The sequence below is a fragment of the Paenibacillus sp. J22R3 genome (genome assembly GCF_056269305.1).
Genome location: NZ_JBWDNS010000008.1, coordinates 115,344 through 226,883 on the forward strand (window position 1 = coordinate 115,344; position 111,540 = coordinate 226,883).

The 111,540-nt window shown below is 39.2% G+C and carries 99 protein-coding genes and 3 pseudogenes (1 of these 102 cut by a window edge); 40 read left to right on the forward strand and 62 right to left on the reverse strand.

Translation table 11 applies throughout. The features are described 5' to 3' along the window. From AC0YN4_RS27575 to AC0YN4_RS27585, 3 genes are all read left to right on the forward strand, one after another. Positions 1–2,173 carry the 3' portion of a DNA topoisomerase 3 gene (locus AC0YN4_RS27575; RefSeq protein ID WP_475783971.1) on the forward strand. The gene continues 1,349 nt to the left of window position 1, outside the view, so only the last 2,173 of its 3,522 coding nucleotides appear in the window; its start codon lies off the left edge, out of view; the stop codon is at positions 2,171–2,173. Between the two features lie 66 nt (positions 2,174–2,239). Next, positions 2,240–2,563 (forward strand): hypothetical protein, encoded by a 324-nt coding sequence (locus AC0YN4_RS27580; RefSeq protein ID WP_475783970.1) that lies wholly within the window; start codon positions 2,240–2,242, stop codon positions 2,561–2,563. 247 nt (positions 2,564–2,810) lie between these two features. After that, on the forward strand, positions 2,811–4,211 hold the full coding sequence (locus AC0YN4_RS27585) for a helix-turn-helix domain-containing protein (RefSeq protein ID WP_475783969.1): 1,401 nt from the start codon (positions 2,811–2,813) through the stop codon (positions 4,209–4,211). 22 nt (positions 4,212–4,233) lie between these two features. Here the strand turns inward: AC0YN4_RS27585 and AC0YN4_RS27590 are convergent, their stop codons facing one another. Next, the gene (locus AC0YN4_RS27590) at positions 4,234–4,923 is read right to left on the reverse strand and encodes an HD-GYP domain-containing protein (protein ID WP_475784039.1); all 690 of its coding nucleotides are present in this window, start codon (positions 4,921–4,923) and stop codon (positions 4,234–4,236) included. A gap of 425 nt (positions 4,924–5,348) precedes the next feature. Between AC0YN4_RS27590 and AC0YN4_RS27595 the strand changes: the two genes are divergently transcribed. The 7 genes from AC0YN4_RS27595 to AC0YN4_RS27625 all read left to right on the forward strand — a co-directional run bounded on the left by AC0YN4_RS27595 (position 5,349) and on the right by AC0YN4_RS27625 (position 11,762). Further along, positions 5,349–5,792 carry a hypothetical protein gene (locus AC0YN4_RS27595; RefSeq protein WP_475783968.1) on the forward strand — a complete coding sequence of 148 codons (444 nt, stop codon included), beginning with the start codon at positions 5,349–5,351 and terminating at the stop codon, positions 5,790–5,792. Between the two features lie 36 nt (positions 5,793–5,828). Beyond that, positions 5,829–6,536, forward strand: a complete 708-nt coding sequence (locus tag AC0YN4_RS27600) for a hypothetical protein (RefSeq protein ID WP_475783967.1) — start codon at positions 5,829–5,831, stop codon at positions 6,534–6,536. A gap of 48 nt (positions 6,537–6,584) precedes the next feature. Continuing rightward, complete coding sequence (locus AC0YN4_RS27605) at positions 6,585–7,019, forward strand: hypothetical protein (RefSeq protein WP_475783966.1); 435 nt, start codon at positions 6,585–6,587, stop codon at positions 7,017–7,019. Positions 7,020–7,951: 932 nt separating this feature from the next. Further along, positions 7,952–9,520: a trypsin-like peptidase domain-containing protein gene (locus AC0YN4_RS27610; RefSeq protein WP_475783965.1), complete on the forward strand. Its 1,569-nt coding sequence runs from the start codon at positions 7,952–7,954 to the stop codon at positions 9,518–9,520. Between the two features lie 58 nt (positions 9,521–9,578). Continuing rightward, the gene (locus AC0YN4_RS27615) at positions 9,579–9,944 is read left to right on the forward strand and encodes a hypothetical protein (protein ID WP_475783964.1); all 366 of its coding nucleotides are present in this window, start codon (positions 9,579–9,581) and stop codon (positions 9,942–9,944) included. Between the two features lie 33 nt (positions 9,945–9,977). Then, positions 9,978–10,625 (forward strand): stalk domain-containing protein, encoded by a 648-nt coding sequence (locus AC0YN4_RS27620; protein ID WP_475783963.1) that lies wholly within the window; start codon positions 9,978–9,980, stop codon positions 10,623–10,625. A 231-nt stretch (positions 10,626–10,856) separates the two neighbouring features. After that, positions 10,857–11,762, forward strand: a complete 906-nt coding sequence (locus tag AC0YN4_RS27625) for an ATP-dependent DNA ligase (protein ID WP_475783962.1) — start codon at positions 10,857–10,859, stop codon at positions 11,760–11,762. Positions 11,763–11,902: 140 nt separating this feature from the next. On the opposite strand, the gene AC0YN4_RS27630 is transcribed toward AC0YN4_RS27625, so the two are convergent. Then, entirely contained in the window at positions 11,903–12,385 is a 483-nt protein-coding gene (locus tag AC0YN4_RS27630) for a YhjD family protein (protein WP_475783961.1), read from the reverse strand. Further along, positions 12,382–13,647, reverse strand: a complete 1,266-nt coding sequence (locus AC0YN4_RS27635; RefSeq protein WP_475783960.1) for a DNA polymerase IV — start codon at positions 13,645–13,647, stop codon at positions 12,382–12,384. The genes AC0YN4_RS27630 and AC0YN4_RS27635 overlap by 4 nt, the downstream gene beginning before the upstream one ends. A 561-nt stretch (positions 13,648–14,208) precedes the next feature. Between AC0YN4_RS27635 and AC0YN4_RS27640 the strand changes: the two genes are divergently transcribed. The 3 genes and pseudogenes from AC0YN4_RS27640 (at position 14,209) to AC0YN4_RS27650 (ending at position 15,488) form a co-directional block, all read left to right on the forward strand. Then, positions 14,209–14,412, forward strand: coding sequence for an SOS response-associated peptidase family protein (locus tag AC0YN4_RS27640; RefSeq protein ID WP_475837316.1), 204 nt, complete (start codon positions 14,209–14,211; stop codon positions 14,410–14,412). After that, positions 14,402–14,764: pseudogene (locus AC0YN4_RS27645) on the forward strand (SOS response-associated peptidase); the annotation flags it as partial. The gene AC0YN4_RS27640 and the pseudogene AC0YN4_RS27645, both read left to right, overlap by 11 nt. Before the next feature lie 526 nt (positions 14,765–15,290). Then, positions 15,291–15,488 (forward strand): hypothetical protein, encoded by a 198-nt coding sequence (locus AC0YN4_RS27650; RefSeq protein ID WP_475783959.1) that lies wholly within the window; start codon positions 15,291–15,293, stop codon positions 15,486–15,488. A gap of 208 nt (positions 15,489–15,696) precedes the next feature. On the opposite strand, the gene AC0YN4_RS27655 is transcribed toward AC0YN4_RS27650, so the two are convergent. The 3 genes from AC0YN4_RS27655 to AC0YN4_RS27665 form a co-directional block, all read right to left on the reverse strand. Beyond that, complete coding sequence (locus AC0YN4_RS27655; protein ID WP_475783958.1) at positions 15,697–16,422, reverse strand: stalk domain-containing protein; 726 nt, start codon at positions 16,420–16,422, stop codon at positions 15,697–15,699. A 2,014-nt stretch (positions 16,423–18,436) separates the two neighbouring features. Next, positions 18,437–19,120: a hypothetical protein gene (locus AC0YN4_RS27660; protein WP_475783957.1), complete on the reverse strand. Its 684-nt coding sequence runs from the start codon at positions 19,118–19,120 to the stop codon at positions 18,437–18,439. 17 nt (positions 19,121–19,137) lie between these two features. Continuing rightward, positions 19,138–19,620, reverse strand: coding sequence for a DUF7689 domain-containing protein (locus AC0YN4_RS27665; RefSeq protein ID WP_475783956.1), 483 nt, complete (start codon positions 19,618–19,620; stop codon positions 19,138–19,140). Between the two features lie 267 nt (positions 19,621–19,887). On the opposite strand from AC0YN4_RS27665, the gene AC0YN4_RS27670 reads away from it, so the two are divergent. Together AC0YN4_RS27670 and AC0YN4_RS27675 are read left to right on the forward strand one after the other, a co-directional pair. Further along, positions 19,888–20,385 carry an RNA polymerase sigma factor gene (locus tag AC0YN4_RS27670; protein ID WP_475783955.1) on the forward strand — a complete coding sequence of 166 codons (498 nt, stop codon included), beginning with the start codon at positions 19,888–19,890 and terminating at the stop codon, positions 20,383–20,385. Beyond that, positions 20,375–21,022 carry a hypothetical protein gene (locus tag AC0YN4_RS27675; RefSeq protein ID WP_475837303.1) on the forward strand — a complete coding sequence of 216 codons (648 nt, stop codon included), beginning with the start codon at positions 20,375–20,377 and terminating at the stop codon, positions 21,020–21,022. Before AC0YN4_RS27670 ends, AC0YN4_RS27675 begins: the two co-directional genes overlap by 11 nt. 1,057 nt (positions 21,023–22,079) lie before the next feature. On the opposite strand, the gene AC0YN4_RS27680 is transcribed toward AC0YN4_RS27675, so the two are convergent. The 6 genes and pseudogenes from AC0YN4_RS27680 to AC0YN4_RS27705 all read right to left on the reverse strand — a co-directional run bounded on the left by AC0YN4_RS27680 (position 22,080) and on the right by AC0YN4_RS27705 (position 28,972). Beyond that, on the reverse strand, positions 22,080–22,358 hold the full coding sequence (locus AC0YN4_RS27680; RefSeq protein ID WP_475783953.1) for a hypothetical protein: 279 nt from the start codon (positions 22,356–22,358) through the stop codon (positions 22,080–22,082). Between the two features lie 68 nt (positions 22,359–22,426). Continuing rightward, positions 22,427–22,561 (reverse strand): annotated as a pseudogene (locus AC0YN4_RS27685) (HNH endonuclease); the annotation flags it as partial. Positions 22,562–22,920: 359 nt separating this feature from the next. After that, positions 22,921–23,034 (reverse strand): annotated as a pseudogene (locus AC0YN4_RS27690) (hypothetical protein); the annotation flags it as partial. A gap of 920 nt (positions 23,035–23,954) precedes the next feature. After that, positions 23,955–24,734 carry a hypothetical protein gene (locus AC0YN4_RS27695; RefSeq protein WP_475783952.1) on the reverse strand — a complete coding sequence of 260 codons (780 nt, stop codon included), beginning with the start codon at positions 24,732–24,734 and terminating at the stop codon, positions 23,955–23,957. Beyond that, a complete protein-coding gene (locus AC0YN4_RS27700; RefSeq protein WP_475783951.1) occupies positions 24,731–26,281 on the reverse strand; it encodes a glycosyltransferase family 4 protein in 1,551 nt (516 codons plus the stop codon). The genes AC0YN4_RS27695 and AC0YN4_RS27700 overlap by 4 nt, the downstream gene beginning before the upstream one ends. A 45-nt stretch (positions 26,282–26,326) precedes the next feature. Then, entirely contained in the window at positions 26,327–28,972 is a 2,646-nt protein-coding gene (locus AC0YN4_RS27705) for a M16 family metallopeptidase (protein WP_475783950.1), read from the reverse strand. Between the two features lie 232 nt (positions 28,973–29,204). Between AC0YN4_RS27705 and AC0YN4_RS27710 the strand changes: the two genes are divergently transcribed. The 13 genes from AC0YN4_RS27710 to AC0YN4_RS27770 all read left to right on the forward strand — a co-directional run bounded on the left by AC0YN4_RS27710 (position 29,205) and on the right by AC0YN4_RS27770 (position 49,251). After that, entirely contained in the window at positions 29,205–29,312 is a 108-nt protein-coding gene (locus tag AC0YN4_RS27710) for a class III lanthipeptide (RefSeq protein ID WP_475783949.1), read from the forward strand. Between the two features lie 116 nt (positions 29,313–29,428). Beyond that, the gene (gene lanKC / locus AC0YN4_RS27715; protein ID WP_475783948.1) at positions 29,429–32,110 is read left to right on the forward strand and encodes a class III lanthionine synthetase LanKC; all 2,682 of its coding nucleotides are present in this window, start codon (positions 29,429–29,431) and stop codon (positions 32,108–32,110) included. Positions 32,111–32,203: 93 nt separating this feature from the next. Further along, positions 32,204–33,532, forward strand: a complete 1,329-nt coding sequence (locus AC0YN4_RS27720; protein WP_475783947.1) for a glycosyltransferase — start codon at positions 32,204–32,206, stop codon at positions 33,530–33,532. Positions 33,533–33,559: 27 nt separating this feature from the next. Continuing rightward, positions 33,560–34,852, forward strand: a complete 1,293-nt coding sequence (locus tag AC0YN4_RS27725; protein WP_475783946.1) for a glycosyltransferase — start codon at positions 33,560–33,562, stop codon at positions 34,850–34,852. A 21-nt stretch (positions 34,853–34,873) separates the two neighbouring features. Further along, positions 34,874–36,655 carry an ABC transporter ATP-binding protein gene (locus tag AC0YN4_RS27730; RefSeq protein WP_475783945.1) on the forward strand — a complete coding sequence of 594 codons (1,782 nt, stop codon included), beginning with the start codon at positions 34,874–34,876 and terminating at the stop codon, positions 36,653–36,655. Beyond that, positions 36,645–38,414: an ABC transporter ATP-binding protein gene (locus AC0YN4_RS27735; RefSeq protein WP_475783944.1), complete on the forward strand. Its 1,770-nt coding sequence runs from the start codon at positions 36,645–36,647 to the stop codon at positions 38,412–38,414. Before AC0YN4_RS27730 ends, AC0YN4_RS27735 begins: the two co-directional genes overlap by 11 nt. Positions 38,415–38,443: 29 nt before the next feature. Beyond that, entirely contained in the window at positions 38,444–39,499 is a 1,056-nt protein-coding gene (locus AC0YN4_RS27740) for a glycosyltransferase (RefSeq protein WP_475783943.1), read from the forward strand. A gap of 49 nt (positions 39,500–39,548) precedes the next feature. Then, positions 39,549–40,316 (forward strand): class I SAM-dependent methyltransferase, encoded by a 768-nt coding sequence (locus AC0YN4_RS27745; protein ID WP_475837304.1) that lies wholly within the window; start codon positions 39,549–39,551, stop codon positions 40,314–40,316. Between the two features lie 277 nt (positions 40,317–40,593). Further along, a complete protein-coding gene (locus AC0YN4_RS27750; RefSeq protein ID WP_475783941.1) occupies positions 40,594–40,869 on the forward strand; it encodes a hypothetical protein in 276 nt (91 codons plus the stop codon). 917 nt (positions 40,870–41,786) lie between these two features. Next, the gene (locus AC0YN4_RS27755) at positions 41,787–42,965 is read left to right on the forward strand and encodes a fibronectin type III domain-containing protein (protein WP_475783940.1); all 1,179 of its coding nucleotides are present in this window, start codon (positions 41,787–41,789) and stop codon (positions 42,963–42,965) included. A gap of 36 nt (positions 42,966–43,001) precedes the next feature. After that, positions 43,002–48,641, forward strand: a complete 5,640-nt coding sequence (locus AC0YN4_RS27760; RefSeq protein ID WP_475783939.1) for a S8 family serine peptidase — start codon at positions 43,002–43,004, stop codon at positions 48,639–48,641. A gap of 6 nt (positions 48,642–48,647) precedes the next feature. After that, positions 48,648–49,019 carry a hypothetical protein gene (locus tag AC0YN4_RS27765; protein ID WP_475783938.1) on the forward strand — a complete coding sequence of 124 codons (372 nt, stop codon included), beginning with the start codon at positions 48,648–48,650 and terminating at the stop codon, positions 49,017–49,019. Positions 49,020–49,059: 40 nt separating this feature from the next. After that, a complete protein-coding gene (locus AC0YN4_RS27770; protein ID WP_475783937.1) occupies positions 49,060–49,251 on the forward strand; it encodes a hypothetical protein in 192 nt (63 codons plus the stop codon). Between the two features lie 617 nt (positions 49,252–49,868). Here AC0YN4_RS27770 and AC0YN4_RS27775 read toward each other — a convergent pair. Further along, complete coding sequence (locus AC0YN4_RS27775) at positions 49,869–50,474, reverse strand: hypothetical protein (protein WP_475783936.1); 606 nt, start codon at positions 50,472–50,474, stop codon at positions 49,869–49,871. A gap of 33 nt (positions 50,475–50,507) precedes the next feature. Next, complete coding sequence (locus AC0YN4_RS27780) at positions 50,508–51,122, reverse strand: matrixin family metalloprotease (protein ID WP_475783935.1); 615 nt, start codon at positions 51,120–51,122, stop codon at positions 50,508–50,510. A gap of 1,402 nt (positions 51,123–52,524) precedes the next feature. On the opposite strand from AC0YN4_RS27780, the gene AC0YN4_RS27785 reads away from it, so the two are divergent. From AC0YN4_RS27785 to xerS, 7 genes are all read left to right on the forward strand, one after another. Continuing rightward, on the forward strand, positions 52,525–53,238 hold the full coding sequence (locus AC0YN4_RS27785) for a hypothetical protein (RefSeq protein WP_475783934.1): 714 nt from the start codon (positions 52,525–52,527) through the stop codon (positions 53,236–53,238). Between the two features lie 29 nt (positions 53,239–53,267). Next, positions 53,268–53,795, forward strand: coding sequence for a hypothetical protein (locus AC0YN4_RS27790; RefSeq protein WP_475783933.1), 528 nt, complete (start codon positions 53,268–53,270; stop codon positions 53,793–53,795). Positions 53,796–54,541: 746 nt separating this feature from the next. After that, positions 54,542–55,000 (forward strand): hypothetical protein, encoded by a 459-nt coding sequence (locus AC0YN4_RS27795; RefSeq protein WP_475783932.1) that lies wholly within the window; start codon positions 54,542–54,544, stop codon positions 54,998–55,000. A gap of 57 nt (positions 55,001–55,057) precedes the next feature. After that, positions 55,058–55,351 carry a hypothetical protein gene (locus tag AC0YN4_RS27800; protein ID WP_475783931.1) on the forward strand — a complete coding sequence of 98 codons (294 nt, stop codon included), beginning with the start codon at positions 55,058–55,060 and terminating at the stop codon, positions 55,349–55,351. 1,394 nt (positions 55,352–56,745) lie between these two features. Then, complete coding sequence (locus tag AC0YN4_RS27805) at positions 56,746–61,476, forward strand: DNRLRE domain-containing protein (RefSeq protein WP_475837305.1); 4,731 nt, start codon at positions 56,746–56,748, stop codon at positions 61,474–61,476. Between the two features lie 21 nt (positions 61,477–61,497). Beyond that, positions 61,498–62,202 (forward strand): hypothetical protein, encoded by a 705-nt coding sequence (locus tag AC0YN4_RS27810; protein WP_475783929.1) that lies wholly within the window; start codon positions 61,498–61,500, stop codon positions 62,200–62,202. A gap of 771 nt (positions 62,203–62,973) precedes the next feature. Next, positions 62,974–64,047, forward strand: a complete 1,074-nt coding sequence (gene xerS / locus AC0YN4_RS27815; RefSeq protein WP_475783928.1) for a tyrosine recombinase XerS — start codon at positions 62,974–62,976, stop codon at positions 64,045–64,047. Positions 64,048–64,270: 223 nt separating this feature from the next. On the opposite strand, the gene AC0YN4_RS27820 is transcribed toward xerS, so the two are convergent. Further along, the gene (locus AC0YN4_RS27820) at positions 64,271–64,549 is read right to left on the reverse strand and encodes a hypothetical protein (protein WP_475783927.1); all 279 of its coding nucleotides are present in this window, start codon (positions 64,547–64,549) and stop codon (positions 64,271–64,273) included. Positions 64,550–64,625: 76 nt separating this feature from the next. Continuing rightward, positions 64,626–64,994, reverse strand: coding sequence for a hypothetical protein (locus tag AC0YN4_RS27825; RefSeq protein WP_475783926.1), 369 nt, complete (start codon positions 64,992–64,994; stop codon positions 64,626–64,628). 189 nt (positions 64,995–65,183) lie between these two features. On the opposite strand from AC0YN4_RS27825, the gene AC0YN4_RS27830 reads away from it, so the two are divergent. Both AC0YN4_RS27830 and AC0YN4_RS27835 read left to right on the forward strand, forming a co-directional pair. Further along, positions 65,184–65,687: a YfbU family protein gene (locus AC0YN4_RS27830; protein WP_475783925.1), complete on the forward strand. Its 504-nt coding sequence runs from the start codon at positions 65,184–65,186 to the stop codon at positions 65,685–65,687. A gap of 147 nt (positions 65,688–65,834) precedes the next feature. Beyond that, complete coding sequence (locus AC0YN4_RS27835; RefSeq protein ID WP_475783924.1) at positions 65,835–66,152, forward strand: hypothetical protein; 318 nt, start codon at positions 65,835–65,837, stop codon at positions 66,150–66,152. A gap of 207 nt (positions 66,153–66,359) precedes the next feature. On the opposite strand, the gene AC0YN4_RS27840 is transcribed toward AC0YN4_RS27835, so the two are convergent. From AC0YN4_RS27840 to AC0YN4_RS27895, 12 genes are all read right to left on the reverse strand, one after another. Next, complete coding sequence (locus AC0YN4_RS27840; RefSeq protein ID WP_475783923.1) at positions 66,360–68,927, reverse strand: ABC transporter permease; 2,568 nt, start codon at positions 68,925–68,927, stop codon at positions 66,360–66,362. After that, positions 68,921–69,619 (reverse strand): ABC transporter ATP-binding protein, encoded by a 699-nt coding sequence (locus tag AC0YN4_RS27845; protein WP_475783922.1) that lies wholly within the window; start codon positions 69,617–69,619, stop codon positions 68,921–68,923. Before AC0YN4_RS27845 ends, AC0YN4_RS27840 begins: the two co-directional genes overlap by 7 nt. A gap of 45 nt (positions 69,620–69,664) precedes the next feature. Continuing rightward, on the reverse strand, positions 69,665–70,201 hold the full coding sequence (locus tag AC0YN4_RS27850) for a thioredoxin domain-containing protein (protein ID WP_475783921.1): 537 nt from the start codon (positions 70,199–70,201) through the stop codon (positions 69,665–69,667). Continuing rightward, entirely contained in the window at positions 70,198–70,788 is a 591-nt protein-coding gene (locus AC0YN4_RS27855) for a MauE/DoxX family redox-associated membrane protein (RefSeq protein WP_475837306.1), read from the reverse strand. The genes AC0YN4_RS27850 and AC0YN4_RS27855 overlap by 4 nt, the downstream gene beginning before the upstream one ends. Beyond that, positions 70,781–72,565 carry an ABC transporter ATP-binding protein gene (locus tag AC0YN4_RS27860; RefSeq protein ID WP_475783919.1) on the reverse strand — a complete coding sequence of 595 codons (1,785 nt, stop codon included), beginning with the start codon at positions 72,563–72,565 and terminating at the stop codon, positions 70,781–70,783. The genes AC0YN4_RS27855 and AC0YN4_RS27860 overlap by 8 nt, the downstream gene beginning before the upstream one ends. A 31-nt stretch (positions 72,566–72,596) precedes the next feature. Beyond that, positions 72,597–73,067 (reverse strand): hypothetical protein, encoded by a 471-nt coding sequence (locus AC0YN4_RS27865; protein ID WP_475783918.1) that lies wholly within the window; start codon positions 73,065–73,067, stop codon positions 72,597–72,599. Positions 73,068–73,874: 807 nt separating this feature from the next. After that, positions 73,875–74,039 (reverse strand): ATP-binding cassette domain-containing protein, encoded by a 165-nt coding sequence (locus AC0YN4_RS27870; protein ID WP_475783917.1) that lies wholly within the window; start codon positions 74,037–74,039, stop codon positions 73,875–73,877. A gap of 28 nt (positions 74,040–74,067) precedes the next feature. Continuing rightward, entirely contained in the window at positions 74,068–74,436 is a 369-nt protein-coding gene (locus tag AC0YN4_RS27875) for a hypothetical protein (RefSeq protein WP_475783916.1), read from the reverse strand. 310 nt (positions 74,437–74,746) lie between these two features. Continuing rightward, positions 74,747–74,887: a hypothetical protein gene (locus AC0YN4_RS27880; RefSeq protein ID WP_475837307.1), complete on the reverse strand. Its 141-nt coding sequence runs from the start codon at positions 74,885–74,887 to the stop codon at positions 74,747–74,749. 199 nt (positions 74,888–75,086) lie between these two features. Further along, positions 75,087–76,139, reverse strand: coding sequence for a nucleotidyltransferase-like protein (locus tag AC0YN4_RS27885; protein ID WP_475783915.1), 1,053 nt, complete (start codon positions 76,137–76,139; stop codon positions 75,087–75,089). Further along, positions 76,108–76,731, reverse strand: coding sequence for a Cap15 family cyclic dinucleotide receptor domain-containing protein (locus AC0YN4_RS27890; RefSeq protein WP_475837308.1), 624 nt, complete (start codon positions 76,729–76,731; stop codon positions 76,108–76,110). The genes AC0YN4_RS27885 and AC0YN4_RS27890 overlap by 32 nt, the downstream gene beginning before the upstream one ends. 1,318 nt (positions 76,732–78,049) lie before the next feature. Continuing rightward, a complete protein-coding gene (locus AC0YN4_RS27895; protein ID WP_475783913.1) occupies positions 78,050–78,364 on the reverse strand; it encodes a hypothetical protein in 315 nt (104 codons plus the stop codon). A 304-nt stretch (positions 78,365–78,668) separates the two neighbouring features. Between AC0YN4_RS27895 and AC0YN4_RS27900 the strand changes: the two genes are divergently transcribed. Next, the gene (locus AC0YN4_RS27900; protein ID WP_475783912.1) at positions 78,669–78,842 is read left to right on the forward strand and encodes a hypothetical protein; all 174 of its coding nucleotides are present in this window, start codon (positions 78,669–78,671) and stop codon (positions 78,840–78,842) included. A gap of 535 nt (positions 78,843–79,377) precedes the next feature. Here AC0YN4_RS27900 and AC0YN4_RS27905 read toward each other — a convergent pair. From AC0YN4_RS27905 to AC0YN4_RS27950, 10 genes are all read right to left on the reverse strand, one after another. Then, positions 79,378–79,563 (reverse strand): hypothetical protein, encoded by a 186-nt coding sequence (locus AC0YN4_RS27905; RefSeq protein ID WP_475784041.1) that lies wholly within the window; start codon positions 79,561–79,563, stop codon positions 79,378–79,380. Between the two features lie 334 nt (positions 79,564–79,897). Beyond that, the gene (locus AC0YN4_RS27910) at positions 79,898–82,522 is read right to left on the reverse strand and encodes a DEAD/DEAH box helicase (protein ID WP_475783911.1); all 2,625 of its coding nucleotides are present in this window, start codon (positions 82,520–82,522) and stop codon (positions 79,898–79,900) included. A 1,335-nt stretch (positions 82,523–83,857) separates the two neighbouring features. Next, positions 83,858–84,238 (reverse strand): hypothetical protein, encoded by a 381-nt coding sequence (locus AC0YN4_RS27915; protein ID WP_475783910.1) that lies wholly within the window; start codon positions 84,236–84,238, stop codon positions 83,858–83,860. A 3-nt stretch (positions 84,239–84,241) separates the two neighbouring features. Continuing rightward, positions 84,242–84,493: a hypothetical protein gene (locus AC0YN4_RS27920; protein WP_475837309.1), complete on the reverse strand. Its 252-nt coding sequence runs from the start codon at positions 84,491–84,493 to the stop codon at positions 84,242–84,244. Positions 84,494–84,567: 74 nt separating this feature from the next. After that, positions 84,568–85,143: an ATP-dependent DNA ligase gene (locus tag AC0YN4_RS27925; protein WP_475837310.1), complete on the reverse strand. Its 576-nt coding sequence runs from the start codon at positions 85,141–85,143 to the stop codon at positions 84,568–84,570. A gap of 230 nt (positions 85,144–85,373) precedes the next feature. After that, positions 85,374–85,997: a hypothetical protein gene (locus AC0YN4_RS27930; RefSeq protein WP_475783907.1), complete on the reverse strand. Its 624-nt coding sequence runs from the start codon at positions 85,995–85,997 to the stop codon at positions 85,374–85,376. Between the two features lie 499 nt (positions 85,998–86,496). Beyond that, positions 86,497–86,958, reverse strand: a complete 462-nt coding sequence (locus AC0YN4_RS27935; protein WP_475783906.1) for an MAG6450 family protein — start codon at positions 86,956–86,958, stop codon at positions 86,497–86,499. A 17-nt stretch (positions 86,959–86,975) separates the two neighbouring features. Further along, a complete protein-coding gene (locus AC0YN4_RS27940) occupies positions 86,976–87,455 on the reverse strand; it encodes a Panacea domain-containing protein (RefSeq protein ID WP_475837311.1) in 480 nt (159 codons plus the stop codon). Between the two features lie 231 nt (positions 87,456–87,686). Further along, on the reverse strand, positions 87,687–87,926 hold the full coding sequence (locus AC0YN4_RS27945; protein WP_475783904.1) for a hypothetical protein: 240 nt from the start codon (positions 87,924–87,926) through the stop codon (positions 87,687–87,689). Between the two features lie 461 nt (positions 87,927–88,387). Next, positions 88,388–89,251, reverse strand: coding sequence for a hypothetical protein (locus AC0YN4_RS27950; protein WP_475837312.1), 864 nt, complete (start codon positions 89,249–89,251; stop codon positions 88,388–88,390). A 678-nt stretch (positions 89,252–89,929) separates the two neighbouring features. Here AC0YN4_RS27950 and AC0YN4_RS27955 point away from each other — a divergent pair. Continuing rightward, the gene (locus tag AC0YN4_RS27955) at positions 89,930–90,451 is read left to right on the forward strand and encodes a hypothetical protein (RefSeq protein WP_475783902.1); all 522 of its coding nucleotides are present in this window, start codon (positions 89,930–89,932) and stop codon (positions 90,449–90,451) included. A gap of 304 nt (positions 90,452–90,755) precedes the next feature. On the opposite strand, the gene AC0YN4_RS27960 is transcribed toward AC0YN4_RS27955, so the two are convergent. The 6 genes from AC0YN4_RS27960 to AC0YN4_RS27985 all read right to left on the reverse strand — a co-directional run bounded on the left by AC0YN4_RS27960 (position 90,756) and on the right by AC0YN4_RS27985 (position 94,180). Continuing rightward, a complete protein-coding gene (locus AC0YN4_RS27960) occupies positions 90,756–91,187 on the reverse strand; it encodes a hypothetical protein (RefSeq protein WP_475783901.1) in 432 nt (143 codons plus the stop codon). A gap of 361 nt (positions 91,188–91,548) precedes the next feature. Continuing rightward, on the reverse strand, positions 91,549–91,761 hold the full coding sequence (locus AC0YN4_RS27965; protein ID WP_475783900.1) for a small, acid-soluble spore protein, alpha/beta type: 213 nt from the start codon (positions 91,759–91,761) through the stop codon (positions 91,549–91,551). Between the two features lie 470 nt (positions 91,762–92,231). Next, a complete protein-coding gene (locus tag AC0YN4_RS27970; protein WP_475783899.1) occupies positions 92,232–92,612 on the reverse strand; it encodes a hypothetical protein in 381 nt (126 codons plus the stop codon). Positions 92,613–92,741: 129 nt separating this feature from the next. Continuing rightward, positions 92,742–93,074 carry a response regulator transcription factor gene (locus tag AC0YN4_RS27975; protein WP_475783898.1) on the reverse strand — a complete coding sequence of 111 codons (333 nt, stop codon included), beginning with the start codon at positions 93,072–93,074 and terminating at the stop codon, positions 92,742–92,744. Between the two features lie 91 nt (positions 93,075–93,165). Beyond that, on the reverse strand, positions 93,166–93,360 hold the full coding sequence (locus AC0YN4_RS27980) for a Spo0E family sporulation regulatory protein-aspartic acid phosphatase (protein WP_475783897.1): 195 nt from the start codon (positions 93,358–93,360) through the stop codon (positions 93,166–93,168). 1 nt (position 93,361) lies between these two features. Beyond that, on the reverse strand, positions 93,362–94,180 hold the full coding sequence (locus tag AC0YN4_RS27985; protein WP_475783896.1) for a hypothetical protein: 819 nt from the start codon (positions 94,178–94,180) through the stop codon (positions 93,362–93,364). A gap of 253 nt (positions 94,181–94,433) precedes the next feature. Between AC0YN4_RS27985 and AC0YN4_RS27990 the strand changes: the two genes are divergently transcribed. Then, positions 94,434–95,090: a hypothetical protein gene (locus tag AC0YN4_RS27990; RefSeq protein WP_475783895.1), complete on the forward strand. Its 657-nt coding sequence runs from the start codon at positions 94,434–94,436 to the stop codon at positions 95,088–95,090. A gap of 425 nt (positions 95,091–95,515) precedes the next feature. On the opposite strand, the gene AC0YN4_RS27995 is transcribed toward AC0YN4_RS27990, so the two are convergent. The 18 genes from AC0YN4_RS27995 to AC0YN4_RS28080 all read right to left on the reverse strand — a co-directional run. Then, entirely contained in the window at positions 95,516–96,472 is a 957-nt protein-coding gene (locus tag AC0YN4_RS27995; RefSeq protein ID WP_475783894.1) for a DNA/RNA non-specific endonuclease, read from the reverse strand. Positions 96,473–96,567: 95 nt separating this feature from the next. Continuing rightward, positions 96,568–96,864 carry a hypothetical protein gene (locus tag AC0YN4_RS28000; RefSeq protein ID WP_475783893.1) on the reverse strand — a complete coding sequence of 99 codons (297 nt, stop codon included), beginning with the start codon at positions 96,862–96,864 and terminating at the stop codon, positions 96,568–96,570. After that, complete coding sequence (locus AC0YN4_RS28005) at positions 96,852–97,430, reverse strand: hypothetical protein (protein WP_475783892.1); 579 nt, start codon at positions 97,428–97,430, stop codon at positions 96,852–96,854. Before AC0YN4_RS28005 ends, AC0YN4_RS28000 begins: the two co-directional genes overlap by 13 nt. Then, the gene (locus AC0YN4_RS28010) at positions 97,417–98,064 is read right to left on the reverse strand and encodes a hypothetical protein (protein WP_475783891.1); all 648 of its coding nucleotides are present in this window, start codon (positions 98,062–98,064) and stop codon (positions 97,417–97,419) included. The genes AC0YN4_RS28005 and AC0YN4_RS28010 overlap by 14 nt, the downstream gene beginning before the upstream one ends. Next, a complete protein-coding gene (locus AC0YN4_RS28015) occupies positions 98,061–98,516 on the reverse strand; it encodes an AbrB/MazE/SpoVT family DNA-binding domain-containing protein (RefSeq protein ID WP_475783890.1) in 456 nt (151 codons plus the stop codon). Before AC0YN4_RS28015 ends, AC0YN4_RS28010 begins: the two co-directional genes overlap by 4 nt. A 518-nt stretch (positions 98,517–99,034) precedes the next feature. Continuing rightward, positions 99,035–99,805 carry a hypothetical protein gene (locus AC0YN4_RS28020; RefSeq protein ID WP_475783889.1) on the reverse strand — a complete coding sequence of 257 codons (771 nt, stop codon included), beginning with the start codon at positions 99,803–99,805 and terminating at the stop codon, positions 99,035–99,037. A gap of 464 nt (positions 99,806–100,269) precedes the next feature. Next, positions 100,270–100,764 (reverse strand): hypothetical protein, encoded by a 495-nt coding sequence (locus AC0YN4_RS28025; RefSeq protein WP_475783888.1) that lies wholly within the window; start codon positions 100,762–100,764, stop codon positions 100,270–100,272. Positions 100,765–100,767: 3 nt separating this feature from the next. Next, positions 100,768–102,165 (reverse strand): M23 family metallopeptidase, encoded by a 1,398-nt coding sequence (locus tag AC0YN4_RS28030; protein WP_475783887.1) that lies wholly within the window; start codon positions 102,163–102,165, stop codon positions 100,768–100,770. A gap of 163 nt (positions 102,166–102,328) precedes the next feature. After that, positions 102,329–104,464 carry a hypothetical protein gene (locus AC0YN4_RS28035; RefSeq protein ID WP_475837313.1) on the reverse strand — a complete coding sequence of 712 codons (2,136 nt, stop codon included), beginning with the start codon at positions 104,462–104,464 and terminating at the stop codon, positions 102,329–102,331. 71 nt (positions 104,465–104,535) lie between these two features. Beyond that, the gene (locus AC0YN4_RS28040; protein ID WP_475783885.1) at positions 104,536–106,542 is read right to left on the reverse strand and encodes a VirB4 family type IV secretion system protein; all 2,007 of its coding nucleotides are present in this window, start codon (positions 106,540–106,542) and stop codon (positions 104,536–104,538) included. After that, positions 106,472–107,401: a hypothetical protein gene (locus tag AC0YN4_RS28045; RefSeq protein ID WP_475783884.1), complete on the reverse strand. Its 930-nt coding sequence runs from the start codon at positions 107,399–107,401 to the stop codon at positions 106,472–106,474. The genes AC0YN4_RS28040 and AC0YN4_RS28045 overlap by 71 nt, the downstream gene beginning before the upstream one ends. Positions 107,402–107,420: 19 nt before the next feature. Further along, positions 107,421–107,726: a PrgI family mobile element protein gene (locus AC0YN4_RS28050; RefSeq protein WP_475783883.1), complete on the reverse strand. Its 306-nt coding sequence runs from the start codon at positions 107,724–107,726 to the stop codon at positions 107,421–107,423. A gap of 75 nt (positions 107,727–107,801) precedes the next feature. Beyond that, positions 107,802–108,158, reverse strand: coding sequence for a TrbC/VirB2 family protein (locus tag AC0YN4_RS28055; protein ID WP_475783882.1), 357 nt, complete (start codon positions 108,156–108,158; stop codon positions 107,802–107,804). A gap of 214 nt (positions 108,159–108,372) precedes the next feature. After that, positions 108,373–108,726, reverse strand: a complete 354-nt coding sequence (locus AC0YN4_RS28060) for a hypothetical protein (RefSeq protein WP_475783881.1) — start codon at positions 108,724–108,726, stop codon at positions 108,373–108,375. A 168-nt stretch (positions 108,727–108,894) separates the two neighbouring features. Continuing rightward, complete coding sequence (locus AC0YN4_RS28065) at positions 108,895–109,281, reverse strand: hypothetical protein (RefSeq protein WP_475783880.1); 387 nt, start codon at positions 109,279–109,281, stop codon at positions 108,895–108,897. A 207-nt stretch (positions 109,282–109,488) separates the two neighbouring features. After that, positions 109,489–110,415: a hypothetical protein gene (locus AC0YN4_RS28070; protein ID WP_475783879.1), complete on the reverse strand. Its 927-nt coding sequence runs from the start codon at positions 110,413–110,415 to the stop codon at positions 109,489–109,491. Between the two features lie 112 nt (positions 110,416–110,527). Next, positions 110,528–110,698, reverse strand: coding sequence for a hypothetical protein (locus AC0YN4_RS28075; protein WP_475837314.1), 171 nt, complete (start codon positions 110,696–110,698; stop codon positions 110,528–110,530). 431 nt (positions 110,699–111,129) lie between these two features. Next, positions 111,130–111,540, reverse strand: a 411-nt coding sequence (locus AC0YN4_RS28080; RefSeq protein ID WP_475837315.1) for a hypothetical protein, incomplete at its 5' end; no start/stop codon positions are given.

Here is a 111,540-nt window from a genome sequence, read left to right on the forward strand (position 1 = left end):
CAATGGGGGAGAGGCAACGAGTGAAGAGGAGCAAGAAGATATCGTAATCCCTCCTGTTACACTGCATCAAATCGGCACAGCTACTTCGACCGATACCCGTGAAGGGAAAACAACGGCGCCGCCACGATACACGGAAGGTAATTTGATTACGTTGATGAAAAGCGCCGGACGTACGATCGAAGATAAGGACCTGATGAAAGCACTGAATCAATCCAATGGGCTAGGCACTGAGGCAACCCGCTCCGGAATCATACAAACACTCAAAGCCCGTAAATACATTGAAATCAATTCCAATTTGGTCTATCCAACAAAACTCGGCCGGCTATTGATACAAGCCCTAGGAGACTCCGATCTGACAAGTGCTGAATTGACTGCAAAGTGGGAGATGAATCTCTCCGAGATTGGAGCTGGTAAAGCTCAGGGAAGCCAGTTTGTCGCGGACATCAAGAAGCTAGTGCGATCCCTTGTTGAAGAATCCGTACAAAACGTTTCCCGCATGCCGTTAAATGAATGGGATGAAGCCGAACTGACGAAAGGCACGCAAACTGATTCAAAAAAATCTCCTATAAATTCGAAAATAAAGCAGCAGACTTCACCAATTTCTACTCCCGCAGTCGCACAGCGTCCTGCAGCACAATCCGAGCCCTCTAAACAGCCGGTAAATAAAGCACCTGCAGACACACCACACGAAGCGGGAAACAATTCTTCCGGATCTACTACCTTAATCTATCTGGGGAAATGTCCAGAGTGCGCCGCAGGTCAAATTGTTGACCGTGGAAACTTCTACGGCTGTCTTGGTTATTCAGAAGGGTGCCGCTTTACATTCAATAAGTTAATTTCTGGCGTTACGATTGCTGCAGAGATTATGGCTGAACTGCTCGAGACTGGGCAGACACCACTTATCTCCGGCTTCAAAAAGCGAGGCAAGGAACACGAGACGTTTGATGCAGTGATCTCATTGAAGAACGGCAAGATCGAATGGAAATTTCCAAATTGGAACGCTATTAAATTGCCTACACGGTTACTCCTTCCGGATGAAGAAGATAAGGAACTTTCACCGCAGCAACATAAACAGATCCGCGATCTCGAGTCAACCTGTTATACCTTGAAGCTACCAGCTAAGGTGAAGAATGTCGTAAACGGTCCGATTATCACGCGGTATGAGCTATTGCCCGAGACGATGGACATCAACATGAAAAAATTCAGTACCTACAAGGCAAATTTCCAAATGGCGCTGCAGGCGGAAAAGATCGCTATGCAGATTCCGATTCCAGGGACGAAACATATTGGAATTGAAGTTCCGAGTCCTACCCCGTATGTTGTAAATCTGAGGAGTCTTCTTGAACACAAGGAATATTTGGCTAAGAAAGAGAGTCTATCTTTCCCGGTCGGTACCGACCTACATGGAAAGCCTGTCTTTGCAAATCTTGCAGAAATGCCTCACCTCCTTATTGCAGGTACGACAGGGTCGGGTAAATCCGTTTGTTTAAACAGCACCATCGTTAGCTTGTTATTTGGGAATACCCCCGAAGAACTGAAATTTGTGTTCATAGATCCAAAAAGGGTAGAGTTGATAGCCTACCAGAGCCTTCCTCATCTGATGATGCCGGTCATTACCGACATGAATAAAGCTCAGGACGCAATTTTTACAGTCATTGAAGAGATGGAAGCTAGATACGAAATGTTCAAGGACATGCGTGTGAATAACATCAACGCATATAACGCGAAGATTATGCTGGATGAACCCGATCATCCGAAAATGGCATACATCGTTCTGGTCATTGATGAGTTTGCATCCTTGATGTTGACAGCTAAAGATAAAGAGTTGGAGACGATGGTGATTCGATTATCCCAAGAAGCGCGCGCAGCCGGCATTCACATGGTTCTGGCCACACAAAGACCCGTTGCGAAGGTATTTTCTCCAACTATTAAGGCAAATCTTCCAACTCGCATATCATTTATGGTGACCTCTACGGGGGAAAGCATGGTCGTCCTTGACGAGCCAGGTGCCGAAGGGCTGCTCGGCAAAGGCGACATGTATTTCAAGTATCGAAACATCAAAAAACGGTTGGTATCCCCGTTTGTCAGTACCCCAGAGATCAACCGGGTAGTATCGTACATTCTCATGAAATACGGAAATTCCTCAACCGGTAATCAAGTTAACCATTATTAAATTTGCATCCAGCCCTGACCAATTGAATAATAAGGATAACAAACAACCCACCAGGAGGGATTCCCTATGAACGGAATCGACTTTTCTAAATATTCGGCCGCCATGGCTATCATCACAGAAAATGAGTTGGAGGATGAAGTTACTGAGTACCCCATGGTATTTATGAACAAAGATGAGGCAGCAGTCAATCTCGCTGAGATGATGCTGTTATGTCGGGCAGCTATGTCCGATTCGATCCCACTTCGACAGCGTTCTAAAGTCAGCGCTAATTATTATTTCAATCAAGTCAGGAGTAGATCGCACATATTGGCGCAAGCTGAAGCATTAGCAGAGCTCGGGATGAGTTTTGAGGATCTCGACACGCTTATGCCCCACCAAAACCGGTCATAACCGGACCCCGATAGAACCAGCCTGGTCTTTATGAAGGCTGGTTCTTTCTTAATGCATATTCATATCCCTGTTCAACCACTATTACAGAGGTGAATGCAATGTTACTGTTGAACGTTGCTTAGAGACGCCATTCTCCTTAAGTATATTAAATAAGTTTCTAAAGTTCATATATTAGCTATTCTCCTAATTTCATACAGTTAGTATAATAGTCCTATATGGAAATTTTTCAGAAAGGAGGCAATCGGCAGTGAGTTCTCAACGCTACCAAGTAATTTCTCCAGAAAAATATGATCCCATGAAAGTTGGGGAAGCCGTAAAGCGTGTACGGAATCAGAAGGACATAAATCTATTTGAACTTTCTTCAGTGACCAAAATACCTCAATCTAAATTAAGCTATATCGAGAATGGAAAGTATAAAAAAGTAAAACTTCAAGATATCCGAGTAATCGCGGAAGCCCTCAGTGTTGCTCAAAGGGATCTCCTAAACCCGTCAACTGAAAAGGATGCCCCAGACGACGAACGAATTGAACGGGAGATCGAAACTATCCGCAGCTATCTTTTGCTTAGCCGTTATAACGAAGTTTCCGAGATGATCCGTAATCTTGATACGGATATTAGTCCAGATAATAAATACTATCCGCTTCTCTTAAAGGCAAAGGGGGACTACTCCCGCCTCACTGGTGATAAACAAAATGCATTGCGCCAATATGAGAAGCTTGAGGCAAAAGCTCTGAACGCTTACGAAAAAGTAGCAAATAAAACGATGCTAGAAGCGATTATCGCTTCCATTTGCACTTTGTATGAGATGGATGAGATTGGCTCTGCGATCCGAAAGAGCCAGAAGATACTTGATCTCATGACTGGATATGAGAATGAACCTTCTCATTTTGATCGTTTCAAGGGAATTATTTATTATAACCTAGCCATTTTTTATACTGCATCGCTCCAATATTGGGCAGCCAACACTATGGCCGAAAAGGCACTAGAATTTTCAAATTCCGATGGACTTGGTCTTGAGTCACATATCAAATACCTCAAATCCATTATCCTTTTCTATCGTGCGGACTGGCGCGGGTCGGAAATTTGTCTATACGATGCAATTAGGGACTTCCGCCTAAAGAACAACACCAAGCTCTTAACAAAGGCGCTTTTAGCGCAGCATGCCTTTATACTGAAGAGGCCCCAGGAATACCATGGGATATTGAAAGCGCTAGAGAATATCATTATAGAAGGAAATCATCCTTGCGGGGAAACCTGCAAACAAAACCCTTTGTACCATAAAATATGGAATTCAACGATCGAGCAGAGCATAGTTACGGGAAACTTAGAACGATCAAAACAACTACTTGAGGCAATGTACAGTTTAAGGCACAATAATGCAAAAACAAGATACTTGAAGGCGAAATACTATGAAGCTTCAGGGAAGCTCGAACTATTTATTCTGGAACTCAAGAAAGCAACAGAGGAAACGGAGGCCGATCATGAAACCTCGAACTATGACAAGGGCATGATTGCGCTAGAATACCTAAAGTATAAAGTTCCCGGAGAACAAAATCTGATATGTCGCACACAGAAAAACTTTGAAGAGTCCGAACTACCGAGGATTCCACTTATTTTAAATGATTTGTTGCCGCCACCTATAGACTAAAAAAAACCTCTTAGCATATTCGCTAAGAGGTTTTTTGTCTTCGGAGCAGTAGAGCTCGTTGAAGATGGTACGGTGGAGATTGAATATGATCTCCTGAGATGAAATCTACAAATAGCCTGGCTGCTTGTGGATCAAACTGCGTGTACGCATTATTTAATATCTCATTCGCAGCTGTAGCTCTATCCATGGCGTTCCGATAGACTCTCTTTGAAGTCATTGCATCAAAGCAATCAGCCACTGCCACGATCCTCGCTGCCAAAGAGATTTCTTCTCCAGCTAATCCATCGGGATACCCCTTACCATCATATCGTTCGTGATGGTGCAAAACGATATCTGAGATCCCGAGTCTCATCAAATGATCATAACTTTTGAGGACATTGTACCCGACTCTCGGATGTGACTTCATGATCGCCCATTCATCAGGCGAAAGGGTACTCGTCTTTTTCAGGATTAGATCGGGGATCTCAATTTTACCAATATCGTGGAGCAAGGCTCCCACATAGATTATGTCCTTGAGCTCGCTGCTTAGTGAAAACATTTCTGCCAAACTGTATGCGTAATTGGCTACGTTGATTGAGTGCGACCAAGTATATGAATCCTTTTCTTCGATAACCCTGATCAGGAGTTGGATATCCGCGATTACACCGGGATTGTAAGCGCCTATAACTTCTGAATAATCCCATTTTTGATCAGACTCGTACTCCACATTCATTGTTTTCACCCAACGCTCTCTCCGAATGATGGAAATATGATAAGGCTTAATTGTCTAAGCAACAAAAAAAGCACCGAATCCCAGACGAATTGCGTCGTCCAGGCTGCGGTGCTTCCGAGCCCTCAAGCTAACTTAATTTACTAATATCATAACATGCCTTAATTGTTTGAACCAAACAATATTCGGTATTGTTTCGATAACATAAATGAATTTTGTTGACACGAACTTCTATAAAACAGATAATTAGAAATAGCGATTCATATGAGCGGAACAGACCGAAGAAGCACTTCTGGTTGCAGGATTTATCCTGCCCAGAAGTGCTTTTTTTTTAACGCCGCTTAATCTAGGTATTTAAAAAAATGAAAGCATCTCTATGTCGTGCTAGGATTAACCAAATGAAACCAATAATATAAGGAGGAATCTTTATGATCCATTTGAGAGCACTTGAAGCAGAGATTGTCGAAGCTATAAAAGCAGGCCACGAGCTACATCACATACGGGAACAAATCCAGAAAAAAAGCCGTTATTTCCGCAATACGATTACACGTATGGTAGAACTCGGCATTCTCGTGAAGGTTGAAAAGGGTATGTATGCCGTAAAAGTAGAACAATACTCCATAAAGCCGGATTCGGAAGTCAGCGAAGAGCGGAAGAGGAAAATCAAGGGTATCATCAACAACAACGTGCCGCGTGTTGATCAAGAGGCCATTACGTTGATCCGGGAGAATCACCCCAAAATGCTCCGATCCTCACTTCTGAAGTTGCTGCATAAAGCAGGATATCAACTTAAAAAATTCGAATTAAATCTAATTATTATGAGTGAAGGGCTTTCGAGCTGCGTGATCGAATCAGACCAAGAGGTTGCTTAGTCTGCATACAGACTAACGCTAAAGGAGGAAAAGAACATGTCTCGATCCATGGAACGTGGAGGCGGAAAGCGAGTCGAAGTCATTGAGCAAATGACGTTTCAATTCCTACCAAACGACCTTGAAATTGCATATGTCGAGGCATATATTAAAGCCCTCAACACAAATTGCGATCGGAATCTCCGGATAATTGAAAAAACCGGTATTAAGCAGCTGAAGCTCTCATACCATGCACGCAAGCGCTGGGATACTCGCGTGGGTCCGTCGAACGTCTCTGATGGTGATCTTGCCGACCTGCTATCGATTATGTGCTTTCGCCTCGGCAGAATTGAGCTCTTATCAAAGGACTGCGGCCTTATCGACAACGATATCGTATTCTTTTACGAGCAAGAAGGGGATCACATGAACATCATTACATTTTACGGTAGAGTGAGTCAAAGACCGGCATTGTCTGATGTGAAGCAACTAAAGCTGTTCAATTATCGGGAGCTGGACGAAGTAAGTTTCGAACTTCAAATGGACGAACTATACGCACAAATTCTGCCGCCGATTCCCTATAAGCGGATTGTCTACAAAGGGACATTTGTAATGTATCGCCTTGACGCATATGACAATCAGAAAAGCACTTTTTTTCACCTTGTAGAGACATCCCCTAAAGATTACAGCGAAAACTTTTTCCACCTAGACGATGACGATATCCAGATCAGCAAGAGTACCGTAACTGCACTCAGAATGATGAAATATTAAAAGAGGACCCTTTCCATAGAAAAAATATCAGATTAATGGAGACCGAACATGAAAACCAATTGTAATTGTCTAAATAAAATCGAAGAGTGGGAGTACGATGGTTCAATCGGCTACTGGTACGCCACACGGGAGTGTGGTCCATGTGCCTACTACTGGGAAGGTCCGGATTATTCAAAAAGTAACCCTCTAGAGCATCCATCGAAAGGTACAAACCAAAACGTTTTTGACTCCTCTTCAATAAAGGACGAACCAGATAGTGATGAACCCGGAACATACCATATCTATTGCTATGACGAACAAGAACGATACGGATCTCCTGTAAAATTAATTGAAATACAAGATATTTTTAATTTCTGTGAGCTGAACAAACATTCACACGCCGTCATTCGTGTTATCGATCCGAAGGATGATGCTGTGGTCGTCAAGGTATGTAATGGTAAATATGTGTTTCCTGATCAATGGACTAGATATAACGAGAACTGAAGCTAAAAATAAACTATTTAGGGGATAACAACATGGAGAATCCAATTAAATTATTATTATTTGTGGTTGGTATTATGGTTGCTCTCATTGTAGGAACATGTACAATATTTCATTTCTGGCCCTGAGGCTTTAGAGGCCGCATTGAATGAGAGTAATGGACTGTATTGGGAAGATGTGAAGTTTTGGGTGATAGGATTAGTTGGGTTTGTTTTAGCCATAGCTTTCTTGCCAACAATTATCCTAGACCGTCGTAAAACAAAAAAAGAAACTACATGTTCTTGAAGAATAAGATTGAGCGGCTCTGCACCAATCTTGGTCTTCTTGAGTAACCTATTGTCTTACTTGAAATCTATTAACGAAAGTTGAACGAACAGGAGCAGATGCCGGCGGCAGCTGCTCCGTTTTTCATTAAGCCAAAAGGCAGGATCAGTATCTTAAACCTCGTCAGAATCAATCGGCTCAAATACCACATCAACAAAGTCACTCACATCCCGCTCCTTCTTTAGCTGCCGGCTTCAAAAATCTTTTTCAAGTTACTGCTGCACTTGGAGCTGTATGAGACATTTGCAATCCATACGCTCATTTACAGCTTAACAAGCCTTTCAACTTATTTGTCGGAGCAAATGGCGGCGGCCAGTCTCAAGACAATCCAAGGGAATCGGGTTACGCCCACCATCATACATTCTAAATATGACATTTACCGATATTATACGACAATTAAGTAGGTCATTTTGTCGGTTTATTTATTCACCTTTTATGGGTATTTCGAATTATAATTGTGAAGTCGGATTATTATAAATATACCATTTTTTTGAAAACTAGAAGAGTAGAGAAGCATTTCGCTGAAGGACATTTGTTTGCATTTTTTTCATCCATATCTGCTTCCAACTTATCAAATTCAAGGTGATCTTATAGGGGAGGAATGGACTAATTTGAGAAAATCTTTTATCGCCATCATTCTACTCGCATTTATGTTTCTAGGCGTCAGCAATGTAAGTGCTGCTACTGTCGCATCAACAACTTTTTATTCAGTAATACTAGATGGAAAAGTAGTCGCTACAAACGCAATAGTGAAAAACGGCTCTACAATTGTTCCCTTTAAAAGCTTGCTAAAAGCTATGGGCTTCGAAGTGTTCTACAACCCGAAAGACAAGACCATTGCTGCTGTTAGCTTAACGACAACAATTAATTTGACTGTTGGAACAAAGCGAGCCTTCCTGAATGGCAAGATTCAAGCAATACCTGTAGCTCCTGAAATAATCAACAATATTACTTACATACCGTTAAGGTTTGTCGGTGAGGCAATGCAGTGTAACCTTGAGGTAGATAAAGCAGCAAAAGCAATCTATGTTGATTCACCACACCCTACGTTGGTTCTTGAAGATCAGCAACCTGAGCCTTCTGTGCCAGTAGAAACAACGCCAACTACAACATCTGAGCTTACAACAAAGCAGAACACAGCAAAGAATGATGGGAATGTAGTAATGGTGGAGATGGACAATGGACAGGGAAGCGCAGTTAGCTTAGGCCACGGATTATTTCTGACAAACTATCACGTAATCGAAGGTGCTACAAGCGGAACAGTAAGAGACATCAAGAACAGTACATATGAGATTGCTGGTGTTGTTTCTTCTGACAAGAGCGTTGATTTAGCAATTATCAAGCTAAGGGTAAATTATGATGTCTGGAAGGCTGTTGAGATAGGCGATCCAACAGAACTAGCTAAGGGAGACAAGGTTGTAGCCATAGGGAGTCCTAGAGGAGTTCAAAACACTGTTTCTGAAGGTAATGTAAGCAACATATTTACAGAGAGTAATATTGACTACATACAAATTAGTGTCCCTATAGATCATGGCAGCTCAGGTGGTGCACTTTTTAATACGAAAGGGCAGCTCGTTGGCATAACAAGTGCAGGCATCGACGATAGTAATGCGGATTTGAATTTCGCTATCTCAATTAATGAAGCTACTGCTTTACTGCAAGATGTAGCAGGCAAATCATTTAATCAAATAGCTGTCGCTGCTTTCCCAAATTCTATTCAAACCACATTGCCTACCAATACTGTTGGAGGCAACGTTGGTATTTCAGACGAAGAGGTAAGGAAAATCATCACTGAAGCATTGAACGAAAACGTATTCAATATACCTACTAATATTACTACACTCTCTTTAGGTACATGGACTTCAGTAGTGGATAATGGAACGATATATCTATTCGGCTCAATGGACTTTAACGAATATAGTAGATACATTAATAACTTCTCCTATATAAAAAGTCAAGTTGAAAATTGGGCGAGATCAATAGGAAATATAAATCTACAGACCTTCCCTGATAAGAAGACATCAGTAGGTGTCTGGTTTACGTTCGTATTCAGCAATTATCCATCTGGCTTTCCACAAGATGAAATTAAAGTTGTAGCTGGTGGTTATCAAGTCGATCATCTTTTCATTCTTGTAGTTACTGACCCTGTAAACAGTGTACGCATCGATGTACGACCATAAAGCAAACCGCATGCATCTAATGGAAATAAGACGGTGCTTCTAAAGGCCGTCTCTTTCTATGCATACCGTTAAGGGGGAAGCTTGCAACAATACGCCTATCAAAGAGCAAGTGTACAATGAAGAACTAAGTAAAGATGTAGTTGATTCGTCAGAGCTTACGAAAGAAGAGAAAGAGCTATACAACAAAGGTGTTACATATGCTAAAGAGCAGAAGGTTGAGCTAGCTGAAAAAACTGTTGCACAAATGGCAGCGGAAACTGGAAGAAGAAGAGAAGAAAATTTATTTTACCTGCACTACCATCACGAACCCCATAAATCGTCTCCACAGTTTGAGTGGGATAAACTACCTACTCCACGCTGCATGATGTTTGTGCTTAAAAAACACATTGAAATAGAAGGAAATTATACCTATTTTGTAGAATAATGATACCCTGAGAGATATAAGGGAGGAAATAGAATGAATTGGAAAACAGTAAGAGATATTTCTGTTGGAGCCGTACTAGGAAGCATGTTGCTCTCTGGGGTTGGATATGCTGCCAACAGCATAAAATTGATTGTTAATGGTAAAAGTGTCAATGAAGAAGTCAAAGTAATAAATGGTTCAAACTATGTTCCGGTTAGTGTTATCAGCAAATATTTAGGAACTAATGTCAGTTGGAATCAATCAACTAAAACTTTGACTATTGGAAAAGCTGCACCAAACACCTCAACATCTACAAACGCTACTAGTAGTACTGGAAAAGGGAAATTGAGTGCACCAACAACCTTTAACTACAATGTAAATTCAGCAGATGGAATCACAATGAGCCTATTTTTTAAGAATCTAACTGGTAAAACAATTAACTATTATACAGTTAAAGTGAAGACTTTTAATGCAGTCGGTGATCCGTCGTATGATGACATGACTGGCGAAAGCTCGTTTGAAATTAAATATGTTGGACCAGTTAAGCCTAATGAAGAAATGGGCGTATTCAAACTGTTCACTTACCAGTCAGCTCTGGAAACAATTAAAGTAACTGCAATTGATGTAATCTACAGTGATGGAGCAAAAGAAACTATTTCTTATAGTTACAAAACTTCTAAAGATAATGGTTATGCTGATTAATAGCATAATATAATAAAAGGATTAAAGACAAACATGGGTAATTGAGTTTGTCTTTAATCCTTTTTTGGATATCTTTATTAAACAACGCCTGCCCGCAGTCTACAATGTTATTTTCACTGACTACTACTACATAATTTTCACAAAACAGATGTAATTTTGTGCAGAAAGCCCATTGTTTCCATATACCATTGATAAGCCCTCCGTGCTAATGTCAACTTGGAGGGTTTTGATATGTTAAACGAACCAATAAAGCCAATGCTACTACAACCTATACAACCTACTGAAATTAAGAAGGACTGGAAGTCGAGTTTGAAATGGGATGGTTTTCGTATCATTCTGCATATAGATTTGGGGAATGTAAGAGCATTCACAAGACATGGTACAGAGGTAACGGATCGATTTCCGGAACTCCAACAAATTAAAATAAACGCGAAGAACGCAATTTTGGATGGCGAGTGCATTGCATTCGATCTCACGCAACCATCCGACCAGCCAAATAGACTTTTTTGGGACGATGCTATGGCTCGTTTTAACACAAAGAAGCCGGCTGCCGTTAAACAAATCTGCAAGACCTTAAAGGCTCATTTCCCCGTCTGGGATGTATTATGGATAGATGGCCAGTCTGTGATGAAGAAGACGTTTCTGGAGCGCCGCGAATTGCTGCAGGCGATCGTTCCGCCGTCTGATATATTAACAGTCACTCCATTGTATGATGATGGCCAACAGCTCTTCTTGAACGCGAAAAGGCATGGGTTAGAAGGGATCGTTCAGTACAACGGTAATTCAACCTACAGACTAGATTCCCGACCACATGATGTGATCGTGAAAGTAAAAGCTTATCAATATGCGAATTGCCAGATATCCTCGATCCGAAAGGGTTCATTTGGATGGGGATTACAGTTGGAGGGAAAGTATGTTGGCGTCTTAGAATTCCCGCCGCATAAAGACGTAATTCGGGCTTTTCATTCCATCTCAAAGCAAATAGTCAAAGGGGAAAACAAAGATTGGATCTTCTTGAAATCATCAGTCTTTACATGCCGCATCAAATTTCAATGCGTCACTAAAGATGGAAAGCTAAGATCGCCAATATTCGAGGAATTCGTTACACCCGCTCCAGTACATGCTTTACAAGCATGAGTTCTAGATGATCGTCAGTCAATGGCAGCAGGGGACAATCAGCTTTGGATCAAATCCAGTTTATATGTTAAAAAGCCGGAGGAGTCATCACGCCGGCTTTTTATTTTAACTTTTGATGCCTGTATCTATTCAAAGACTCATTACGTATTTTTAACCTCATCGAGATGTTTTTCGAATTGAGCGATATATTTACCTATTCGTGTACTGACTTCTGACCTTACTAAAAACCTCATCAAAGCAAACTTATGCTCATAACCACGATAGAAAAATTTATAGTGCACGGCGTCGTCGATTCGCTCGTCCTCAATTACTTTAATTTGATTTTCTCTCAATTCTTTGCGGATTCTTACTAAATCTGCATGGATGATATTTATCAGATGATTTGCAGATGCCGCGTAAAGTCTTTTCAAGGCAAAGTTTGACCTCTCGATCTCAAGACGATTGTTATCAACCACTGTCATCATTATTGGCAGAAGTACGGAGTCACGTACCATTATCAACAAATTCTGCGGCACCTTTTGTATTGATCTATCCGGATTGGTTTGCTCGTTAAGCTGATCACGATGTTCGGGCGATATAAACTTAGTGCCCCAACGACCATTCCCCTCTAGAAATTTACTCATTTAAAGTGTCCTCCAATTTTTCGAGCCCTGTCACGCGCCTGGCCAGATTTCAGGAGCGATGCTGCGCTTAGAATAGCCGCTTCACCGTACCGATCCTTGATTTTATCCTTTGCTGCGGCAAGTTCGAGCTTACGAGGTAAATCCTCAAAAAGGTCCAGCTGATACACGCTGTTGTCTGATAGCTCTGAAATATCCACCCCAAGGTGGGTCAAAGGATTTCCGTCCCAATGAGACATGAAAATCTTATGCGCAGCAGCTAGTATATGATGCTCCAAGCAGCTAGAACTATCTAATGTAATTTGCCGGCTGAAGCCGCTTGTCTTAACGCCATCTGTCGTACCAGCACTAACCGTGACTTTCCTGCCTTTATATTTGTGATGCCGAGATGTTCGACATACCTCAATGACGAGTTCGAGTAGCAGAGGTTCAATTTCGGGTAAGGTTTGGTATAGTTTCCACGGTAAGGCGCGTCCTCTAGTAATCGATTTGGGCTTCCCAAACGCTCCAGGAACGACGGGACTAGGGTCGATACCACGCGCTGTCTGCCAGTAATAAATGGCTTTAATGTCACTCTGTTTGCCCATCCGTTGCCGCATTCTCCGCTTAAAATCATGCAGTTCCATCCTAGCCAGGTCGCCGATCGTATGAATTCCCATACGAATAAAGTGCGCTGTCATGCGGGAGGCGACCATAAACATGCTGCTTATCGGTAATGGCCATAATTCAGACTCGATATTGTCGAAATTAAGTGTAAAAAATCCTTCAGGGTGTTTCTTAGCGAAATTATCCGTTGCTGTCTTAGCCAGAATCTTGGTTGGACCACAGCCAACCCGGGTCCATACACCGGTTGAGAGTAGCACCTTGCTTTGCATTTGACTGGCGATCTCAAGTGGCGAACCGTAAAGTGCGATTGAACCTGTGATATCAAGGAAGGACTCATCGATCGAAAACGTCTCTACAAGCGGTGTAAATGACTTATAGATCTGATTAATGAGCAGCGATACGCTGATATACGTTTGCATCCGCGGCCGAATTACGACGAGCTGAGGACACTTTGCAAGAGCCTCACCTAGTCGCATAGCTGTAGAAACACCGAAGGATTTAGCGATCGGGCAAGCAGCTAACACAATCCCTGATTTACGACTTGGGTCAGCTCCTACTACGACAGGTTTATTCGCATGTTCGGGGTGAGTAGCCTTTTCTACGGAGGCATAGAAAGACTGTGCATCCGCGAGGAAAACGACCCGTTCTTTACCCGGCATTTCGGATCACCGGCTCATGCGCCAAGATATTGTGAATCTTAAATAGCCGTAGCCCACCTGATTCCAGGCAAGTCGCACGTACATGCGTAGGGGTAACGGATTGTATAAGGATTTGTCTCTTGGTAATCCGATTGTTCCTGTCCTGATAAATAATCACTATGGCCATCCCTTTATATTTGCTTATTTGCGAGTGTAATGATGGCATATTATCGCCTCCACACGAACATTTGTTCCTTTATTATACTACAAACGCATGTTCGGTATGCAAGGTATGTTTCTGGAAATTTTACAACAACAAAAACATACATACATATACATAACATATACATACATACATCATAAAGTGGGCAGAAAACGAAATGTCCAACGGGATGAATGGATTGACTAAAACCGCTTCTTAAGGGAAATATATCCCCGTGAGGAGGGATGCTGCTTGTGCGGAAGATTCACGATTGCGGCCGACCTGAGTGAAATTATCGATACATTCTCCGTTGACGAGGTGAATTATGATTATTCAAAAAGCGCTACAATGTAGCTCCTACCCAGACAGTCCCATGCATCATCAATCGGGAAGGGAAGCGGGTATTGGAAGGGTATCTATGGGGATTGATTCCGTTCTTTAGTAAGGACGCAAAAATTGCATATAAAACAATCAATGCCAGAGCAGAAGGTATTGAAAAGAAGCCGGCTTTCCGACATTTACTGAAACGGAATCGCCCTGGTTGTGAGCAATGGGTTTTAAGAATGGAAACAGGAAGCCGATAGTAAGCAACCGTATCGATTCCAGCTAGAATCAAAAGGTGTTTTTGGGTTTGCCGGTTTATACGATTCTTGGCGGGATCCGTCCACTGGGGAAGAGGTTAGGTCATCTACGATCATAACAACAACTCCGAATGAGCTCGTTTCCACCGTACATGACCGAATGCCTGTGATTTTGACCGGCACCGATGCTGCGAACTGGATAAGTCCAGAAATCGATGAGACCGAGAAAGTGTTGAGCTTCATGAAACCCTATCCCAATTCTGAAATGATTAAATATCCGGTTTCGAAGGACGTTGGGAATGTGAGGAATAGCAGCTCATCATTAATAGAGGAAGTCCCGTTAAACTCTCTATAGAAGCTTAAACGACATGCCCGAATGACGAGTTTCATTACTACTCCCCAAATAAAAATGAACCATGCGAGAGGACAAATTTGCCCATCTAGCATGGTTTCTTTTTACAGTGTTCGGAAATTGGAGTGCTGCAGCGTAGAGCCTGTTGTTACCCTCTATTATTAGAGAATGGGGGATAACCGTTACAAGTGCGGATGTGTTATCTAGGCTACTTACCCCCAGGTAGAATTATTTTCTTAACAATGGTTGAAGTTGTATTATGACTTCGAAAACGTCATTCATGTCCTCCATTTTAAATCGTATGAAATCTGGAGTATCGTCCCTGTTTACATGAATGGTCTCCATATCTTCGTAAAGGCCTTCAAACCAAAAAGCTTGATCGTATTTCACAATTATGTGCAGACTTACGCAGCGGAACCCGACGGCCATTATTGCGATCTACTAGTTAGCAAGACATCTAGCGATAGGAACTAATGTTTGCTACAATGATCTCATTGGAATCAGTATAAGTCATCAGGAGGCGATTTATATGTTCAGTGTTGGTCAAGAACTACAATTGGAGACAGATTTAAAACGGGCAAAACTAGCTCAATTGCCTGTTCAGGTAAAGTACGAGGATGGAGAGATCGCTGACTATGGTGGCCCTATTGAAGATATAAATGCCATTGCTGTGAAAATCAATGGAATGCATTATACAAAGTCTGTCTGCCGTTTTTACGTACGTTAGTCATGTTGAGTCGATAACGAACAGCGCAGTAGCCGGCAATAAGAATAATTTTTAAGAAGGATGAAGTCCGCGAATCAATACCGCGTTTATTATTTATAAAAGTAGTGTTGATGCAACAATTCCTCTCTTGGCAGAATAATTTAGGCATCGAAACGGGCTTATGAAAACAGGATATCTCGAATGAGATATCCTGTTTTCTACTATAGCGTTAGTTTAATACTGGATTAATCAGGTCGATGACTTGAGTGTTAATAGATATGTTTTGTGGTCTGCTAAGTTTCATGTTCAATTGTGTGATACCTTTAACATTAAGTGTCACCGCTTCTTGAATTGAACCCTTACTTAATAAGAAAGAATTCAACACTCTTCCAGCCTGATCGGTGAATGTTACCGTGCAGCCGACCGTATCATCTGATTTCTCATCATCCGTACCAATGCCGAATGTTAACGACGAATACTGTGCATTCAAATTATAGTTAAAAGTTAAATTAAGCGCGTTTGTATCTTGAAAGTTATTATGTTTTGAATAGATTTTGTATCCCTTTGAACCATAGGACTTTCCGTTTATAGTCATTTGTTGGTTCTGCGAAACGGCATATTCGATAAACGTTTCATTTACTGTCGATTCACCATTAGCGAGTGGTAGAGGCGTACCTTTTATAAGTTTACCAATGTTAACGGCAGAGTTGGCCCCGTCCCATTTGACATCTACCCCTAACAAATCTCCAACCGCTTTTATAGGCACGTAAGTCCGGCCATTTGCGGAAAATGGTTTAAGAGCGTCCTCTTTTGAAGTTTTATCAATCCCATTTTGAATTAACTTCACTCCAAAAAATGCATCAATCTTTACTGATTTGGTCGCTGCGTATGAAATACCACCAAAAAACAAAGAACCTGCAATGAATCCACTTGTAATCAACTTTAAATTTCTCATTCTAATACTGTCTCCTTGTGTATGAAGTATTTGCCCAATTAACCGGATGCCCGCGGATACCACATCGGTGATCTAACTTTAAATGCGAAATAGCATAGATCCTGATCGCAATTAATTTTCCAGCCGAATCCGATTCCAATTTCTACATCATGTAGTTAAATGAAAAAAGTCACAGGAGTATCCTGTGACTTCGGGTGCTTCCGCGAAGGGCAATTTCGATTAATTGGGTTAATTATACCATAAAATATACCAAATATAACACTCCTACTTCTTATCTCTTTATTTGATTTAGTACTATCAGGTAAGCCACCGTAAAATTAGAAAGGCAATGGCCTACAGAGATGTCTTCGAAATCATTAAAACACACAATGTTATATTAATCACTGGAGAATCTTATTATTTTCTGATAAAAACCCAGATAAAAGGTTGGTTTGAAGTTCAATAATATGGCTACCTAATATGAAAGGATGCAAATAAATGGCTGAAAATTGCAATAAAGAACAAGACACATCATTTGATCCACGTAACAAATTGTTTTGCTTTCGCATGGATAAACATGACTGTTATTATAGAAAGACTGGGAATTGTTCTCTTGAGTTAAATGATAAAGAAGCGTCAACAATGTTACTTCCCGATATAATTACCAATTCAAGTAAGTATGAAGATTTCCCGGAAGATTCGGTGATGTATTGCCGCCTACTTGCAAAAAGTATAATCGATAATGGCTTCAAGAGCGGCATAATGGTATATAGTAATTCATGTGGTCACTTCACGTTCAATAATGGGCAACATCGAACCTGTATTGGAAAACGTTTGAACATTGCAACGATTCCGATCGAAGAAATCGACCAAAACAACGGTCAATGTCCTCATTGCTACTGCATACGAACAAGTCTTACGTATAAAATACAGACCTGGTTAAATAGATCACACTGGTTTATTGGATAGGTTGATTTTTACACCTATAAAGAGAGAGTGCGGTTCCTCGGTCAGATCGCATAGTAGTTACCTGCTAAGACACCCTCAGATGAGACCCTAGGAGCGCGACGATATGCAAAGGAGATGTTTAGATTGGATCGAGTGACTTGCTTTGCTGTATGGCGCAAGAGATAATGCGGGCGGATTTAAAAATATTAGGTTCAGTGATATTACTTCAATAAAAGTTGTTAGAGGAATTTTAGGAGGAATCCTACTAGAAATAGGTGTAAAGTCCGGAGTAAATGTGTATATTAATGTGAAAAATGAGTATTTTAATTAATACCATGGGAGAGTTGACGAGATGGGCATAAGGAGACTAGTGAAAAGGGAAGATGTACTCTTTAAACGCAAAATAGTTTATCTTACAAGGAAGGCAATTGAAGGTGAAATCTTTTATCTAATATTTATGCTCATAATAAAAGTTTTTTTTGCAAGACAGTTCGATTATTATGACTATTTTGCAGGTATATTTATGGGGTTAATTTTTGGGAATTTAAGTTGGAAAGCTAAAATGAAAAGTTTTAATTCTAAAATGATTTAGATAAATCAAGCTGAATTAGCTCAATCGTCTTTTGCTGTCGGGTGACAAGAACTTTATCCCATTCCCGATTTTGACAAGAACTTGACCTCATTCCCGATAAACGTCATTGACAGCGTTATTCCCGTTCAGTTAGTGTCGGAAGTCAAGAACATATATGCTTAAGAAGCCGCTAACTGCGGCCTTTTTCATTTTAAAATTTATATGTTCTTGTCAAAGACCAGTGACAAGAACATATATCGTTAGCCGAATTAGGACAAGAACTTGTATTGTTATGGCTCTTAAGGTTCCATTTACTTCGTCTTCACCAATATGGGGAATCACCTGGGATTACCCCAAAGGATCTTCAGCATGCCGTGGCATCTTACATCATGGAGTATAATCACTGAAACTAAACGACTGCTCCCCGGTAGAATACCGAGAAGCAGTCGCTACTTAAAAGCTTTTCATTGTTGTCTACTTGACTGGGGGATGATCACTGAATTGGTCTTTTATTTATTATTGCTTATTAACATAATCCCTTAATTTTGAAAACTTTTCTTTATTTTTGGAAATCAGTTCTTTTTTGTTGGAGGCATCTCCTTCAAGTGCCAATTCCTTATCATTCTTAGTAAGTTCTTCGAGTGCAGGGAAGAGGTCTTCATTTCCTTCTTCTACCTTATCAGCGATGAATGGTATAGAAGGAGTACCTAGTTCAATCAGTTCTTTAATTTTATCATTGGTGGTTTTTGAAGATTTGGCAACCTCATCAACTTTTGAAGAAACATTTTTTAAATATTGTTTCCACTTTTGGTTAAATAACTTTGCAGAATTCCACTCTGTTGAAGGGTCTCTTTTTAGATCCGTTTTTGAAATCTTTTCAACTGCAATAGCTAGAATATATTCTTGGAGCCCATCAATTGGGCTTTGTTCAATTTTATCTTGCAATACAGGAAGAGCATCATTTCCCAATGCTACAATACTCTCAAAATCTTTATTGTCTTTAATATAATCATATGGATTTGAGCTCATAGCTAATTCAGTTTTTAATTCTACTTCTTTATTGATTTTTTCTTGAATGGCGACCATGTTAGTATCTACTTTTTCTTCAATTGAAGCACTTGCAAAATGATCGTTAACAAAAAGTGTAATTACAAAACTCATAGAAAACAAAGCAGCAATTATTAGTGCAATTCTTTTCATTTTTTAATTCTCCTCGACTAGTTTTTATATTTTCTCATTGCGTAGCCATACGGTCCAGCGCCTTTATAGGGATTATGTCCAAGACTTTGTAATCTTTCGAGTTGTCCCCATTTCGCATTACTATAATTGACATCAGCTACTTTGCTGAAATGTGTAATATTAGACTCACTAGTACCATACGAAATAATCATTCCTACTGTGGCTGGTTCAGATAAAGCATAAGTATTTTTTCCTTTGGTCAACATATAGTTGCTTACTTGAGAAAGTGTTGGGTTGTTTTCCTCCCAAGGCCACTCCCATATACTAGTGTTGCCTAATGCGAATGCTAGACAATTATAAGTAGGAGTGGCATCTGCTAAATACGCATAATTTCCTGGAGTAATAACGACAGCATCATATGTAGCTGCGGGTTGTGATAATGCTTGTGCCGATACAGCGCCTCCTACAATTGCAGTCAAAGATAACGTCGTTGTAACTAACCATCTGGTTGCCTTTTTCATAAAAACCCCTTCTATTGAGATTCGTCCTGATATCTCAATTGTTATTTTCAGTGCAGGTATGATTAAAACATATTTTTCACTATTTGTACCAATGCATAAATACCTATTTTATTAGGACTATACTAAATCATGTAAATTTTTTTTGTTTATTCCAACTGTTGTGTCAGTGCTTTGCATTGGTTAAAACTTAGATAACAAGCAATTTTTTTTGTGCAATGAAACAATTCTAGACATCCAATCGTGTTAGTGATGGAAGGAGGGGAGCAATTGGAAAGCAACGAGATAAGCAGGAATGAACGGTTAGAAATCTTGGTGAACAAATATGCTGAGATGGTGCTGCGCTTAGCGCTAGCCCACCTCGGAAACCTAGTGGATGCACAGGATGTGTGCCAGGAAGTATTTATCAAGCTTTTCAAGCATCAACGTCCCTTTAGCGATACTGAACATGAAAAGGCTTGGATTCTTCGAGTCACTATTAACACATGTAAAGATCTAATCAGGAGTCCTTGGAAGAAGTGGTTTTTACCTTTTGAAGAGATACCTCTACCAAATAATCATCCTGAGAGCATGGAGGTCGTATCATTAGTTCTTACGCTTCCTCGGAAATATAGAATGGTCATTCATCTTTACTATTATGAAGGCTACAAAACAGCAGAGATTGCCGGACTTTTGAACACAAAAGAGAGCACAGTTCGAACACAACTAAAGCGAGCAAAAGAGATGCTGAAAGCAAAAATAGTAGGAGGGTTTAATGATGACGATTAGTAAAAAGTATTTAGACGGAATGAACGAAATAAAGATAGATGATGAAATCAAACAAGCAATTATTCATAAAGCTAACACAAGTACAGTTGCCCCTCATACCTTAGTTCGAGTGTTACGAAGTAAAATGGCAATGATCGCCGTTTCTTGTATGATAATAATTCTTCTTGCTGTTACAGGATCGCTTGTCCTTCACAATGAGAATCAAACTAAATCTTCTGCAATATTTAGTGGGTTTGTGGTTATTGCATATGCGGCAGATGGTACTCCTTTGCAGGTAAAACCTGATGTATTTTTCCCACTCGGTAATTATTCAATGTTTATGAGCAATGTACCAGGATTTCCAGTGAACATTGTATCCACTGAAGCAGACAAAATAGAAGTTCGAGCCTCAGAAGGGCAACTGCTAATTTGGAATCGTACGGATTTCAAGGTATTATCGCAGGGCAAAGAAATAACCTTTAAGTCAGGCGATACAATCTACTGGACTCCATTGACAGAAGGTGATCAAGCACAAGCGGTGGGACAGAGTATGCTTGAGATAACCGCCTACAAGGATGGGAAAGCGCTCGGTAGCAGTAAGATTGAAATCAAATCAGAGGATTTGATTATGTACAAAGGGAAATTAATCTATAAATGAATATCGAGAGGGTTGTTCGTTCCTCTACATTATCGCATGTGATTCGAAGTGCCCCTACTAACCTAATCATGTAGAGAGAACTATAGCTCTCGGGATCTGGTCCTACTGGCAGGAGCGTTCTATACCCGGCATATGTCTTTTGGAGAAAAGCAGTCCTTGGAAATTCCTATTTCTATCGTGATAATACCAGAGTCTTGTCAAAAGCCAGTGACAAGAGCATATATCGTTAGCCGACTTAGGACAATAACTTGCATTGTTACCCGCAGCTGAAATACCCTCATTAAATAGCTTCAAAATGAACGTTCCAACTCCCGGATGTCTGGGAGTTGGATAACTACTTAACCCACGGAGGAAGAGAAGGATGAAAAAGGAGCCGGTGGCCAAGAGCCGAGAGTACAAAGGTGGCGATGCCAAGTGGGCACATCGCAACTAATTGAATCTTGGATCCACTGTATCGGGGGCAAATGAGGATGAAATACTCGCTGTCGGTAGGGATTAAAGTTTGCACTCGCCTAGCATGAATTCTTAGAGGCGGATGCTTTGAAAGAACAAACCTTCAGCACGAGAAACGTTTAACTGCTATATAAGGAAGAAGCATCCGGATAAACCGCTCCAAATATTAGACCGTAGCCGCTTCAGCAGTAACTATTTAGAACACTGTAGGAAATAGCTGATTGCTATTGGATGAAAGAATGAAATTTGCTGTACTTGATAACAATCAGGAAGTTGTCCTAATTTTGAATGACTTTAAAAAAGCTGATCTATATTGTAACGATCTGTTAGCCTCATCAACTGTAATTGAACTGCCATCGATAAACTTTACTTGTGAATTCATTTGTCGTTTCCTCCCTTAGATAATAAAAAAAGCCGCTCTTATGAGCGACTAATAAAACAAAATCATAGCCTGTGAGTTATTTAAAGTTTTCAGTGACCAGCCTCTTGAATGATTCTTCATTAAACATTTCAGTGGCATTTGTTGGATGTAAATTATCGGGAATATACCAACCAATATCGGTATCATAAAACAATTCGAACTCTCTTTGATTCACAGAAAGCTTTAGATCGACGATGAAAATAACATTTCAGGTATGCTTATATACCTTGGATTAAAAGACATATTAGCATCCTTATCTACGTTAATCTGCAATCTAGTGAGATTGGAATTATGGCCATTGGCATATTCAGTGATCTCTAAATCATAAGGCTTGACCCACTTTTTTACATTGTTATACAACATAAAAACTTGATGTTCATATCGTTCTTGGACCGATACATCCTCAGCTATCTCGCGCTTGTTTTTACGGCCCTCTAGGAATTCTTTAAACTCATCAGCCATTAGAACCCTCTCCTTTGAAATTAGATGCCAACAAAGAAGAGTATAATACAAATGGAATAATAGGCCAATTATTTACCAAAACCGCCATTTTCCTTGGCAGTCTTAGTGTCATGACATGGTTTGCAAAGTGGCTGCCAATTGTCACGATCCCCGAATAGAACCTTGTCGCCCTTGTGCGGCCTGATGTGATCGTCAACAGTGGCTCGGCAAGTGGCAGGATATTGCCGAGTGTATGACAAGAAGTTGGAACTACTGCAAAGGCGTGGGGTGAAAGTCGAAGGCGAATTAACGAGGTTTGAAATCGTGTATAAGCCTGATGAGAAAATCCCGATAAGCGTTCTAGTCCAGTTTCCGCCCCAATTCAATAGGCTTTATCTGTGTTCCCAAGTCGTTGGACTTGAGCAGATGAAACCGAAACTCCAACACAGAGTGAAGTCATTGATGAGCGGTGAACTGGAACAGAAGCAGATAACGGCATATTACCGCAGGGAAATCGAGAAACAGATGCGGCAACGTCCGACCATGGACTTCGATAGACTTGCGGAAGAGAAGTGGGAGGATGTCATAACGATACCCTGTGCCATACTTGGCGGCGTAGTGAACAAAGTACCAGTGGCAGTTCATGAAGCTGAATGTCGAGCGTTTTGCAAATTTGTTCCAATGTATCAAAGTAGTAAGCCGCATTAACCTTATCGGAGCAAAGGTGGCTAACTGTACTAGAGCTGGAATTTTATTACGTAAAATTCTAATTTGACGAATTAGAATACCAGAGTGGTATGTCGGAGGCGCTCCGCGAGCTATAGCGTTAATACTTACGAGTCTTTCCTAAAATGTGCAGAGTCTTCTCCTAAATATTCAGAAGAAGCTGCAAGAACTTGATCCGATTCCCGATAAGCAGCCGGTAGGCCGGTAACTTGTTGAACTAAAGAGCAGGATTGCTGAATTAAGGAAATCAATGGAATAGAAAACTCTAATAATCCAGAAAAATGGGGTGCAATAAAACAAAAGATGACCCAACAGCCTTCAAAACCTAAGAAAAAGGGATTTTGGGGGTGGATTTTTGGAGATTGATCATAGAGACAATCAGCTTAAAAAGTTGGTTGTCTTTTGTTTTTAATCTTTCGTACAATAGAAGAGAGGCGGTACATATACATATAACGGTTTTTATGTAAAAAGGTTTTGTGTAAATAAACGGAGTTGCTGCATCGTCAATTTGAGCTCAGATCGGCGGAAATGCAATAAAGGAAGTGTGGGATGCTGGTTTGTCCTATAGTTTTGGCGAAAATGGGAAAGTGAGCCGTGTCTACCCGGGCTGGAAAGAGGTCATCCGTGGTGGAAGCCCTCAGATAGCAGCCAATCGAAAAATGAGATGTAATCCAAGCAATAGTTCAAAAGGGTGTTTGGTGATTTCCTGCATCGTCTTTCGAAGTAGTATTTTTTCATTGATAGACATAAAAATGATGTGTCCTCCGGCGATGGGGAAAGTTAACTCATTCGAGAATAATCCTGGAGTTATTTATGTCGGAGCACGACCAGCGCGAAATGGATAGTAAGTTTATGGATAGTTTAACGTAAGGGATGATAATATAATAGTAATTAAAATGTCGAATTCTTTTTTCTGATTTCTTTATAGTTAACTAAGTCATCAATCCAGTTAATAATATGAATGACCCATTCTTCTGGCTTTAATTGATTGATAATATCATATAATTTGACTGAAAGGTACATTCCTTGTTTTATGAGGTGTTCTCTAACATTATCTTCACTGACCTTACCCTCATAAGACATTAGTGCTTGCAAACAAATATGTGCAGCTCTATAAAAATTATTGTTCTCATTATTAGAATATTTGGATCCAATTACATCATAAATAATAATCTTAGTAATATACCACCAAATACCTCGAATAATTATCCCGTGGTGCATATAAATATTATTTTTAGGTACCCCAAGTGCGATTTTAATTTCATATTCGTTACCATTTTTTTTGTATACTCCGACACGGCCTTTAGTTAAAGACATACTAGGAAGACTTACAGAAACGACCCAAGTTATATTGATTCTATCAGTTAGTGAGGGTATAAGCCTTGAAGGCATTTCCCAAGTATGAGTGTTAGATAGTTTACTAAGGTATAGATTCAATTTATATCTTGCTTCTTCAATGAATATGGGAATTAATTTGCTGTGATCTAGTGGAATTGATGTTGCTAAAACTTCTTGTAAAGGTTGAGATACTTTTGGCATATTATACTCTAATAGTATGTTTTCTAATATATGCGAGTAATCCAGCAGATCATATGCAAAGCTTGTTTTATCGATTTTTGCTGTGTTTATTACTGTATATTCAAACTGAGGTAAGTAAATTGAGCTAATCATAACTGAACCTCCCAATTGAGATTGCTATCTTGAGTTACACCAACTAGCCCTTTTTTTATTAATGATGGGATTATTCTTCTGAAGTGATGAAGATCATTGCCTGATTCGAGAGAGTACCTAGAAAGTAGTTTCAAACAATCAATCTCTTCATTTTCTAAAAAGACTCTTCTTGACCATAACAAGTCCGATGGCATGAAGTAATCCTTTATTATTACACCAGATAGTGATTGATAGTAGTAACTATGAACACTAAATGTTTGTTCAGGTTCATCATGTGAAGCATATGGTTGAATTAAAGTTCTATAGAATGGATCGGCAGCGCTATTGTATTGAGGGAAATGGGGGATAAGCTCATTATTATTTTCAGAGTGATAGCTAAATTTTAAATTATAACTTAAACCGAATGGTGTATAAGAGGGAGTGTGGCATGTTGTTCTTTCTTGACTAATTGCATAATCTATTAATTCCAATAGCTTAGTTTGAAATGTTAATAAAGAATATTCTCTATGAGAGCGAACTGCAGCCATTTCACCAAGTTCTTTTCTAATTCTAGGGGCTCTTATTAATTTAAGTAGAGAAGATATTATCTTTGGAGAATTAAAACGAATTCCATAATCTGTTGGCCATGTATCAGCGGCAAAACCTACAGTATCAATTACAACATCTTTAAGACCTCCCCAGGCAGTACACACAATAGGAACTCCACAACTCATAGCCTCAACCTGCGAAATACCAAAGTTCTCATCGTGATGTAAAGTTAAGTTGAGTAGTATATCGACTGAATTGTAGATTTCAACCAACTGAGAATGCTCTACCCATTGAATAAAGGACACCTTACTGCCGAGTGAATTAATCAAACCCATAATATTTTTTTCTAGATTTGCAGGCCAAATATTAAATTCTTTAAAGGGCACATTGTCAATTTTTCCGACTAAAAGGAGTTTAGTTTTTAGATTAAAATTATTAAGGAATTTAAATAATTCAATTAATGAATGAACATTCTTCTCAAGGCTGATTCTACCTATGTAGCCAATAACTATTTCATCATTTTCAAATCCCCATTTATGTCGCATTTCTTGCTTGGTCATACTATCATATTTTTGAAATATATTCGTATCGATTCCAAAAGGAATGATGCGAATCTGAGGCTGAAATCCGTTAGATTCAATTAATCTTTCGTATATATTCTTATCTGACTCGCAAGTACACCAAATAATATCAAATCTTGACAAAAATGGAATCGAAGCTCTTAGACCTGATGCTCCTCTAGGCAGATCACCTAAAACATTGTAAATTACGATTCCACCCCAGCTGACTTGCTTTAATAATTTAATTACTCTGAAACCGCTCCCTAAATACACTTTACAATGCAATGCATTATTGAGGAGCCAGTCTTTTAAATGAGAATCTGACCAGTGTACCGAATCAGTAGGTAAATATTCGATTGTATATTTCTTTCTAAGTACAATTTCCAAATTTCTAGAAATGTTTTGTACACTGGTACTCTTTTCAGAAGAATAGTGTTTATCTAGTAAAATTGTATACATGATAAAAAGAACCCTTCTTTCAGTAGGAATATGAGCAACTTGAAATCAAATATTAGTTCCTAGAATTGGTTCGTTCCCATTAATACCTTTAGGTCCATTTGTTAAAAGGGCGAGTGAAGAACTATTTAAATAAATATTGGCAGTGTCCAGTAATTGCTTTGAGGAAATTTTATTTAAATCAAGAGGAAGTTGCACTAAATAATTAAGACCTAAATCGTATCGCACACATAAATCTAAATAATAAGCTATAGTACTATTGTTCTCGAATTGAATATGCATATTTCCAATAACAAAAGTTTTTAAAGTCTCAAGTTCTTCATACGGAATTAGCTGCTCTTTTAATTTCTCAATTTCTATATTTATGATTGCAATTGCTTTTTCGGTATTATGATGTCCGACACCTACATTTAATATCCAAGGTGATTGATAGCCCGTGGCATCATAGTAAACATGCTGATAATATGACAGACCGAACTTTTCACGCATCACTCTCCATAATCGTCCGCCTAAATTATAATTTTTTTTGCCTAGAATGTAAGAGAGCAGATCAAGATTCATGAAATCAGAATCGTTTCTTTTTACTCCTGCCCATATATATTTAATATCGGTCAAATTAGAAGCTTGAAACTGATGTTCATAACTGCTTTTCACGGGACTAGCCAATGGAATATTCGGTGGGGTTTTTATTCCATTCCAGTTCATAAAGTTTGAGTTAATAAGTTTAATAGTACTGATAGGTTCTATATCACCAACAACAGTAAATATACATCTATTCGGAAGTAAATCTTTAAAAAAGGTGTTTACATCATTAGAAGTAATGTTATTGAGTGATCTAGTGGAACCTTCAATGTTTCTATTGAGAATATGATCCTGGGGATAAAGTTTTGATATGTGGGGCTTAGTACTATACTTTTTTTCAGCTTTTATCCAATGAAACGTATTATCATCAACATTTGGATTGTTAATGATTTCTGCTAGAAGTTGAATACTTTTAGAAATATCTTCTTTTGTGCAAGTTAAGTTTACCGTTACCAACTCCATATCGCATGTTATGTCAATTTCAATACCATCACAATTAGAAAGTTGTACTTTGGCAGTAGCTATCCTACTCGAAAGAAACGATAGACCTTCTTTCCCAGGAGGGTCAAGTATGGCACCGGCTACAAGTGAAAATCTAACCGAAATTGTTTTACTTAAATAGTTCCTATAAATAATCAATTGCATTCCATTGTCCAAAATAACCAATTGTAGATTTTTTGGATTAATTAAGTCAGGTATATGAACTGGTTTATTAGGTGATCTATGTATTTCAAGGTATTTTGATATGGGTTGAGCTTTACCTATTTTGTTTTCATCTATTGCTGGAGTATATTGGTCAGTTGCATATGAATTTCCGTTCTGGCTTGATATAGATTCGTCTGGTAAGAGAGTGACAATTGATCGGTTCTCGGGAATAAGATATTCTTGAGCAATTCTCATAATATCTTCAGTAGAAATTCCACTAATTATATCCAGGTATTCTTTGAAAGTTCTTGGATAGCCTGAACTAATAATATTTTTAGCAATGTTGATAGATTGAGTAAGGACAGAATCTTCTGCAAACTCAATTTGCTTTTTTACTAGTTCTTTAGAATAAACTAGCTTCGTATAATCAATGAGTTTAATCTTTATTTGCTCTATGTGCTTTAAAATAATATTTTCTGCTGAATAAGAATTGATTTTCGGATCAAATGCACCAGTAACTACAAATAAACTATTACTCTTTGTATGGAGAACTGAGCTTTGTACAAATCTTAACTCTCTATTATGTTTCTCAACTAATTCAAAAAAGAGGCTGGACGTTGCTCCTATTGTACTACGTCCTCTTATAAATGAAGGTGCCCCACTGAGAAGTGTTTTTAATAAATCAAACGCAAATATATCAGGATGGCCATCGCCTGGAATTTTCCAAGCAATAGCGTGATATGCAATTCTAGAAGGAACTTTAATTAAAGAGCGTCTTTCACTAACTTGAATTGGTTCATTGATTCGTTCGACTTGGAGAGGTAGTGGAGGAGCTGGAATGACTTCAAAGTTTTTCACTATCTGTCGTATTACCCTCTCTAAATTAAAATCACCAATAACAACTATTGAAGCATTATCAGGGCGGTAATATTTTTTATAATGGTGTTGCAGTGTAAAAGTGTTAATAGAATTAATATCTGCAACTGAACCGATTGTTAAATTTCTGTACTGTGATTCACGAAAAGCTGTTGACCATAATTCTTCATACAATCTAGATTTTGGGCTATTCATAGCTGCTGCACGTTCAGCTAAAATTACTTGGCGCTCAAGTAAAACTTGGTTATCACTAAAATGTAAATTCTGCATACGATCTGCTTCAATTTTCATTGCAAGTTCAATTTCTCTCGAGGGGAGTAGAGTGTAATAGTACGTATAGTCAAGAGAAGTTAAAGCATCTTGTTGTCCACCAAGATTCCATATACATTCTTGGATAGCTCCTGCAGGGAGTGTTTTGGTACCTTTATACATCATATGTTCTAAAAAATGTGAAATTCCGGAAGAACCTAGTGTTTCTAACCCACTTCCGACTCCGTAACATATTAGGAAACATGCAATTGGTGTTCTATGAGTTTCCGAAATATACACTTTTAAACCATTACTAAGAGAAAACGAACGAAAAGAATCCAATAATTCTCGCTCCCTTTTTTGCATTTCCTTATCATCAAATGATGGGATGAAGGATCATATTGTATGAAATAATAAGAATTTACAATCATTGTAGTATGATAGTCAAGTAGGAATATCTCATCTTTAGTAAAATTTAATAAAAAAAGGAAGTATACTTAATTGTTGACACTATATTTCCAATTGCTTACAATGGTTTTGCGGGAAGGGGTGCGAAAAAGGAGGTGAGGCTTAAATGACGAAAATTCTGGCTCTGCAAATGTTGGAAGAGAGAGAAGACCTTGGAACGGATTTTGTTCAAAGTTGTTCATCATGCAATACCAATAGCTGCAATACTGTCTAGATGAATAATTTCTTTTTTTGAAAGCGCTTTACGTACCCTCCCCCCTTCCGATTATTTTATGAAATACTAATATTTTCACTAGTAGCTTTCTTTATACATAAGGAGGGATATTTTTCATGGACAGGAAGTATCACTTACAATATACCTTTGTAAACAAGGAATGGTATGAATCATTTGATTCGTACAGACCTACGAATGAAATGTTTGAAATTGTACAATCTACCCTCCCAGAAGGATGGAAAATACTGAGGAGGGGGATGTGGTTCCAAGTGCTACCGCCTGAGTTTGACTTAGTTGTACAGGGGTGGAAGATTCATATTTCAGCAAGGCCAGACAACTGTGTAAGCATTCTCTCGCGTGTATCAAAAATATGTTTCCGAGAGTCTGTCCCTTATAAATTTACCCTGGATCGACAAATGGTGACGAGAATGACATCAAAAGGATGGGGGAGGGAATCCGGAGGTAAAATAATTACTATCTATCCTAAAAATGATCAACATTTTCAAGAATTAGTAACCCAATTAGGGGAGGAACTCAAAGACTTTGTTGGACCGCACATTCTTTCCGACAAAAGGTTCCCTGGTTCGAGTGTAGTTCATTATCGCTATGGTGGCATTTCTGGAGAATCGGTGCTAACTGTTAAAGGTACCAGGCAATATGTTTTGAATACTCCAGATAATAGGCAGATTCTTGATGAACGGTTACCCTTTTGGAATCCTCCGTATTGGGTGACAGATCCTTTTCCAGACGAACCAGAAGAAAACGATCTTTCATTGTTATTGAACCAGGGAAGGTATGAAGTACATACATCATTAAATTACTCACTTAACGGTGGTGTTTATTTTGCTACAGATCTTGATACAGGGGCTTCGGTGGTAATAAAAGAGGCTCGTCCTCATACAGGTATCGATGAGTATGGTCAAGATGCGACTGATAGGCTTAAGAAAGAGTATCGAATACTTACCAAACTAGCAAATACAGGAGTAACACCTAAACCAATTGATCTCTTTTGGGAATGGGAACACTTATTTTTAGTAGAAGAATTCTGTCCTGGTACTACTCTCGGGCAGTTTGCAATAAAAGAAAGTCCATTTATTAAAAATAGTAGTTCGTTAGATGAAAGAGAAGGATTTCTAAAATCCGTAGTAAAAATATGGGCTAACCTAGCTGCTGCAATCAAAGAGATTCACAAAAGAAATATAATCCTTGGCGATATTTCTTTACTTAATATAATTTTAACTAACATAGAATTTGGAACGGTAAAGCTTATAGATTTTGAAGCAGCTTGGGAGATAGATGTTGATAAACCATTGAGTAATTTCGGTACTCCAGGCTTTACACCGACAACTCGTGAATTTGATTTTAAAGATGATATATATTCGCTAGGTGCAGTCTTCATTGGTATGATTGGACCATCAAATGTTAACTTATCGCAACTAGACAAATCAGTAACTCAAGATTTGGTTGAAATTGGTGGACAAGACTTGGGCATTCCAGAGGAATTGCGAAAGCTAATTTTAAGCTGCAATAGGGAGAAGCCTGAGGAAAGACCAGATATTTCATATATAATTGAGGAATTAAGCAAAAGTTATAATTTGGAAATGACAACAAGTTTTGCAAATTCACATGAGACAATAGAATTGTCTGATGCTATAGATGCTTGTATCACCTATATTTATGATGTGGCAGATTATAATCAAAAATTTAGATTATTTCCGGCGGATCCTCTTGTTTTTGTAACTAACCCAAATAGCATTGCACACGGTGCAGCAGGTGTGGCTTATGCGTTATCTAAATTAGTGTCAGAAGTACCTAAAGAGATTATCAATTGGATTCTGTCCAAGCCAATTGATAATAGCACATACCCGCCAGGCCTTTATATTGGATCATCTGGTGTCGCTTGGAGCCTATGGGAAGCAGGATACAAAGAAGAGTCTCTGAAAATTATGCGGGAAAGTCATAGTCATACCTTACTATTCAAAACTGCTGATATTTATTATGGGGCTGCAGGATATGGATTAACATGTCTCTTTTTTTATTTGCAAACCGGTGAACAGGAGTGGTTGGATAAAGCTGTTCAAATTGGTGATAGATTAGTAAACACAAAAATTACTGATAGAGAAGTTAGCTATTGGAGAGACGCTGAAGGTCGAACACAGCTCGGCTATGCATTAGGTTCCTCTGGTGTTGGTTTATTTTTGTTATACCTCAATTTAGTTACGGGTATTGAAAAAGTATTGGTTGTTGCAAAAGAAGCTTTAGAACATGATTTGTCGCATTTAATCAAATTGCCAAATGTTGCAATGAGTATGCCGCGTGGTCCTATTGGTACACAGGGGATGAAAGTATTATCACACTATTGGATAGAAGGGAGTGCAGGTGTAGGCACTTCACTTGTACGCTTTTGGAAAGTAACTAATGACAAGCGATACTTAGATATTCTTAAAGAGTTATCCCTTGATAGTTTTAGGAAATACACCTCGACGCCGGGGCTATTCAGAGGCCTATCAGGACTTGGGAACTTTCTACTAGATATGTATAAACATACACAAGATAAAACTTACCTAGACCAAGCAAATCGAGTTGGAAACAGTGTAGCGCGTTTTGGTATTAAGCGCGATAATGGATTAGTATTCCCAGGAGAGCAAGCTCTTCGTTTGTCGACGGATTTCGGAACTGGCTCTGCAGGGATAGCATTATTTCTGCATCGATTAATTAAGGCAGAACAAGAACAAGGATCTGAAAACTTTAATTTCACATTAGATAGTCTTATTTTTGAAAAATCAATTAGTGTATAAGCTTCAAGGAAAGGTACAGTAATTTAACTCGGTTAATACCGGGTCATAGTATTGTACCTATTTTATTATTAATAAAACCGGAGTGAATTTATTATGAAGGTGTCCGTAATAATACCGACTTATAATAGATCTGACTTGTTAAAGCGAACTTTACTTTGCTTAAAAAATCAGAACATATCATCGTCTGAGTTTGAGGTTATCATCTGTGATGACGGATCAAGTGATGATTCAAAGGCAATCACCTGTTCGTTTGAGAGTCAATTAGATATAAGATATTGTTACCAATCTGATAAAGGTTTTAAGGCCGGAAGTGCTCGGAATATGGGAATACTATTAGCTAAAAATGATATTTGTGTTTTTTTAGATACAGGTATCATAGTTGGTACCGAATTAATATCAAATATAATAAATTTTCACAATGAGAATAATACAACAGTTTGTATAGGCAATGTTCATGGGATGAATCAAAAAAATCCAAATCATCCTGTGGCTCGTTATTTAGAGCAGATCGCGGGTTCAGAAACACCTGAAAAATGCATGGGAACTAAGTTATTAGCTGCGTATCCGGACTCAAGATTATCTCGATTCGAATTCTATAACAATAATCTATGTCTTTCTCCAGCACCTTGGGCATACTTTTGGACATGTTTGGTCTCTGTTGAGAGAAAAATATTATTAGAAGTTGGCTTATTTGATGAGTCATTTGTAGGGTGGGGGCATGAAGATGTTGAACTCGGATATCGATTGTGGAAATCTCGTGTTAAGTTTCGATCGGATAGAAGAATTCGAGCACTTCATTTGCCGCATGAGCAATTCGAACCAATAAAATTAACAAATAAGTCAAATCTAGTAAAGTTCTATAAAAAGCATCAGGCATTTTCAATTGAAGTAATGCTTATGTGTAACCACTTGCCATATGATTTTGAAGATATTATAAAAGAGATAACTGATGGTGCTAGAGCTATCCCTGAAGATTACAATTTTGGAGGTTTATATTCCAACTTTCTAACAAACTTCCCTAGGCCATTTATGGTTACTGGTTGTATGTCTAGTTCGTTTGCAAATAAAATTGAAGCAGAAACACTATTAACTGTTAAGCAAGAACTTGTTGAAGAACTGAGCGTCTTTCCCAATGAACAGCAACGAGTAGCGTTGAGATTAGGTTTATTGAATTTTTGTGATGATAAATATTACGGTACAGTCCTTATAACGGACATATGGAAGGTTCTTCTTACTGAAATCCTGGAATCTCTACTTAAAGAGATGCTGCGTATTGCAAAAATAGTATTGGTAATTGATAGCCAAGATATAGAATTTGATTCTAGCAACAATAATAAGTTAACAATCGAGAAGTTTTACAACTTGCAAGAAATCACTAATGTTAACAATTTGAAAATCTATAGTTTGCAGCTTAAAGAATAGAGATTCCTATTTATAAGGAGGCCCCTCGTGAAAGTCAGTGTAGTAATAATTTCGAACGGTCAAGCCCACCTATTAAAACGGACTCTACTTTGTTTATCGAGACAAACAAAGTTAAATGATCATTTATTTGAGGTAATAATAATCGCTGGCAGGCAACATTCCAATTTGGATGACACTCTATCTACTTTTAATCAGGAATTAATAATTCGATACTCAATTATTAGTAACTCTCAAACTGCAAGTATGAAAAACAAAGGGATAGAGTTATGTCGCCACGAAATATGCCTATTTATTGAAGAGGGAATTATTGTACCAGTCACTTTAATTGAGGATGTAATTAAGCGTCACAAGTCAAGTAACAATAAGGTCTTTGTAGGATTCTTATATGGTTTGTACCAACCAGAAAACCATCCATTTACAAACATTATTAATAATAGCTTTTATAATGAAAATCCTGAAATAGTGTTTAATCACCCTTTGCTGATGGCATATGGTGATAATAGACTTTCACAATTTAGAATTGTAAGTAAAGATTTACCGGATAGAGAATCATTGAAATGGATGTTGGTAAATTCATCATTATTATCAATTGAAGTTAAACTTTTTAATGAAATTGGATTTTTTGATGAGAACTTTCAAGGTAATGGATTAGAAGATTCTGAGCTCGGATATAGGATATTAAATTATGGAGTTGAAATTGAGATAGAAACACGGCAGGATATTCGTGGATTAGTCCTGATGAACTCTCAAAAGGAGAAAAGAATTCCCTATAAGGATCGTACTTGGTTTGTTGAGAAACATAGGACAATGTTAGTGGAATTGTTCTGCCTTCCAACACAACATTATGTAATTTCCTTGTACAAACATTTCTATAATGAGTTTCCAAAAATATCTATCGACTATGATTGTTTTATAAATGTTTTTCCTGAGTTATTAAGTGGGAAAAATATGATAGTAGGATGTACGTCACGTGACCTTTTTAGAAGATACCAATCAATAGATATCATGTCTTTAGTTAGTGGCGAGGAGACCCCCTCTGTAAGTCATAGAGTTGGATTTTATTCTAACGCTAAAAATTTTGAATACGATTTTTTGATTGTTACGGATTTATGGAAATTAGTACCGATAAGCTTACTTCCAATTTTCTTTGAAGAAATGTTAAGAATTTCAAAGAAAGTATATTTAACTGATACCAGGTCAGTTAAAATTCGGGATACTTTATTACCCACTATACCAGAAAATTATTACTTGGACAGGTTTCAACTATTTGTAAAGAAATCAAATCAAATAAGTACGTTCTACGAATTACATAAAAATTAATGTAGTGAGGTGGTGAGAATTGTGAGCAATTATCAAGATCACTCACAGTCAGGTAGTTTCTATATATTCATTAAATTAGCTAAATGGGTACGTAGCTATTGGATACGATACTGTATTTTAGCTATGATAACAGTTTTATCTGCATTGATTCCTGTTGGTAATGCAGAAGCATTACGTCGATTATTTAATGCAGTTTATGAAAAATCTTTAACTCAACTTTGGTCGTCTACGTACTTTTATATTTTTGTATTTTTAGTAAGTCTTTTACTTGAAATCGGGAGAGGTTGGTTTTCGCAGAGTTTGTCAAATAAATCAACTTTAGATCTCCAGTTGCAGGTTTTGAGACGCTTATTTACATTAAATCTACTAGATTTTAATAAATGGCACACAGGCGATAAAATTCAGAGAATTAATCAATCAGCTGTTTCTTCTCAAGAAGGTGTTAATAAACAGATACCAAAACTAATTGAGCGAATATGTTCCATTGTATTTTTGCTTGCTTATCTAACAATAATTTCATGGGAATTGTTAGTTGGTTCTTTAGTAATAGCAATCATTATCCCACTTTTAAGTAATTTATTAGCGAAACCAATTCGAAATTGGCAATCCAAGACAAATATATCTCAAGCACTTCAAGATATACAGCTGCAAGATCAAATGCAGGCACCTGAAGTTATACGCGTATTTAATCTTGGCGAGAGATTTATTAAAAAGTGGAGGTCTCAAGTTAAATTAACTCATAAAGGTAGAACGATAATTCAATTGTTACAAAATTCGTCAGATCTGATAGTTTATATTGGATACTACATTGGAGTCGTTTATATATTTGGAGCGGGGGCTTGGCTAATTAGTCAAGGGAAAATAGAAATTGGAGTAGTAGCTGCATTTCTAATAACCTTCGAACAGTTACTATATCCTATTTTTTATTTGATAAATACATGGACTTCTGTTCAGGACTCACTTGCACACGCAGGACGTGTATTTGACATGGTAGATCCCACTGTGAAAAAAGTGGATTTTGAAGAAATGGGATATCTCCCGTCAAATGGCGATCTAGTATTTGATAATGTTTCATTTAAATATAGTCAGGAACAAAAAGTGTTGAATAATTTATCAGTTGTAGTTAAAGCTGGGTGCACTACAGCACTTGTGGGAGCCAGTGGTGGTGGAAAAAGTACCATACTTAAACTAGCTCTAGGATTATACACACCACAAGAAGGGAAGATCCGATTTGGGGAAACAATTCTTGAAACGAATAATTTAGGTAGTTGGAGGAAGAATGTGGCTTACGTTCCACAAAATACTGCACTTTTAGATTCCTCTGTTTTCGATAATATTCGAGTAGGTCGATTAGAAGCAACTCTTGATGAAGTAGTTGTAGCTGCTAAATTAGCATCCGCTCATGATTTTATTGAATTGCTTCCGGATAAATACGATACTCAAATTGGCGAAGGGGGATATCGACTATCTGGAGGTGAACGACAAAGACTGTCACTTGCACGTGCATTTCTACGCAATCCAAAGGTGTTGTTTCTAGATGAACCAACAGCTTCACTCGACAACTTAAATGAACGAGCAATGCAGGATACACTTAAAAAATTAATGAAAGATAGAACAGTATTAATAGTTGCGCACCGTTTATCAACGATTCGGGACGCAGATATAATTATTGTAATTGAAGAAGATGGGATTGTAGAGTCTGGGACGCATGAACAGTTAGTAAAGCTTAACGGAAGGTACTCTCAATTAGTCAGTATTGATACAGAGGAGAAAATCAGAATGGAGAAAAAGGATGAACAATAGTAGTTATACTCAACCAGAATTAATTCAAGTTATTCGCTTTCTTTGGGATCGGATGGGTTCAAGAAGAACAATTTTTACTATTGGAATGATAATTAATTTATCTCAAGCTGTATCAATGATGCTAGATCCACTATTCGTAAGTACAATAATAAATAAACTCGAGACTGGTGAATACAAGGCTATTCCTACATTACTAGTTGTATTTATTATAATATTTTTTATTCTAGCAATCCTAACCCTTATAAGCGAGTACATTAAGCTTACAACAATATTTGAATTAAATACTAACATCATGACAGAGCTTGTAGATGTTACACATAATTTACCTTTAGAGAATGTTCAGACAATACATTCTTCGGACATTGTTCAACGAATTACAGTAGATACCCCTAAGACAACATCGAGTATCTCATTATTATTAGGGAATTTGGTTGACCAAGTAGTGATGTTAGTACTTGCAGCAGTATATCTCCTATGGGTAAATTGGAAAATTGCATTGTGTATTTTAGCCGTTTCGCCATTAATGTTATTATCGAGTTACTTACTTCGCAAAAAATTAAATACAATTGGATGGAGAATATCAAATCAGGAATCAATACTACGAAAGATACAGCAAGATTCATTGCAAAGTATGGATATGATTCGTGCTTTTGGAGTTTATCATTGGATACTAAGTCGTTTCGAAATTGAGAGGAAAAAGCTAAACGCTCTTTATACAACACGAATGTGGTTGTACCAATTAATCTCATTATTTACGACAACGCTTTCAAACTTAATGATAATTGGGACTATATTGGTAATTGGATACATGTATATTAATAAGTCACTTGCTCTTGGGTCCATGGTTATTTACTTCACACTTATATGGAGAGTAAACAGTCCACTCCAAAATATTGGAGGAATCTGGGGTCAAATTCATGAATCATTAGGCTCATCCTCTAGGATTTTTTCAATATTACATGCTAATAAAGAACCAAAATCATCTGATGTAACTTCATCAAATACAGATGATTTTGAGATCGCACTAAGTAAAGTTAACTTTACTTATGAAAACAAATTAGATATTGATAATAGTGCAAGTCTAAATGATGTAAGTCTACAAATACGAAAGGGTGCTTTTATTGCAGTTACAGGGCCAAGTGGCTCAGGAAAGTCTACACTTGGAAAGATATTATCGGGGTTGTTGTTTCCAAAAGAGGGAAGCGTTTTGATAAGAGGATTTAACCCACTTGACGATGCTAAAAGCGCAAGAAATTTGGTGACATATGTCCCACAAAGCCCTACATTGTTTACGGGTACTATTAGAGAAAACTTAAAGCTTGGAGATAATAATATTAATGATAATTCAATGATCAAAGCAGCCCGTTTGGCTCAGATACATGATTTCATTGAACAATTAGAAGATGGATATGATACGTCTATTCAAGAACAAGGTAATTCTCTATCTGGAGGGCAGAGACAAAGGCTAGCAATAGCTCGTGCGCTATTAATTAACCGTCCAATTTGGATCTTTGACGAGGCTACATCTGCTCTAGACACTGATACTGAACATGCTGTAATGAAAGCCATTCTTGATGAAGCTAAAGAACTTGAAAGAACGGTGATTGTAATTGCACATCGAATCAAATCAATTAAAAATGCAGATACTATTATTGTGATGGAAAATGGATGTATCATTCAGCAGGGTAACCATTTTGAATTACTAGAAGAAAATAAATCACTATATCATCAACTGTGGGGGTATTTGCCCGGTGCATAAAAAACTGAATATATATTGAGGTGAGATTTATGAATATTGTTTTTTTTATAGAGAAAGTCTCTGGAAGAGGAGGAATGGAAACATCGATTACATTAATTTACAAGGAACTATCGAAAAAAAATAAAGTAAATATTATTCTAATTGAGGAATCTGATGATTCGTATTGGGAAAGAAGTTTAAACACAATAAATATGAATCAAAAATTCTTTTTTCATTTGATTCCGAATTATGTTAATACTTTTTCGAAAGAATTACTCAAGTTGGAACCTGTAGATTTTATTATCACGCTAGGAACAGCAGCAACAAAAATTGCAAAATTAGCTACCATACAATTATCATCAAAAGCATTTGTTGTAAGTTGGCTTCATTTAAATCTACAAACCTACCAAGGATCTTTGAAGTATCTAACTTTTGCTGATGGCCATTTGTCTTTAAGTGAAGGGGGAAAAAAAGATGTAGAATTATACTCTGAGGGGAAAATTGTAATAAATATACATAATCCAGTTGACCTTACACACTCACAAAAGGTATTACGATCTAAAACTCCGAAATTTCTTTTTTTAGGTAGGTTGGAAAAAATAAAAAGAATCGATAATATTCTCTTGGCTTTTTCAAAACTAAATAACTATAATTTTGAATTGCATATATTTGGTGATGGTAATGAATTTAGAATATTAAAAGAGCTTTCCTTACAATTAGGTATTGAAAATAATATCACTTGGCATGGTTGGAAGATAAATCCTTGGGATTTTGTTCAAGAGTGTACAGCATTGATACTATCGTCTGAATCTGAGTCTTTCGGATTAGTCCTTATTGAAGCATTATCACGGGGAATACCAGTAATATCAAGTGATTGCCTTCATGGTCCGCGTGAAATAGTAAATGAGTTAAATGGCTGGTTATACAATCGAGATAACCTAAATGAACTCAGCTATTTATTGAAACGAATTATTCATGATGAAATTGCTCTGCCATCGCCTGAAATGTGTATGCAATCTGTTGCGAAATATTCAATTGAAAATATTTCAACAATTTTCGAAAGTGCTTTATATGACATAGCAAAACAGTACCAGAACAGATTATGACGTTGTCATAATTAATTATATAGAAAGAGAGAATAATTAAAAATTAACAATGAAAGGGAAGGTTGTAAGTATGTCTGAGAAAAATCAAATTGATATCGAATTTATGAGAAATGTATATAATAAAAAAAGTGTTGTTGATACTTACACAGAGGTTGTAGAAACGGTGGGATTATGGAATTCTGAAGAAATTATGGCATTAAAATATTTCAATTTTAATGATAAAATTATTGATCTTGCATGTGGTGCAGGTAGAAGTACTTTTGGCTTATATCATAAAGGGTATACATCAATAGAAGGGATAGATCTTTCAGATAGATTAATTGAAAATGGACAGAAATACGCTCAAGAATTAAATGTAGATATTAAATTTAATCAAGGGGATATGCTTGATTTGAAATACCCTAATGATTCATTTGATGGTGCGTTTATCTCTAACTGTGGCATTATGCTTATTCCAGGTAAATTTAATCGAATTTCTGCGTTGAAGGAAATTTACCGTGTTTTAAAACCTAATAGCTATTTAATTTTTGTCACTCCAGAAGATCGTGATATTGTTGGAAAGGATTGGTGGGATGAACAAGGGAGGTTGTGGGATGAAGGTCAACGGGATAATAGGTTAATTGATTTCGGTGATAGAATATTTTATGAAGGTAATACACTTACATTCGGTCATTTCCCAAGTAATGAAGAAATAGCTAAATGTATAACTGAAGCGAAGTTTACATTCTGTGAATCTATTCAAAGACTTGAAATATGCAATGAACCAATAATTTGTAGTATGGATCTTCTAAGATTCTGGGTTGTTCAAAAAAAATAATGTAGTTGTATTGCAAGACCAGGCGTTGGGATTATTAAATTTTTGCAGTATATCGCCGATTCATTGTATTTTCACTTTCTACATTTGTTACGCTCTATGTATTCTTGAGCGTACCACCCTATAATCGAAAAGCGAATAGCATTAATCTTTCTCTACGGGAAGCCAATTAAGTTTGAAAAAAGCATAACGCCGGGCTGGTGCACTTAAATCGCAGGTTCAAGGAAATTCCAATCTGTAATATGATAAGTTTAGGCTGATCTTAAAGGAGATGTGGAAAATGAACTCAGCGATTTGGGTGAATTTCGATAAGCCAACTCGATATGTAAAAGTTCATCGATCTGGTTGTACTTGGGAGAAATCCAAGGAAGCGACAACCTATAAAGGCATCCGGGAGGATCGCCGGGATGGAGGATGGTTTGATTTTCCTGATATCAATGCTGCGGTCGAATTCCATACGTCTATTGAACGTGGAAACTACACACTATGGTTTTGCCAGCACTGCTGCAAGGACGTGATCAATTCTTCCATTGTTCCCGAAACAACAGTTAGATAGTTCCCGAAACTGCCATTGTGAGCAAGTAGATTGTCGAACGTTGGTTAACGAGGTACCAAAAAAACCTCAACGAAACCGCGGAAAACGTAGGAATAACTTTAAAGCCGATTTTTTTAGTATGAGTTTGCAGCGCGGATTCTCCCCAAGAGGTCCGCCGCCACTATTCAACTAAAGGGCAGAATATTGAGTAAACGAAGGAGATTTGCTTTTAATAGCACATAATCTAAGATAAAACAATCGATCAAAATACAGCTGCCGGCATTCGGCAGCTGTATTTTGAAAAGTCACTGGAATAAAGCTGCCGGATTAACCGGCAGCTTTATTGTCGAGTGACAAGAACATATACGCTTAAGAAGCCGCTAACTACGGCTTTTTTCTTTTTAACGATATATGTTCTTGTCAAAAGCCAGTGACAAGAACATATATCGTTAGCCGACATGGACAAGAACATGTATTGTTAACCGCGAAAAATGCTTCTCAATGAGATGGTCCTTTGAAGTGTGTAATGATATGAACCTCATAGTCGCGTGGAACAAAGTTCATCCCTTCGTCACACATCTAATTTCGGAGTAGAGTCGGTCTTTCTAACGGAACGGGTCCGTTTAGCCAGTTTTTCAGATTATTAATGATTGCTTGACCATGATTGAGATAAAAGAGGCTTTATTCTCTTCTCTCCTCACAAATTCAACCAAAAATATGATTCATATATTAGAAGCTATTTATCATAACAATTTTTACATTATACATAAATAATCCCAATAACTATAATTAGAATTTAATTGGACAAAATCCAATTTGGTAAGTAATAAATTCTTATAAGGAGGTATAACTTCATATTTCGAAGTACATTTATTATTGTTTTTTAAGTGAGAGAGTGTATGTAACTGTTTAGAAAAATACAAAGGAGACTTTACAAAATGACAACTCTAGAGAAGATCCGTAGTTATATAATGGGGGGGAATGTTTTGATGCATATTGTCCAAAAAAAGGGATTAAAATCAATTATCACATTAATTTTGATGACAGTCATTTGTATTACATTTTTATCAAGCAGCGGAGCCATGGCAGATGGTATGGAAACATTAGCGATTACATCACCACCGGACATATCAGTGGATTACAACACAACTCCTACAAATCAAACACCGCTTACAATTAATATATCTGCATCTTCCAATGCACAAGATGGCGATATAGTAGACACTATTGGCCTAGCGCTAGGTGTTTACACTACATCCACATTTCCTTCAAGTGCCATGATTACAGCTACTAATAATGGTGGCAACGATGGCTATGCAACATTCACAATTAATCAAAATGGTACTTACACAGCCTTTGCATCTGATGTTAAATCTTCCGTATATGTCTTTACGGTCACCAACATTGATGTAATACCTCCTACCACACCAACCAATCTTTTAAGCCCCAATACAACCAATAATACCGTTGACTTAAGCTGGTCATCGGCATCTGATGCCACTTCAGGGTTAGCAGGATACGATATCTATCGTGGTTCAACATTAATTGGTTCTACGAATCAAAATAACACAAACTATACTGTAGTTAACTTAACGTCAAATTCACCATACATCTTTTCAATAAAATCTAAAGACAAAGCAGGGAATATGTCCTCTAGCAGTAACGCTATTAATGTTACAACAAGACAGGATATCATTCCAGTATTAGAAACAGGCGATACAGTTGATTCAGCATATAGCACAAGTTTGGAACAATCATACTCATCTTTAATCAATTCAGCATCTGACGTGGATTTTTATAAATTTACGGCACCAACTAGTGGAGTCGATAAGCTTTCGTTAGGAGTGCCTGTAGATAGAAATTACGATGTATATATTTATGACGCTTCAATGGATATTATAGCTGCCGGCCTACATAAATCGGGGTTAAATGAAAGTGTGTTGGTCCAGTTAAGTGCAGGCAATACCTATTATATTAAGGTTTCAGGTGCTAGTGGTGATAACTCTTCTACGCCTTATTTATTAACATTATCCCAAACTGTTCTTAAATACCAAACGAACTATCAATATGATTCCAATGGTAACTTGAAGAATAAAATTACAACAGTTATCAGCTAGAAAGATAATTGATACTAGAAATCGGGAGGTAATTCAGTGCATCAGTCACTTAAAAAATACTTCAACATCCTTCTTGCGATATGTTTGTTACTTACACTGTTTCCAATTTACTCGGAGCAATTTGCAAGTGCTACAAAAGCAATATCTGATTCAGATCCATATATTATTAAATTTAAGGATAAGAAAAAAGGGGAGCAGTTTTTAAAAAGCAAAAAGAAATCCATAAACAAAAATCTTAAACATCTGCAAATGCTAGAAACAACGCTATCACTAGCTGAGGTAGACAGTTTTCGAAAAGATAAAAACGTAGTCTTTATTGAACAGGATTATCCAATAACTATGTCAGCAGATTCCATTAATTCTGACTTAACACAGATCCGTGTTGAGGAAGCCCAAAAAAAGGGTTTGTCAGGTGCTGGTGTGAAGGTAGCCATTATGGACACCGGAATTAGTGCTCAAAATCCAGATTTATGGGTGCTCGGAGGAGCTTCTTTTGTTCCCACGGAAACATCTTATGTGGATACGAATGGACATGGCACAATGGTCGCAGGTATTTTAGCTGCGATAAGAAACAATGTTGGTATTCTTGGTGTGGCTCCAAGTGTTGATCTCTATTCATTGAAAGTGTTAGATGAAGACGGTAGTGGTTCTTATAGTCAAGTCATAGAAGCTTTGGAATGGGCAATTGATCACCAAATCGATATTATCTCAATGTCATTTGGCGGAAATGAACTTTCTCTTGCTTTGCAGGAGGCTATTCAGTCGGCACATGACAACGGAATATTATTAATCGCTGCAACTGGAAACGATGGCAGTAACGTGGTGAAATATCCAGCTAAATTCCCATCTGTAATTGCAGTTGGCGCAGTAGATGAACAAAATCAGTTAGCTAGTTTCTCCAATACAGGTAGTGAGGTGGATTTAGTAGCACCTGGGGTAAATATACCTTGTCTGACACTTACTGAAGGTGTAAAGTTCGCAAGCGGTACATCATTATCTGCACCCCATGTAGCAGGTGTAGCTGCACTGGTTAAACAACTTCATCCGGATTATACGAACGATGAAATTCGTCAAGTACTGATTCAGTCAGCTCAAACATTTGGTAGTGCTGATCAGTTCGGATACGGATTGCTGGATGCGTCAGCAGCTGTGAATTCAAAACCTATATCTGGGAGAATAACAAATCAAATAGTTCATTCTGAACAGTCATTAAAACAAATAGATGAGCTAATAAACACATATGGTGTGACTGAGCAATTTATTGAAGATCAGTTAAACGTAGGTTATACCTTGAAAAGTGTGGCAGATGCACTTCAATACCAGAAAGATCACGGTGTTAGTTTTAAGGAAGCAATAGCATATGTTTCTCCTGCAATTATTAATAATTCAGCATCAGCAAAAAGCGAGATTACAAGTGATTATGGCAATGAGGCAATTGATACTACACCGAATAAAGCTTACGTGACAGCCCAGGTTGTCGATACAGAAGCGTTAAACAATATTACGATCAGACCAAATCATTCATTATTTTCAGTCGAGACAGATAATGAGAGTATTTCTACACTGTCTGGCGATCTATCTTTGTCCTACACGGACTTTACATTGCCGGGGCGTGGAGGAATGTCATTCTCTTTGATTCGCAGTTATAGCAGTGGTGAATCACAGTTCAACGAACCAGACACAAGTAATCCTAACCTGATGCCTTACAATGAGAAAATGTTTCCAATTGGTAAAGGCTGGAGCTGGAATATACCATCTATTGAAATTAAGAATGGCTCGAAATATCTCCATCTTGGAAACGAGGGTACTTATCTAATTAATGGGAGTACGTTAAGCGGTCATCCGTGGAGCGATCTTACCTTTTTACCAGATACCAGTGTCACAGTGAATGGTAGTACCTCCTCATATGTATTAAAAACACTAGATGGAGTAAAAAAATATTTTAATTCCAATGGTCAACTTTTGCAGATATCTAATTTTTATAGTAACAACGCGATTCAGTTCTATTACTCACAAAATGCAATTTATGGCCGTCAGTTATTAAGCAGCATAAAAGATGCGCTAGGTAACACTCTATCGATTACATACACCTCTTCAAGTGTTGTACTTTCAAATGGTACAAAGAGCTTTACGCTCAATAAAACATTGCAAAATGGGAAAGAACTCCTCACATCTACTGTTGATCCAGTAGGTCGGACCACTACTTTTAGTTATAATATTGCTGCTGCTAGCTATAACCTGGTAGGCACTACTCCTAACGTAAGCGATCCCTTTGCACTACTGACAAGTATTGTTCATCCTACAGGTGCAAGATCCATTTATACCTATGAGACCAACCCAGTAAAAAGATATTTGGGGACCTCGTCAGTAAATCAGGCATACCGGATTAGTTCCCGCAAAAACAATATCACATATGCAAGTCAAGCAACTGATACATTTAACGTCATTAATTATACTTATATCAGTGATATGGGGAGCCAATATGGTGCTACTTTTAATTTTTCTAGTGTAATAACCGATGGACGTAAGGCTACAACATATACTAATAAACAACAATATATCGACAGTAATACAGCTCCAGCATTCTATAATACTACAATTGCCACTAGCTTACCTGGTTATAATATAGTACGTACAACGACAATGACCTATGATGAAATTCATCGGTACCCGATACCATTGTCGACATCGATACAAAGTAAAAATACCGTGACACAAGCGACTTCACCGACTGTAACTACAAGTCAAACTCTGGATATATATGGAAACGTACTGACTAGCACAAATGCCTTAAACGTGACTGTATCCAATACTTACGATCCTACAACACACTGGTTAACCTCAACCAGCAAGCCTGTTAGTGCGAACCAAACTCAATACATTACTTACGATCGAAGCATAGCAGGGAATTCTATGGTGACTCAGACAACGATTAGGGAAAGCAACTTAAGTGGTGCAATATTGAAGCGAGTGGCGTCTGAAAATATTGATGCATATGGTAATCCGCAAACAATCAGACTGAGCGATACCGGACGAGATATACTTGTTCAACTCGAATACAATTCTACCTACTTAAATGCTTTCCCAACGAAACAAACAATTAAGGTGAAAGATGCAGATAACAATCTGAGCAGCATTATTAGGAATTATGAATACGACACAAAATCAGGTTTGCTAACAAAGTTTACTGATGGAAAAAGTAATGTTTATTCCTATCAGTATGATAAATTAGACAGGATTAAACAAACAACATTTCCAGATTTAAACTTCATCAAGGTTGATTATGATGACCCTAATAATCAATTCAAGGTGACTGACGAATCAGGTGTGCAGGAAGTTACCGCGTTCACTCCTCTTGGCTGGCTTTCTGAATCATACATTATTGACGGATCTATTAAACATAAATATATTAAAACGTCATATGACCTATATGGACGAGTTTCGAATGTAGCGGATTCAGTCGGAACAACTACATTTAGTTACGATGCCTGGGATCGTCAACTTTCAATAACGAGTGCAGATGGCGGTATTTTGAAAACGGAGTACGATGATATCAATAACAAAAAGACTATAATCGACGCAGAGAATACGATGTTACTCGAAACATACGATAAACTCGGCCGATTGATAAAAAAAGAGGAGGTTTATTCAGATCCAAGTAAAACCAAAACAATTGGTGCATATACCTATGATAATGTTAATAAACTTACTACAGAAACAGATGGACGAGCTTTTGTTACTACCTATGGATATAATGCGTTAGAGGAATTAACGAGCGTCTTAAATCCAAAAAAGGAAACGACATCATATGTCTACAGTTTGAATGGGGATTTAACACAAATCACCTACGCAGATGGCAGTACAATGCAAAAAAAATATGACGAACTAGGGCGACTTATTCAAACCATGGATCAAAAAGGACTTATTGAAAAGTTCTTTTATGATGCGAATGATAATATCATCAAACAAATTGATCGTAATAATCAGATGGTAACGTTTGATTATTATAGTCGAGATTGGCTGTGGCACAAGGTAAGTAGTGATGAAACGATCACTTTCACATATGATACTGCAGGCAGACGTAAGTCAATGAATGATCAGACCGGTATAACATCGTATGATTATTTTGATAACACAAAACATTTAAAGAAAATTACGTTGCCTGATACTCTATACCTTGAATTTCAATATGATAATCAGGGCAAAAGAAAACAGTTAATTGATCCGTTTGGACAGATACTTTATTACAGCTACAACAATATGCACCAACTTAAAGATGTAAGTACAGTTCAAACTCCTACATCTTCAGATTATGAAGCTCAATATCAATATTACAAAAATGGACTAATGAAGCAGATTCAACAAAGAAATGGCATAAAGACTTCATTTATGTATGACCATGGTAGGTTAACGAATCTGACTCATAAGTTATCAAATGAAGCTGTAGTTAATGATTATTCATATATTTATGATGAGAATGCTAATTTGAAATCTCGGTCAGATAAAGACAAAACAAACTCGTATAATTATGATCCTTTGAATCGGATTTTAACTAACGATCAGTTTGGTGAGACGTATGACTATGACAGTCGAGGGAATCGAATTACGTATCAAAATGATACAAGTTTCGATCTGTCAGATTCATTTTATACTTATGATAAGCAGAATAGATTAACGATTGCCTCCACATCTGTAGGGAATAATGTGCAGTATAAGTATAACGGAGATGGACTGTTGTACGAACGGATCGAGAATGGACTGACTACACGCTTTTATTATGATGACGCCAATGTTATCGCGGTAGCGACTATTATCAATGGTGTACCACAACTTAAGGCTAGATATCTTCGTGGAAACTCAGACTTAATTGCACGTCAAGACACTTCAGGTAATAGATCATATTATCTGAAAAATGGCCACTCTGATATTGTGGAGATACGAGATAATAATGCGGTAAAGCTGAATAGTTACACGTATGACATTTGGGGAAATCCGTTAACAGTAAGCGAAACAGTTGAAAATCCTTTCCGCTATTCTGGAGAGATCTGGGATGAAGTTACATCATTGCAATATCTGAGAGCTAGATGGTATGATCCTAGTACTGGACGGTTTATAAATGAGGATACGTATCAAGGGGATTTCAAGAATCCGCTCACTTTGAACTTGTATACGTATGTAGAGAATAACCCATTAATTTCTACCGATCCAAGTGGCCATTGTCCTAGTGTCAATAGTGCTCCGCGATGCGGTGGGTATGCAGGTGGTAATGTTGTTCCTAGTGTTGGTGGTGCTGGTAGTGCTGCTAGTTATTCAAGTGCAGGTAGATCTACGGTACCTGTTATACCATATCAAGTGGGTAGGGCTAATGAGCTTAAAGCAGCCTCTCGACCATATGATGGGCTTGACATTCATCATATTCCTCAACAAAAACCAGCATCTCAAGTAATTAAGGATTATAATAGTAAAAAGGCCCCCTCAATTGTTTTACCGGAAAAGGAGCATAAAGCTATACCTACTCAAAAAGGTGCGTACAATGGTGAACCGAGAGATTTACTTGCAAAAGATATTCGGGATTTAAGGAACTACACTAACACACCAAATAATTCTTTAAAACAGATAGTTCAGTCAACCAAAGAAGCTTACCCATCAGCATATATGAAAAATTTCTTGAGGTGATAGAGAATGAATAGAGACAATTTTATTGAAGCTATTAAACTGTATGTTCGTGATTCATCTATTGTTAGTACCACTGAATTCATAACAAAACCACCTGGAAGGAAACCGAGAAAGAGACATGTGGAATTGTCGGCCTGGTATAATGGACTGCAAGATGATGATAAAAGTATGGTGACTAAAATGATGGAAGAAGCTGTTGATTCTGCTCTTTTTGGATTATTTTGTGTATTGGATGGCGTGAAAGTTATTGAAGATGAGGAAGAGAAAACGTCCTTCCAGTTATATGGAGTCAAAAATGGTAAAGCGTTGCTTATTAATGATGAAAATGAAGAGAGTCTTCATGACATCTATAATTATTTAACGAATCCGCCTGACTGATACACATTAATAACCCCCGCTCAAATGAGCGGGGGTTATTGTGTATGTTTTTGCTTTGTATGGGGTTAAAAATCCTAGGGGAGGATTTGGGGACCATTTAGGTCCTGTAATTATTCTCTGCTCTGCTGCTGCTGCTCAAATTGCTTTACTCGGTGGTATCGTCTTGCTTACCGGGCAAATCATCGTGTTGCTGCTCCTTTTACACGATGCAATGAATAAAATTAAGCATTGAAAACTGGAATTAAATTAAATTTTTATTATTTTTGTCGGGTGACAAGAACATATATGCTTAAGAAGCCGCTAACTGCGGCTTTTTTCATTCTAACGATATATGTTCTTGTCAAAATCGAGTGACTAGAACATATATCGTTAGCCGAATTAGGACAAGAACTTGCAATGTTACACGTACTTGAAAAGGCTTCTCAATGAGATGGACTTTTGAAAGGTGTGTAAAACGGTGAAGAGCAGCGACTTTTCTTCGCTCCGCATCGAAGGTACGGACGACGAGAACGCTGGCTGGGATTTAATGGAGACAGCGACAAAAGGTTAAACTGAAATCGTAATTTGGGCACTTCCGACGAACAATCAATCGCAGTGGCTCATCTTAAACCTGATTTCTACAAAACAGTGAACGAAAACAAAAAAAGAGACCTTACCATTTAATGGGCTAGGGTCTCTTTTTGCATTTCGGAGATCGTTATGAATTATTGCTGCGCTGCGTATACCTCAATGATAGAAGATGGCGATTTGGATACTGACAATGAATGGAATGCGTCTAAGCAACCGACTCCCAAGTCAGTGTGACTATTGGGAAATCAGTGAGCAGCAGGTAAAATTATAACGTGTCTATCATTTGTAATCGGGGTTCTTTGTCTTGTGCTTTACTGCATCTTTAATTTGAGTCATAAAGTTATCTGAATCTATATCTTTAAATTTATTTAGTCGAACCGATTCGGTCCTGGACTGTATCTTGTTCCCTTTAATCTTCCAAATACCGTCATCAAAATTATAAGACCAGTACTTGCCATCACTGGTTTTTACCAAAAGAAGGACAACTTCATCATTTTCTTTAACAAAACCATCCGACTTTTTTTTGTTTGCCAAAGTCCCATGTTGCAATAAAGTGATCGTTTTGTCGGTAATATCACCGTACAATACTTTATCTATTTGAATTTCTGCAGGAGTTACATCGTATGAAAAAGCATTTTTGCCTGTGATTCCCGAATTCCGTTTGGATGATTCACCAACACTTAGAACCTTACCCTTAACAACATAGCCTACATTCCAAAGTTCCTCTTCTAAACTGCTATATCGGGCAGATACGGCAGTACTTTCATTATGAGAAGAACTTGATTCAGTTTGGCTTGTATAAAGATGGCCCACCGCTGAACCAGCAAAAATACATGTGCATACCAATAAAGCAGACAGTACAGTTTTTTTATAATTGATTTTCATGTGTTACCTCCATATATAGATAGTATTTCTTATTTAGTACTTCGTATTTACTTCTCCTGCGTCATAAGTTGTAACATTGTAACCACCTTCAAGGTTACTTGTCATAATTGAGTTATCCTTTTCAGTAATAAAAGCAGTATGTGCAAGACCAATCATATGTCCCAGCTCATGTGCAATAACAGCTTTTCTTCTATCAGAATTAGAGGACGTATCACTGCTGTTTGTCCAGATCGCACCACCATCAACAATCGAACATCTATCATCAGGATCATCAATCATAGTATCAGTACATGGACTTCCGTTGTAATAGCTTTGTGTCCACGCTTCTCCAGAACCCCAACCGTTAGCATCCCAAGTTGACTGAGGAACGGTCCATAGATCTACTTCAGATGTGGTATAGGCCGTATCATAAAATTGGACATGGGCAGTACTAGCATTCCATTTCGTCCGTCCTGCATCATAAACTGCACCTTTATAGCTTGTACTAAGATTATCATCATTTGTTTCAACGAAAGCTTGCCCACCAGGAGCATTGTACCAATGAAAACTTTCTGTTGTAGCATTAACAGTGGCAGCAAATGAAATTGCTCCAACTGTAAGACAAGTTATACCCATTGATAGCTTATGCCATTTCTTTTTAATAGCCATACTTAACCTCCATGTAATATCATAATTTAATAAATTTTCCAGTAGAATATAACCCTATAAAGCTTCAAAAGTAAATAGATGGAATTTAAATGATTAATATGAACTAGTGTTTATGTGTAAATATAGATAATTATAACTACCATATCTAAATTTTTGTTAAAATATTATCGGTAGCTCCACTATAACCTCCAAACATATCTGTAACACGCTATGACGATGGATTTTCGAGTAACTGGTAAGGAGGTACCAAAATTATTGGCAAGATGATGAAGTTAGACTGCGTTCAGTACAGGTTGAAGATTGGGAAAGTTATTACAAAAGCAGGAGGTTACTATGCAATTACGAGCCAACCATATTTTAATTAGGTATTTTTGCAGAAAAGACGCCGAGAACCTTTGCAGAATCGCATGGGAGGAAGGTATTCGATGCTTCAACGAGGATTGGTCGAAAAATGGGACTTCACCTCAGGATTATTATGAGTGGATTGACATGTTTCAAATACGTAGTGATTCCACAGATGGCTGCTTGTTGGGAATCGGATCAAGTTCTTGTCATCGCAAAATGACATGAATTTGATCCGATAACTAAAAAAGTTCGCGTTTTATGCGGACTTCATTCGGACAGCTTAATTATGTTAACATCATCCGAATTAGGACAAGAACTTGCAATAATACCCGTAGTTGAAAATAATTCTCAATGAGTTGGGTTTTGAAGATGTGTTAAAAGAATTAGTCATCGGAGAGGCTGCTGGCATATTTAACAGCCTCTTCAACTACCATGAAAGAACGGATTAACTTTCAGGCTTTGTGGTGCAGCTGAAGATTTGCATGAATGGCTAGCGGGCAGCATTCCTATTATGAATAAATACGAGGTTTGAGAAATAAAAAGACTCCTTGGTATGATGTTAATGGGGTCCATGACGCTGGCCGGTTGAACGGATCTCAAAAACAAACCAAGGAGAACACAACATGAATTTTAATCAAATGAACGAATTAATCAAATCACATCTTCTAGCTTAATTGTCGATGTAGACATCGGAAAATTCAAACACGTGGCTCGTGCACAAGACAATCGCGGAGGCGACTTCGGGAAGCCAAGTCGTTTCCCATGTAACGCGGAACCACAGATTATGGGGCTTGAAAAGAGAGTTTAGAAAGCTGCCGATTATTAATCGGCAGCTTTCTAAGTTCAGGAAACTACAATTTTAGACAATTTTAAGTACAATAAAACTAGTTAGTAGCTCTTAAATACAGTCATTTGGAACCTTTTTATAAATTACCAAAGAAGATAAATTTGAATAGATATATTTGGTTTTAATAACAAATTAGAGGAGGTAAATCCGATATTAAAGTTTTAAAATTTGAAATCTAAATCATACAAAACGAAGAAGGGATTGAATAATATGTATCTAAGCAAACTATTCAAAATACGTACAGCCGCAATAGTTCTACTAATTTCGGTTTCTTCTTCACATTACGTCAATGCAGCGGCTACAACAGATTTGTATAATCAAGAACGAATATATGAAGAAACGAAAGGTGGTTTTGTTTCCTTCACAAATGATCAAGAAGATCTGACATACCATACTTCGACTTCATTTATAAATAAAGAAATGTGGTTAGGATTTGATGCTGATTCTAAGTGGATAGAATTAGGTACAACAAAAGGAGCTATTGATAGTTCAGACGGCTACATAGCTGATTGGCACGGTCACTTTATGGCGTGGAATGATGATGCCACTGGTGATTATCATGAGCGTAATTTCCAAAGTCAGTTCCCAACTGGAAAACACACTTTTGAAATATCTCGAATCAACGGAAGTACAGTCTGGAGAGTATATATAGATGCAACTGAAATTGCTAATGTACCTCATTTTAATAGTGTAACTAAAGCAATTCATCTAACAGTTGGTATTGAAAGTACTGATACACTTAATACTTTTACTGATGGAACATATGCTTCTAGTCTGCAGTTCTACCCAACAACAGGAACATTGTGGAAAAACTGGAGTGCTACAGGGGTTTCCGTGTTTGACCTAACTACCACAACAGCTTTAAATTTAGGTTGGAGTAATACGTATAATTCTACACTTAATAAAATAACTTATAATAACTAGCTATTATTATAAAAGGAGGTATAAGACAAATGAAAAAAGATAGAATAGTTGCATTTGCTTTAGTATTGTCAATTAGTATCGGTGGAATATGGTTTGGAAGGGCTGATAATACCGCTCAAGCATCATTTATATCTGTAAATAATTCAGTTGAAATCCCACCAGTAAGTGAAGCAGTACCTGGAAAATATAATCAACCAATGGTGCCCGTTTTAAAAAGTAACAGTGATAAAAAGAACCAACTCTTTGCCTCGAAAAGCAATATCGATAATAAAATAAAATTACACAACAAAGAAAAAATACTCTCTGAAAAACTTACATCCTGGAAAGAATATAATAATATCGAAGGTGAAAACACAGCTAATCCTGAAGTTTCCGACGATCGCATGGTATGGGAAATATCTATCGATTGCCCAGATGGGGTACAGACTAGAGGAGGATTTTTCAAAAATGCTGTTAAAACATATATAATTGATGCAGAAACAGAAAACCTCATAGAAATGCATGTTAAAGGTGAACGTGTTAAACCAATATTCGATAGACAGGTAAAAATTAAATAGTTTTATTTACTCTGATTTACTGGGACAAGCCCTTCAACAACAAAAAAGCCGCAGCGAATGTCGGGTGACAATTATTTCATTAAAGGCCGCGAATGTCGCGGCTTTTTTGTGTTACTCGTCAGTATGGCCATAAGCCAAACGGAAGTTGAGAATTTAGCGAATAAACACACCGATTGCTATTCGTTGAATGGTTGGAGGACAAAAATAAAAATAGAGAACTGTTTCATTCATTGCCGCGAAAAGGAGTTATACGTACTAATTTGTCGGGTGACAAGAACATATATGCTTAAGAAGCCGCTAACTGCGGCTTTTTTCATTTTAACGATATAAGTTCTTGTCAAAAACCAGTGACAAGAACTTATATCGTTAGCCGACCTAGGTCAAGAACCTGCATTGTTACCCGCAACTGAAATACTTTCTGACTGCAGCGGGGATTTTTTTGTTTGTGCAACAAAGGAAGTTAGGACACAAAAAGGCTATTAAGCAGCTTATGGAGGATATAGAAAAGTTCAAATAGATTAAACTTAGTGATTTAGAGCGAGTAAGACAGCGTTATTTACGATCCACAAAGCGTTAAAAAATTTCAATAGCGAGCAACCGACCCCAGATATTTCCTTTATATACGACAAATTATACGACAAAAGCATAATATGCCTAAATGATCTTTGGGAAAATCGACCCATGGTAATTAATTCCAAATATAGTAGTCTGAAATAGTAAATACTAATTCCGAGGAGTGTTAAGTAATGAAAAAAGTATTGTATTCCATGACTGCCTTAGTTATGTTGTTATCGACGGTTTTTTTTCCTACTTTTGCGGAAGCAAAGGATCCCACATTTCCACGATGCCAAGGAACGAATGATTGGGGTTTCGCTATTGTTAGTGCTCAAACATCGGCTACACCAACTGTGGCTTGGGGTATTAATTTCATTAATAGTACTACTGTTGGTCCAATAATTACTCTTGCTTCTACTGGTGGATCGGTGACGAAGCCAGATTTAACTGTAAGAAGCATTTCTCCTTCAGCTGTTTATGCACCACATATAGAAGCGTGGAACTATTCCTTTCATGGAAGTATTGGAACTTATAATTATATTGGATCATCAACTCCTGGCACCTTAGCATCTGGTGATATTCTTAATTTATACTTTAGTTTCTCCGGGGAATATGCAAGTGGAACTGTAAAGATTGAATGTAAAGTCTGATTATACGGAGAATGAACATAAGGAGAGGCAAGTATCCACTATTACGGGGGGAAATGAATGAGTATTACAAACAATGAAAGCGATAATATGAAATGGTATTTAGAAGATAAGTACTTTGAAACAATGAGGGAAGCACATGAATGGGCGTATAGTGGACCTTATAATGAAATCGGCAATCTTTATGATGGCTATATTACAAGGGACGAAAAAATCGCATCGGCATTAGTTTTTGAATTAGTTAGAAGTAATACAATTCACGTACATCGTTATAATATTCATTGCGATTGTGAATTTCCAGATGGGTCAATTATCTATAAAGTATGGGTCAGCTCCAATCGTTCCAATCAATAACATTAATTGCATCCGATCGGATAAAACTAACCTCGATAAAAAAGCAGCAGGCATTACCGAGGCCTGGAGGATCGATCAGCTTCCTGGATGGTCTGGATGTGGATGGCTGCGACTACTCGGAGGGTATGCTTGCAGTTTGCCTGGAGCGAGCAGCAGCAAAGGAAAGCCTTTCACTGTATTGTCGGATGACAAGAACATATATGCTTAAAAAGCCGCTAACTGCGGCTTTTTTCATTGTTACCCGTGGTTAAAAATGCTTCTCAATAAGATGGACTTTTGTTCTTGGATGTAATTAATTAGAAAATGATGTCTCAGAGCAAGATTTTATTTTTTGCAATCCTCATGATTTTTAAAGAACCAGGGCTACAAGCCGAAAATCTCAACAGGCTTTCTTTTCTCCATTTTCTTCATTAAATCACCGCATTAATGTATTGCCCCTAAAATTTCTCATACAACATTGTAACAGATGTTTACATTAGACCTGAAAGTGGTGCTAAACGCCTCATTCGTTCCGATAACTTGCCGACTTGTTAATATGTATTGTATTGATTGGGGGAAGTGTCCGAAATGTAGAACAAAAGAAAACCACGTGTAGGGATACTTTGGGGCGATTTCCCTTGGACTCAAGCCCCGAGTAAGTTAGGTGAACTTTGGGAGTATGAGTAGAGTTGAACGTGATGTTACTCAAGCACTTCGCCAAGAAATGGAGGTAATACGGGGGTTAAACCGGTCTTAAGTTATTCGATAACAAACTTACCCGATGTTTTAGCTGCCAGCTGAAGCTAACCCATTGTCCTAGACGTAATTCAAAGCAAACAGTGGGAAGCTGAATTCATTACTCCGATGGCTAAATGTCGTTTTTATATTCCATATTTTTGTGTCTTGTTGTCACAAAAGTTCTCATTTAGAATTGTTAAGTTGCAATGAGAGAATACTAGAATAGGGGAAATGAAGTGAAGTTTACTAAAAAGAGGTTCGAAAAGGTAGTCTATTGGTTTATCATAGTTTCGGTGTTATCTACGATGGTTCCTGGGGAGTATCATGGCCAAGTATATGCATAACAAAACAACGAGGAAAACAAGATTACTTTAGGTACAATTAAAGACAAAGAGGAAATAGTTAGTCTAAGAACTGAAAAATCAAAAACATTCCGCAATGCAAATGGTTCTTTTACAACAAACATAAGTCAAGATTCATTACACTACAAAGATAAAAACAAGAATGAATGGCTAGATATTGATAATAAACTATTAGAAAATTCTTCTCAAATTTATAATGATAAACATTCCTTTAAAATAAAATTTAATAAAAAACATACTCAAAAAAGCTCATTACTTAGTATCACTGAGGATAGATATGAAATTGGCTTAAACCCAATTGCAATCAACTCGAGTGTGAATAGCCAACAATCAGTAAAAGATAATATCATTACCTATTCTGAGTTGTTTCCAAACACAAATCTAAAGTACACAGTCGGAAATGACAGAGTAAAAGAAGATATTATTATTAAGAAAAAACCAGATGCTCAGGATTCGTCGATCTATACATTTGAATTAGATTTACATGGCTTAAACTATAAAAAGCTTGAAGATGGATCGATTCAGCTTTTAGATAATCAAACTAATCAAGTGGTTTATATCGTTGCTAGACCTTTCATGTATGACTCATTTATCCCTAAAGGATTTGAAAAGCTTCCAACTGTTAGTGCATTTCCAGATGAAGCACTATCGTACAATGTTTCATACAATCTTAAACAAAAAGAAAATAAACTTTTGGTGGACGTTGTTCCTGATAGAGGTTGGCTTGAAGATAAAAGTCGGGTTTATCCAGTCACAGTTGATCCTACCATAATTAAATATCAACCAACTTATGCTCTTGCCGATACTAACATAAGAAGTGCATTTCCAAATACAAATGCTCCGACTGATACTACTTTAGGTGTAGGTTTATATCAAGATGCTACACAAACAAATGTTATTCGTACATTGTTAAAGTTTGATACCTCAAACATTCCTGTAGGTTCAAAAGTCTTAGCAGCTGATTTGAATTTGTGGTTAGCTGCTGTTTCTAATACTACATCTATAGCTGCTACATTACATGAGGTGACCACTCCTTGGACTGAATACTCGGCAACATGGAACTCATCAGATGCAGGATTGCTATGGACGAATAAAGGTGGTGATTACTTATCTTCACCGATTTCTAGTGTAGCAGGTATTTCTAGTCTAACAGATTTATCAGTTAACTATCATTGGGCTCTTGGATCTAATATTGTTGACAAATGGATTAATGACCCTCAGAAGAATAAAGGACTGTTACTAAAAAGTACTACTGAGGGTGTAAATACTTACAAGAAATTCATTTCTGGTGATGATACAGTGAATCTGAATTATACTCCGGCTTTAAGTGTCACATATTATCCAGCTAGTAGGTTGGGTTTTGAAAATTATTGGGCATATGATCATTATGATCTTGTAGGTGGGGATAGTTATATAAACCTAGGGACAGGAAATAATATTATTCAATATACTGATTACTCCTTAAAGGGTCGAGGGAAATTTGGAATTGATTTTACTCGTACGTATAATTCCAAATCTACTGAGAACTCGCCCTTTGGTTATGGATGGTCGTACTCAGGATCAGAAACGGTAATCGATGCTAATCGTGATGGTATTATTCTTTATACAGAGGATGATGGAACTTCTCACGAATTTCAATATGATTCAATAACAGGCAAATACAAATCGCCATTGGGAAAATATTTATCATTAAAAGTTATAAAGAGTGGTTCAAATATTACTGGATACGATATAACTGATAAGTATGGAATTACTACTCATTTCGATAAAATTGCAGTAGATATTACAGCAAATATAACTAAGGCAAGAATTAGTTATGTAGTAGATCGACATGGCAATAAAAATCAATATATTTATGATTCTGCCGGTAAGTTGACCGGAATTGCTGATGCAGCTGGCGAACAAGTCACATTTGTTTATGATTCCAACGGAAGAGTAGACTATTCATTAAACGGTATTCTAAAAACTGATTATGGATACGATTCTACCGGGAAATTAATAACACTAGATCAATATAGTGATGCAACTTCCTATAACAGAACACAGTTTGTTTACAATTCTGATAAGCGTATTGTTACTATAATTGATCCAAATGGGCGTAAAACTGATTTTACGTACGATCAAGAACTGATTGCGAAGGTGCAGATACCAGTAGACGATCCATCTGGTAATGATTCTTCAACGAGACCGGGAACAAGTTACACATTTGATCTTACAAATCATATAGCAACAGTAACAAACTCCCAGGGCTCTAAAACAACAAGATATTTGAATGCTAACAATGTAGAAACTCGATCATTAGATAATAATTTAAAAGAAACAAAGATCGAATTGGATGAGAACTACAATAAAAAGTCCATAACTTACCCTGACGGTTCAAAGACATCTAGCACATATGATTTATACGGAAATTTGTTATTTAATACGAATACAGAGAATAAAACGCAAACATACACATACGATCAATTCAGTAACGTCAATTCATTTAATGATTACGATGGTACTCAGACTTCCTATGAATATAACTCAAAAGGTGACTTGGTAACGATTACTGATAACACCACAGATCAAACTTTATTAACTTATGATATTTACGGGAATCTCGAGTCAATTAAGCATCCGGATTTAACTACTGAAAAGTTTAGTTATGATGCGAATCGGAATTTGGTTACTGAAACTACAGATAAAAATGGTAATACAACAAAATCGATTACTGACCCAATTGGAAGAATTATTAGTAAGACTGATAAGAAAAATAATGAAACAAAATATGAATACAATAGTGCGGGTCAATTAGTTAAAGTTATTGATTCAAACAACAATGTCACTTCATATGACTATGATACTTCTGGTAATATAACCAAGGTTACAAATGCAAAGAATAATTCGGTTACCTATTCCTCAATAGGAGATAAGCAAATAACAAGGGATCAATCATTAAATGAGTGGGAGAATACTTATGATCCTGTGAATGAGAAATTGCTTAATGTTAAAACTGCAAATGGTAATACAATATTAAATGAATATATAGAACAAGAGAATTTAAACAAAGTTACTACAAGTATTAATGGAAAACCAAGTTGGGAATTTGAGTTCGATCCAGAACGAAATGAGTTCGTAAAATCTGTTACCAACAATGGACAAATTACAAAGAGCTTTGAGTATTATCCGGATAGTGGTTTGCTAAAAAAAGAAACCGATCGTAGTAATGAAAAAGAGTATCATTATAAAGATTCAGAAAACAACTTTGTCGATCAATTAACTTATTCAATTGGTGAAAATGGTAATACTCTAAATTATGAGTATACTCCTTCTGATCAGATGAATGTCATTAAAAGAAATGGAGTGCAGCTGGCTAATTTCAAATTTAATGACAACAATAAGTTAGAAAGTGTGACCAAGAATAATGGAACATACACAAATATTATTTACGATCCAGAGAATGTCGATAAAATTTTATCATTCATAAATTATAATTCAAATGGATCTATAATTAATTCAGAGATTTATAATTATGATGTCAATGATAACATTGATACTATTCAAACGATTACCGGCATAACTAAATTTGAGTATGACAAGTTAAATCAACTCCAAAAAGAAACTCTAGAAGATGGAACACTAATTTCTTATAGCTATGATAGCGTAGGTAATCGCGAGAAAAAGACAGTCACTACAGATGAAGATACTGTCACGACTAATTATGTGTATAATGGTGCCAATGAAATTTCACAGGTAAACGGTAATCAATACACTTATGATGCAGATGGAAATTTAGTTAATGATGGTTTAAGATCATATGTTTATAACGAGTTAGATCAACTTGTGGAGGTCAAAGATAACAATAATCAAACTATCTTCATTGCTAAGTATGATGAAAGCGGAAAACGAATTCAGACAGCAACTTCTGGAGTAATTACAAATTATTATTATGAAGGCGATCATGTTTTATATGAGACGAACTCAGATAATGAAATTACCTCCCAGTATACATGGGATGAACTAGGTAATCCTGTTACCATTACGAAAGATGGTAGGACGTATTATTATAATTTAAATGGCCACGGGGATGTAATCTCACTAACAGATGATCAAGGAATTATAGTTGCTAAATATCAATACGATGCATGGGGAAATATCATTTCTCATACAGGTACCATGGCTACGGTTAATCCGTATCGTTACGCAGGTTATCGCTATGATGATAGTACTGGAATGTATTATCTAAAGGCGAGATATTATAGTTCTGAAACTGGAAGATTCATTACACGAGACACAGTGGGTGGTGTACTCGATAATCCGCTTTCATTGAATTCTTATACTTATGTAGAGAATAATCCACTAATAAAAGTTGATCCATCAGGTAACTGTGCAGTAGAGCCTGGAACGCCTGTTTTCGGAAGTTGTAGATTTGGTACGCAAGCACACATTATTCTTGGAGGGATTTTCCAAGCGTTAAATGTAGCTGCGAAACAAAAAGTTGCTTTTGTGGAGCCTCCGATTATTTTGAAAAATGGATCTCGAGGAAGAGCAGATTATGTAGTAAATAAAATTGCGAAGAATGCAAATTCGTATGATGTATTTGAACTAAAACCTGTCTCTTGGAGGAAGAATGCTGAATTGCATAAGTCAGGAAGGAAACAGATGCAAGGTTACATTGATGGCATAAACGTTCATGGGTTCCTTGGAAATCGAAAAGCACGAGCGAGTGCAGGACCAAACATTTTTCCAATTGAAATAACAGTGCCAAGTCCTTTTAATCCAAAACGTGAAATTGTCTATATAACATATCCCGATGATCCTGGAATGATATATTATTGGGATAGAGAAAAAGGTAATAAGAAAAAAGTAGATGAACCGGAACCTAAAACAAGTGATGTTTGGGATTGGGTATCTGAGATATTTGGGGCTCGTTTTTATCCAAAAGGTAGCCCGATGCCAGGGCCTCCGACAAATGGTGGAAAACAGGGAGGGTCAGGTGGATTGTTTCCAATTCCCGTTCCAGGAATACCAATTCCAGGTTTTCCACTTCCGATACTACCTTAATTAAAGGGAGAGTATACATCAATGAGTCTAAGTAAACTAATAAAAGAAATACTTGGTCCACCATTAAGTAAATTAGGATTCGATCTTAAAATCGCACAGAATGGAATATATCAATTTGAACGTGTATTTCAAAATGATGTGCAAAGTATCTCTCTAGAGAAGAGTAATTGGCAACCAAACGCACTTCGTGTTATGTACTACACACCTGAAAAGGTGATTAGCGGTTTTGGTTTATTTAATGAATGGGATAAGGAATGGTACTTTTACGAAAATGAAGAAGAGCTTCAAAGAGTTCTTCTTCAAATTCTAGAAATTACCAAGAATAAAGCAATTGATTGGTTAGATGCGAACAGTACTATTAAGGCGCGGCCATTAGGTTTTGTTTTTAATGAAGAATTTGTGACCAAAGCAAACGATTTTATTACTATGAAAGGATTGAACACACATAATCCAGAAATAATCGGATCTTTGGAAAGCCTGCTCAAAATGGATCGATCGGATAATATGATTTGGTTCGCTTCTTATATTCTGGGGCAAGTATTTGTAGATAAGTTTGATGGAGTGTGGGAAGAGCGCTCTGGTGATTTTCCAATTGTGAAGAATATAGGTGGTTTGGAGAATTTTATTATTGAACCTTATGATACTGTATTAGGATTTTTAGATGATCCAATTAATGAGGATCTTGTTGGGTTTTATGAAATTAAATCCGGGCTGATATATAGATAAAGGAAACGGATATCGCATATATATACTGTGATATCCGTTTTTTATTTTGCACGACATGCGTTTGTATTAATTGCGGACGATTTGAGCAGCGGGGGGAGGGGAGGAGGAGAAATCTAATTGCACGAAATTAAAGAAATACTGTCGGTTGACAAGAACATTGTCCGAATGAAGTCCGCATAAAACGTTTTCGGTCGTCCATGGCTAGGGAAATCATCTGCTGTTAAATTTGCAATTGATTACCACCCCAATCAATTAGGTGTTTCATTACCACTATTGATTGTAAACACAAAATTCTATAAGAGTCCAACAGAAATCAAGTTTTATAGTGATATGCTTGCTGACTTCAAGTTTCCGTTCGCAGGGATCCTTCGGATGTTCTTGTCCTCCGACAACAACGACAGATTAAAACCAATCTCAATACAAACAATATAAAAAATACGTAGACCAGTATGTAGCACGATTAAGAATATAAAACAAAAATCAGCGTTACCGTTTTAATTCGGCAACGCTGATTTTTGTTTTCGGATCGAGAAGAAAAGCATTTACATTTATGTATAGAAGTTCTTGTCGTTTTTGTATAGAATTTCCGTGAAAAGAAGAGTGAGAAATAGAAAGCTACTAAATTACGCATAACTCTAGTTAGACGAAATCATGGACCAGAGAACAAATGTTTGGTATAATAGTTCTATCAATCACTACTATTTCATGCCATTAATTAATTTCATAGTAATCTCATTATACGCAATTTAAAGTATCTGGGGGCCAGCCTTTATGCATATCGATGAACGGAAACGACTATATAAGAAAACCGATATAAAGATGATCGAGCTGCCGTGGTACGCGCAAGAATACATAGAACGTAACAAGCGCAGAAAGTCGCCTAATACATTATTAAACTATTGCCTTGATTATATCTCATTTTTTGACTGGCTGCTGTCTGAGGGATTATGCAGCGGCGAACGCGGGCAGATTCCGCTTCAGGTTCTTGAAAACCTTCGCGCAGCGGATGTTGAGCGTTTTGGAGACTTCCTTGCCATTGATCATGGTAATTCGCCTGATACAATCGCTCGTAAGTTCGCTTCACTCAAGTCGCTGTTCCATTATTTATCCCAAGTCGCTGAAGATGAAAATAACTACCCATATTTAAAGCGCAATGTGATGGTAAAAGTACTGCCAGTCGAAAAAGAAAAGCTGACCGTTGAGGAGAAAGCTAGCCGGATTGAGGATAAAATCTTGCGCGATGATGAAATCTTTGAGTTTCGAGTATTCGTTGCTGAAGGGTACCAACAAACTTGTGTTGAAAACAAGCGCATTTATAACTCCCATATTAAGAACAAAGAACGTGACCTTGCGCTGGTTAGCTTGATACTAGGCTCGGGACTACGGATATCAGAAGCCCTCTCTCTTGATCTTGATGATGTTGATTCACTAAAGAATAAAGTTTCAGTAACGAGAAAAGGCAACAAAAAAGACTCCGTAACCATTAGTGATATTGCGATGGCAGATCTCCAGGCATATTTGAGCGTTCGAAAATCCCGTTACCATGTAGGCGACAATCAGCCGGCTCTCTTTCTATCTCTGCCTACAGGACCACGCGGTGCTGTTGGTCGATTAACTGTGAGATCGGCCCAGAAAATGCTTGACCGCTACGTTGATTCATTTGGTAAGCCCGCATTAACGATCCACAAGCTGCGGCATACATTTGCAACCAGGTTTCATCAAGAAAATAACGATCTCGCAAAACTTAAAGAGCAGCTCGGGCACGAGGATATGAATACAACTATGATATATACCCATATTGGTCAAGAAGACCGACGGGCATCTGTTAATAAAGCCGATAGCTAGGAATGGAGATTACCCGCTCCCCACTCTTTACCGTCGTATTGAACCCCGACACTGGATCCAAAAGCTAGTAAAGGAGCTGAGGAAAAGGCGCTAATCTACGGATCGGCGTTTTTTTTATTGCGATCGCCGTCAGAAGGCACATAAAAAGGATCAGCCGGGCAGCATCACCTGGGGCTGATCCTATATTCAGTTGTAACAATAGTTTGTGTTGGAAACGATGAAGCTATGCCTGATCATCTTCTATGTAATCATCCTTACTTCCAACTTGAAATTTAAATTTTCCCACTCCAATACTGACTTTTTTAGAACTGTTCATCGCTTGATGAGCAAGAAATCCACCAAGCAATGTCGCACCAAGAACGATGAATGTTGCTTCTGTTGGGTTTTTCTCGGCCCACGTCATCAATCTTTCGCCCAATTTAAAATTATTTTCCTTTAATTCTTCCTTTAATTCCGTAGCTGTTTCGACCAAATTTTCCTTTAATGAGTTTTCCATTTCCATTGTTCTTCCACTCCTATGATTTATTTAGAGAGCCAGAATTGCTTCCCTCTATCATAGGCTGTGTTTTTTTTACGAATTAGCTTTCGAACTCGCCCCGCAGCCGATCCAGGTAATGATCGTCGTAATAGTCCTGGATGAAGCGATCGCGTTTCGCTTCGTCTTCCTCTCGACCGAACAGACCTTTCTTCTTTGTCCGTTCCTTCTCCGGCAGCTCAGACCACTTTTGCAAGGCTTCACGCTTTAGCTGCTGCTTGATCTTATGTTGCAGCTGCATATCCTCGATCCGTTCCCGCCGACGATCTGCCGGGCTAGGCAGCGCAGCCGCTGCGCTCTGTTGCATGGCTAGCAGCTGCGCGACTTGCGCTTGCAGCAGGTCGTATCGGTCGTCATAGCGTATCGTTACCGCCGTTTCTTCGCTATGCTCGATACTACCTCTACGCTTCATAGCCGCAGTGATCCTACTTCTTCACGCTAATAACGCCGCATGGCATGATTGGGCACTGTGCTGCTGCCCACTGCTCGGCTTTCCCTTCTTCGTGCAGCCATGCTCCGATAGTCGCTGACTCTACCACTGTGCATTTATTTTCCAAAATGGTATAATAAGGCATTCTACTCGCGAATAGGAGATGATCCGATGAATCTATCTAAACAGGAAAGATTAATATTGTTCAATCAGTACGATATTCTCGAGCGTTTAAATCCAGATGAAGCTGAGACGTATCGCAATTTCAAAACAATCTTGAGTAATGGGTACAAGTCTCGTTATGACGATATGGTTGAATGGTTCTCTGACGAAATGAGTGAGGGTGCTTCAGAACTGGTTGTTGATGTCTTGGACATGTATAGTTGTCTTCTTAACTCATATAATCGTTTGGATGATAAGTCAGGCATCGAAGAACATCGCATATCATTCCCAGGCTTTGATGGTAATAATGAAACAACCGAATTGGGGTACACAAGGTTCTTTCTGCACGATCTGGGAAGATTCGACGAGCTCCATCAAGAAGGACATGGCAGCTATAATAGCCACCGCCGCATGATCCCTCAATACCGCACAATGCTTGAAGTTTGGAAAGCGATGGAACAAAGATATAACCTATCAAAAGCGGAAATTATCGATATTATAAATGCCAGATAAAAAATGCCCCCTACTCGGGGGTCCTTTTTATCTTAGCTTGATTAGCGGACATATAGCAGTTGCGCGCAGCCTCCAAGGCTGACAGAATTTCAAGGTATAGACAAGTTTTTTATTTTTATAAATTATCTATTTAAAAAGGGTGAGATTGTGTCACGAAACGAATACGGTGAAGTCATTTCAAATGAAGAAGTAAAAAAACTATTCGCTAGAGGTTATCAATATGTTGAGGGACTTCTTAGGTCGCCTGATGATGTAAATGCTATCTTAAGGTCAGGTTGGAATACTGAACACTTGGCAAACCCACCTCAATATACCCTTACTCCTCTTGAAATGAATAGGCTAAGAAAGAAGATTGGGGTTGGAGTTGGGGTTGGAGTGGGAGTTGTAGGAATCGGCGGCTTAATTACATGGGGAGTTAGTAAATTAGTAGAAAAAAGGAAAAAAAATAAGCAAAAAAATCTCTAGCCTATTTTCAGACTAGAGGTTTTTTGTTATAAAATCCCGATTTTGTGAAGTAGTTGTCGTCCGTAAATGCCGAACCTGAAACGGATATTTCCGGCCATACTTAACCTCCGCCTTGCGCAAGAGAACGCGAAAAAGGAACGGTTACGAAATCGTCCTTCCTCATTAAGCGCCGGTAGAAACTTGAAGCTGATGCTTATTTTTATGGGCTTATGCCTTTTTAGCCAAAACATACCCGCCACCCATGCCTGCCGCAGGCGATAAAGAGACAGCCGTCTGCGCAGGCAGCAAAGATCCAATAATGCCTGCAAATATGGGCACCGCACAAACCATAAAGAGGTAACCCATTTCTCGAAAAGGGAACTGATGGTACAGTATTGAGATTATTACCACTCCCAATACTAATGCCACAGTGCTCGCCAAGATCCCGACCACAGCACCTTCCAATAAGATCAGCCGCCGAATTGAGCGATTTCGCCATCCGATGGATTTCAACAGCGCTAACTCCATTTTGCGCTCGGAGACATTTTGCCACATAAGCTCAGCCGTGGTCAGAACGGATATCAGCAGGCTGACTCCAATCGCGAGATAGTGCCGAAACCCGATTTCCCCAGCGACGTACTGGCCCAACCAGGACGTATAAAACACACCATTCAACCGAAATGTAACAAACACGAAAAAAATCAACAACGAGGTAGGTACAGCCATTGACAAAACTGCTAGTATATTACGTCTCCATTTACCGACAAAGTTTGCCGTCGTTAAACCGAACAAACCGCGTGTTGGCACCACGCGCCATATGATAGATCCGTACTCGCCAGTGCGTATGGCAGCAAGTGGTACAATTCTACTTGCCTGAATAACCGGCAAAGCGCTACCGAGTACGAAAATTCCGAAAGCACTGGCGCCAGTCGCAACAAGCTGCATAGCAGTCATAGTCGTCATGTTCATCAGGATAAAGCAAGCTTCTACCCCCCACGTAGCCAGTGCTGCAAATACTCCAATGAACGCGGATTCGAGGAGAATCAATCCGCGAATTCGTGATGTTCGCCACCCGAGCGCCATGAGAACAGCATATTCCTTCTTACGCACGAAGAACGAAACCATGTTCGTCGCGATCACATACATAACAGCTATTAAGATGACCAGCAGCAACATCCCGGAAAAGCCCAGCTTAACCTCGTTCACAAGTGTTAGTGCAGCCCCTAGTTTAATCCACTCCTGCTCCATCCAACCGATTTCCGTTTGAGCACCACTCTTCGGCACTTGGACAAGCACAGGCTGAGGCGAGGAGCCTAGCAATATATCTGCCTCTAATCCAGTCCGTTGTCTAATTTCTTGCGCTATCTGCTCCAGTTCGGCTTGCCTGGTATCTGATACTTCGTCGAGGCCGGCAACTTTAATCCGTACCATTGAAATCGGCTTATCGCCGGCGATCTTTGCTGCAGCCTCCATCGTCGTCAGCATCGTCGGTGGGCTCGTCAAAAGGTCTAGTGGATTGTTCATCGACTTTATAGTCACCTGCGGATTGACAAGACGTCCTGCTGAATCGACGATTAGCTTGGCGGAGGGCTTCCTGTACGTATCCATTGGGAATAGTGATTCGACGTCCTTAGATACCTGAAGCTTTGTTGGATCGTACAGACCAATATAGTTTGCAAACAAGCCGATTCCATAGTCGGAGTCTGGGTGCTTTGGATCCTTAATACTCTCCAATGGACGATAAAATTCTGGAAATTTCCCAAAATAGGAGCTAGCTTGTGCGTCATATACCTTTAACCGGTAAGCGACCTGCCAACGATCGGGGTATGGGCTATGAGCAGTCTCGTAGGCAAGTGGCTGAGGTCTTTCTTTCAAAACCAAATAACCGTTAGCTGACTGTAACCTTAGCATTTTTTCTTGCAAATCAGCCACAGCCGACTTTCCATTAACCTTTACAGTTTTGCTCATAACAGCCCGAACATCGTCTAAAACATCATACCCGCCTGCGGCCTTCAGCTTAACCGACAACTCAGTCTCCTGCTCGGGCGTCTCATATGGAATATCCAGTCTCTCATATTGAAAGGTATAGGTCCGATCCACCTGGTCTTGATTACTGACTAATATCGGGATATTCGAAATCGTGGTCCTGCCGTTTAATGGTTTTTCTATTACTTGCGTCTCTGTTGAACTAAAGTAATGTGAAGAAGGTAAAACAGCGCGGTCTAGTCCAACCAACTTCGCTTCCTGAATAGGATCAATGCCAACCAACAATGCAGGGTCATAACTTGTCAGTTGTATTACCATACCACCGCTGTTTGAGGGCCCATACCTAAAATAGGTTGTTTTAGGAGTAGAAATCATGTTTTGTACTCCGTTGCTCGCACTTACTTGATTCTTCAGCCGGTAAACACCATAGTCTTCGAACTCTATTTTACGGTCCAGTAAAGTACCAAAGTCCGTGTAGCCAAGAACTGCAAGTGGCGCAGCAACAATTACTCCAGGCATCTGCTTGATTTGCTCCAATTGCTTCAAACTGATACCACCGTCAATTCCATCTTGAAAGTTAGGTTCCATTAACCCAGCAGCTTTGTCGCCGAAGCTTGTTCCAGGAGGACGGACAGCGATGTCATAGGAAACCTTCCATTTGTTTTGCAGAGTCTCCATAACGGTCAACTTATTTGATGAAGTGAGTGTGAACAAAAGTGCCAATCCGCTGCATACGATTACAATGCCAAGCAACATAATAAGTAGTCGCTCTTTATGACGCCACCAGTTCGTCCAAATTAAGCTCAGCATACGCTCACTCCGGGTAAATCTCTATCTCCAACGATATGTCCGTCCTTAATCTCGACAATTCGATCAGACTTACCCGCTAACTGTAAGTCATGAGTAACTAAAATGATACCACAACCAGTTTCAGTCTTCAGTTCCTGCAATAATTCGAAAATGAGGTCGGCGTTCCTAGAGTCCAGATTTCCTGTCGGTTCGTCAGCCAGAAGCCAGCTGGGGTTATTAATTAAGGCCCGAGCAATAGCTACACGTTGTTGCTCCCCGCCGGAGAGTTGTGACGGAAGCGAATGTAGCTTGTTTGAGAGACCTAATCGTTCAAGCAACTTCACAGCCCTCGCTTTGACATCGCTACGTCGGCGTCCAAAGAAAGGCGACATTACATTCTCTAAGGACGTTAAGGCTGGCAGTAAATGAAAATGTTGAAAGACAAGCCCGATCTGTTCAAAACGAAAATCTGCTAATTGATCTGCTTTCAAACTGGTCGTATCCGATTCCCCGTAAAACACATGGCCAGACGTCGGCTGATCCAAAATTCCGATTAAGCTGAGCAATGTGGATTTGCCCGAACCTGAAGGGCCAATAATAGAAGTGAATGATTTGCGACGTATGGTCAAATCGATTTCCTCCAGCACCGCCGTCTCAACATTTCCGCTCGCGAAAGTCTTGCCGATGCCGATCAACCGAATATCTTCGTTCATTCGTTGCCCTCCGCCAGCGCTGTGCGCCTTCCATATTCTTTTTTTCTAAGCACTTTTGAGATTATAGATCATTCCTTTTAAATCATTTACACTAACTATTGATTTAATAGACAAAATTTTGTTCTCAGAATCAATTAGTACCGCAGTTGGAACCGTTTTGATGATGTAGTTATCGAATAGATCATCCGATTCAATAAAAGAAACACCATCTATTAAATATGTAAGATTCTCTTTAAAACCACCTTTTTTTGCTACTACAATAATCCGTAGTTGGCTGTCGAGAGATGGTATAGTATTAATCTTAGGTACTATTTCACCACATATTCCACAAGAAGGGCTAGTAAAAATAAGCAGCGTCATGCTGTTATTGGGCTGAGATTTTAACAAATTGCCGTGTTGATCATGTGCTCTAAAAAGAGGTGCATAATCACCGACACTTGGTCCGTTATATTCTATTTTTCTATTTTCGATGCGTATTCTGTTTAGAAAATGAGCGACAGTTTTTCCTAGCGAATAAAGAAAGAATGTTTGAATAATTATTGCAATCCAAAGAGCTATATTAGAAATAACTAATATTTTCATAACGTGCTCCCTTCAGAAATTATCTTTTTACTCCGACCTCTTATTTCAGATACTTGGTTAAATACCAATACTAACAAAATGGATGTAATTGAGATGAGAGTTAATATAGCCATCTTAATGTTGTATATTGAAGAAATATCATTACCGTGATATAAATCCTCAAGAGATCCTAGTGAAGTATGCATAAAATGGAGTGAAAATAACACTAGTATTAATAAGATGTTTCTAGTAACTAACAACCACGAAATTCTATGAGATCCGAGTAGTCCTCCGCAACCACATGAAATCTCTACTTGACCTCGGAATAAATTGACTGTGATTGCGACAGTATAAATTATGAGTAGAAGAATCAAAATCGATGAAACTACATTAATGAATAAACCCAATAGCATGAATATCCCACATGCTATTTCTAAACAAACTTCTAAACGAACAAAATAATTAACCCATTTTCTTGGGAGAATGTCGTATTCTTTAACAATTGCAAAATGATACTCTAAATTTCTTATTTTATCGATACCTGAAAATAAAAATACTGTTCCTAATATCAGTTTCAGAATATACAATAAACTGTCTATTCTAACCAACTCCTACTTCAGATTTTAAGTTAGAATTAATCAACTTATAATAGTTGCTCTTTAATAACATCAGTTCATCATGCGTGCCCATTTCCTTGATGTTCCCATTTTCCATAATAACTATTCTATCCGCGAATTTTAGAGATGCCAGTCTGTGTGTAACGTATATGACCGTTCTTTCTTTGGCAAAAAAGTCAATAGTTTCGAATATTTCCATTTCTGATTGACTATCAATTGCGGATGTCGGTTCATCTAAAATTATTATTTTTGAATCCTTATATAACGAACGAGTAATCCCCACTTTCTGCCATTGCCCTCCTGATATATCTTCACCGTCAAATAGTATCTTTCCTAATTTAGTGCTATATCCCTCATTAAATTGTTCAACGAACTTGTGAACACCGATTCTTCTAGATATTGATACTAGTCGCTTTTTATCTTTATTGGATGAATCCAATAGTGAGATATTTTCTTCAACAGAGTAGGGATATCTAATAAAATCCTGAAACATAACCGAAAATTTGTTCCATAATTTTTGTTTTTCAATCAAATTAATATTTTGTCCACCGATTATCACTTCACCTTCGTCAACAGGAAATAGCCCAGTGATACATTTAATTAATGTGCTTTTTCCTGAACCGTTTTCTCCGATGATTACCACTCTCTCGTTTTTATGTATCTTTAAGTTGATGCGATCTAATGCTTTTTTATTACTACCCGGGTATGTAAAAGAAATATCCTTCAAACAAATTTCACATTCATCAATAAAATCGAGTTCATCCTCTGTTCTATTTCCTAGTGGCGCTGTTTGATCATCAATAAAATTAAACAAGTTTTTAAAATGAAGTGAATCTTCATATAATTTAGCTGATTCTATTATTAATTGATCAATTGAACTTTTGAAGTTTTGAATTGCCTGACTGGTTGCAACAAACGCACCAACAGTAAGACTCTTACTTTTAAACAAGAAAATCATTACTAATAATGAAAGGCCATATAATAATGTAATTGCTATTTCAATTGTAAAGTCTATGATCTTTTGTTTTTTATAATGGTTAAATTGTTCTTTCTGATTAAATAAAAATTTAGTAGACCATTTTGATATGTAAAAGTCACCGATATTAAAAATACGAATTTCTTTTGCGTTATTCCGATCTGATAATATTCGATTTAAATAATTACTTTCCTTAACTATACTAACCATTTTGGTAACTAGTTTATATCTCTGCTTTCCTGAAACAAAGTTGAACACTAATGATGGAATTGGAATTAGTAGAGCAATTCCACATAAGTACCAACTAATTTGAAAAAGATAGTAACTAAGTGTACTAGTTCTAATTAATGAGACCAGAATATTAAAAACCCCTTGGTATAATGAGAAGACACTTCCTATATTTTGCTTTGATATAATCAGTTGTTCATTAAACTTTTGGTTTTCAAAAGCTAACAGTGGGATAGTTGTACTCTTTTTCAGAACCAATTTTTGCAATATATAATCAAACTTGTTTCCGAAATGCTTATTTTTTAATTCATTAAATCTAGATATCCCCGATGATAAAATTATAATACCTACCTGCAATAAAAATATAGAAACGAATTTTTTATAATTGTTCGTTCCATTATTAATTACTTTCGAAACTTCATCGATTAATTTTTCGGAAACTAATAAAGATATGTATGGAGTAAATCCTAAAACTATCGAATATATAAGTGAAAGAAGTATAAAATATTTTGCGTTTTTTAATATGAAGAGTGTTCCTACTTTTAAAAGCTTTGTACTATTCAATCATGATTAACTCCTTCCTACACAGGCTCCTTTACAGGATATTATTTTCACTAACTACGCCATCTTTACTAATGTGATAATAGCTTGGAAATCTATTCACTCCAAATGTAGTTAGTTGTTGACTTGAAATTGGTAGAATTTTAATTTCACTTGAAAACTTTTCAAAGAAGTTGTTGTATTGTTCTGTATTTTCCATTACTGCAAAACAAACCCCAGCCATACTTTCAATTTTAAGTTTATTTATAAACCTTTCTATACCATCATAACAAGGGGCACATGTTGGAGAAGAAAAGGCCACCATACCTCCATTTTCGCCAAAATAATTGGGTGTCATTAGTAGATCATTTATTTTGCTTATCTTCAATTCTTTGTTTATAGGCATATTATTTTTTCTTAGCAAACTGCCTACTTCTTTATTAAAGAACTTTAAAACCTGGTAAGATAGAGAAATTGAGATTATCCAAATTAATAATAAACAAATGATAATGATAATTTCAGGCATGGATGATTATTCTCCTTAGGATCACTATAATTAGGAAGAGGAACTACACATTAAGTGTAGCTCCTCTAGTTTTCCTTTTTTAGCCGGCGCAGCATTGACCTGTCGCTTGAGTAGTACAAAAATCACGAGTGTAGCAGTCAATTAAATCTGCATATACCGTTCCATCTGGCTCACAAGAAGTGCCCGGAGCAGCTGGACCACACCAAGTGCCGCCTACAGTTTTACAGCTACATGCTGGACCCTGAGGCTCAATTCCAAATAGCTTTGAGAACATGTCCATCCCCCTCCTTCCAAAGTTAAAAATGGGTTTTTTTTGAAGTTGAACCAGATGTTATAATACAATTACACTATTATTGTATTTTCTACCTGAAGATCACTCAATAGCAAATATATAAGAATCTTGTCGAAACAGTCTAAGTTTTATCAAAGAAAAGTGAGAGACGTATATTTTAGCTGATTTTGTAATAGAAACAGTAGACTCGCAGCCTCACTATTACATCCTGAACCGATCTGTAATTGAATGCTTATATATAAAAGGTGGATGATGAATCAAAAAAAACAACCTTCCATTTATTTTTATCATTTATTTTCTCCAGAAATTAGCGCCTTTTCTATACGTAAATAAAAAAGCCCACGTTTACTGGACTTCTTTTGAACAATGGTCTTGTCACCAGACAGTTGCCGGCAGCTTATCATAGGTATTAGATTCTTTTGAAAGTTATTGCGGATTATTGAGACTGTGCATCTCTAATGGCGGCTTAAATCAAATCTGTCAAACATGTATTTCAGTGGCTCCAAATCATTAAATTATCCTAACGGTAATATCAATAAACGAAATAAGAAGTGCAGCTCCCCATTCCACCGGATTTGACCGGAAGCTATGGGTAGCAGAGTCGATTTACCGGAGCCGATTTTGCCTGTAATGACGGTGATCGAACCAAGCGGCATGAAGAATGTGATGTCCCTTACCACGTCCCGACTCCGGAAAAATACAGCTTAATCAGCCAACGTCGATCTGTTCCAATCTTACTCGATTTACCGCCACCGCCTCTTCCGGCAACCACTCTTTCAAATAGAGCGGGTCGTTGCTCGTCAGCTTCTCGACATCACTGTCTCCGATAACCTCTCGCATGCGCGCGAGCGAGACGACTGCACTTCTGAATCCGGAAAGCGTGCTACCGAGCAGACGGGTAAAACCTGACACGTATCCTAGAAAATAAACAAACAATGATAAACTGCCAACAGTGAAGCTACCATCTCGAATTTTATAGCTCGCAAGCAGCAGCATAAGCGCCGTTCCAATCGAAACGATATTTTCATTAATCGTCCCGAGCATCGTATTACATACAGCATTTCGCTTGCTTTCCACCGCCCTTTCCTCGTTTAACTGGTGCAGTCGATCGAGAAAAGACTTCTGAACATCGTTAATAACTATAGCCTGCCAATAGTTGAATATATCGGACAGATGTCAGAGCGAAACGTCAGCCGAACGCTGCTGCCGGTTAAAGAGTTCAGTTATTCTTTGCACAAATAAAGCTGCCGGCAATTGACGGCAGCTTTAAAGTTTATTGTCACTGCTTTGATTTACAATTGTCACAAATCGGATTAAAGATTCAGTGACATACTTTCAACTCGGAGCAGCGTCAGCATAAACATTCACTTTGGTAAAGATAAATTAACTATTCCCTTAAACTGTCGAATAAAGTATCAATATCATAATCGTTATTGTCTTGATCTCTATCATAATCTCGCCAGCGGTCATCATCATAATCCGGTTCATCAACATAAAGCTCTTGCTTCTTGGAATCGATTTTTTCCATTAGATAATCAATGTCTATTCCTAATATACTTGATACATAAAAGAAACCCGCGATTTACGCGGACTTCATTCGGACAATATTCTTGTCAACCGACACGTCTTCACCAGCCGACCACAAATGAACTTAATTTACTATTAATAAGAGAAACTAATTAAAAAATGCGAGCAATAATAAAGTTGTTATAGCCCGCACACACTTACTATGCAATTATCTCTTTACTAATGGTTCCATTAAATAATTTCAAATCATCTAACAAGTCTTGGTGAATCGTTTCCAACTCGATAATCAGCTGCTTCAAACCACTACTAGATGCCCTATTCGGCTCAAAAATCTTTCTTGATTTATCAGGGACGAGTAAGCCGCTTCTAAAATTATCATTTTCTAATGCGTACTTCAAATATTTAAGTGAGTTGCTAATTAGTTTAAGTGGAGATTTGCCGATCAATAGATCATAATTCTCCATATGGTATATTAGTGCAGCAATGTCATAACTGCTGAGATCAATGGCAGAATCTGAATCCGCCTTTATGGTCTTTAAGAGCCTGATCACTTTTTTATAATTACTCGAAGTTGCTGTATCTTTATCATTCAACAATTTATTATGATAGAACGGAGTATTTGGTAATTGCTTTTTTTCTTTATAATCCAAAACCATGACTCCACGATAATAATTTAACTTTGTCTGCGTATAGAGTACCGTGTTGTACCAATTTGAAGGTACCACATCAACTTTCCTTCTTAATGACCCACCTTGTATGCTTATCGATTTTGCGCCGGTGTTATCGACATCAGCGGTTGGGAAAGCATCACGAAGAATGTTATAGCAGTCATCTCTCAATTTAATTAGTGCTTCTACAGGGTTCCCCTTATATGGAGAGGAAGCTATCTGAGGAGGTTCGAGACTAATAAATCCTAAATGTAATGTCAAAATGTCGATGTCACTATGAGCCCTAATATGAGTATCGTTTGTAACTGAACCCTGATGTTTAAATTCAATGTGATATCCTTTATCTTTTAATCCCTGAAGATGATTTTGAACCCTATCCGCTTCAGCAAGAGTATTCTTTGTGTACTTTTCACCGACTGGTAACATTGCACCAATGACATATTTGACTGTCGAACCTTCCTTAAGCTGCTCATACGATTCCGTTAGAACTTCGTACTTCCCAGCAAAGGACTTCTTTATCAGCTCGTCATCATGTCTTCTCTTTTGCAGATTTTCAAGCCTCTTTGAGTAATCCAACTTCGCCATTTTCTTCTCTCCTTCTTAGATTCATTTCTCCATAAGTCGCTCGATCCTTAATATTGTTGAAGTAACAACCGGTTGCACCTAATATTTCTTCATCGAATGTTAGAATACAAAACCCTTCATGCTTCTTGAGTTCAGTTTCAGACACATTGGGAATGTTCTCAAAGTGATATGACATTTTGTATCCTAATCCTGGGAAATGCTTTATTCCCCCAGTTAGACTAATAGAATGCGAGGTTGATGTGCTTGTCTTTATTGAAACTAGCATTTTATCCCATGTCTGTTTAATTACTAAGGTGCCATTCCAGGGATACTGTTTTTGTTGTTTAATATTGTTGCTTAAACCAATGCACTCCCATTCTCCATTTAAATCAGGGAAATGAAGCAACTTAGAGAAAACTTTCAATTTCCACAGCACATGATTAAATAGTAAATACAGAAGACCAAATACAGTAAATGTACTGATAGAAAAGCCGACTACTAAATCGAACTTCTCTACAATCCTTGTTTCAAACAAGTATGTAATCGCCTTACTAATAGCTCCCGATACAAGAGCAAGTACCAATATTATTGTCTTTCTTGGATGCCCTATCACAGAGTATTCATGCATTCCACTAATCACTCGCCCTCATATTATTGGCACTCTACACGGACGAGTGCTAACAAATCCAATATATCATATCTATTGATACAATAAAAGACTTTTTTAGAACATACGTTCGACATCATTCGACACCAGGTCAAGCCATTTAAAGTGGCTGTTATTGCCTGCGTTAATAAACTGATCTACTGAATTTTTGCGATTCTTACCAACATTTTGTTCTGAGCTAAAAGTTGTTCACGTTGTTTAGTCGAGTTTACTGAAATGCGATTCTCATGATATAGCATGTCATTGAACGTTATCGTTTTCGATTCAGCATCTGTGTCAGTGAGATGAATTCTCGAGTGTATTCCCTACACCAAACCACCACCAACCACCCCTCTCTTGCAATACGCGATTTGATAAACTGCCGATAAAGTAACAAAAGGGACGCTTCCAATTAGCTGAGAGCGTCCCCTACTATTTTGATTTTTTCTTGCACTTCAGTATGACATATAGGATAAGAGTGTTGTCATTCATCACTTTCCATTAATTGAAGAACCTATCCTTACTGATCCTTTTAGGAGAGCTATTACTGACTATCAAAGCTTAGTGTCTTATTTTATAACGGTTTAAATACATCTCTTGATAGAACTCTAAACAATCATCTCACTACCACCTACAACAATAAATTACTTCAATACACTTTTCTTATTTTTTATCCTCTTACATATACTAATCAATAATCACTAAATAACTTGTCTCTCTCGATATTTTTTAACTCCAGTATATAAGTTTAAGACTACTGCAATAATTAAGAGTGATGTAAGCCATATACTATTACTAACTAACAACAATAATGCATTGATTAAACTTACAATCAAGTAGTTTAATTTCAACTTTGTTTTGACCTCCTTCGTGTATATTTTATATATACCAATGTGACAAATATCAGATGGAATGGTTATAATGGATTATAGGTTGTTGGGAACCCGAAGGTTCCCTTGACCCACCAAAACGGACTACATTGCGCTAGCGGTTGCCCTGGAAGGTATGCCTGCGTTTTGTAGTTCGTTTTCGTTTTGTTGTCCGCTTCGCTTTCGTCTTTTGGTTCAACCATATCACCACGTCTTTCAATATGGGATACAGTCCACCTATGATACCAGCAACAGCGGTTCCGTAAACGAACCATTGTTCCACTCTGATACGCCACCTCCTGTCAATTTCAGATAAATTAAGCCTAAAGAAAAATATTCAAATCGTCTACTGGTGTCTTTTTGGGTATTGCGCCTGAATTTTCCTAAATTCATTTTTTTTCGTACACGCAGGCATCTTACGTCTCTACGTCGATTACTCCCCCGGTTGAGACAAGATGCGGGTAATTCAGCTTTAGCAACCTTTTTCGCAGACCTATACCGGTTAAAGAAACGGAAAAGGTGGTATAACTGTTTGATGATGTATCTTTCGCATGCAAGGCAAGCCGGCTGATTGTCGGGAATCGGACAATGTTCTTGTCAGCAATCGGGAATCGGATCAAGTTCTTGTCAATACAAAATGACAAGAACTTGATCCGATAACTAAAGAAGCCCGCGATTTGCGCGGACTTCATTCTGACAATTTTCTTATCAACCGACACCAACGCACTCAATCACGGGGCTCTCAGTGATCCTGTTAACCTGATTTTGGATCAGTCAGAAAAATGAGAAGAATGAATGCCTCGTAAAATACAATAAGATTGTATTTACACAATAAAAAAGCGCGAGCTACAGCTGCTCGATCCCACCGCCGTTCGCCCGAACAACCAGGAGCACGAACTGCAACTGCTCTATCTCACCGCTGGAATGCCGATCGCGAAGCCCGGATTTCGTCCGGTTAGTCTGCTCTACCCGGCCGCCGGGAGCGCGAAAGTAGCTCGGTTATGTTTGGTATGGGTTAAAGAAAAGAAATGTTTAATGAAAAATAGGTTTCGGTTTGAGCTGCAGCAGCAATGCGACGGTGATGACGTAGCGGTCTGCGAGCCAGAAGAGAATGGAGCAGCACCGCACGTACGTCAGGATCTATGTGTCGGCCAAGAGAGAATGGAGCTTCAGCAGCGGTGCGCCAGCATCGCGTACCTGTCTGGATAGTCGTCCAGACAGTCAGTACATAATAGAGTAGCAGGCAGCATACCGGTGTCACGATCTCTCGGATCTTCCGCTGCCAGGAGGATCGAATCAGCCACATAGCGCTTTCGAGGACGGCGATACGCCGGTATCCTTCTTGAACAATCGGGCTAGGTAGCCTGGATGGAGATAGATGACGTCGGCTAAGTTGTTGCGTGCCGGATCCTCTCCATATTGGGAATGTATATACTGCTTATTTTCTAATCCAGCATACTTAGGTTGCTCCTGAAGGACACAGTATTCCATAGCGGTGTTGACCATGCTGCGCAGATATCCCTCCATATCCTCAAGGGAGTATATTGAATGGGCTAACAACTGTTCGAGTGGTTTCCCCGAATAGGATGATGCGCTTGAATGCCCTTCGACTTAAGTTAGGCGTGTACAAACTGAATGATATCGAGCCGGAACAGACTGAGCTCGGATGTGGTGAAATCGGGCTGGTACGAATGGTCAAATAAACACTGAGTCGTCCTTTAGGAAATCGGAGGGCCTTCCCTGATCAAGTAGTGCCTTCCACTGTGCCAAATCCGGGAGGCGCTTTGATCCCGAGATCGCCGAAGTCAATGCTCAGTTTGATCGCCGGCCTCCGCGCTTCTGGGAACGGCTCCGCCGCGATGATGGTGCTGACCCTTTTATCGAGCTTCACGAGATCTTTGATCGTAATCGTGCTGCTCGTTTCTTGCATATTTGCTTCCTCCTCAGAGCTTTTTTATTTACCCCCTGCACACCGCCGTTAGCGAGAGACGGCCAATTAACCGCCTCCTCGTGATAAGGCATGAAGCAAAAAAGACGCTCAATGAGCGTCATCGTCTGATATAGGGATAATTCGGGGTCCGACAGTATAGCGAATAAATAGGACTGTGCTATAAGATCGCTAAATCCCCTTGGACCCTTCACCGGCAAACGTTCCCACGCTTTCTCTATTTGGCTTTAGGCACTAACTAGTTCGTCGTGCTTGGTATGGGCGCATTTCCGGATAACGGGGTTACATAACAATGTATCATAATTGAACTTCTTCATTATCCTGTTGTATCATCAGCAGATTCGGTATTGCCTACTCTAGAAGGGAGAGTAGATAATTGCGAAAATAGCGATTTCATACCTATAGGATTTAGTCTAGCTTCGCGATATGCATCCATTGCTTTAGCTCTCCATTGCTCATTACCTGCCTCAGTAAAATCTAAACGTAAATTTCGAATAACATTAATAGCCTGGTTTGCCCAATCAAGGAGCGCTGGTTGATGCCAGAAAGCGAGTTCATTTGCATATGTCACTGCTGAATCTTCAATTGTTGCTGAAGGAGAAATAAATACTCTCACATATTCAGCATTTGCAGTAAGACCTCCAACATGGGTCCGAATATAAGTCGGATGTGTTGTCAGTTGGCGGACCTTATATAACGGTATAGCTTTAGTTCCGTCCGTTTCTGTGTAATCTTCTGAAACAAGACAAAAGTCATTTCCACAAATCCACCATGGATCTGGACCGCCTGTTTCCTCAGTATTCCCCGCATCGTATCCTAGTAGGTTTCCGAGTTTCACGTGGGATAGTTCAAATGCATTCCCATCAGCATTTGAAGCGAGTCCACTCAGGATTTCCTGGGCTAATTTATTGTATTTACGATCACTACTAGTGCCTAATTTAGTGAGTTGTACCTCTAAACGTTCAATTAGGAATGAAAGGTGATTGTCGTCTACTTCAAATTTTTCCGATCTTGAGGATTCGGGCATTAACTTTCGCAGCCAAGTTACAGAATTAGTGCAATGAGCGGCTTGATCGAACCGACTGCGAGCTATTGCTGTGAAGCTTTCATTACTTTGTGCAGCAAGCCATGCCGCGCTACCCGCAAGATAATACCATAATCCGCGATAACCTTTTAAATCGTTACCATCGAGCAGTGAAGCAATATTGTTGGCATGATTTAACGCGCCTTGGTAGTCGCCGGCCCACATGTCCCTTTGGTAGTACAGTTCATACGATGCAGCTTGTTGGAGTTTATCCATCAGCGGATCTGGCTTTTGTTCATAATCTTGACGTCGAGCAAGTATTTGAGCGTCAGCATCGTTCCAATCATCATCTTGTGCTAAAAAAATACGGTACATCTCCATGAAGTCAACGACTCCAGTTGCAGCTTTTGATTCTTCATAACCAAATAGTAACTCAGCTTGCATTTCAGGATGATAAAGTCGAATGTTCTCTCTTTGGAGCAACCGATCTTGTAGCTCGTCACCAACTATGCAGACTGCTGAGTAGTCTGTTGCGCTTCTTGTACAACGGCCAACGGCTTGTACAATTCGTGTGCGAATACGATCTCTAAGTAGAAGCGAAGCTGCCATTCTGGATTCTAAGAATCGTTCATGTAAATTTGCAGCTGACGGTAGCCCTTGAATAATTTCTAGACGGCACTCATCGCCGATAAGATTAATGCCATCATACCGGTTAGCAAGGACCGCTGCTGCGTTTTCGCTCTTTGTAAATACATGCTTGGAATGCTCAATATCTCCTGCTTGATAGATGTCCTTGTTACTAAATTTTGAAATTTCAGCAATAAGATCATCGGCTGATTGTTGATCCGGTACCAATGTAAGTGAGCGAGACGATTCCTTTATTAAAGAATGAACAAGGCTGTTCGTTTGCGCATCATTAAGAGCAACACCTGGGAAGAAAAATAGTCTTCTGCCGACACCATGTTTTTCCCACCCCTCAGGAGCTTTTATACGTTTAATCTTGTCACGGCCAGTGATTCGCTCCAACTCACCACCAAGTCCGAGTGTAGCGGACAAATAGAGTCGCTGTTTGGCGTGTGAGAATGCCGGGTGTGTAAGAGTTGGTGGAATGATTGGTCTGATCAGTATTGACCCATAATTCACATATACATGGCATGCTCTGAGGTGTTCCCTTAAAACAGACCAATTGTGCTTGAGTGATTCATTCCCTTGTACGGCTTCGTCCAAATATGGAATCACTTGATGTAATTGTGAAATGAATTTTGGGGTCGGTATTTTTTCGACCCATGCTTTATCATTTGGAGAGGCAGAGTCGGCTAGCATCCGCTGATACTGCTCAGGTTCTAAACCGTTTTTTAATATCTCAAGCAGTTGGGTGTAGATTACAGGGAATTCATATCGAGAAATATTGAGGGACCAATGTTTAACAATGTAGTTCTCTGCTGCATGCGCATCATCAAGTACAATAAAGTTTGGATTATAAAAGAATGGGTTTGTATTGAACAGACTACTGTAAGTCGTTACAGCGATCGCTTCACCTTGATTATATTCAGCTTTCGCTTTTGGATCATAATCACGTTGTGATCCGGTGAATGCAAGTGTATGTATCCCGAATTTTGATCTCGCTTCATCAACAACCTGGTGAACAAGTTGTTTAGTAGGGCATAGGTATACAACTCGTTCCTGCAATTGACGCCGACGCCATTCTCCGACTAAAAGGCCAATTAATGTTTTACCGCTGCCTGTCGGAAGTTCCATTGCAACCTCGGGATCTCCGACAGAACTTTTTTTGTATTCCCTTAAAACATCGGCTTGATGTGACAACAATCCTTCTACGCTCCGACTCCGTAGGTCATGAAAAAGCGCTTCTGGGCTTTCAATGTTTGAATCACCACGATACTTCGACTTAAAACCCATCCATTAACCCCCTGTATATAGCCATCACAGATCCTTCAAATCTCTACGCTGATCACGTTGTAGAATTGTTATTTATGGCCTGGCTTCGATCCCATTATTCCCAACCACCGACAATGTAGCTTCAATTGTTCGATATTGGGTCATTAGGAAATGGGTAATCTTTACATCAAATATACCACATGATCTCGAATTCGATTGAACTTTTTACTCGTATCCAATTCTTTAGAAGAAGAGTTATGGGGGAGTTCAATTGATCGTTCATGGAACATTGATGGACCAGCAAGAAACAAGGAAACAAGATGCAGGTATAACTGGGAAAGCGTTTTTCCACTGGATGTATTATCTTTATCGGATGCTTGCGCAGTTAGAATTATTGATGAACCTGCAAATGCGATTGCACTAAAAATTAATGTCTTTTTCGCACAGTTCCAGCCGATCAATTCGGATATAATAAGTTAAATGTAACGCTGACAGGACCGGATCTCGCGGACAAACTGGAGCGGTTGGCACATTTTCTAAAGGGAGGAAAATAATCCGGTGACCATAAAGCTGTCTATCTCGGCCTCAAAGGAAGTTCCGGCGTAGGTCCGGAAATGTAACCGTAATTACTTCAATATTCCCCTTTTCATCATAGGTATAGTCCATTATTGCCGGATAGATATATCGATTTATTGAGAAGCCTATTCAACTACAGGTAACAATGCATGTTCTTGTCCTAAGTCGGCTAACGATAGAAGTTCTTGTCACTGGGTTTTGACAAGAACTTCTATCGTTAAATTGAAAAAAGCCGCAGTTAGCGGCTTCTTAAGCATATATGTTCTTGTCATCCGACACTATTCTTCTATCAGATGATTATTACGCATTTCAATATGCTCGGTTACATTATCCTGAGTATACTCTTTTACTTTCTAAATCTAATCGGACAAACAAATTAAGATTTTTAAGAGCTTATCGTACCGACAAAATAAGAGAGAAATTATTGATCTGCAATTAGATGAGTTACATCTAGAAGAACTAATCGAGTACTACAAGAGTTTAAGTGAGGATATTTCGGTGAAAAAATGGGGACCAGTCACATTAACTGCAGTGATTTGTTTCCCTGTTTGGAGCGAACTCGTCGGGGTTATGATAGACAGTGGGAATTCATTGAGTGAAAAACTGGCTTACACACTTGTATTATTAATAATATCATTCTCTGTTACATTTATGGTTTCCTCAATTAAGTCAGTATTAAAAATGGTATTACTAGCATCTCCAAGTGAAACTGACTCAACAAGAGCAGTAGGCCTTCACGACCTAATATAGGAGGCAGGGGGTACACTCCGCTGCCCATTCTTACTTGATACGTCTTATTGGCGGTTGCACCATTCTTCTCCGACGCTCGGTTAATATTTTTTGCCAAACGTCGTAATGACGTTGAAGCCGGAATAATAAGACCATGATGCTATCTTCGAAAAAGTTCTTATGCTCGTAAGGAAGATCGTCTAGAAGTTTTAAGAGCTCTTCTGCATTATCAATCCGCTCCCGGATCGCTCCTCTCGTTTTGCGCAGCCGGTTCTGAATTTCTGATAAATATTCGAGATTTTCCATAAAAACACCGCCCCCTACTACCATCTTGTTGTCCAGTTTATTGGATTTTATGGCGTGCAGCGCAGATAATAAAGAAGCCGGAAGCTTCAGCTCCCGGCAAATGAAGATAAAAAAACGCTGGATCACAAGTTAAGACCCGACAACTTCCCTTTGATTGATATTTGTCGCAAAGGAGAACTCCTCCTCCTCTTCAAACTTTGGAGAACGAAGCTTTCCTTCTTTTGAAAAACACTGAAACTTAACGCGGCAGCTTAAGAGTGGATCAATAAAGATCCAGTCCTTGTTCTCCCCTTTTATGAGTTGCTTCGATATAGCATGGAACGCCCGAATCATGTCTCGGTGTGGAGGAAACTCAATAACGCCAACATATTTCCCATCCATCTGCAAGCCCCAGCCAAATTCGCTCTTTCGAATCGAGGAAATCTGGCATGTCGCGTATTGATAAGCCTTCACTTTTACGATGACGTCTTGCGGCCGTGAACCCATGTAATATGGCGACTCCCCATTGTATTGAACAATGCCCTGCCCTCTAGCCCCTGCTGTTGCGCGTTTAAGAACAGCAGCTCGCCGTTTTCATATAAGGGTGTGACAGAGACAACATCTGATGGAGGTACGATCGCCTGAAGACGTTCTCTGCGCTGCAGAAATGGCTTCTGTATGACAGACTCGCCATTCACCCATAGAATGTCCCAGACTGGGAAATGGGCCGTTAAAGACCGGCAGATTTGCTGAACTGCTGCAGGTTTCTTTGTATTAAATCGCGTCATTGCGTCGTCCCACCAATATTTTGTCTGATCGGCAGTCTGGGTAAGATCGAATGCAATGCATTCTCCATCAAGTATCGCTGACTTAGCATTTAATTTGATTTGCTGGAGCTCCGGAAAGCGATCGGTTACTTCTGTGCCGTGACGAGTGAACACTCGTCGCACATTACCGGCGGAATAGTGAATCAGGACGCGAAATCCATCCCATTTCAGACTCGACAGCCAGTTTGATTTAATCTTCTCCGGCGTCAAAGGTTGTAGCAGCATTGGTTTTATCGGTTGATTAAGCATAAGCAATAACCTCCACCCATGACCATATCATGCGGTGGTGGAACATGATATATGTAATGGCTAGCTCGGCTGAGAATATAGTGCAGAAGCTACCGCCATCATAATTTACCTAAAAAATAGGCTAACCAGTATATTCTGATTGACCTAATAATACGAAGAGCCGCTATATGCCACACTCTTCTGAATAGAATACATGATCAGACAAATTAAGTATATGCACTTCTCTTCGGTCGCGATCCGTCTACGGAAACAGCTGGATCGTCTTTTTTTGACTTCGTTTCTTTCACCATAATATGCCATAGTTGAAGCATACCAAAGATTAATTGAATCACACAAACAAAAAGGACAGTGAGCAAGTAAAGCTCATCAGACCTAAAGACAAGGTACATAAAGAAAATTGAAATTAAAACCATAAGCCAAGACAGTATTTTTTCGATAATGAATTTTAGTTCCTTCTCTTTCGCCTCAATACGTATTAGAAATAACATCGCTAGATTAAAAAGTATAATATAGCCAAACAAAATGTACCCCAAGTATGTACCTTCCATTACAAACATTTTATGATCATCCATCATAACACCAGTCATTGCTGCCACAATGACTAACGTACAAATGAGTGCAGGACTAAAGAGCATTGCGAAACTAAAATCAAGCAAGCCAAGCATTTTTTTTAATTTTCTGGTTTTGGTGGTACCTTTTTGTTCACCCTTTTTAAACGTAAATACAGCAATGACGATGCCGTTCGCGGCTAACGAAGCAGTCAGGATAGCAGAAAATAGACCGATTGTTGCCAAAATCTGATTCTCAACACTTACAACCAAAGTTCCCATGAGAATGACTCTCCCTCTTTTTGGAAAAAATTATCTATATATAATTAATATCGTAAAGCACTTCATTTTTAACAATAGCGATACCTCAATTTCGTAGTATTTGTTTCTTTCAAGAGAATAGAAGCGACGATCTACCTCAACTCGCGCAGCTGAGTAAGCACTGAATCGCATCCAGGGCAGTGTATCTGCAGCACAAATGCAGAGAATTGACGCTTTTCTGCCTATAGGTACTGGAGCCGTTACCTCCCTCCGCCAAGTCGGCGTCCCCGACGTCCCTACTTTCGAAGCGGAGCGAAGAAAAGTCGATGTTCTTCACCATCTTCCGCACCTTTCAAAAGTCCATCTCATTAAGAATTGATTTTTACCGCGGGTAACAATGCATGTTCTTGTCCTAAGTCTGCTAACGATATATGTTCTTGTCACCCGACATTTTTATTTTCTAGACAAAAAAAAGCCTCCTTTCCTTTGTAGGAGAGGTGACTTTGTTAATTGTTAAATATTATTCAGGATAAATATCATGTCCTCGATCAAGCCACATTAAGAAAAAGGTATTCTTAGACCTAAATCCGTGAACTCTTGCTTCTCCTGTAACCCTAAGCTCGAAGAAAGTTAATTCTTCGCTAATTTTTTCCCTCAGGGCTTTATTGGGCAGTTTATTAGCATTCTTATGCTTAGTGTAACCTAATCCGGTTTTTGCTCCCCGACTACCACCTGTTTTATAAATCTGATTCCAAGTCATACTGCTTACTTTCTTTACGAAAGAACTAAACTCTTTTAACTCACTTTTATCCCAATCTGAAAAACATTGGTAACTATCATCAAAGTATTTAAGTGCAACGTAAGCTTCCTGATCGTCATTATCGCTGCCATTCTTAGTTGTTAAGCCTAAAATTTTCACTTCAACATTCGTAAGAGTTACTGCTTGATGAGTTTTTAAATCCGTTTTTGCATTTACTTTCAATGACGATCACCTACACACTATGAATTTTGCATCTGCGTATAGAATTCCTTCATTGCTTCCCAAGTGATCTCCTCATTACATCTTGCTTCTGGAGGAAGATCACCTCTAGCATGAATCCAAGGATCTTCTTGGTGAGTTAATTTCTCTAAGTACTTGGCATCAAATTTACCATAAATCTTGTGTATCTCGCTCAGCACATGCTCGGTGTTATCGTCAAACTCTGGGTAATCATCAGGCTCTCCGATGGCATCATATTTATATTCTGAGTAAATTTGATAAACATCTGGAACAACAGGCCCGTGTGCCCAAGCTTCAATTCGGTTACCAAACATCGGACTTCCTTGTAGTACTAAGTTCCAGGATTGGGCATAATAAAGAAGCTTTTGCAACTTCAGATGCGTAATGGATTCACCAGCTTCACGATCAACATTGAACAAGAACCACTTCGCAACATCTTGTGCTGTGTACATCTTTTCACCTCCTGATAACTTTTCCATACAAATCAAAAAAAACGAACAAACGATCTCTTTAATTCTATATATTATGCCACATTTAATGATAAATGTATACGTTTAGTACATAAATTTAAAGCAAGTTGATTGAGGAATTCCCCACCTTTTGTCCTACACATTTCGACATAAAGGAAAGAATTAACTGTTATTATCAAATATTGATATTGATAGTTAACTAAAAAGACTCCACTAAAAGCGGAGTCTGTTACATTCTAATTAATCTTCATCTTCATCATCTTCAGGCCCCAACAGGACTTTTACTTCATCTTCATACTCAGCAAATTTACGTGCATCAGCAATATCTTTTGGATCAACATCAATGTAATGATGAATCCTCAGATAATCTAAAAGCTCATCGATATTGTAATGCATATTCTGTGCAATCTCAACAAGTGTATAGCCCTTCTTATACATTCGTACAGCATCTTCAATTTCATTATCTAAATCTGCTTCCATTTTTCTAACCGTCTTTTGTCTAAGCTGCTCAGCATCAAGGATATAAATAATTTATCACTCCTCAATCAAGAACATACGTTCGCGCGTTTGCAATTCTTATTATAGCACTTTTTCATACAATATTAAAGTCTTAGACTGCAACAATTTATACGAGCCATTGCCAACTATTACCCTAGTTAATTTTCTCGTATTAAGAGAATTAAAAGCCCTCTTCTCACTCCATAGTCTACTAATTTCTAAAGAAGCATCCGTTAACTTCTGGAGTGCGCCGGCGTGTTCTTCTACCACACCATCTTTGCAAAAACGGATAAGCCCTCTGTTAAGGCTTGGCTTCTCCTTTGCCCATCACTGTAGTGGAGGATTAATGTTAGATTGTAATCGTGCTTATTCGACAAAAAAAATGGTAAAACCTTCTTGTTATTTTGAAATTAATCGACTCTCCGGAGGGATATTACAACCCGCTAAAAACTGTGAGCCATGGGGATTTCCTGGCCACTCTTACTAGAGTAAGAACATTTACGGATCACAGCTATACGATACCGTCCATGGCCGGCAAACTTGACAGCGAATAGATGACTCCAGGAATGTTTACCTTCAAATAAATACTTCATCTTCTTATATGTTGATACTTCAGCAAAATCAAACATAAATGGTATACATTGAATCAAATATGAATTTAGAATACGCCTCCACCACGAACAATCTGCAGCATCAATGACTAACACACCGCCATCGATTAATAGATCGTAGTAGCGGGTCAGTAAAACTTTCGAGCGTTTCCATGAGTACCATAAACACCCCTTCATATCCCAAATAACATGAACCGGTGTATTCACATACTGTCGTATCTTAAAACCATCTACACGCTGTATATAGCGAAAACTAACAAACTCATCTGTATATGATGGCTCATGATCCATGACGGCTATATCACTGGCCAGGATATTCACTCTTATACCAAGTCGCTTTGAAATTTCATGTGCAAAGTATAGCTCGTCAGCCCCTGAATTAGCTGAAGGACTGATTATTTTGATTTCCTGACCGATTGTAACCGGACGGAGAACTGAAATAAGTTCGCATGATACATGCTCACGCCAATCCCAGCGACCTTTCATTTTACGAGTAGCCTTTCCCCAAAATGAAAGTATGCCAAAGCGCTCATAGGATAACTCGACATTGATCCGCAGCCTAGTAGCAGTCCCTCCCATAACGGCAAGTAGAGGAGATGCAGGTAAAAGGAAATATAAAAAATAGGTACCAATCCGAAAGCTTTCTTCAATAAAACTTTTATCAATGAATCGTAAGACTAGGAAGCTAAGTAACATATATCCGAATATTAAAAATGAGCTGCTAATCCAGGCTATGGTAACTGGTCTATACAACAGATTGTATAGTATGCGAGATCGTATAGAAAATCGTAAGGTGAAGTAAAAGTAAATTCCGAGCCCATTTGAGAATAGAATACTTACTGCGCTGATTTTGATTAAGTCTACTAGCGTTTCTATCATTTCCATCTTCCTCTACACAAAGTGATGTCTACCATGATGTCGACCAGTCCTATGCCCTAGGAGAAACAGAGCGCTCCGAATATTGAAATGAAAAAAACCGGCATGGACAATAGATTCTACGCTTATTCGTTGTCCTGCAGCCTCCTCTTAGCGATTTTGTGTAAGTCACAGCTGGATTGGCCAGGAATATAAAAAAGCACCTGGACATGGGTCTTCCCAAATCGCAGGTGCTTCCTGAGATGAATTCTTAATTGGATTTGTTTCATTGTAGTATTGCCTTGCATGCCATGATCTTCGGCCTTAATAATAATTTACGACAAATTGAACTAACTTGTCCATATGAGTAAACATAGTATACGGTTTTTATTCCGCCTCCTGCGGCTGATTTGTGGCAAGCCCCCTTCCATTCTAGACATGAATATAGTCTTAATTTGCATAAATATAATAGAACAGGTAACAATGGCTACTAATTCGTGTTTAAGGCGGTGAAATACTATGCAAGAGGTAAGAAAAGATGGTTGGAGATCAGATGAAGATTTACTTCTAGCTAATATTGTAATAAAACACATACTAAACAAGAGTACGCAATTGGCAGGGTTTGCTGAAGCAGCCAGCCAATTAGGAAGAACAGAGAGTGCTTGTGGATTCAGGTGGAACTCCGAAGTTAGAAAAAACTTCCAGAACGAAATTACTCAAGCCAAACGGGAGCGTCATCAACTCCAAAGAGAAAAGGATAATAAGCAAGTTACTGTTGCCACTGTGAAGGAGCAAGTGGGTTCTATTGATCATGAATTTGAGTATAGTCTCACGGATCAAATCGTTGAATTGGCTAATAAACAGCAAATGCTTATTGAAAACATGGCCAAACAGATTAGGGAACTAAAAGAGGAACTGAAAGTAAAGAATCATGAGTTACAGCAACTTAGCTTCGTTCCAAAGCAGATAAATGAAGAAACGTTAAAAGAAGACTTCGAGACGATGCTTCAGATATTCCAACGTGCACAGAATTTTGTTTGATTCAAAATTGGTTATTGTTCAGGGCTCATTCGTACTCAAAAGAAAAAGACCGGCTCCGGTATTGGAGCTGGTCTTGCAGCGGCAAAACACATCCGTTCTACTATTCAACCCATTGGAGCAGCAAGTAATAGTCACCCGCTTCAGTCCACTGAAAGTGATAATTCCGAGTCAGCATAATGGGATCGCCATATGGTGTACTTGTAAGATATGAAAGGATTTCTCCTTTATTATAAATTGCACCTTGGGAGAGATGTAATGATCGTGGTCAGTTAATAGAACAAAACAACCGAAACCGACATGTTGTTCATCTACATATGTTTCGAGGTTTTTGAGGTCTATAAGCATCATAACGATTGTTTGGTTCTCTCTGATTTTTAGCTTGAAAATGTTTTAATTCGATTGCTGCAGATACTGTTTGCTCCGGATGCATTATATCTCTATAAGTGACAACAAGATCAATTAATGCTCTCTTCGTCTTACTTTTCATCAAAGGTGAAGACGATGTAAATGGAACCTCAAGAGCCACATGGAATGATTCACTGTTTGATAAGCAGTACATGTCTCCAAATTGTTGAAGAATAATTCCTAGATGGAGCTGTAGGGAAGCCTCGCTGGTTAGTTCAAGACGGCCGCAGGCTAATTGGGTGACTACTAGATCAACACTCTGATTGATGACATATTTTAATTTCTCAGTTTGTGTCCATGTAAATTCAGGTATCACCGAAATGGTCGTCACGATTTATAGCCTCCAAGTAAAGGTGTGATATCTGTTATTGGTTACTATCAACGTTATAAAAAAGGCCGTACTCACATTGGAGTACGGCTGGAACATGATACCTTGTCCAAGTTATATTAACATGCCATTCTTATACTTGCATAGTCTGCAAAAGGAAGAAATGAGAAGCACCTTTCTAACTCACTAAAAATCGAATTTCATTTGCTGTTCAACAATTTGTTCGGTTTTCTCAAGTATAGCAGATCAAACAATGCCATGTTGTTTCGACAGCAACAGCAGCAATTCATAGTAATTTTTGGGTTGTTAGCGGAACATCAAAAAAGGCGCTCTGTAATGAGAGCGCCTTGCCTATTCCTCTTACCTATTTACCGCCAGCTTTGACACCCAAGCTCTGTTCTGCGATTTGAATCAAACGACGCGTAATTGAGCCACCAATCTTTCCGGCATGGTACGTTGTTAAGTTCCCGTTATACCCATCTGGAGATAGCTGAATTCCAAGTTCCTGTGCAACTTCAAACTTAAGCATGTCGAGCGCTTGAGACGCTTGCGGTACTATCAAGGTGTTTTTTGCCAACTTAAAATCCTCCTTCTATATGGGATAAAATTATGTTGGCCAAAGCAATCCAAAAATATGCAGGAGGATTTTTAGGCCGTTTACTACACTATTTTACGCCTTCGATCCACATGAAAGTTCTCATTTCTAATTGTACCTCGAGTTGCCGGCCGCCTTCTCTTCCCTATTTCATTTCTAAGCATATAGAAAAAGCTAATAAGGAACATCCCACTCCACATTACCCCAAATAGCGCAAGAACTTCTCCTAGTACAAGACCAGCTAGTCTAGAGGCAACAATAGTGAGTGAGCTTGAGATAACGACTGAAATGAAGATAGCATTATTTTTAAGCCGATTAAGCGGAAGAGATATCATTTTCCTACTCACTAAACGCATTCCCTTCTAATAAATATTCGTAAGTTAATTATATTGATTCGACAATTTCCAACATAATCCTTCAGCGACTAAGATTAGAGGCGGCAGAAAGTCGGTTTATCGGGCCGCATACTCGTAATGCACTTCCCTCATGTACTCTATATCCGTACTCAGCAGCTCACGGTTGGAATCCGCTTTGTAAATAATGTTTAGATGTCCATAATCAATCGGCCGATAACCACGAAGGGTATTCCTAATCTCAATCGCCAGCCTTCTTCTGCCGGACACCGAAAGTCCCGTCTTCAGACTTTCACGTACCACGACTGCAATATTCTCCTTAATGATCGCTTTCTGCAGATGACCACCTCGAACAAAAAACATAAGAGCACCAACTGTATGAGCCTCAAGATACTGCCGGTAATCACCGAACGTCATACACTCAACTATCTGACCGATCAACGTATTATTATCCCTTAGGAGACCTTCACTTTTTTTCATCGCATCTAACCTCATTTCGACATTGTTAGTGATCTAATTATATACGAACAAACGTTCTTGTCAAAGAGATAAAAATGACCGGCATCCAGCATAGTTTCTGGAAAGGCCGGTCGCCTATATGAATGAATATCACCTAATTGACATATCCGACTTGGATTTATTCAATACACTCTTTTTTTCGTATTGGAACATCTGGAAAATTGGAACAAGTGTGTCTCTAAAAATGAGGGCCTGTAATTCACGACTAGACCTAACTTGTAATTTACGCTGGATGTTCGCCACATGATTCTTCAAGGTTTTTTCTGATACGTTCAATGTAGTACTCAGTTCCTTGTTACTCGATCCTATAAGAGACAACTGGCGCAGAACCTGACTTTCGCAGGGAGTAAGATGATACCGTTGACTAACTACATCGAAGAAATTATCAATAACAGAAATGTTTTGTATTAATATCGTTTCCATAAACTAACTCCTTCAGGTGGTGATTTTAATTTATTTTGGCTTGAGTGCTTCTGGGAGCGATCATTTTTCCTGGTACAGTTGGTGACTTATATTAATATTGATTCGCCTCAAGAACTACGCCCATATATAGATTCAACAATTCATCGAGCTCCTGGGATTTCATTAATACCAAAGGCGAAGACCCACCATATTTGTTGAAGAAATCATGAAGCTCAGCTCGTAACCTTTCGACTGCTGTGAGAATTTGTTCTGCAGAGCTGCCATCTCTCCCGTCTTGACACCTCATGCTAGTGTCCCCCTACTATTTCTTCGATCCGGATATAGACCCCATACTCTACAACTGTGCTTTGCTTGATAACTCGTAATAAGAACACCAAGTCCCGCTCCAATGATGCGCGAGTATAGCAGTCCCCAGAAAGCTCATAAAGCCTTCTTCGCCCCGGTTTCGCTTCATCCCCATCATCTTCCACTTTCGATCTCTGTGAGTGCATCTTCAACTCTCGATGCAGTAACTGCTTCTCCTCCAAGACCCTGTGCATCGGCACTTTCATTTCACCTAACAATTCGAAAAATCGAACGATATCAATCTGCCAGGATCGTAATAAGGCATCCCTATGATGGCCATGCATTAACCACTTAGCTAAGAGACGAACCTTTTCTTCCAACTCAAGACATCTGAAAATATCTAGAGGCAGCAGCCCTTCATCTTCTGGATCCCTACTTTGTGGTGGTAACAATTCAATGGCAATACTTACACTTATCGGCCCACTTATCGATGCGATGCGTTCACACATAGCCTGCAGGAAATGAAGAAGGGATTCTCCATCCATTTTCTCCTGTAGGAAAATCGACAAACTGGTAAGGGAAATGTCTTTTTGTTCAGAGATGTCACCTGTGCTCTGAACTTCATTTTGAAATTTCCTCTTTCGCCGGCGAACATCATACAAATCGATTTTCCATCGACGCATCAAGTTGTAATATGTTCCTAAACTGACCCCCCAAGCTTCGCAAAGATCGCCAATACTATGTTGAGATCGCATCTTTGATAGAATTTCATGCTTTTCTGTAGTGGACTTCCCTTCAATCTCAGTGATTCCGGGTAACATTTGAAAATCAACTCCTTAAACGCAAAAGAGCACGCAAAGGCGCCAAAGGCCCGTGCGTGCTTCACACTTCCGTAGAAAAATTCTATAATCTGACTATAACATAAAATCCCGCTTCATTGAAGCAAAATGCTTAAACATTACCTTCAATTCTGGTATAATAAATGACAGGAAAAGTATATATTACCCGCCTTAGGCGTCGGAAGCACCGGTCGTTATGACTTGGTGTTTTTATTTTTTTAGAGAGGTGTTTGAAATGACATTGAAAAAAGCCTTAATTATCTTCGTACTGGTTTATGGTTTAATTGGACTGTATTCGTTTAGTTTCAAGGACAAACCCAAAAACGTCCCAACGGTGGATACTGGCAAGATAGAGGTCGAACTGGAGTGGGATGTGACCAACGAGATGAACGGGAACTATCGAACGCCGATATGGTTGAGAAACTCCGAATTTAAAGAATATGTGGAAGAGGCCGAGTACAACACTGACGAAGAATTAGGAGAGCCTGAGTTTACATCCGCCTACCAATTGATGTCCCTATTTGCGCAGCTGCAGCTTGGTGATCCTACAATTGCTTCAAGCTTCGTTAACCCGGATCTGTCATATTCTGACTATGACAGTAAAAAGGTAGCGAACATCATTAAAGAGTCAGAGGCCTTTGCGAGCAGAATTACAAAGAAGAAGTCTCTCAGCAAAGTAATAATCTCCTCACCTAATAATCAAAAAGATAACATGGTTAATCATGATGTGATCTTGAAGTTCAGTAGCGGTGACGAAATAATGATTAAAAGTATCCCAATGATCATGATGCTCGATGATCATGGTGACGGGGACTCCGTTCATTCTAATGAGATGTGGTACATGAATCTTAATTTACTTGAGCTTGCTCAGCGAGTAGAAAAAATGGAATGAAGTTTACCGGATCATCCGCCCCACCAACACACATTTCCATTTTAAATTCCTTTAAGCCCTCCTCATTTACTGTAGGAGGGTTTTCAATTAATAAGCTCACAACAACAAATTCTCTACATCTATCACAAGCTTTATCGATATACATCAATTAATACAACCCTTTCTATGCGAGCTATTAACTCAAATTATAAGGGTATATTCTTGTTTGAACTAAACAATTTTATAAGAGTCCAACTCCTATTAACCCTTATCTCTCAATTACTTATCTTCAAGTTCATCAATAACGAATATAAGATGTTCTGAACGCCCCGCAGGGACCAGCTTTGAAACTTGCAGCGAACACCATAAATAGACACCCATTTGCAAATTGTAATAAATCGTCCAACGAGTAAAGTGTTCTGTTCTTTTGTTCATTTATTTTAGTCTTATTCACCTACCATGCCGTCACCATCACGATCATCCATATATTTGTACAGCCAGTGGTCACTCGTTATTGGCATACTATAACCGGCTGCCTTTGCTTCTTTAATCGTTACCTTTCCGTTTCCGTTTGTATCGACACTAGAAAGATCCTCTGAACTAGTTGAATCAGAAGAATCACTGCCTGTTAATCCGAGTGATGCGTTTACTTCATCCGGGTTCACATTATCAAATGTATCAACAATTACGTTACCCTTTAACGAATAGGTATACTGATAATTTGAAGGAATCTGAGTTTCTGTATTCGGGTATGTGATAATTGCTTCGAAATCATTAGCTCCGCCTGCTTTGCGTATCGCATCTTCCATATATGCTTGATCACCATGTCGGTTGAGTGTACTATCTTGAGGGGTGATATTATAAGCATTCGATACCCCTCCGAGAGAATCGGCAATGACATGTCCCTCATCTAATACATCGCTTTCGACACCAGGGACTTTCGCCTCATCAAAGCAATATCTACCAGACGATGAGACAGACTCGTTACTGTCATCTTGTAGAATGATTTCGTCAGCAATGACACGCACTAGTTGCCCGTGTTCGTTTGTAAATGCCCAGTATTCACGGTCCCCGTAACCAACATCCACAACGACATTAGGTTCACGATGCCCAGACAAATCACAACCATCCACTTCAATACGTTTGTATCCTGAGAATAGTTCGTTATTTGATTGGGCTGGTGTTTCCTCGGCTACCGTTTCGTCAACAACCGTCTGGGTAGTTTCTTCTCCTTCTGTCTCTTCAATGACCTCGGTAATAGTTTCTTCAGGTTCTTTATCAACTGTGGTTACTTCTTGTTGAGCATCTTCTGTATTTGTAATAGTTAAATTTTCTGCATTGGTACAACCAACCATTAAGATGATCATTAACAGTAAGACTAAATAGTTCATTTTCTTTTTCATTTAGGACTCTCCTATAATAGTTTCATACCTGTTCATTTAAAACTGCACTAACCAGTAGTCTAATTTCTCATTACAGTCCACTCAAGCACACGCCATTAGTTGAATTTATTCAATCCAAGCCTAACTAACAACTCTCTCGGAAAATGGGAACTTCTCTCAAATCCGCTTCCGAGATCCACAGAATCATAAGCATATCCACGTACACAAATGACATCGATCGCACCAGCTATCTTAAGACCATCGACAAGGTTGTAGGTAAGTTTCAGGTTTTCAAACCATTCTTCCCGCTCAACCGCCGCTTCATGAAGATGTTTATACGCCTCCAGCAAGCCGTTGATCATAGCCGATCGAGCTGCGTTAATCGCAAACTCTCTCTCCATCACCAGTCCCACCTTTCTCTCTCCCTGCCTCGGCTTCTGACCGATTCACGAATCCGCTCTTCCTCCATGAAATCATTAATATACTCAGGATATCCTTCGGCGCCCTCTTCTTCAGGAAGAACCACTAGGCGGACGTCTTCACGATCTGCGACCCGCTTCGCCAAATGGACTCCAAGACGATGAATGAGCTCCCTTTGCCCCTGATAGGTGTATATAGCTGGCACCTCACCAAAAACCGGGTCTACGCGCAGCGAGAGGCCATCGTAGGCGGGTATCGCCCGTTCAAGGCCACGATTCGTTTTGACGACCAATGGAAGCCCCTTCGCATCGTGAGGAATTCGGGAAAGCGACGGTTTGAATACCGCTGGTATCTCCTCATCCAGGCCATAAAAATTGTAACTGCTTGGCAGCGCGTGGATGTAGCGAAGAAATAAACCTTCTATCTGGCACGAAATTGCGCTTTCTGTATCGAAAACCTCTTTATTCTCGCCGGTTATCCCACATTCGCCTCTCAACGAATCGAAGCGGGCACACAATGAGCAAGAGGGTATCAACGGTCGTTTACTAGGATCGCCCATTCGCTTGATCCTCCTTTCGATTTAGATACTTCCGCTTTACGTGACCCGGTATATGGGTCTCACATTGAACGTTATTCCATTGGTACATCTTCAAGAGTTTTTCATCAACGTATTTATCACAACCTGGATACATGCACTTACGCCTCGTATCAATGTCGGCGTTACTCTGGTCAGCTACTGGAGATCCTGAGCGCTCAGGCACCCCAGTCCCGGGGTTGTTGGCCCACTTCCTCCCCAGGTCTATCCAACCCATTTCGAAGCAGTCACAAGCATCAACAAACGCCAAGCTGGCGGCAGCCTTACATCGTTCGTTGAAGTATTTAATGCGCTTTGTCTTTTCATCGCGCTCGAATTCAACAAACCCCTGTCCTTCATAGCTCGCATCGACAATATGCAAAACGCCACGCATCTCAAGCAGCTTTTCATTTTCGTGAATTATTGGGTGTTCCGTTGTTAGTCTCCATGATGCATGATTACCAGCTGCCATATTAACCCGATGCCGATAGGCTTGGACCGGAATGTGAGCACTTGCTTGGCTTTGATTCTTAAACTCCACTGTTCCCGGAGGAAAAGGTAAAATGAGCTTTTCGTATATATCCTGAAATAACTGGCGGCGATCTTCCAGATTACTCATCGTTGATCACGTATCCTTTTCCTCTCATGAAAGAGATCAAATTCTTCATCGGTAAGCAGCCCCAAGGAATGAAATAACAATACCGCTTCTGGATTCATAATCGGAACTTCCTGATCTAAGGAATCCCGCAAATATTGGAGCTGATTCTCACTGATGACCATTGATTTGAAATTTCGTTCTCTCCCCTGCTGCTGCTGATCAAATAACCAATCACGATCAACCTCGCTGCGAGACTTGTCACGGAAAACCTCGAAGTACTGCCCATTAGCCATGGAGTAAAAAACACGCAGCCCCTTTTCCATAAGAGTTGTTACTGCATCTTTCTCTATGATCACTTGGCCACTATCATTGATCAAATATTTAATGATTGATCCTTCTTGAAGACCCAACCGCTTTCGGATCTCCATAGGAACTGTCGTCTGTCCTTTACTCGTTATCTTTGAATAGAACACAAAAACCCTCTCCTTACTTTGCCTTACCTTTCTTCAAAGTGTAAGGCAAAGTAAGGAGAGGTGTCAATAGATTCCATTTCCGTGGCTGATCGAATAGCCATTTTTGAAGCCACTCTTTCTGTTCTCGGGACAAACACTCTAGAGACCAACCTGATAGGTTTGGAATGAGATCCAATGTCCTGCCCTGTTATCGCAATAGGACGGTGTGACTTTACGCCCCATACCATTCCCCCCACATGTATCTCACTTTTTATAAATCAAATGAAACTCATCGATTACAATCAGTTTTTTAGGTCCTCTACCTTGCGCCTTCCGTCTCTTCAAGCGACGAGCCTTTCGATCGCACATCTCGAATTTACTTTTCTTCATAACAACCACTCCCAATGTTCAGTCGTATTCATTTTTTAACTTCCGTTAAATACTTTGTTTAAATCGGTATATCTTTCCATGATTCAATTGTTTCACAATCGAAAATTGTTTCACAATCGAAGACCGGCTTCGCTACGTACACCACCTAATCACTCAGATACTTGACCCCTATACCGTGCTGACCAATTCGAAAAATACGGACCAGCTTCTTGGTTATAGGCAATGGCCGATACACCACTACGTTGTTCGATTTCAGTGATTAGTGAAGCTAATTTCCCGTTATACAACCATGACTTTGGAATCGACACGACCGCCGCTTTACGAGTAAAACTAGCATGCGCGTAATTTAACATCATCGTAAACCGATCTTCATAAACATCGGTAGCAGTTTCATTAAATTCCGGAAGTCTCGATGTGATTTTGTCAAAAATATCTTGTTTATCACTCATCGACCGATGGGATGAATTATACCTAGTAAGATCTTTCGTCAAATCAAAGGACAAACGCGTAATGGATGTCCAGCGGAAGAAAGGTACTGCTTTCTCATCTAAATTATTTAATTGATTAATCGCAATCCCCTGCTCATCTGTCCATATCCAATGGATCTGCTCCCCAGATTTCGCATTCGAAGCAAGCTTCCGATACCGGAGCCAGGTTCGGATAAAGATAATCATACCGCCCGCAAGACCACTAACAATGGCTGTGTCTTTGATCCAGTGAATACCAGCGCCTTTCTCTGCTTGTCCGGATAACAATAAAGCTAGCAGGCCATATACGGCGAACATGAGAATTGGTAATGCAATGACAATGAGACAACCATACAAAGCTTTACTCTGATAGCCGCGGTCCGCACCGCTGATCATGGTATGATAGCGAGTAAATTCCCACTCAGCTGCTGTGCATATAAATACTTTCTTCAAGTGGGTACTCTCCTTCTGCCTTACAATTTATTAAAAAACATCGTCCAATATTAACTGGTTTTACGCAGGATGATTTGAGTCGCTGAACAGCAGCATCAACAACTGTTCTATTATTCAAACTTGGTATTAGTCAATGCTAAAGCTAGAAAAACAATAACTCCCACAAATACAAATAATGCTAATAAAACCATCCAAAACATTATCCTTGAAAGGATTGTTCTACTCTTTACGTAGCCACAAATCGAAGTTATGATGCTCGATACAGACAATAAAAGAATAATATAAGTAAACAGTTCATCGTAATCTGTAACGTCGGCTAAGAATAAATAGATCAAAACGGATATAGCTAGCGCTGCCAAAGAGAACAATGCAATCCAAGAGCAATAATGCGAATTTTTCATGTTCAACCCCTGCCCGACTATCGTACTAATACTCTTTCTTTCAGGCATCCCATGAGATGGCGATTACAGGAATTGGAGGATATTCGGAATGATATACAGCATAAACAGAATCATCGGAGATAAGAGCACCATTCCGACTCCTCTTCTCCTAGACATAGGGTTATTAGCCCCAAGACCACGGACAATAAGGCCAAGTATCATGATTGTTACTGTAATTGGCACGCCGACTATCATTAGCACTTCAAAAAAGCCAGACAACCAAGAATTTGTTTTATCATACACATCATCCAACTGAGTATCCGCAGGAGCGTGCTCTCCCCCCGTATAGAAATAATAGAGTAATGGCATGTATGCAAAAATAAAAATAAAGAGTCCAAAAACAATGCTCATCATAAAGCCAACGCGCTTGATTATTGGATTTTTACCTGCAACAAGAAAGAGCAAGAGACCGATTAACGCCATTAGCGCCATGAGGCTGATCCCGGACTCCTGCATGAAACCTACAATACTTTGTAAGAGGTTATCGACATTTGCGCTAACTTTATCTAATTCCTCCATGATCTACCCACCTCCCGCTTTTATTGCTCCCAAAAATATCATGGGATCAAAGACCTTCACAGCTTTGGTCAAATATGCCATAGGATCCTTTTGATTCGGAATAGTAATCTCAAAGTGGAGATGTGGGCCGGTCACTCGCCCCGTAGTACCTTGTTTGCCAATCTGTTGGCCTGCCTCTACTCGATCACCTGCTTTGACTGTAAAAGCACTTAAGTGAGCATATCGAGTCTGCAAACCATCATCATGAGCAAGAACGACTAGATTTCCATAAGTACCTTTTGAGCTTGCCCAAATCACGAGTCCATCTCGAGCAGCTAGAATCGGTACATTGGGCCATGCACGACCTCCGAGATCTACCCCGTAATGCATCCTACCCCAACGTGGACCAAATGTGCTGTTGATCCCACGGTATTCAATGGCTATTGGCCATACCCAACCGTCTACATCCACTCCATCAAACGTATAATCCGCGTTTGTGTATGCATCTGTCCCTGAACCATCATCGAACTCACCAGAATATAACTCGATAGGGAAGTCCGGATCCGCTGCTTTTAAATATTCAAAGAACTCATCAAAATCTCCATCCTTAACTCCATTTAACAGAAGGAACTCCTTGAACTTGCTAGCATCGAATCCAGTCTCCGGTATACCACGGTCGTCAACCATCGTTTTCTCCCAGCGATGATAGGTCGTTGTAGTGCACTTTCCACTCGTTGAGCTACCAGAGCGCTCCCATTTATCATTGGGTTCAAATGTTCCGTCAGGATAGTACCTCTTTGCGGACGGTATCTCGGTAGTTCCAAATTGTAGATCCACTCGTGATATTATTTGCTTTGCTGGCATTTTACTAGATGATGTGGACTCCGTGGTAGGATCGTATACTTTATTTGTGATGGGATTCCCGTTTGCATCCTTTAATTCTTTTCCATTCTGATCCTTCACCGGGACATCTCGGTAACAACTAGTCACACGCTTCGTATACTGCATGTCATCGGTTATTGTCTGATAGGTGAAAGTAGGATTAAGACTTTCAAAAATGACATCCTGATCTGGAAGTTCAACCCGAGAATCAGAGTGAGAAATCTGGTATCGCACTAACGAGGCTGGAATTGCCCAACTTGGCATAACGATGTTCTTGAGCGTGCTTTTCCATGTATCGCTAGCCTCTTCTAAATCAATGGGTTCTACACTTTTTTCTGCTAGATCTCTAAATCGCTGTTCATACTGTAGATCGGCTGCTGCCTCTTCAGAGGTTCTTTCTCCTCCCTTTAGAGCCCAATCCGAAAATGGAATAGACATTATAATTGCTGAAAAGATCAGAAGAGCCAGGAGGATGACTATGCCTTGGATTCCTACCGTACCCAAAACAGCTTTAACAGCAGCTGCGATAAACTTCTTCACTAGATTAACAACTAACTTCTTAATGGCTTTAGCTACTTTTCCAGAGGCTTTTCGGGCAAGTTTCCCACCTGCTTTTTTCCCAAAGTGACCCGCTTGCCCGGCCGCCTCCTGCCCTAATTCATGAGCAGAAATTGTTTTCGCCTCCTCGGCGTTATGATAAGGATTAAATTGGTACTTTAACGCGGGAGTTTTCTGCTGGCTTCATGCGATGATCCTTTGCGATTTGCCCCAATTTGGCAGTGTATGCTTCCCTCTTGCGGAATTCCTCAACCGACGGAGTACCAATAGCCTTGTCCAATACCCTGCCGGCTGCGCTGCCGGTTGTTAATCCAGGCGCACTGTGCTTGAAATACGAATCAACATTAACCGAAGAAGCATCTAACCCACCAAAGCTATACCGCTGTCCCTTGCTATCAATCGAATATGCATCACCAATACGAATAAACGATTCCGTCGAACCCTTGAACCCAGCCGTCATAGTGGTCATCCCTTGGCCAGCTTCGCTTGCATATGGATTAGGCGTTGACATCGAGTAAGAGCCATTAGCCATCCGTGTAACAGTCGCACCTCTCGATGGGGTCTTGAATGGAACGTAAACTGGATCGTTTAATCCGGTGACACCTCCACCAAGCGTAGATATGAGCGATTCTTTTCCGCCACGATTCATGTAGAAACCAGAGTTCTTCGAATCAGCCTTCCAGAAGATATCCGCATCGGGAAACTTCTCGGCATAATCTTGAGCAGTCATACCACCAAATTGCTCTGTCTGAATTCTACGACGTGTGGCCATAGATAGTGCATTCCCTGCTGCGCGACCGACAGATCCGCCTCTTTGCCCACCAACCATTGAACCAAGTGACTGACCAAGATTGCCAAATGCATGACGACGTTGTGCAAGGTTGGTGGACCAATCACCGCTTTTAGCCAAACTAATCACACCATCACTGCCAAAAACCGCTTTTCCTGCGTCTAAACCACCTGATACGAAGTTGTTACCTGCAGTAACCAATCCACCGCCGACCTTCGAACCAACCATACCACCGACTACAGCACCGCCCGGGCCGGCCACCATGCCGGCAAGCGCACCGACAGTACCTCCAACGACAGCCGCGGTATTTTTAGAGAAATTCATCGCTTTGGCTGCAATTGTAGATCTTCTTCCGGCGGACTCCATAACGGTTCCTGTGGTCCCCGTGATTTTATTGTCATCTCCGGACCCTGCGAAACTCTCTGCACTACCAGCAGTTGCTCCTGCTCCGCTGCCGCGACGTAAACCGCCCGCCATTTGCATAGCCCCTCGGCCGAGTACCATCGCCCCTCCGATTCCGGACATACCGGCCATAGTGAGGGCACCACCAAGTTTTGAAGTACTATCCCCTAGCTGCAGCCAGCGGCTAACAATGCCAGAAGCAGGAATAAACATAATCAACATACCGAGCTTGAAAAACGTTCCCGCTCCCAGTGCCGACAACGATGCAAACGTATAAATGATCATGCCATGAATACATGGAAGGAAGACATTACCCAGCAATTCTTTTATCCACGTACCGAAGAAGTGCCGAGTGCGTGCAAACATGAGCGAGTAAGCTGCAAATGGTGCCAACAGCACTAAGAAGATGATGATGATCTTTCGTGAGATATAGATGAAATTGAGCATTACCGTCAATACCCATTCACCCAAGAAAATAATGATATCTCCAAGTCCGAAAAAACCACTATTTGTACTGGCTGCCGCGATTACGGAAACACTATTGCTCTTTAACCCATTTAATACCATCGTGTCTGCAATCGTGCCCGTTATCGCATCACTCATAGCAATCACTGATTTGAATAGAAACCAAAACGAAGCCATGAATAGTGCGGAAAAAATCCACATCTGGAGGTCTTGCCAAAAATCCGCCCTTGCCTGAGGGCTGTGGGCTTTTACCCCAAGTTTAAGGCTGGAGAGCATCATTGAAAGAGCCACAAAAGTTACGTATGCGGAGGCAAATGCACCTATCAGCGGATATATAATCTGGTCCAATTCCTTTTGATAGAAGAGCCCATACTGCAACTCCCCGCCATCGGTAACACCCCAATACTTGTACGGGTTCCCGAATATGAGATCAGGAATCGGGGATATTCCCGAAAGTTTGAATAATCCGTTGATGATCTTCATTACTGCTCGTTCGAAAAAGTTCGCCTCATCCATGGATTTCTCCATCTGAGCCTGAAAAGAAGAATCCTGAAACGTTGTTGTAGTTGCACCGCTACCAATCGTATCTGCGGCGAACGCCACTGCGCTAAATATGAACATCATCAAGAGACATAATAGGAAGGAGAGCGCGAAGCGTCTTCTCCACTTCGAACCGATTTGTTTCGTGGTCATGCTCAAGACGCAACACCATCTTTACGCTCGGCTCGAACACGTCCAACTTGAATATTCTGGTTGGTATTGAGATAAACCCATTCTTCCGGTGTCGGTTCACTTTGGAAGTGAACGATCTGCTTATTGGCTTTCATCAACACCTCACCGGTTGAGAAAGTCCGAATCATTTCACCTACGCCCCCTGAAAGACGGAAAGTACGAAGGATCGGATCAATGTCTTGGTCCGCCTGACGAAGGAAACAAATCGTGTCGAATTGAGAAACGACATCTCGTGCGGTTTCGTCCCGGTCGAACATCTCATAACGCTGTGAAACAAGGGTGAGAGATGTATTCCACTTCCGGCCGCGTAACGAAAGCACTTTGAGCCATTCCATCATTGCCTTATATGGGATCTGCTGCCATGCCTCGTCGATGAGTACCCGCTTCTTCGCTTTCGGATTTGACGTGATAAAGCGTCCCCAAACCCAAGTTGTTATCACGTGCATAGCAAGTGGACGCTCAATACCGTTTTGAGATAGACGGCTTATATCGAAAGTGATGACAGGAGCCTCGTCCAAAGATACATTATTTCCTTCAGAGACAATATGGGTCAGTCCATCAAACATCCCGAAAGCCCGGCCGGCAGTAAAGAGCTCAACAATCATCGTGAGTTCTTTCAGCTCTGCGTATCCTTTGTCCAAATACCCCTTGAGTGCATGATGGATTTCAGTAATCGTTGGCATTTCAAGGTACTTCTTCTCGTATGTAATCCTTCCAAAATCATCAATCGACTGAACCTGCTGGTAGATCGAATCCGGATCCTCGGTTATTCCGCGGCTTTTATAAGCATCTAAGAGGATATCGTTGAGGACACCCAACTCCACAGCACCTAGCATCGCTCCAGGGCCGTTGACCGATTGCTTCATGATTTTAAAGAACTCAATGGCTTCCTTGACCTTCTCGTTGATATTCACCTTATCGACAACGTACTCTTCAGGAGTGCCTTTATTAAAGACTTCTTTCTCAGAATAAATATCTAGCGGGTTAATCCGGCTTGCAAACTCCGCATTCGAAGGATAAATTGGGACGACAACTCCGCCGAGAGCTTTAGTTAATTCTACATACTCCGGCTCAACATCGATAATTACGTTTTTAGAAATACCGTCGGCAAATCCGCGAGCAATAAACTGCTTAACAAGCACCGACTTACCTGAACCGGATGCGCCGAAAATGCCCACAGAATAATTGTTCAAGCTCGGGTCAAAGTTGTTATAGTAGACGAAATCTCTGCCCGAACGCCCTATCGGGAACCCCCCTTGATGGTTCAGTTTGGACGAAGAGTGTGGGAATATTGCCGTCAAGCTGCGTTGGTCCAGATTGCGGTCGGACTTCGCTAAATAGTTTTTACCGAGAGGTAAACATGACATAAAACCATCTCTTTGCCGACCAAAGGCGTTAAGAATCTCGATGGATTCGCCGCCCACGATATTCTCAATCTCAACGCATTTCGCATTCAACTCATCCAAGCCGTCGGCATATACCGTCGCCTGAATCGAAACGTAAAACAATCCATTCATGTTATTTTTGATTTCGCGCTGAATGATCTTGGTATCTTCAGACTTTTGGAAGGCATCATCGTATTTAGCTTGATCGAGTCGTTTTTGAGAAGAGTACATGACTACCGCAAATTCATCGATTTTATCCTGCAACTTCTTGATCGCCGCGTTTCGATCGAGCGGGTCAATATGAACTGAAACGTCAACATCATCCCCTGAGAATAGATTCTCCAGCCATCCAATACGCACGGTCCGCGGATACCCGGATGGTTTTACAAAAAAGGATCGGGCGTACTTGAGATTGCCAAGTCCGGTCTGTATAACGAAATGATCCCTGTGAAATGTCAGGCCATCGTTCAGCATGTTATCGACAAGGGTTGGATACTCGAACTCTCGTTCCTCTTTATTTCCCTGCTGCAACAGATCGGTCTTCTCGTTCTCTTTCTTCCTCTTTTTCAAGAATGTCTTCAACAACCGAACGCACCTCCTCAACATCATTCACCAGATCTTCATAGCCCGGTACTGTAGTGAAGTCCCATGTGACGTAGGAAGATAATTTTTCATCCTCGACAACACGATCAATTGGATGTGCCAACATACGATCACGGTTCAGAGCACGCTTCACGACTTCCATTGCTTTCAAACTATCCAGTAGTCTTGCTTCGATTTCACACTGACGCAGCATGCTAATAATCGTCCAAGCACGCTGCTGCAAGTTTGATCGGATCATCTCGTCACGTTTTTCTGGTGATAAGGCTCCCATCTTACTCGGTTGAGGGATAAAAGGAATAACGTAGTACACTTTGCGTGTAACCCGGAACTCCACTTCGGACCTATTCTTAATGTGCTTGATTACACGTTGGTTATAGTCTCGTACATGTTCATTGGTTTTCGCTAAATTCGCCTTAAAACGTAACTCCTCTTTTCGCAAATCCTGGGTAACTGCCTGACCTAGGATTTGTATTGGGAACTTAATCACCTTAAACAACGAATTATATCCCATGATAATACCTTGTCGAGCGCCATCACTTAACAGGTCATAATTGACGGAATCCGCTTCTACAACCACGCAGAATTCGTTGTGTTTCTTTCGGAAGATTCCATACTCAATTTTTTCAATTCCAACGAGATCCTTGAGGGACTCCATTCCCTTCTCCTTGGAATTCTTATTTGTCTGTTTCCCGTCGCTATTGAGTTGCCCGGTTTCCTGAAGATGTTGCTTCCGTTGCCACCCAAAAATCGGCTCATTCCGATCCCGTCGTTGCTTTGCAAAAAAGATAAATATACTGAATAGCACCATGAAGCCAAACAAAACGAACATAAATATGTCCAATGTTTATACGCCGCCTTTCTTAAAAGTACAACTTTTGGGACTTTTTAAACCGGATCTGCGTAAGCAGGAACTCATTAAAGTACTGTTCATACTTCTCGATCTTAAGGAAGGCACAAGCTACTGCAAATAAGTCCAGTAACAGGCAAATCACCGCGCGAAAAATAAACCCGGAGAAGCCATTAACAAAAGGAATAAATCCCCACATCAAATAAACGAACGTAAACACCGCAGCCGGCGCAACAAAGAAGAACTGTCGCATCGAGAAGATCGCAAGAATCGACTTTTCCTCTTGTGTAATATCAATCGGAACAAGAATTTCGTTCATCGCTGTATATAACCTCCCTTACTAAAAAGAAGGGTGGCAGCCCACCCTTCTCATTGGTAATTACCTTACTTGCAATTAGGCCGCTCCCGCCAAGCTCTTGAAGATACCAGGGAAAGCATATGCCATGAAAAAGATGAAAGCCGCACCTCCGCAAACGAAGAAAGCCTTCCAAAGTACAGCGGACTTTTGGGGGTTCAAAGAGCCAAAAGCAAGAAAGAGACCGATAGACATGAAAGCCAATGCGAAAACCGTAGCCCCTCCACCACCAACTATCTTCAAAATGGTGTTCCCAGCGTTATCAAGTTGCGTGTTTCCTGTAGAGCCCCCATACATCGATTTGTCTGGTGCAGCAAATGCAGATTGAGCGCTAAGCACCATGAGAGGCATGGCGGCCCCTAACGATGCGAATAGTTTCTTTTTACTTTGTTTCATTTTTTCGACATCCTCCTAGAAATGTATGTAGTTCGATCGATCTCTTACTGAACGAAAAAAAAGCACCGCTGGTATTAGGCCAAAAGAGGGCCTAATCCAACGGTGCTTCCGTGGACCTCGTTCAATATAGATGATAGCTTTATTATCAGAAATAACTCCGATAATGTCAAGAATTATCAATTCTTGCCGCTGAATTTCTATTAATTTAATGAGATTAAAAGCCCATTTTTACATGCTCTTTCACGCTGAGCGTGAAATATATAATTTTACCTTTTTTCGTTATTGAATGGATGGCAACATCACTAATATTAATTGCAGGATGACGAGATAACCCGGTATGGAGCAGGTCTAAGAAATAATCTAGCTGCGAGGGATCCATTCCTTCAACAAGCTTCTTTTCCATTCCGCCAACAAGGACTTCAACATCATCGTTATATCTCATGGAGAGATGGCCATTACGAGTTTTGAACTCCAGAACGCATTCAGACTGCTTCGACAAGATTTTCTCGAAATATGTACTTCTGACCAACGTTTCTATCTCTTGAAACAATACCTCATTTTGTGACATTCGTGCCACTCTCCTTAGTCGATATTACGTTAACTCCCTTGATGAAGACCGGAAGCAGCGAATTTAATTGTAAGTTTTCGATTACATGGCTAGATTGAACCAAACGATCCCACCATCTCTTCTATTTTTTCTTCATAATTTAAGTAGTCAGTATGTAGATAGCGGAACTCAGCGAAAAGCGAAATGTTCTTGGTTGCGAATATTTAATTTCAAATATGCTAGTGAACCATCATCATCTGCTTCATAATCGACTATGATATCCGCATAGAGAACAGTCGGCCTCTTCTTCAACGCATCTTCGAGGTTTTTCAGCATTTCTACCATTCCGCTGCGTGATAGTCCCCCTGGCAAATCATCATACTCATTTACCAGCTCAACGTATTCAGGTCTGAAGAAAGTCCTAATTGACCCGTCTTTCGCAAAGAAGGTTAATTGGCCTTGCTTGTTTCGTCCTAAGTAATTAGACCCAACTTCAAGTATATTAAGTTTCATTTGAGAGATAAGTTGTGTATTTGAAGCCGGCACAGGTACATTTGGCTTATAACCTTGGTACATATGACACTCCTTCGCTACGTTCATTCAACTTTCGACAAATTGAATTCTACCAAAAATTTCAACTTTATGAAACATGAAATTTTCATATAATAACAATTTCCACCCCCTTATAATGATAATCAGGACTATAATCCCGCACTCCTTACAAGAAACATAGGTTCTAAAGACCTATATTTCTTGTAAGGAAAACGGGGTTCCCCGTAATCCTTATATAACTTGCTGAACTTTTGCAGCCTCTTGAGCTAGTTGAATTCTGGATGTTAAGAAATTTTGTTCCGAGACAAATTGCCCGGACACAAATACCGTCTCCCCTTTAAAAGACCTGGCGTTTTTGGAAACAGGAATTTTACTTCCCCTAAATTCCAGATATACAATGCCACACTCCTCCACTACAGTACCTAGCATCACATCTTCAGCAAATCTTGGTCCTAACGCTGGAGTGGTTGTCACTCTATCTGCTAGATCCCCATACAGCCGGCGGATGTGCCTGTAGTCAGCACTTGGAATATGGTATGGCGCCTGATCCGGAACATTAATGGAATCCATAGCGCCAGGAAATAGTATGACATTCCCTTTGGGTTTATTAATCGTGCTGGATAAAGCATTGGGGAGTCTTATGGCTTCCTCCAGATCCTCCATCATGAGCGCAATCTCATCATACCCATCATGTTCCGCCATTTCGGAAGCGGGAGCTTCAAATCCAGCAAGCTCATAGTCATGCACAGGCATGATATCGCCTGTTGCATAAGTTGTACCGGTCGTATTAATTACTTTGTCCGGATATGTTTCCTCCGAAGCCTCTAATTCTGCGGCTAATACCCAATACGGAATAACCATATCGACATCAAGTGCTTCAGAAGATTCCGCGGGATTATCCGAAGAATCTACTTGTGGTACATCTTCAACTACAGTCGAACCTAAAGCGGCAAATAACTCAGAGATCGAACCTTCCATATCCGAAGGAATATCGGAAACTGAATAGCCGGTCTGCACTTCTACGGCGACAGATTCATATGAATCCAATACTTCCACTTCATCGAATCTATCAGACACTGGAAGAGATACATTGAACTGTGCAGCAGGAACGGTAATGACCATTTCTGCCTCTACCTGTAATAACTCTTGGTAAGTCATGTGCTTCGGAAAACTCGATTCACTCCTTGGAGTGAAAGCATAGTTTACCAGCCCTATAACCATCCCTACGACTAAGACGCCTAAGATCCAATAAGCTATGCTCGCCATACGATTACACCATCAGAATGACGATAATGCCTACCACGCCGAACATGACGGACGCAATACCTGCAGCGAGCATCGTATCCTGCAGCGCCCACTTCACCTTCTGTGTAGAAGCATGACGCTTTGCTGCCATCCTTAATTCGGAGCTCGAACGAAACGGATTTTTATTCAGCTCCATACTCAAAAAGTCGGATTCCAATTCCGACAAGCCATTCCTCAAAGAAACATACTCCCCTAGAAAAAACCGAATTTTGCTCATAATATCCTCTCTCTCCATTCGTGAACGTAATAATCTATATAAAAAACGCCCAGTAGAAAAGAGGATTCTGTCCGAAGACTTACTCTCTTCCCTACTGGGCGTTTTGGAAAAATGGGCATAAAAAAACCACTATTATGCTGAGGATTAATCCTACATGCACCTAATGGCGGTGTTTTACACGAAATGTGCATACTATTCCCGTAAATGCAGATAAACGGATCCTTCAAAACCACATAACTCCATGAGCCGCTTGGCAGGAGCATCAAAAAATGAAATAGTATGGGTATATTTTACCATTCAATGTCGAAAAAGTAAAGAATCCCCCTAGATAATTAGGGGGATTCGACTAATTAAAAGAACGAAAGTTGTCCTGCCACTGCGTAATGTTTTCTATTACTGTGATCAACAATATGCAGCTGCAGAGAATCTTGAGATTCTTCTTGATCAACCGACTCGTCCACTTCGGACTCTGGATTGCAGTCAAGACCTTCAGCGAGTAATTCCGATCCCTCGCTCTCAATCTCGCTTTCTGCTAGAGGATCAGTAGGATTTTCACCGACAATAACAGCTGCCACCTCATAGGGAAGGTTTGGTGGAGCTGGTTGTTCTATTGACCCAGCAGAAACTCCATCTGGTTGAAACTCAGCATTGTTTGCCTCATCATCTGAATCTTCTTCAAAAATCAACGATTGACCATCCAACGAATTGTCATCTTGAGTCAGAACGAATTCGCCTTCTTCATCAAATTCTAGATCGAATTC

Coding starts and splice junctions, on each gene's coding strand:
- AC0YN4_RS27780 (WP_475783935.1), bottom strand. CDS start 51,122: ATGGCTATTAAAAAGAAATGGCATAAGCTATCAATGGGTATAACTTGT.
- AC0YN4_RS27580 (WP_475783970.1), top strand. CDS start 2,240: ATGAACGGAATCGACTTTTCTAAATATTCGGCCGCCATGGCTATCATC.
- AC0YN4_RS27905 (WP_475784041.1), bottom strand. CDS start 79,563: ATGCAAGAAACGAGCAGCACGATTACGATCAAAGATCTCGTGAAGCTC.
- AC0YN4_RS27675 (WP_475837303.1), top strand. CDS start 20,375: ATGACGATTAGTAAAAAGTATTTAGACGGAATGAACGAAATAAAGATA.
- AC0YN4_RS27840 (WP_475783923.1), bottom strand. CDS start 68,927: ATGCTGAGCTTAATTTGGACGAACTGGTGGCGTCATAAAGAGCGACTA.
- AC0YN4_RS27850 (WP_475783921.1), bottom strand. CDS start 70,201: ATGAAAATATTAGTTATTTCTAATATAGCTCTTTGGATTGCAATAATT.
- AC0YN4_RS27660 (WP_475783957.1), bottom strand. CDS start 19,120: ATGAAAAGAATTGCACTAATAATTGCTGCTTTGTTTTCTATGAGTTTT.
- AC0YN4_RS27665 (WP_475783956.1), bottom strand. CDS start 19,620: ATGAAAAAGGCAACCAGATGGTTAGTTACAACGACGTTATCTTTGACT.
- AC0YN4_RS27635 (WP_475783960.1), bottom strand. CDS start 13,647: ATGCCGGGTAAAGAACGGGTCGTTTTCCTCGCGGATGCACAGTCTTTC.
- AC0YN4_RS27970 (WP_475783899.1), bottom strand. CDS start 92,612: ATGAAAAAAAGTGAAGGTCTCCTAAGGGATAATAATACGTTGATCGGT.
- AC0YN4_RS27785 (WP_475783934.1), top strand. CDS start 52,525: ATGTATCTAAGCAAACTATTCAAAATACGTACAGCCGCAATAGTTCTA.
- AC0YN4_RS27755 (WP_475783940.1), top strand. CDS start 41,787: ATGACAACTCTAGAGAAGATCCGTAGTTATATAATGGGGGGGAATGTT.
- AC0YN4_RS27650 (WP_475783959.1), top strand. CDS start 15,291: ATGTTCAGTGTTGGTCAAGAACTACAATTGGAGACAGATTTAAAACGG.
- AC0YN4_RS27655 (WP_475783958.1), bottom strand. CDS start 16,422: ATGAGAAATTTAAAGTTGATTACAAGTGGATTCATTGCAGGTTCTTTG.
- AC0YN4_RS27710 (WP_475783949.1), top strand. CDS start 29,205: ATGACGAAAATTCTGGCTCTGCAAATGTTGGAAGAGAGAGAAGACCTT.
- AC0YN4_RS27995 (WP_475783894.1), bottom strand. CDS start 96,472: ATGAAAAAGAAAATGAACTATTTAGTCTTACTGTTAATGATCATCTTA.
- AC0YN4_RS27975 (WP_475783898.1), bottom strand. CDS start 93,074: ATGGAAACGATATTAATACAAAACATTTCTGTTATTGATAATTTCTTC.
- AC0YN4_RS27745 (WP_475837304.1), top strand. CDS start 39,549: ATGAAAGGGAAGGTTGTAAGTATGTCTGAGAAAAATCAAATTGATATC.
- AC0YN4_RS27700 (WP_475783951.1), bottom strand. CDS start 26,281: ATGTATACAATTTTACTAGATAAACACTATTCTTCTGAAAAGAGTACC.
- AC0YN4_RS27980 (WP_475783897.1), bottom strand. CDS start 93,360: ATGAGGTGTCAAGACGGGAGAGATGGCAGCTCTGCAGAACAAATTCTC.
- AC0YN4_RS27625 (WP_475783962.1), top strand. CDS start 10,857: ATGTTAAACGAACCAATAAAGCCAATGCTACTACAACCTATACAACCT.
- AC0YN4_RS27810 (WP_475783929.1), top strand. CDS start 61,498: ATGAGTCTAAGTAAACTAATAAAAGAAATACTTGGTCCACCATTAAGT.
- AC0YN4_RS28010 (WP_475783891.1), bottom strand. CDS start 98,064: ATGAGTAATCTGGAAGATCGCCGCCAGTTATTTCAGGATATATACGAA.
- AC0YN4_RS27775 (WP_475783936.1), bottom strand. CDS start 50,474: ATGAAAATCAATTATAAAAAAACTGTACTGTCTGCTTTATTGGTATGC.
- AC0YN4_RS27900 (WP_475783912.1), top strand. CDS start 78,669: ATGAAAAATAGGTTTCGGTTTGAGCTGCAGCAGCAATGCGACGGTGAT.
- AC0YN4_RS27950 (WP_475837312.1), bottom strand. CDS start 89,251: ATGTTACTTAGCTTCCTAGTCTTACGATTCATTGATAAAAGTTTTATT.
- AC0YN4_RS27615 (WP_475783964.1), top strand. CDS start 9,579: ATGCATACCGTTAAGGGGGAAGCTTGCAACAATACGCCTATCAAAGAG.
- AC0YN4_RS27830 (WP_475783925.1), top strand. CDS start 65,184: ATGAATCTATCTAAACAGGAAAGATTAATATTGTTCAATCAGTACGAT.
- AC0YN4_RS27930 (WP_475783907.1), bottom strand. CDS start 85,997: ATGGGAACTTTGGTTGTAAGTGTTGAGAATCAGATTTTGGCAACAATC.
- AC0YN4_RS27845 (WP_475783922.1), bottom strand. CDS start 69,619: ATGAACGAAGATATTCGGTTGATCGGCATCGGCAAGACTTTCGCGAGC.
- AC0YN4_RS27750 (WP_475783941.1), top strand. CDS start 40,594: ATGAACTCAGCGATTTGGGTGAATTTCGATAAGCCAACTCGATATGTA.
- lanKC (WP_475783948.1), top strand. CDS start 29,429: ATGGACAGGAAGTATCACTTACAATATACCTTTGTAAACAAGGAATGG.
- AC0YN4_RS27825 (WP_475783926.1), bottom strand. CDS start 64,994: ATGAAGCGTAGAGGTAGTATCGAGCATAGCGAAGAAACGGCGGTAACG.
- AC0YN4_RS28070 (WP_475783879.1), bottom strand. CDS start 110,415: ATGACTTACCAAGAGTTATTACAGGTAGAGGCAGAAATGGTCATTACC.
- AC0YN4_RS28005 (WP_475783892.1), bottom strand. CDS start 97,430: ATGGGCGATCCTAGTAAACGACCGTTGATACCCTCTTGCTCATTGTGT.
- AC0YN4_RS27885 (WP_475783915.1), bottom strand. CDS start 76,139: ATGGCGAAGTTGGATTACTCAAAGAGGCTTGAAAATCTGCAAAAGAGA.
- AC0YN4_RS27985 (WP_475783896.1), bottom strand. CDS start 94,180: ATGTTACCCGGAATCACTGAGATTGAAGGGAAGTCCACTACAGAAAAG.
- AC0YN4_RS27990 (WP_475783895.1), top strand. CDS start 94,434: ATGACATTGAAAAAAGCCTTAATTATCTTCGTACTGGTTTATGGTTTA.
- AC0YN4_RS27605 (WP_475783966.1), top strand. CDS start 6,585: ATGAAAACCAATTGTAATTGTCTAAATAAAATCGAAGAGTGGGAGTAC.
- AC0YN4_RS27945 (WP_475783904.1), bottom strand. CDS start 87,926: ATGGAAGCAGATTTAGATAATGAAATTGAAGATGCTGTACGAATGTAT.
- AC0YN4_RS27740 (WP_475783943.1), top strand. CDS start 38,444: ATGAATATTGTTTTTTTTATAGAGAAAGTCTCTGGAAGAGGAGGAATG.
- AC0YN4_RS27880 (WP_475837307.1), bottom strand. CDS start 74,887: ATGGAAAAAATCGATTCCAAGAAGCAAGAGCTTTATGTTGATGAACCG.
- AC0YN4_RS27630 (WP_475783961.1), bottom strand. CDS start 12,385: ATGAGTAAATTTCTAGAGGGGAATGGTCGTTGGGGCACTAAGTTTATA.
- AC0YN4_RS27680 (WP_475783953.1), bottom strand. CDS start 22,358: ATGGCTGATGAGTTTAAAGAATTCCTAGAGGGCCGTAAAAACAAGCGC.
- AC0YN4_RS28025 (WP_475783888.1), bottom strand. CDS start 100,764: ATGGAGGAATTAGATAAAGTTAGCGCAAATGTCGATAACCTCTTACAA.
- AC0YN4_RS28050 (WP_475783883.1), bottom strand. CDS start 107,726: ATGAACGAAATTCTTGTTCCGATTGATATTACACAAGAGGAAAAGTCG.
- AC0YN4_RS27720 (WP_475783947.1), top strand. CDS start 32,204: ATGAAGGTGTCCGTAATAATACCGACTTATAATAGATCTGACTTGTTA.
- AC0YN4_RS27940 (WP_475837311.1), bottom strand. CDS start 87,455: ATGGAAAAGTTATCAGGAGGTGAAAAGATGTACACAGCACAAGATGTT.
- AC0YN4_RS27620 (WP_475783963.1), top strand. CDS start 9,978: ATGAATTGGAAAACAGTAAGAGATATTTCTGTTGGAGCCGTACTAGGA.
- AC0YN4_RS28060 (WP_475783881.1), bottom strand. CDS start 108,726: ATGTCACAAAATGAGGTATTGTTTCAAGAGATAGAAACGTTGGTCAGA.
- xerS (WP_475783928.1), top strand. CDS start 62,974: ATGCATATCGATGAACGGAAACGACTATATAAGAAAACCGATATAAAG.
- AC0YN4_RS28035 (WP_475837313.1), bottom strand. CDS start 104,464: ATGATGTTCATATTTAGCGCAGTGGCGTTCGCCGCAGATACGATTGGT.
- AC0YN4_RS28065 (WP_475783880.1), bottom strand. CDS start 109,281: ATGTACCAAGGTTATAAGCCAAATGTACCTGTGCCGGCTTCAAATACA.
- AC0YN4_RS27955 (WP_475783902.1), top strand. CDS start 89,930: ATGCAAGAGGTAAGAAAAGATGGTTGGAGATCAGATGAAGATTTACTT.
- AC0YN4_RS27695 (WP_475783952.1), bottom strand. CDS start 24,734: ATGATTAGCTCAATTTACTTACCTCAGTTTGAATATACAGTAATAAAC.
- AC0YN4_RS27600 (WP_475783967.1), top strand. CDS start 5,829: ATGTCTCGATCCATGGAACGTGGAGGCGGAAAGCGAGTCGAAGTCATT.
- AC0YN4_RS27910 (WP_475783911.1), bottom strand. CDS start 82,522: ATGGGTTTTAAGTCGAAGTATCGTGGTGATTCAAACATTGAAAGCCCA.
- AC0YN4_RS27925 (WP_475837310.1), bottom strand. CDS start 85,143: ATGCTGCTACAACCTTTGACGCCGGAGAAGATTAAATCAAACTGGCTG.
- AC0YN4_RS27590 (WP_475784039.1), bottom strand. CDS start 4,923: ATGAATGTGGAGTACGAGTCTGATCAAAAATGGGATTATTCAGAAGTT.
- AC0YN4_RS27790 (WP_475783933.1), top strand. CDS start 53,268: ATGAAAAAAGATAGAATAGTTGCATTTGCTTTAGTATTGTCAATTAGT.
- AC0YN4_RS27800 (WP_475783931.1), top strand. CDS start 55,058: ATGAGTATTACAAACAATGAAAGCGATAATATGAAATGGTATTTAGAA.
- AC0YN4_RS27765 (WP_475783938.1), top strand. CDS start 48,648: ATGAATAGAGACAATTTTATTGAAGCTATTAAACTGTATGTTCGTGAT.
- AC0YN4_RS27820 (WP_475783927.1), bottom strand. CDS start 64,549: ATGGAAATGGAAAACTCATTAAAGGAAAATTTGGTCGAAACAGCTACG.
- AC0YN4_RS27735 (WP_475783944.1), top strand. CDS start 36,645: ATGAACAATAGTAGTTATACTCAACCAGAATTAATTCAAGTTATTCGC.
- AC0YN4_RS27795 (WP_475783932.1), top strand. CDS start 54,542: ATGAAAAAAGTATTGTATTCCATGACTGCCTTAGTTATGTTGTTATCG.
- AC0YN4_RS27865 (WP_475783918.1), bottom strand. CDS start 73,067: ATGCCTGAAATTATCATTATCATTTGTTTATTATTAATTTGGATAATC.
- AC0YN4_RS27920 (WP_475837309.1), bottom strand. CDS start 84,493: ATGGATGGGAAATATGTTGGCGTTATTGAGTTTCCTCCACACCGAGAC.
- AC0YN4_RS27595 (WP_475783968.1), top strand. CDS start 5,349: ATGATCCATTTGAGAGCACTTGAAGCAGAGATTGTCGAAGCTATAAAA.
- AC0YN4_RS28075 (WP_475837314.1), bottom strand. CDS start 110,698: ATGGAGCTGAATAAAAATCCGTTTCGTTCGAGCTCCGAATTAAGGATG.
- AC0YN4_RS28055 (WP_475783882.1), bottom strand. CDS start 108,158: ATGAAACAAAGTAAAAAGAAACTATTCGCATCGTTAGGGGCCGCCATG.